This window comes from Bacillus sp. BPN334 (assembly GCF_008368885.1).
Classification (GTDB): domain Bacteria; phylum Bacillota; class Bacilli; order Bacillales; family Bacillaceae_G; genus Bacillus_A; species Bacillus_A wiedmannii.
This window is the reverse complement of the sequence record NZ_QOZW01000012.1, coordinates 457,440-562,432: the sequence shown is the minus strand read 5'-3', so window position 1 is coordinate 562,432 and position 104,993 is coordinate 457,440. Positions and strand designations below refer to the sequence as shown.

Below are 104,993 nucleotides of genomic sequence, written 5' to 3'. Positions count from 1 at the left end.
ACATCGCGTTTCAGCGACTTTCATAATATATCACAGTATATTATTTTCGTCAACAAGTTTTTTAAGATAATTTGTATCTCTCATTTGCTGACTCTGCCTATTATATAGACTTTCCCATTGCTATGCAAGTATTATTATAAAAAAATAAGAGGAGGAAAAAATCCCCCCTCTTATTCTTCAGAAGAAACCTCTTCATTAGATTCCTCTTCTTCATCTTTCTGTGCTTTTGCTACCGTCGCTACCTCTTGCTCATCCTCTAATCGAATTAGACGAACACCTTGTGTATTACGTCCCATTTGAGAGATTTGATCAACTGGCATACGAATAATAACACCTGCTGCCGTAATTAACATGATATCTTCTTCACCTGTTACAGATTTAACAGCTACTAATTTACCGTTTTTATCTGTAATATTACAAGTCTTCAGACCTTTACCACCACGGCTTTGTAAACGGTATTCATCAATAGGTGTACGTTTTCCATAACCATTTTTCGTTACGATTAGAACATTTACATCCTCTTCGACAATTTCCATGCCTACAACTTGATCTTCATCACCTAATGTAATTGCTTTTACACCAGCCGCATTACGTCCCATAGAACGCACATCTTGCTCGTTAAAGCGAATTAACATACCATTGCTTGTTCCTACAATAATATCCTTATCACCAGATGTTAAACGTACAGATATTACTTCATCCTCTTCACGAAGAGAGATGGCGATTAAACCATTCGTACGTATATTTGCAAATGATGAAAGTGGCGTTCTCTTAGAAATACCTTGTTTTGTTGTGAAGAATAAGAATTCATCATCACCAAATTCACGAATTGGAATAATGGCGTTAATCCATTCACCCTTATCTACACCTAATAAGTTAATAATAGGTATACCTTTTGCTGTACGACTATACTCTGGGATTTCATATCCTTTCGTACGGTATACTTTCCCTTTATTAGTAAAGAATAAAATGTGATCATGCGTAGAAGTAGTTAATAAATGTTCTACGAAATCATCATCATTTGTTCCCATTCCTTGCACACCACGTCCACCACGGTTCTGTGTTTTGTACGTAGAAGCCGGTAACCTCTTAATATAACCATTATGAGTTAACGTAATAGCGATGTTTTGCTCTGGAATCAAATCTTCATCTTCAATAAATTCCATGCCACCAATTGTGATTTCCGTTCGTCTCTTATCATTGAAGCGTTCTTTTACTTCCGTTAATTCTTCACGAATAATTTCAAGAACTTTCTCTTCATCTGCTAAGATTGCTTGTAATTCAGCGATTAACTTCATTAAGTCTTGATATTCTTGCTCAATTTTTTCACGTTCTAATCCTGTTAAACGTTGCAGACGCATATCTAAAATTGCTTGTGCTTGTTTCTCACTTAAACCAAAACGTTCCATTAAGCCCTGTTTTGCAATATCTGCTGTTTTCGAACTACGAATTAACGTAATAACTTCATCTAGATGATCTAGAGCAATTCGTAATCCTTCTAAAATATGAGCACGCGCCTCTGCTTTTTCTAATTCATAAGCAGTACGTCGACGAATTACTACCTTCTGATGCTCCAAGTAATGATATAAATTTTGTTTTAAATTTAGTACTTGTGGCTCTCCATTTACAAGAGACAACATATTAATACCAAAACTCGTTTGAAGTGCTGTATGTTTATATAGATTATTTAATAGTACATTGGCATTGGCATCACGGCGTACTTCCATAACAATACGCATACCGTTTCGATCTGACTCATCACGTAAATCCGTAATACCTTCAATTTTCTTATCACGAACTAATTCTGCAATTTTTTCAATTAATCGCGCCTTATTAACTTGATAAGGTAGTTCAGTTACAAGAATAGATTGTTTACCATTTGACTTCTCTTCAATTTCAACTTTAGCTCGAAGCATAATAGAGCCTCTACCTGTTTCATACGCTCTTCGAATCCCACTTCGTCCCAAAATTAAACCTGCTGTTGGAAAATCTGGTCCTGGAATAAACTCCATTAATTCCGCAATCGTAATGTCGGGATTATGGCTTAGTGCCAATACACCATCAATTACTTCACCAAGTTGATGCGGTGGAATATTCGTTGCCATACCTACCGCAATACCCGTCGTACCATTCACTAATAAATTAGGGAAACGCGCTGGCAATACAATTGGCTCTCTTTCAGAACCATCATAGTTATCTTGATAATCAATCGTGTTTTTTGAAATATCACGTATTAATTCCATAGAGATCTTAGACATTCTCGCTTCTGTATAACGCATCGCTGCTGCTGAATCACCATCAACAGAACCAAAGTTACCATGCCCATCAACAAGCATATAACGTTGACTAAAATCTTGCGCCATACGTACCATCGTCTCGTAAACAGCTGAATCACCGTGAGGATGATACTTACCGATTACTTCACCGACAATACGCGCTGATTTCTTATATGCTTTATCAGCTGTAATTCCTAAATCATTCATCGCATATAAAACCCTACGATGCACAGGTTTTAATCCATCACGAACATCTGGTAATGCACGAGATACGATAACACTCATTGCGTAATCTAAAAACGAGGTACGCATTTCATGACTAATATTAATTTCTCGAATTCGTGCTTGTTGTTGATTGTCTGACATCAACCAGCACCTCCTCTTACATTTCCGTTACACATACATTGATTTATATGTAGAAGACAGGAATACTTAGATTCCTGTCATTACCCATTTAAATATCAAGGTTTTTCACGTATTTTGCATTTTCTTGGATAAAGTTACGACGTGGCTCTACTTTATCTCCCATCAAAATTTCAAATGTTTCATCCGCTTCAATTGCATCTTGAAGTGAAACTTGAAGTAATGAACGTACTTCTGGGTCCATTGTCGTCTCCCATAACTGAGTTGGATTCATTTCCCCTAGACCTTTATAACGCTGAATCCCCGGCTTAGGTTGGGCTGGTAATTCAGCTAAGATTTTTTCAAGTTCCTTATCGTTGTAAGCATATTGAATTTTCTTACCTTGTTGTACTTTAAACAAAGGTGGCTGTGCGATATATATATAACCGCACTCAATTATTTGACGCATATAGCGATAGAAGAACGTTAATAATAGGGTACGAATATGCGCACCATCAACATCGGCATCCGTCATAATAATAACTTTATGATAGCGTGCTTTTTCAATAGCGAAGTCTCCGCCGATATTTGTACCAATCGCCGTAATAATTGTACGAACTTCATCATTTGATAAAATTTTATCTAAGCGTGCCTTTTCAACATTAATAATTTTACCCTTCAGCGGTAAAATTGCTTGGAAATGACGATCGCGCCCTTGTTTTGCAGACCCACCCGCAGAGTCACCCTCTACGATATAGATTTCACTAATTGCTGGATCTTTAGAAGAACAGTCTGCCAATTTCCCTGGTAAACTTGAAACTTCTAAAGCACTCTTTCGGCGAGTTAACTCACGAGCCTTTTTAGCTGCTACACGCGCACGCGCTGCCATCGTCCCTTTATCTATAATTTTACGTGCAACATTGGGATTTTCCAGTAAGAACTTTTCAAATGCCTCTGAGAATACTGACTCTGTAATTGTTCTTGCTTCACTATTTCCAAGTTTTGTCTTCGTTTGTCCTTCGAATTGTGGATTTGGATGTTTAATTGACACAATCGCTGTTAAACCTTCACGAACATCTTCACCAGTTAAATTACTATCCGCATCTTTTAAAATATTATTTTTACGACCATAATCGTTGATCACACGAGTTAAGGCTGTTTTAAATCCTACCTCATGTGTACCACCTTCATACGTATGAATATTATTTGTAAATGAGTAAATATGATTTGTGTATCCTTCGTTATATTGAAGCGCAACTTCAACCTGAATACCATCTTTTGAACCTTCTACATATACAGGTTCTTCATGAATTGGCTGTTTTGAACGATTTAAATGTTCAACATATGATTTAATTCCACCTTCATAATGGAATTCTTTCTTCTGTTTATGTTCACGTTTATCTTCAATTGTTAATTTAATATTACGATTTAAAAATGCTAATTCACGCATACGAGTTGCTAACGTATCAAATTCGTATACTATTGTTTCCTGAAAAATTTCTGGATCTGGTTTAAATCGAGTTATCGTCCCTGTTTGATCTGTGTCACCAATGACTTTTAAATCCGCAACCGGAATACCTCTTTCGTATTTTTGATAATGGATTTTGCCTTCACGATGTACAAATACTTCTAGTTCTGTTGATAGAGCATTTACTACAGATGCCCCAACACCATGCAAACCACCAGAAACTTTATAACCGCCACCGCCAAACTTACCACCAGCATGAAGAACGGTCATTATAACTTCCACAGCAGGACGTCCCATTTTTTCTTGTATACCAACTGGAATACCACGTCCATTATCCGTTACAAGAATACTATTATCTTCTTCGATACTAACGTTAATTTCATCACAATACCCTGCAAGTGCTTCATCAATACTATTATCGACGATTTCCCACACAAGATGGTGAAGTCCTTTTCCACTTGTAGATCCAATATACATCCCAGGGCGTTTTCGAACCGCTTCTAATCCTTCAAGTACCTGTATCTGACTTTCATCATATGAGTTTTCTTCCATTTGCTTTTGTTCCATTGACACAAAGATCACCTACTTTTCCATTTAAATAGGGATTACGCCCTATCTATTTCACAATCTACCGTGCCGTTCGTTACATGAATTGTTTTCGCTTCTTTTAATGTTTCGTGTTCAATTCCGTCGACACTCGTCGTTGTCACAAATGTTTGCACTTTTCCTTGAATTGTATTTAACAGATGCGATTGACGATAATCATCTAATTCTGATAATACATCATCCAATAAAAGAATCGGATATTCCTTAACTTCTGAGTAAATCAATTCAATTTCAGCTAATTTTAGGGACAGTGCGGTCGTTCGTTGTTGTCCTTGCGAACCAAAGACTTGAACATTTTTACTATTAACGAAGAATTGTAAATCATCACGATGAGGACCAATTAAAGTCGTACCACGGAAAATCTCACGTTGTTTCACAGATTGAAAATTTTCATAGTATACTTCTTTTATTTTCGACAAATCCATTGATTCTGATACATCTACACTTGGTTTATAGACAATTTCTAATTCTTCTAATCCACGGCTTATACCGCGATGAATTGGAGCTGCCCATTCTTGTAGTAAATGCAAAAACTCAAACCGTTTTTGCAATATTTTTGCACCATGCTCAATAAGTTGAAGTGTAAATACATCCAACATCGTTTCCTCATTCTTACTATTCCCTTGCATCTTTTTCAGCAAGTGATTTCGTTGCGTGAGCACCTTTTGATATTGACTCAATTCATACAAATAGACTGGAGCTATTTGGCCTAATTCCATATCTAAAAAGCGTCTTCTTACTTGAGGGCTTCCTTTTACAAGATTTAAATCTTCTGGGGCAAACATGACAACATTCATCATGCCAATATATTGACTCAATTTTTGTTGTTCAAGTTGATTTAATTTTGCCTTTTTACCTTTTTTCGAAATATTTAATTCCAAAGACAAAGAACTATTTCTCTTTTGTAATTTCCCTTTAATTTGACCGAAGTCTTCATCCCAACGGATAAGCTCGCGATCATTAGAGGTTCTATGAGATTTCGCCATCGCTAAAACATAAATAGCTTCCATCAAATTCGTTTTCCCTTGTGCGTTTTCACCGATAATCACATTCACTTTATCTTCAAAGGAAAGCTCTAACTTTTCATAATTGCGATAGTTTTTTAATTGTATTTCTGAAATAAACAAAGGGCTCCCCCTTTATGACTGAACTTGGAAACTTCCGCTTCCTGGAATTTCAATAATATCGTTCGCATATAATTTGCGACCTCTTCTATTTTCAAGTTCTTGATTCACGTACACTTCATATTCTTGTAAAAACCATTTTACAGCGCCACCTGTATCAATTACATCAGCTAACTTCAAAAATTGTCCTAGTGTAATATACTCTGTTGAAATTTTAATACGTTTCATAAAATCGCTCACTTTCTGAAAGTGTTCATTCTTTCATTGTACTAAATAAACTAACATTAGGAAAGTAATACCCAAAAATCAAATAAGGGCTACTAGTATCTGAAAACTAGCAACCCTTACTTCTTACTTAGTAAGTACGAACCGGTAAAATTAATTGAATAATGGAATCATCATTTACTGTACGAATTAAGAATGGTCTCATCGCACCAGTAAAGCTAATTTTAATTTCAGTACTATCTAAAGCTTTTAATGCATCCATCATATATTTTGCACTAAAAGATATTTTTAACTCTTCCCCATCTACTTTTTCACATTGAACTTCTTCTACTACTTTCCCAATTTCTGGTGAATTCGAAGAAATTTCTAGCATTTCCTTTTCTAAAGTTGATAATTTTACAACATTATTACGACCATCCCTTGCTAATAGAGATGCACGATCAATTGCTTGTAAAAATTCTTTTGTATTTACAAAAATATCTGTTTTACTTTCGGCTGGAATTAAACGAGTTGTATCCGGATAATTACCTTCTAACAATCTTGAGAAGAATAATAAATGCTTTGTACGGAATAATACTTGATACTCCGTAATAACGATATCTACCATTTCTTCAGACTCATCTAGAATTTTGCTTAATTCATTTAAGCTTTTACCTGGAATAACAACATTCGCTTGAAATTCATCTGCGATTCCTTCGATTTTTGCTTTTCGAAGAGCTAACCTGTGACTATCTGTAGCAATGCAAGTTAATTCGCTGTTATATACTTTCCAGTTTACACCTGTCAAGATCGGTCTTGTTTCAGAAGTGGAAACTGCAAATACAGTTTGTCTGATCATATGTTTCAGTAAATCTGTTGGAATCTTAAAAACATGATGTTCTTCAATTTGTGGTAACAATGGATATTCAGCAGAATCTAAACCATTTAAATTAAACTCTGATTTTCCAGAAATTATTTTCGTCATAAAATGATTTTCCACAGAAATTTCGACAGTCTCTTTAGGTAATTTTTTTACAATCTCACTAAAATATTTTGCTTGTAAAATAATACTTCCTGATTGTGCTACTTCTACGATTTCTTTTCCATTGTCTTCAACTGGGATAAAGGATTCAATAGAAATATCAGCATCGCTTCCTGTTAACGTAACTCCTTCTTCCGTAGCGACAACTTTAATTCCTGTAAGGATCGGAATTGTTGTACGAGAAGAAACAGCCTTCATTACATCTTGTACACTTCTTACAAGATAGTCTTTTTGTATTGTAAAACGCATAAAGAAAAACCTCCGGTAAGTATAATATTTTATTTAATTAATAAAGATAAAAAATAGTAGTAATAGTAATAGGGCCTGTGGATATGTGGATAACCCCGTTAAAGGATGTAAAAACAGTCTATCTACATGTGGATAGACTGTGCGTAAAACAAGGTAAGTTATTCACACTATTCAGCTACTACTTTAAAATATCGTTAATTTCTTCAACTTGTTTTTGTAATTGCGTATCCGTTTTAAGTAGCTTAGAAATTTTTTCATGAGCATGGATAACTGTTGTATGATCACGTCCACCAAATTCTTCACCGATTTTAGGTAAGGAGTAATCTGTAAGTTCGCGTGATAAATACATTGCAATTTGGCGAGGGAAGGCAACTGATTTTGTTCGCTTTTTCGCCTTGAAATCTTCCAGTTTTATTTGATAAACATCCCCGACAGCCTTTTGAATATCATAAATGGAGATAATTTTTGGTTTAGAATTTGGAATAATATTTTTAAGTGCTTCAGCTGCTAAATCAGCATTAATATCTTTGTTAATTAAAGATGAATAAGCTACAACTCGGATAAGTGCACCTTCTAGTTCACGAATGTTTGAATCAATTTGATTTGCAATATAAAGCATAACCTCATTTGGTATATCGAGTCCTTCAGCCTTTGCTTTTTTACGTAAAATTGCAATTCGTGTTTCTAAATCTGGTGGCGTAATATCCGTAATGAGTCCCCATTCAAAGCGAGAACGAAGACGATCTTCTAAAGTTGGAATTTCTTTTGGTGGCCGATCACTTGAAATTACAATTTGTTTACTTTCTTCGTGTAATGCATTGAATGTATGGAAAAACTCTTCTTGAGTTTGTTCTTTTCCTGCTAGAAATTGAATATCATCTATTAATAAAACATCTACATTACGGTATTTATTACGAAAATCGACCGCTTTATTATCACGAATTGAATTAATGAATTCATTTGTAAATTTTTCTGATGATAAATATACAACCTTTGCGTTTGGGTTATGTTCAATTACATAATGACCAATTGCATGCATTAAATGGGTCTTCCCGAGTCCAACTCCCCCGTAAATAAAGAGGGGATTATATGCTTTAGCTGGCGCTTCGGCTACAGCCAATGAAGCAGCGTGAGCAAAACGGTTACCAGAGCCAATAACAAATGTATCAAACGTATATTTTGGATTTAGCATACTCTGTGGTAAATGATTAGAATCATCTTGTGCTGAATTTGGTTTAGAAGGAGGAAGATCAATCTCCTCTTCAGCTTGACTTTGGGGAATAATAAAGCGAATAGCTAATTTTGCCCCCGTTAAATCATAAAGTGTTTCCGAAATTAGCTCTGAATAATGAGATTCTAACCAATCACGAGCGAATTCATTTGGAGCTGTAATTGTTAATACGTCTTTCTTTAAATTATGTGCGGTTGTTGATTTTAACCATGTTTCATAACTTGGTTTACTGACCTTTTTTTCTAGTTCTTTTAAGGCGCTGTTCCATAAATCAGAGATGTTTTCCAAAGGTGTCCCTCCTTTACTAAGATGGTAAAAGAATAAGGTTGCGCAACAAATGTACAACCTAAATAAATATAAAATGTATATTTATACGAAACGTATTTTAAAACCTAAAAACGTCGTTTGTATATGAGATAGGGTTTTCGACAAAAAAAGCAAATGTGGATAAGCATTTACCCACATGTGATTAAAACTGTCCACATGTTATACACAAATTGTGGATAAGATAAAGGTGTGGAAAACTTATTCAAAGTGAAAACACAACTATAATATCAAAAAAAAGTAGCTATAGCAATGAATTTAAGAAAGTTATCCACAAAATCAATACCTTGTGGAATAAACTTGTCCACAACACGATATACTGTGTAAAAGTACGAAAAGGGTTTGTGGATATAAAAACCCAGAAAAAACATTTATCCACAAGGAAATATAGGGTCTGTGAAAAAGTATGTGAATAGGTTCAAAATGAATATTTGATGAAAATTTCGAGAACCATTGACATTTTCCTAGTTGATTAACTATAATTTATAGGACTGTCTTTAACAGATATTCCTCAGGGAGGTGTCATATAATGAAAAGAACTTACCAACCAAATAAACGTAAGCGCAGCAAAGTACATGGTTTCCGCAGCCGTATGAGCACAGCGAACGGACGTAAAGTGCTAGCAGCTCGTCGTCGTAAAGGAAGAAAAGTATTATCTGCGTAGACCACTGATCGTTCAGTGGTCTTTTTTTCTAATAATAGTGAATTTCCACTGATGAACTACAGGAGTGTCAATTGATATGAAGAAAAAATATCGTATAAAAAAGAATGATGAATTCCAGACGGTTTTTCAAAAAGGAAAATCGAATGCTAACCGTCAGCTTGTTGTCTATCAACTAGATAAGGGAGAGCAGCCAAACTTTCGTATTGGCCTTTCTGTCAGCAAGAAAATAGGAAATGCAGTAGTGCGTAATCGAATTAAACGTATGATTCGCCAGTCGATCACAGAATTAAAAGATGAGATAGATTCTGGAAAAGATTTTGTTATAATAGCAAGGAAGCCTTGTGCAGAGATGACATATGAAGAATTAAAGAAAAGCTTAATTCATGTCTTTAAACGCTCTGGTATGAAAAGAATAAAAAAGTAGCGTAAGGAAATGAATTACACTATATACATACCGAAACAAGGAGGAGCAGGCTTTGAAAAAGAAAATAGGTTTACTAGCCATGGTTATTGCATTAATGGCAATTGCTACTGGCTGTAGTGAAGTGAATCAGCCGATTACACCGAAAAGTACTGGAATTTGGAATGAATATTTCGTATATCCGCTTTCTCAGTTAATTACGTATTTTGCCAACTTATTTGGTAGTAATTACGGTTTAGCAATCGTTGTTACAACTCTTATCATTCGTTTTGCATTATTACCATTAATGATTAAACAAACGAAGAGTACGAAAGCAATGCAGGCGTTACAACCAGAAATGGTGAAGTTAAAAGAGAAATATAGTTCTAAAGATCAAGCAACACAGCAAAAACTACAACAAGAAATGATGCAGTTATATCAAAAAAATGGTGTAAACCCATTAGCAGGATGTTTACCGATATTTGTTCAGATGCCTATTTTATTCGCGTTTTACCATGCGATTATGAGAACAGCTGAAATTAGTAAGCATACATTTTTATGGTTTGATTTAGGGCAGGCAGATCCGTACTATATCTTACCGATTGTCGCGGCAATTACGACATTTATTCAGCAAAAGCTTGCAATGGCAGGAACAGCTGGTCAAAATCCGCAAATGGCAATGATGATTTGGCTTATGCCAATTATGATCTTAGTCTTTGCAATTAACTTCCCAGCTGCATTATCACTTTACTGGGTTGTTGGTAACATCTTTGGTATCGCTCAAATGTACTTGATCAAGGGGCCAGAAATTAAGGCTAGTAAGGCAGGAGGATCAAGCAAGTGAGTGTAGTTACTGCTAAAGGACAAACAGTCGAGCTGGCAGTACAAGATGCTTTAAGACAACTAAATGTTCCAAAAGACCGAGTAGATATAAATATTATTGATGAGGGTAAAAGAGGGTTCCTAGGTTTATTTGGGAATCGACCTGCAGTAGTAGAAGTTGTATTGAAGAAAGATCCAATTCAAGAATGTGAAGAATATTTAAAAAATGTTATTCACGATATGGGTGTGGAAGCTGAGATTAGTAAAATTGTAAAAGGACGCGAAGTTAAATTTACAATTTCTGGCGAAAATATAGGTGTTTTGATTGGTAAAAGAGGAAATACCTTGAATTCTTTACAGTATTTAACAAAACTTGTGGCGAATCGTAGTACGAAGCAGTATATTGGTATCACACTAGATGCTGAAAATTATCGTAGTAAAAGAAAAGGTACATTAGAAGCACTTTCTTATCGATTAGCAAAACAAGTAGTAAGTACGAAAAAAAGAGTTGTGTTGGAGCCTATGCCATCTTTTGAACGAAAGATTATCCACCAAGCATTATCTAATCATCAAAATATCATTACAACTTCTGAAGGAAAAGAACCACATCGACATGTTGTAATATCTTCCAAGTGACCGGTTACTCAATTGAGTGCCGGTTTTTTTGAGCGGAAAATAGGTGTGGATAACTAAAAAACACTAAACTTATCCACTGTGAATAAGTTTAGTGTTTTTTACATGAGGACATAATAAAATGAGTTATTATTCTTTTGTAGATAGGTTCGTTATGGTATTCTAATAATTTAGTGAAGAAAATAATCATGTTGAAATAGAGATAAATAAGCAAGTGAGGTGAAAGGACATGGAGTTTGATACAATTGCCGCGATTTCCACAGCGCTTGGAGAGGGTGCAATTGCCATTGTTCGAGTAAGTGGGGATGATGCGGTTGAAAAAGTTAATCGTATTTTTAAAGGGAAGGATTTAACAGAAGTTCCTTCTCACACAATTCATTATGGTCATATTGTCGATTTAGATACAAATCAGGTTATTGAAGAAGTGATGGTATCTATTTTGCGTGCACCAAGGACTTTTACACGTGAAAATATAGTGGAAATTAACTGTCACGGCGGACTTGTTTCGGTAAATAAAGTATTGCAGCTTATTTTAGCACAAGGAGTACGATTAGCAGAGCCTGGTGAATTTACAAAACGTGCTTTTTTAAATGGCCGTATTGATTTATCACAAGCAGAAGCTGTTATGGACTTAATCCGTGCAAAAACAGATCGTGCAATGAACGTAGCGATTAACCAAATGGAAGGACGATTATCTAAATTAATCGGCCGTCTGCGTCAGGACATATTAGAAACGTTGGCTCATGTTGAGGTAAACATAGATTACCCGGAATATGATGATGTGGAAGAAATGACACATAATATTTTAATTGAGAAAGCTACACATGTTCGTACGGAAATTGCAAAAATATTAGAAACATCGAAGCAAGGAAAGATTTTACGTGAAGGTATTGCTACTGCAATCATCGGTAGACCTAACGTTGGGAAGTCATCGCTATTAAATAGTCTTGTTCAGGAGAAAAAGGCAATTGTAACTGATATTGCAGGAACAACTCGTGATGTTATTGAAGAGTACGTTAATGTGCGTGGTGTACCACTTAAACTTATAGATACAGCCGGGATTCGTGAAACAGAAGATGTTGTTGAACGAATTGGTGTAGAGCGTTCAAAAGAAATGATGAGCCAAGCTGATTTAGTTTTAGTTGTCGTTAATTATAGCGAGGCTTTAACGCATGAGGATGAAGATCTATTCCGTGCCGTACAAGGAAAAGATTTCATTATTATTGTAAATAAGACAGATTTATCGCAAGTAATCGATATGGAACGTGTTACAGAATTGGCAGCGGGAAATCGTATTATTACAACATCGTTAATTGAGGAACAAGGAATAGATGAGCTTGAAAAGGCAATAGCTGATTTATTCTTTGAAGGAACAATTGATTCTGCAGATGTGACATATGTTTCTAACGCGAGACATATTGGATTATTAACACAAGCAGGAAAAACAATTGGAGATGCAATTGAGGCAATAGAAAATGGTGTTCCAATTGATATGGTGCAAATTGATTTAACAAGAACGTGGGAAATACTTGGTGAAATTACTGGTGATACCGTCCATGAAAGCCTAATTGACCAGTTGTTCTCTCAATTTTGTTTAGGAAAATAATATAGCGATGTTTTAGAAAGATAGAGATTATTAGGAGGAATAAACAATGGGATACAATGCCGGTTCATACGATGTCATAGTAATCGGTGCAGGTCATGCAGGATGTGAAGCTGGTCTTGCGGCAGCACGAATGGGCTCCAAAACATTAATGTTAACAATTAATTTAGATATGGTAGCGTTTATGCCATGTAACCCTTCTGTTGGTGGACCAGCAAAAGGGATTGTTGTTCGGGAAATTGATGCATTAGGCGGAGAAATGGGACGCAACATTGATAAAACGTATATTCAAATGCGTATGTTAAATACAGGTAAAGGACCAGCTGTACGCGCGCTTCGCGCACAAGCAGATAAGTTCTCTTACCAGCATGAATTAAAGAAAACAATTGAAGAAACACCAAATTTAACGTTGTTCCAAGGAATGGTTGAGCGTTTAATCGTCGAAGATGGCGAATGTAAAGGGGTAGTTACGCAAGCTGGTGCTGAATATACAGCCAAAACAGTTGTAATTACGACTGGAACATTTTTACGCGGTGAGATTATTATGGGAGGTTTAAAATATTCGAGCGGTCCGAATAATCAACAACCATCTATAACTTTATCCGAACATTTAGAGGAGCTTGGATTTGATCTTGTTAGATTTAAAACAGGTACACCTCCGCGTGTAAATAGTAATACGATTGATTACAGTAAAACAGAAATTCAGCCAGGTGATGATAAACCACGAGCTTTCTCTTTTGAAACGACAAAATTTATTATGGATCAAATTCCATGTTGGTTGACGTATACAAGTACGGAAACACATCGTTTAATAGATGAAAACCTACATCGCTCAGCTATGTATTCTGGTATGATTAAGGGAACAGGACCTAGATATTGTCCTTCAATTGAAGACAAAGTAGTAAGATTTAATGATAAACCACGTCATCAAATTTTCTTAGAGCCAGAAGGACGTAATACACAAGAGGTGTATGTACAAGGTTTATCCACAAGCTTACCAGAAGATGTGCAACGTGATATGCTTAGAACAATACCTGGCCTAGAAAACGTTGAAATGATGCGTACAGGTTATGCAATTGAATATGATGCAATTGTGCCAACACAACTATGGCCAACACTTGAAACGAAAAAAATTAAAAATTTATATACAGCAGGACAAATTAACGGAACTTCTGGTTACGAAGAGGCGGCAGGACAAGGGCTTATGGCTGGGATTAATGCAGCATGTCGTTCTTTAGGTAAAAAAGAAGTTATTTTAGGTCGCGCGGATGCTTATATTGGTGTCTTAATTGATGATCTTGTAACGAAAGGTACAAATGAACCATATCGCTTATTAACGTCTCGTGCAGAATATCGCCTATTATTACGCCACGATAATGCTGATCTTCGTTTAACTGAAGTTGGTCGTGAAATTGGATTAATTAAAGAAGAACGCTATGAGCGATTTACAAATAAAAAATTAAAAATTGAACAGGAAAAGGAACGTTTAAGCAGCATTATTATTAAACCACGTCCTGAAGTTCAAGAATTAATTCGTAGTATTGGCGGAAGTGAATTGAAAGATGGAATACGTGCAAGTGACTTATTACGTCGTCCAGAGATGACATATGAGCATATTCATCTTTTAGTACCAAGTGAAGTAGAATTAAGTGATGAAATTACAGAACAAGTTGAAATTCAGATTAAGTACGAAGGATATATCGAAAAATCTTTACAGCAAGTAGAGCGTATGAAGAAAATGGAAAACAAAAAAATCCCTGTGGATATTGATTATGATGCGATTTCTAGCCTTGCCTCAGAAGCGAGACAGAAATTGAAAGATGTTCGTCCACTTTCAATGGGGCAGGCTTCACGTATTTCTGGCGTGAATCCAGCGGATGTTTCTATTTTACTTGTGTATATTGAACAAGGAAAAATTGCGCGAGTATCGAACCAATAAATAGTAAGGAGATATTGTTAGATGAACATAGAACAATTTCAATCTATGCTAGAAGAGAAGGGTATCACCCTCTCTTCTAGACAGTTAGAGCAGTTCGAAATCTACTTTGAAACATTAGTAGAGTGGAATGAAAAAATGAACTTAACGGCTATTACGGAGAAAGAGGAAGTATATTTAAAACACTTTTTTGATTCCATTACGGCTGCTTTTTATTATGATTTTTCAGAACCATTCTCAATTTGTGATGTTGGCGCAGGAGCTGGATTTCCAAGTATTCCTTTGAAAATCTGTTTCCCGCACTTAAAAGTAACAATTGTAGACTCATTGCAAAAACGTATTAACTTCTTAAATCATTTAGCACAAAAGTTGGAATTAGGTGACGTTGCGTTTTGTCACGATCGTGCTGAAACATTTGGGAAAAAAGAAGGTGTACGTGAATCGTACGATATTGTAATGGCACGTGCAGTTGCGCGTCTTTCGGTATTGAGTGAGCTATGTTTACCACTTGTAAAAGTTGGGGGAACGTTCATTGCAATGAAAGGTGCCGCAGCAAACGAAGAAATTGAAAATGGCAAGTATGCTTTAGAGGTGCTAGGCGGGAATTTAAAAGAAATGTCTACGTTCCAATTACCGTTTGAAGAAAGTGAACGTAATATTTTATTAATCGAGAAAAAGCGCAAGACACCAAAGAAATATCCACGCAAACCGGGAACACCCAATAAATTACCTATTGAAAAATAAATCTTATTAGACGTAAGATTGAATTATATAAATGAAAACGTAAATGTTTCATAGGAAACATTTTATGGAGAATAGTCAATAGGCCTAAAAGGTGGTGGAATATGTATGAAAAATACGTTTTCTCGTTTATTTGGCTTTGGAGATAAAGAGAGCGAATTCGAATTACAAGACGAAAGCCATGAAGAAATAGATAAAAAGGTATATGAAGAAATACAAGAAATTCCGATAGTAAATATTACCCCTAACCGTTATCAACCACGAACAGTTTTTGATGATGCACGAATTGAAGAGCTAGCACTAACGATTCGTACACATGGACTGATTCAGCCGATTGTTGTGAGGCAATATGAGGATGACAAGTACGAGATTATCGCTGGAGAAAGGCGTTTCCGTGCGGCAACAAAGTTAGGGTGGGAAAAGGTTCCTGCAATTATAAAGAACTTAAATGATACAGAGACAGCTTCTGTAGCTTTAATTGAAAACTTGCAACGTGAGGAACTAACAGCAATCGAGGAAGCTGTGGCATATCAAAAGCTAATTGAGTTACATAATTTAACACAAGAAGCATTGGCACAACGACTTGGAAAAGGACAATCCACAATCGCAAATAAGTTGCGATTGTTAAAGTTGCCTGAAGAAATAAAACGTGCGTTATTAGAAAAAAGTATTACAGAACGTCATGCCCGCGCGCTCATTCCTTTAAAGAATGAGGAATTACAACTGAAGGTTTTACAGGAAATTGTGGAGAAACAACTGAATGTAAAGCAAACAGAGGAACGAATTGCGAAATTACTAGAGGAAGCCAAACCGAAGCGTAAGGCAAAGCAAAAAGCAGTAAGTCGAGATACGAGAATTGCCATGAATACAATTAGGCAGTCATTACAAATGGTTGCTGACAGTGGTTTAAATGTTAATTCTGCGGAAGAAGAATTTGATGAGTACTATCAAATTACAATTAAAATTCCGAAGAAAAAATAATAATGGCGTGTTAGAGACCTTATCCTATTGGATAGGTCTCTTTTACTATATTTTCTTGTTAGATGAAGAAGGAGTTTAGAAATAAATTTTGAAGTTTAATAAGGACGTAAAAGAAAAACTTTTATTTCATGTTACAATAAACGTAATTATTACTAGAATAAGATAGAAAGGTTGAAAGTAGGTGACATCATGGGAAAAATCATTGCTATTGCCAATCAAAAAGGTGGCGTTGGAAAAACAACAACATCTGTTAATTTAGGGGCTGGATTGGCACAAGTAGGTAAAAAAGTCCTTCTTGTAGATATTGACGCTCAAGGAAATGCAACGACTGGTGTGGGAATTGAAAAATCCGAATTAGATCAATGTATTTACAATGTTCTTGTGGAAGATGCAGATGTTCAAGGGGTTATACGTAAAACCGCAACTGAAAACTTAGATGTTCTACCCGCTACAATTCAATTGGCAGGTGCTGAAATTGAATTGGTACCGACTATTTCCCGGGAAGTACGTTTACAAAGGGCATTACAGCCAGTTCGTGATGAATACGACTATATTATTATCGACTGTCCCCCGTCCTTAGGGTTATTAACGATTAATGCATTAACCGCAGCAGATTCTGTTATTATTCCTGTTCAATGCGAATATTACGCACTAGAAGGATTAAGTCAGCTATTAAATACAGTTCGACTTGTGCAAAAGCACTTAAATAAAAATCTAGCAATTCAAGGTGTATTGCTAACGATGTTGGATGCCCGCACGAATTTAGGGATCCAGGTTATAGATGAAGTGAAAAAATACTTTAGGGATAAAGTATACCGTTCGATTATTCCTCGTAATGTTCGTTTAAGTGAAGCACCAAGTCATGGGAAACCAATTATGCAGTATGACGCTAAATCAAGAGGGGCAGAAGTATATATAGATTTAGCAGAGGAAGTGATTGCAGGTGGCTAAAGGATTAGGAAGAGGAATTAATGTGTTTTTTCCTGATTTAGATGTGAAAGAAGAAGAGGCAATTCAGGAGATTGTGATAACTGAATTAAGACCGAATCCATATCAACCACGTAAACACTTTAATAAAGAGGCAATTCAAGAATTATCGGCCTCTATTAAAGAACACGGCATATTGCAACCGTTAATTGCTAGGAAGAGTATTAAAGGATATGAAATTGTTGCAGGTGAAAGAAGATATCGTGCTGCCAAAGAGGCAGGGCTCGAAAAGGTACCTGCTGTTGTAAGACAATTAAATGAGCAGCAAATGATGGAGTTTGCATTGCTTGAAAACTTACAACGAGAAGATTTAAACCCAATGGAAGAAGCAATGGCATATCAAATGTTAATGAATGAGCTAAATGTAACGCAAGAACAATTAGCAAAACGTCTTGGTAAGAGCAGACCTTACATTGCAAATTATACGCGGTTATTAAGCCTCCCTCCATTTGTGCAAGATATGATTGCAAATGGTCAACTTTCAATGGCCCATGGGAGAACTTTGCTTACGATAAAAGATGAAGAACAATTGAAATCTTTATTAAAACGAATCGAAAAAGAAGGATTAAACGTTCGTCAATTAGAGAAAATTGTTCAGGAGATTAATCAACGCGTTTCACGTGAAACAAAACAAGTGAAAAAAGAGAGAAACATATTTTTCGTAGAACGCGAAACGTTCTTAAGAGAAAAGTTTGGCACAGATGTGAAAATTAAAGAAACGAAAAAAGAAAAAGGTAAAATCGAAATTGAATTTTTTAATAAAGAAGATTTAAATCGTATTTTAGAATTATTAGCGCAGAAAAACTAAAAAGCAAACCATCTTATTATTTATAGATGGTTTGCTTTTTTTAATACAGATAATTTTTGGTCTGTTTCTTTTATACTTTGTGCAATTACATCAGCCATTTTCATGACTAAACTTAATCGTGTATTTTGCAGGACGAAAAACTCCATAAAACCATTTAGATTTACGATGCCATGAATATGTAAATCACCAACTGCAGGTAATTTCTTGTTCATCGCAGCTCCAGGTTTACTAGGCCCCATTCCGGTAGTAATGGAACCGATGCTTTGAGACTTTCCTAAACAGGCATCGACCGCAATTATAAATGAAGTAGGATTATCTTTCTGTATATTCCGAATTCTTTCTTCTAAATTTAGCGCATGCACTGGCTCATCTAGTGTGCCGAACACTTGGAAGTTTTTAATTCCTACTTGTTCTAGTTTCGTACCGACTAACGGACCGAGTGCATCGCCTGTAGAACGGTCTGTGCCGATACAAACGAGAATAATCGGTATATTCGTTTTAATAGGGATATGGGAAAGTAAGAAGTTACTAATTGTCTCGGAGGCTTCTACGTCTTGGTGCATAACATTTTGAGTTTCTTTTTCGAAAAAGGGTAAGCGAAAACTTCCAATATTCATGAAGCATCCATCCTTTTAATAAATTTTCAAAATATGTTATATGGTGAGTAAAATGGAAAACTATAAGTGCGTACTTCCTGTAAAATTTGAGTGAAAACGGAAATAATAGTACTAGTATATATATATTCGTTCCATTTTATACCTGCATGGAAGTTAACAAATGCAATTAAAGTCATAAAAATTTTTCAGAAATGAGGGTGACTTCTGATACAATGAGAAGGATAATTAAAAAGAAATTTTAGCTGGAGAGGTAGAGGTACATGGATTTAGCGTTGAAATGGTTTGAGTCCATTGATTGGACGAATATAGGTGTGAAATCACTAAAAATAGTCGTTATTTTAATACTTGGTGCAATTATTGTGCGAGTTGCGCGTGCAATTGTACGAAATGCGTTTCGTATGGGAAGCCGTTCGCCAATTCAAATTTCAGAACGTCGTACAGTTACAGTAGCGAAGTTACTTGAAAATATTGTGGCATACGTTGTTATGTTCATTATGTTAATTGCGATTTTGGGTGTGTTTAATATTAATGCATCTGGTTTATTAGCGGGTGCCGGGGTAATTGGTTTAGCAGTCGGATTTGGTGCTCAAAGTTTAGTGAAAGATGTTATTACGGGGTTATTTATTTTGCTAGAAGATCAATTTTCAGTAGGTGACTATGTAAAAATTGGTCAGTTTGAAGGTGTCGTTCTAGAAATTGGACTTCGTACAACAAAAGTAAAGAGTTGGACAGGCGAAATTCATACTTTACCAAATGGAAGTATCATTCAAGTTACGAACTATTCCGTTAGTAATAGTGTAGCATTTGTTGATGTATCCATTTCGTATGAGGCTGACATAGCGAAAGCGGAGCAAGTTATTGAAGAGTTATTAGAAGAATTACCTGCACAGTATACGCAAATGGTAGCAAAGCCTCAGTTATTAGGTGTGCAAACATTGGCTGCATCAGAAGTTATATTACGTGTTATTGCGGAAGTAGAGCCGATGCAACATGCGGTTGTTGCAAGAGCCCTTCGTAAAGAAATTAAAAATCGTCTAGATTTACATGGGATTGAAATTCCATATCCACGTATGGTTTTATATAATCGTGAAGAATTGGTGAGTGGAAAAGCAATTTAGTATGGAGAGGGGTTTGGAGAATGGAGCAAAAGCAGTATAACTTGTACGATGTTGTGGAAATGAAGAAAGCCCACCCATGTGGTGAGAATCGCTGGAAGATTATTCGTATGGGAATGGATATCCGCATTAAGTGCGAGGGATGTGACCATTCAGTAATGATTCCTCGAAGAGAATTTGATCGTAAGGTGAAAAAAATACTTGTGAAGCACGAAGAATAGAGAGAAAGTAACAGTTGCAATGGGCAGCTGTTACTTTTTTCGTTTGGAGGAAACTTGTCATTTTTTTCGTTACTATCTATAATGATGAAAGATTGAGACATAGGAGTGAAAAATATGGGATTAACGGCTGGGATTGTTGGATTACCTAACGTAGGGAAGTCAACTTTATTTAATGCAATTACACAAGCAGGAGCAGAATCTGCAAACTATCCATTCTGTACAATTGATCCAAACGTAGGGATTGTAGAAGTACCAGATGAGCGTTTAAATAAATTAACGGAATTAGTAGAACCGAAAAAAACTGTTCCGACTGTATTTGAGTTTACTGATATTGCAGGTATCGTAAAAGGTGCTAGTAAAGGTGAAGGTTTAGGAAATAAATTCTTATCTCACATTCGCCAAGTAGATGCAATTTGCCAAGTTGTTCGTTGTTTTGAAGACGAAAATATTACACACGTTTCAGGGAAAGTAGATCCAATCGATGATATTGAAACAATCAACTTAGAGCTAATCTTAGCGGATTTGGAATCTGTTGATAAACGTATCGAACGTGTTGCGAAGTTAGCAAGACAAAAAGATAAAGAAGCTGTATATGAGCATGAAATTTTAGTTCGTTTAAAAGAAGCTTTTGAAGAGGGAAAACCAGCTCGTACTGTTGAATTTGCAGAAGAGCAAATGAAAATTGTTAAAGGCCTTCATTTACTTACAACGAAAGAAATGCTATACGTAGCAAACGTAAGTGAAGATGATATTATGGATCCTTCTGAAAATAAATATGTAAAAATGGTAAAAGAATTTGCTGCAAATGAAAATTCTCAAGTAATCGTTGTATGTGCAAAAATCGAAGAAGAAATCGCTGAGCTAGATGAGGAAGAGAAAAAAGTATTCCTTGAAGAACTAGGCATTGAAGAATCTGGTTTAGATCAATTAATTCGTGCTGCATATGATTTATTAGGACTTGCTACTTACTTCACAGCTGGTGTGCAAGAAGTACGTGCATGGACGTTTAAACAAGGTATGAAAGCACCACAATGTGCTGGCGTAATTCATACAGACTTTGAGCGTGGATTTATTCGTGCGGAAACAGTTTCTTACGAAGACTTAATGACAAACGGTTCTATGACAGCTGCAAAAGAAGCTGGTAAAGTTCGTTTAGAAGGAAAAGAGTATATCGTAAAAGACGGAGACGTTATGCACTTCCGCTTCAACGTTTAATTCAATATTTCCTAGGAAAAATAAAGATATGAGCTTGGCAAATATATTATGTGTTTGCCAAGTTTTTTATGCATGGGTGAGTTGATTCATCTAACTTACTATGATATAATCTAAACTCGTGAGTAATTACTATAAATTAATTGCTCCTTGCCCATTATGGGCCGTTTAGACCAAAAGGAGGTGAAAGTGTAATGAGAAAGTACGAAATTATGTACATCATTCGTCCTGGCGTTGAAGAAGAAGCTCAAAAAGCTTTAGTTGAACGTTTCGCAGGTGTTTTAACAAACAATGGTGCAGAAATCATTAACACGAAAGAGTGGGGTAAGCGTCGTTTAGCTTACGAAATCAACGACTTACGTGAAGGTTTCTACATGATCTTAAACGTGAACTCTAACGCAGAAGCGATTAACGAATTCGACCGTTTAGCTAAGATCAACGAAGACATCCTTCGTCATATCGTTGTTAAAGAAGAAGAAAAATAATTGATATATAAGGGAGAGTGGTTCGATTGATGAATCGTGTTATCCTCGTTGGTCGTTTAACTAAGGACCCTGACTTACGTTACACGCCCAATGGTGTTGCAGTAGCTACTTTTACGTTAGCTGTGAATCGCGCATTTGCGAATCAACAAGGTGAGCGTGAAGCTGACTTTATTAATTGTGTAATATGGCGTAAACAAGCAGAAAACGTAGCAAATTATTTGAAAAAAGGTAGCTTAGCAGGCGTAGATGGACGTCTTCAAACTCGTAATTACGATGGACAAGATGGTAAACGTGTATATGTAACAGAAGTTCTTGCGGAAAGCGTACAATTTTTAGAGCCGCGTAATGGCGGTGGGGAGCAACGTGGTTCATTTAATCAGCAACCATCAGGAGCTGGTTTCGGTAACCAAAGCTCTAACCCATTTGGTCAATCTAGTAATCAAGGCAACCAAGGTAACCAAGGGAACTCTGGATTTACGAAGAATGACGATCCATTTTCAAATGTAGGTCAACCGATCGACATTTCCGACGACGATTTACCGTTCTAATACAGTAAATTAGTTAGTTTTAACAAAGAATGGAGGGAATAGACATGGCAGGACGCAAAGGTGGACGTGCGAAACGTCGTAAGGTGTGTTTCTTCACATCTAACGGCATCACTCGCATTGACTATAAAGATGTTGATTTATTAAAACGTTTCGTTTCTGAGCGTGGTAAAATTTTACCTCGTCGTGTAACAGGAACAAGCGCAAAATACCAACGCAAACTTACAGTTGCAATTAAACGTGCTCGTCAAATGGCACTTTTACCATATGTTGGTGAATAATAGCGTATGAAATGCACAGTAGAGTCGGACTCTACTGTGCATTTTGCTATGCTTTTCTTTTTTTTGAAAGAGAGGTTAGATGATGAAGAATACGAAATTTATTACTGAGGGTGCAGCGCTGTTAGCTATATATGCAATGTTATTGCTTATATCTATGTATGTTCCAATTTTAGGTACAGTTGTAACGTTTGCGTTGCCATTGCCGTTTATATTGCTAACGATAAGATATAGATTATCTAACGCCTTTATAGTTTTTACTGCGGCGCTTTTTATTACTGTTATTGTCAGTCAGCCGATGAACCTAGTAAAGACAACTATGTTTGGATTGATAGGTATCGTTTTAGGATATATGTATAAAAAACGAAAAAAGCCGGTAGAAACTTTAATGGCGGGGACGCTTGCGTACTTAATTGGTATTATGCTCATTTATGTTGCGAGTATAAAGTTTTTTAACATAGATTTAATGAAGCAAATGCAAAATATGCTTAATGAAAGTATGGCGCAAAGTGAAAAAATAGTCACTACTGCTGGTATGTCTATTAGTAAAGAGCAAAAAGAATTATTTGCACAATTTAATGATGTGTTACAAACGTTATTCCCAAGTTTGCTTGTAATGGTCTCGGTATGTTTTTCTTGGATTACAGTTATGATATCAGGTAGTGTTTTGAGAAAACTAAAGCATGACGTTATACCTTGGCCTAAATTTAAAGATATACAATTACCAAAGAGTATTGTTTGGTATTACGTTATATTTATTTTGCTATCAACTTTTATAAAAGTAGAACCGACATCATATTTACATATGGTATTTTCTAACCTATATGTCATATTTGCTTTACTACTAGTACTGCAAGGTCTGACATTTATCGCTTTTATAGCGCATAGCAAAGGTTTTACGAAAGGAGTTCCTATTATTAGTTTTATTGTCTGCATGTTTATTCCGATGCTGTTTCCTCTTGTGACAATCTTAGGTATAATTGATTTAGGGATTTCATTGCGTTCTAAAATAGGAGGATAAAGTAATATTCCTTATACTATTTTAATTTGTTTAACTAACTGGAAGCAGAGTTAGTTTTACTTTATAGGAGTTGTATACATGCCTGAATTTTATAAGAAACAGTGGTTTTTATATCCTGTTTACGTATTGGCATTTTTCGTGTTTGTGCTCATTGCGATCCTCTGTTATTTTCATTTAATTATGGGGATATCCACCTTTTTTACTTTTTGCATTGTACTTTTTGTTGTTATACGCTTTGAACTGACTTTTCAAAGGAATTTCGAAAAGTATACGACAGATATGATTACAAGAGTAAAGAAAGTGAGTAATGAGGCGTTTAACCAAATGCCGATTGGTATTTTGTTATACAATAAGGATTATGGGATTGATTGGGCGAATCCTTATTTATCTTCATGTCTAGGACAGCATGCATTAGCTGGATGGCATCTTTATGATGTATCAGAAACGTTACTTCTTTTTATTAAGGGAGAAACTTCCGATGATATAGTCTCTTTAAATAACCGAAAGTTTCGCGTTTTTGTAAGGAAAGAAGAAAAGTTAATTTATTTCTTTGATGTAACGGAACAAACAGAGATTGAAAAGATGTACGAGGATCAACGCACTGTTTTGGCTGTCATTTATTTAGATAATTATGATGAGGTTACACAAGGGTTAGATGATCAATTACGTACGAATATAACAAGTCTTGTAACATCACGATTAAATGAATGGGCCGTTAAGTATGGGGCATATTTAAAACGTGCATCTTCAGAAAGATTCTTCGTTGTACTAAATGAGAGTATTTTAGCACAGATGGAGAAAGGGAAATTTAGCATTTTAGATCAGGTGCGTGAAGAAACATCCAAAAGGAATATACCACTCACCTTAAGTGTAGGTGTTGGATCAGGGGATTTACCTTTATCAGAGCTTGGGGCAATGGCTCAGTCCGGTTTAGACCTTGCGCTTGGCCGTGGTGGAGATCAAGTAGCTATTAAACAAGCGACAGGTAAAGTTAAGTTTTATGGTGGTAAGACAAATCCAGTTGAAAAACGTACTCGTGTACGTGCCAGAGTTATTTCGCATGCATTAAAGGATTTAGTATTAGAAAGTAGTAATGTCATTATAATGGGGCATAGGGCTCCTGATATGGACGCAATTGGTGCTGCGATTGGTATTTTAAAGGTAGCGCAATTAAATGAGCGTAAAGGATATATTGTGTTAGATGAAAATGATTCTGATAAGGGAATTAAGCGTTTGATGGATAAAGTGAAACAAAACGAAGAGTTATGGTCTCACTTTATTACCCCAGGACAAGCGATGGAATTTGCAAATGATGATTCATTACTTGTTGTTGTTGATACGCATAAACCTTCAATGGTGATGGAAGAAAAACTGTTACACAAAATTGAAAATGTAGTTGTTATTGACCATCATCGCCGGGGAGAAGATTTTATTGAAGATCCATTGCTTGTTTACATGGAGCCATACGCTTCCTCCACGGCAGAACTTGTTACAGAATTACTTGAGTACCAACCGAAAAATTTAAAAATGACAATGTTAGAAGCAACGGCATTGTTAGCAGGTATTATTGTTGATACGAAAAGCTTTACATTCCGGACGGGTGCTCGTACGTTTGATGCCGCTTCTTATTTACGCTCACATGGTGCAGATACTGTACTTGTACAAGAGCTTTTAAAAGAAGATATGGATCAGTATTTACGGGTTGCAAAAGCTATTAAAAATGCGTACATTTATACAAATGGAATTGCGATTGCAAAAGTTGATAGTGATGATTACTACGATCAAGTGCTTATTGCGCAATCAGCGGACACATTATTAACAATGACAGGAATTATTGCGTCATTTGTTATTGCAAAACGTGGCGAGAATTTCATTGGAATTAGCGGCAGGTCTTTAGGTGAAGTGAACGTGCAACTAATTATGGAAAATTTAGGCGGTGGTGGGCATTTAACGAATGCAGCCACACAAATGAAAAATGTTACAGTAGATGAAGCTGAGGAGAAGCTTCGATTTGTTATTGATGACTATTTACAGGGAGGCACACAATCATGAAAGTAATTTTTCTAAAAGACGTAAAAGGTAAAGGGAAAAAAGGAGAAATAAAAAACGTACCAGATGGCTATGCAAATAACTTCTTACTAAAACAAGGATTAGCTGCTGAAGCGACAAATAGCAGTATGAAAACTTTAGAAGCTCAAAAGCGAAAAGAAGAAAAAGATGCAGCAGCAGAGGTTGAAAATGCAAAAGAGTTGAAAGAAACGTTAGAGAAACTAACTGTAGAAGTAAAGGCGAAATCTGGAGAAGGTGGCCGTCTATTCGGTTCAATCACAAGTAAACAAATCGTAGATGCAATGCAAAAATCACATAAAATTAAACTTGATAAACGTAAATTTGAAATGGATGATGCGATTCGTGCATTAGGCTATACAAACGTTACTGTGAAGTTGCATCCGCAAGTAACTGCAACAGTAAAAGTTCATGTTAGTGAACAATAAAAATAAGTTAAGCAAGGAGGATTGCGTATGAGTGATGTAATGGCTGATCGTACCCCTCCACATAATATAGAGGCTGAGCAGGCGGTTTTAGGGGCCATATTAATTGATCAAGATGCGTTAACATCAGCATCGGAACTATTGGTACCTGACTCATTTTATCGAACGAAACATCAAAAGATTTTTGAAGTCATGCTTGGGTTATCTGATAAAGGAGAGCCGATTGACTTAGTAATAATGACGTCAGCAATGGCTGATCAAGGATTATTAGAAGAAGTTGGTGGGGTTTCTTACTTAGCAGAATTAGCAGAAGTTGTTCCAACCGCTGCTAACGTAGAATATTATGCACGAATCATCGCTGAAAAAGCGCTATTACGTCGTTTGATTCGAACAGCAACTCATATCGTGTCTGATGGGTATGAGAGAGAAGATGACGTGGATGGTCTTTTAAATGAGGCTGAGAAAAAAATATTAGAAGTATCTCACCAAACGAATGCAAAAGCATTCCAAAACATTAAAGATGTTCTTGTAGATGCTTACGATAAAATTGAACTTTTGCATAATCAAAAAGGTGAAGTTACTGGGATACCAACTGGATTTACAGAATTAGATAAGATGACCGCAGGTTTCCAGCGAAATGATTTAATTATCGTAGCGGCACGTCCATCAGTAGGGAAAACCGCATTTTCATTAAATATCGCACAAAACGTAGCGACGAAAACTGATGAAAATGTAGCGATTTTTAGTCTAGAGATGGGCTCTGATCAGCTTGTTATGCGTATGCTTTGTGCAGAAGGGAATATTGATGCGCAAAGACTGCGTACCGGTTCATTAACTTCTGATGATTGGGCAAAATTAACAATGGCGATGGGTAGCCTTTCTAATGCTGGTATCTATATTGATGATACACCAGGGATTAAAGTAAATGAGATTCGAGCGAAATGCCGTAGATTAAAGCAAGAACAAGGTCTTGGGATGGTTTTGATTGACTATTTACAGCTTATTCAAGGAAGCGGGAAATCAGGAGAAAACCGTCAGCAGGAAGTATCTGAGATTTCTCGTACATTAAAAGGGATTGCGCGTGAATTGCAAGTGCCTGTTATTGCCTTGTCACAGTTATCTCGTGGGGTAGAATCTCGTCAAGATAAACGTCCGATGATGTCTGACATTCGTGAATCAGGAAGTATCGAGCAGGATGCTGATATTGTAGCTTTCTTATATCGTGAAGATTACTATGACCGGGAAACGGAAAATAAAAATACGATTGAAATTATTATTGCAAAGCAGCGTAACGGTCCCGTAGGCTCAGTAGAGCTCGCATTCGTTAAAGAGTTCAATAAGTTCGTTAACTTAGAACGTCGCTTCGAGGATGGACATGCGCCGCCTGCATAAAGAGAGTATAAAAAAGAAACGCATTTCTTATAATAAGATGTGTTTCTTTTTTTTTATAGGAAAGATAAGGCTTTCATAATGTGAAAATATAATTCTTACGAACGAAAATGTTTTTTAATAAAAAAATGTTCGCTTTTTGGTTGACTTCTTTTTCGGTTTTGGTACAATTATATTGTTTGAATAGATCGTTTGAAAATCGCGGAGGTGCTTTAATAATGTCTTCAGTAGTAGTTGTAGGAACACAATGGGGCGACGAAGGAAAAGGTAAAATCACTGATTTTCTTTCTGAGCATGCGGAAGTAGTTGCAAGATATCAAGGTGGAAATAACGCGGGACATACAATTGTTTTCGGCGGAGTTAAATATAAATTACACTTAATTCCATCTGGTATTTTCTATAAAGAGAAAGTTTGTGTAATCGGAAATGGCTTAGTAGTAGATCCGAAAGCATTACTTGAAGAGTTAAAATACTTACACGATCGTGGTGTAAGTACTGATAATTTACGTGTAAGTAACCGTGCGCACGTTATTTTACCTTATCACTTAAAACAAGATGAGTTAGAAGAAGCAAGTAAAGGTGATAACAAAATCGGTACAACGAAAAAAGGTATCGGTCCTGCATATATGGATAAAGCTGCTCGTATTGGTATTCGTATGGCTGATCTTTTAGACCGTGAAGCATTTAAAGAAAAGCTTGAGCGCAATTTAGTAGAAAAAAATCGTTTATTTGAAAAAATGTACGATACAGAAGGTTTCAGTGTAGAAGAAATCTTCGAAGAGTACTTCGAGTACGGACAACAAATCGCGCAATATGTATGTGATACATCTGTTGTACTAAATGATGCACTAGATAACAATCACCGTGTATTATTTGAAGGTGCACAAGGTGTTATGCTTGATATCGACCACGGTACGTATCCGTTCGTTACATCTTCTAACCCGATTGCTGGTGGTGTAACAGTTGGAACTGGAGTTGGCCCTGCGAAAGTTACTCGCGTTGTAGGTGTGTGTAAAGCATATACAAGCCGCGTAGGTGATGGTCCGTTCCCTACGGAGCTTCATGATGAAATTGGTCATCAAATTCGTGAAGTTGGTCGTGAGTACGGAACGACAACTGGTCGTCCACGCCGCGTAGGCTGGTTCGATAGCGTTGTTGTAAGACATGCACGTCGTGTTAGTGGTTTAACAGATTTATCATTAAATTCTATCGACGTTCTAACAGGTATTCCGACTCTTAAAATTTGCGTTGCTTACAAATACAATGGCGAAGTTATCGATGAAGTTCCAGCAAACTTAAACATTTTAGCGAAATGTGAGCCTGTATACGAAGAACTTCCAGGTTGGACAGAAGATATTACTGGTGTAAAATCATTAGACGAGCTTCCTGAAAATGCACGAAAATACGTAGAACGTGTTTCTGATTTAACAGGAATTCAATTATCTATGTTCTCAGTTGGACCAGATCGTAACCAAACAAATATCGTTCGTAACGTATACGAAGCTTAATTGATATTTTTGAGAAAAAACTCATGTCCGCATGAGTTTTTTCTTATCTTTTATAAAAAAATAAAAAAAGGTATTGCAAAAAACAAATAAAACATGTTATGATACATCTTGTCGTCACGAAAATATGACGTTGGTGAGTATGAGCCATTAGCTCAGTTGGTAGAGCATCTGACTTTTAATCAGAGGGTCGAAGGTTCGAATCCTTCATGGCTCACCATTTTATTTTTCGTGGCCCGTTGGTCAAGTGGTTAAGACACCGCCCTTTCACGGCGGTAACACGGGTTCGAATCCCGTACGGGTCATGTTTTTTTATGTTCATTTTTGGTCCCGTGGTGTAGTGGTTAACATGCCTGCCTGTCACGCAGGAGATCGCCGGTTCGACCCCGGTCGGGACCGCCACTTTTGTTTATACCACCATTAGTGGTTTTATATATAGTTTTGGCTCGGTAGCTCAGTCGGTAGAGCAGAGGACTGAAAATCCTCGTGTCGGCGGTTCGATTCCGTCCCGAGCCACTCTCAGGATATTAAGTGGGCCCACTTAATATCCTTTTTATTTGTGTAATTTTACAAAAGTGAGTAGTTATTTTAAAATAGAATGAGAAGCCTCTAGCAGTTGAAGCTAGAGGTTTTTCTATAGATCGTATAGGATTCCGTGTAAAAGTGGATCATACATGAGTCTGTGAGAATAGAGGAGAAAGTACTTAAGCAAAAGATGCGGCCATATAGGGACATACTATGTAGACATCAATGTGTTTAGGGATATTGACCATATTTTTACCCCGCATTAACGGGCAGTAAGACCCACCCCAAAATTCAACGAAGGTAAAGAAGTTAGGTGCGAGATCAACTGCACGTAAATGCCCGATTAAAGTTTCACTTTATAAGGAGGAAATAGACGATGATGGGAAAGAAAATTTTAGTAGTTGATGATGAAAAGCCGATTGCGGATATTTTGAAGTTCAACCTAGAAAAAGAAGGTTTTGAAATTGTAATGGCGCATGATGGTGATGAAGCGATTGAAAAAGCGAATGAAGAGCAGCCAGATATGGTTTTATTAGATATTATGCTACCAGGTAAGGATGGCTTAGAGGTTTGCCGTGAAATACGTAAAAGCTCGGAAATGCCGATTATTATGCTTACAGCAAAGGACTCTGAAATTGATAAAGTATTAGGGCTTGAACTTGGAGCAGATGATTATGTAACGAAGCCATTTAGTACGAGGGAATTACTTGCTCGTGTGAAGGCGAATTTACGTCGCCATCAACAAGGTGGTGCTGCAGAAAAAGAAGAAAATACGGAAATGGTTATTGGACCAATCGTTATCAATTCAAATGCGTATAGTGTAACGAAACGTGAGGAAAATATTGAACTTACACATCGTGAATTTGAGCTACTACATTATTTAGCCAAACATTTAGGACAAGTTATGACTCGTGAGCATTTATTACAAACAGTTTGGGGTTATGACTATTTTGGAGATGTACGTACAGTGGATGTAACAGTGCGTCGTTTACGTGAAAAAATTGAAGATAATCCAAGTCATCCCACTTTAATTGTAACTAGACGTGGAGTAGGGTATTACTTGCGTGACCCAGAGCAGGAATAGTATATGAAGAAAGTTGGTTTTTTTCAATCTATTCATTTAAAATTTGTACTCATATATATGCTATTAATATTAATAGCAATGCAAGTTATTGGAGTATATTTCGTAAGGGAGTTAGAAAAGAGTCTTGTACAAGGCTTTAGAGATTCTTTAACGCAGCAAACGAACTTATTAGCATATAACTTGAAACAAGAGTTTAAAAAAAGTCATACAAAAGCAGAAACAGAATCAACAGATGAAACGATTAAAACTTCAATTCGAAAATTTGCCTCTGATCGAAAGAAAGATATCCAAGAGGTAAGTGTATTTGATTCGAATAGAAAGTTGCTTGCTATTTCAGATGAGTCAAAGCAAAACAAGGTAAATAGAACATCAACTGATATAGCTGTTCAGCGGGTATTGGTACAAAAAAAGCCAGAAATAAAAATTGAGAAGGATGGTCGTACAGGCCATCGTGTACAAGTTATGCTTACTCCTATTCTAGATGACAACGGAAAAGATGCACTTGGTGCTATTTACATTGTTGCATCTATGGAAGATGTTTATAAACAGATGAAGGATATTAATCAAATTTTTGCGACTGGAACCGTTATTGCATTACTCGTAACGGCTGTACTTGGAATTTTGTTAGCTCAAACGATTACGAGGCCAATCTCAGATATGCGAAGACAAGCGATTGAAATGGCAAAAGGAAACTATTCGAGAAAAGTAAAAGTGCATAGCCATGATGAAATTGGACAATTAGCATTATCTTTCAATAATTTATCCAAAAAATTACAACAAGCTCGTTCTTCAACGGAGAGTGAAAGACGTAAATTGTCATCCGTTCTATCACATATGACAGATGGAGTCATTGCTACTGACCGAAAAGGGGACATTATTTTATTAAATGACCCTGCGGAAAAGATGCTAAATGTTTCGCGTGAAACGGCGCTCGATCAATCTGTTTTAGAAGTATTAGGGATACAAGAAGAATTTACGCTCGATCATTTATACGAAGAGCCTGATTCTGTTTTATTAGATTTTAGTACGAGAAATGAGCCATATATTTTACGTGCTAGCTTCTCTGTTATTCAAAAAGAGACAGGGAAAGCAAATGGCTTGATTGCCGTATTATATGATGTAACTGAGCAGGAGCGTATAGAAAGGGAACGCCGCGAGTTTGTGGCAAACGTTTCTCATGAATTAAGAACGCCATTAACAACGATGCGCAGTTACTTAGAGGCACTTACGGACGGTGCGTGGCAAGATCCGAATATTGCACCGCAATTTTTAACCGTTACACAAGAAGAAACAGAAAGAATGATTAGACTTGTAAATGCGTTATTACAACTATCTAAACTTGATAGTACAGAACATCGTTTAATGAAAGAATGGGTCGACTTTACTGACTTCTTTAATAACATTATTGATCGTTTTGAAATGTCTAAAGAGCAAAACGTAAGTTTCAAACGATCTTTCTCTAAAAAATCTCGATTTATTGATATGGATACGGATAAAATTACGCAAGTATTGTATAACATTATTTCGAATGCATTAAAGTATTCACCAGAAGGTGGAACAGTAACATATCGCTTACGTGATCGCGGTGAATTATTAGAGATTAGTGTAAGTGACCAAGGAATGGGTATTCCGAAAGAGAACGTCGATAAAATCTTTGAACGTTTTTATCGCGTAGATAAAGCACGTTCAAGACAAATGGGTGGTACAGGACTTGGATTAGCAATTGCGAAGGAAATGATTGAGGCACATGGTGGCTCAATTTGGGCGAAGAGTGAGGAAGGAAAAGGGACAACTATTTATTTCACATTGCCAATGGCAGCGGATGAAGAGGACGATTGGGAATGAGCATGGAAAATGTTAAAACGATAGTTTTAATTAATTTAGTTGTAATTAGCCTATTTCTTACTTTTAACTTATGGACGTATGTGCCAGATTCCACGTCTATGCAAAACGCAAAATTTGTACAGGGGAATGAAGGAACTACTCAAACTAAAATTGCTGATGTTGTACGCCCTACTTCTATCATCGCGCATAAAGATAAAAATCATTACGGGAGTGAAAGAGAGGGAGATATAGAATCAATCTATAAAACTTTGGAAGCAGGGGAATTACATGGTTTCAAAGAGATATCGATTGCTAAAGCTGATTTCCTTTCTTATGTGCATGGTGAAGGGAAAATTGAACTTGTTTTTCCTACCAATATCCCATTTGATGCCGTTAAATCTATGTTTAATATGAAAGAAAAAAGTATAGATAAGCCTAAACATTTTAATCGAATTATTCTTGACCCTTCTAGAAGTAGGGATCAAGAAATTAAAGTTAATTTTGTTTCTGATGGTGATAACTCTAGAATATATGAAGCAAAATTAAGTGGTGTGTATTTAAAAGATATTGTAAACGCACAAAATCAATTTATAGTATCAGCGAAACCTTATTTTGATTATCAAATTAATGATACGAAAAAGATATTTTTATCAGATGGAACGACGGAATTAAGTAATATAACATATATTTCATCTAATTTAGCGGTTGATACATTTAAGAATGCTCTATTTAGTGACCCGCGTTATTTAAGCCCTATTACCGAGAAATCGAAAGAAACATTTACAGATGGTATTAGGTCTATGGAGATTGAAAATGATCATCATATGCTAAAGTATAAAAACTCTTCTGTTTCAAATGAGAAAACGCCAGATAATTTAATGCTTTTACAAAAAAGCTTTGATTTTGTAAATGGCCACAGCGGGAGTTTGGATTCATATCGTTTGGACTATATGAATAAGGGACAGACCGTATTTCGTTTACATGAAGATGGATATTCCGTATTTAATACAGATGGATTAGCTGAATTGAGACAAGTATGGGGATCAGAAGAAGTAATGGAATATGAAAGACCATTGTTGTCTTTAAATACGAAAGGTATAGAACAGAAGGTTACTCTTCCATCAGGTCACGTTGTAATAGCATCTTTAGAAAATAATGCCGCGGTAGATAAAAGATTTATTAAAGACATTGGTATTGGATACAAATTATCACTAGATGGGCAAGTAGCTCGACTACAGCCAATTTGGTATGTAAAGTTTGTTGAAGATGAAGCTGGTAAACAAAAAATATATGAGTGGAGTGAGGGAGGACTAAATGGATTGGGATCGGATTAAAACCATATTTATTGTGACCTTTTTTGTTTTGGACCTCTTTCTCATTTTTCAATTCATTCAAAAGCAAGATAGTAATCAATTGGAGCTTATTGCAGAAACAAAGATAGATCAAGAATTAAAAGCAAACAAAATTACTATGGGTAATTTCCCTAAAGAACCGAAAAAAGAGGCATTTATTAGGGCGGAAAATAAGGCATTTAAAGAAGAAGATGTACAGTCTTTAAAGAGTCAAACGGCGCATATACAAAATATGTACAAGATAGAAAGTAAGCTAAAAGAGCCCTTTTTAAATACAAAATCATTATCCAAAGATAAGTATAGTGATTTTTTAAAGAACTATGTATTGGATGGACAAAAGTATGAGTTTGGAGCGATGAAAGACTCTAAAATTTACTTCTTCCAAAAATATAAAGATAAGCCTATTTTCTATAACGATCAGGCAATGATTGTTGTGGAATTAAATGAAAAAAATGAACTGGTGTCGTACACGCAGACGATGCTAACTGATTTAAAAGAAATGGGCGAAAGTGAAAAAACGAAACAGCAAGAAATTATTACTGCCCAAACGGCTTTAGAAAATCTGTATTTAAAAAATAAAGTTCATGGGAATACACATGTAAAAGAAGCACAAATTGGTTATGCCAACCTTACCGCATCTACTTCTAATAACCAAGTACTTGCTCCAACATGGAACTTAAAAACGGAGCAGAAGCAGGACTTCTTTGTAAATGCAATTGAAGGACAAGTTATGGAATTAGGGGAAAGGGAAAATCAAGTGGTTGATGAACATACTGGAGTGAGAAAGAATGGGGTTGCATTTTAGCGTACTTGCAAGTGGAAGTACAGGAAATATGCTATATGTAGGAACAGATGAGAAGAAATTACTCGTCGATGCAGGTTTAAGTGGTAAAGCAACAGAGGCTTTATTTAAACAGGCAGAACTAAATATAAATGATGTATCGGGTATTCTTGTAACACATGAACATAGTGATCATATTAAAGGATTAGGTGTATTGGCACGTAAATATGATTTGCCTGTTTATGCAAATGAGAAAACATGGAATGCAATGGAACACTTAATAGGAAATATCCCAACTGAGCAAAAGTTCATTTTCTCAGTTGGGGATGTGAAAACATTCGGTGATATTGAGGTCGAGTCATTTGGGGTTTCTCATGATGCGGCAGAGCCGATGTTCTATGCTTTTCACAACAATAATAGAAAGTTAGCCCTTATTACAGATACGGGATACGTGAGTGACCGTATGAAAGGTGTTATTAAGGGGGCTAATGCTTTCGTGTTTGAAAGTAATCATGACGTGGAAATGCTTCGTATGGGACGTTATCCATGGAGTATTAAGCGACGTATTTTAAGTGATGTAGGGCACGTTTGTAATGAGGACGCTGCATTAGCAATGGCGGATGTAATTACAGATGAGACAAAACATATTTATTTAGCCCATTTAAGTTTAGATAATAACATGAAAGAACTAGCACGTATGTCAGTATCACAAGTACTAGAGGAAAAAGGATTTGGAGTGGGAGAAGCTTTTGAAATTCACGACACAGATCCGAAAATGCCTACAAAAATTCAATACGTATAATTCTTCATTTTAGTAAACAATAAAGGTGAATATAGTTGTTTTCAGGAAGATAGGTGAACAAATATGTCCTTTATTGATGAAGAAAATTACCGTATGAAACGTGCAAGAAAAAAGAAGCATAAAGGTATTGTTATTTCTAGTATAGCAGGAACAATTGTAGGAGCTTCGTTATTTGCATTTGGAGCTCCTTTATTTGCGAATGATGCGGGCGCGCTTCCACAAGCTGAAGCAAGTGGAAGTAATATGGCCGAAGCTCAAGGAATTAAACAGATTAGCTTCGTTGATGCTGTTGATCGTGCGTCTGAAGCTGTTGTTGGTGTTATTAATATTCAACGAGATAATTTTTCAGAGGCAGATTCAGAAGCTGGTACAGGATCGGGTGTAATTTATAAAAAGACAGATGGCCAAGCTTATATCGTAACGAATAATCATGTTGTTGCTGGAGCAAATCGTATTGAAGTAAGTTTAAGTGACGGTAAGAAGGTTCCTGGGAAAGTATTAGGAACCGATGTAGTCACAGATTTAGCTGTACTAGAAATAGATGCAAAGCATGTGAAAAAAATAATTGAGATTGGCGACTCTAATACTGTTCGTAGAGGAGAACCGGTCATTGCGATTGGAAACCCACTCGGGCTGCAATTTTCTGGAACTGTCACACAAGGCATTATTTCGGCTAAGGAACGTATTGTTCCTGTAGATTTGGATCAAGATGGACATTACGATTGGCAAGTAGAAGTATTGCAAACAGACGCAGCAATTAATCCAGGTAATAGTGGTGGTGCGCTTGTAAATGCCGCAGGCCAATTAATTGGCATTAACTCAATGAAAATTGCAGCAAAAGAAGTAGAAGGAATTGGACTAGCTATTCCAGTTACTAGAGCTGTTCCAATTATGAATGAATTAGAGAAGTATGGAAAAGTAAGGAGACCGTATGTTGGAATTGAACTTAGATCGTTAAATGAGATTCCAAACTATCATTGGTCAAAAACATTGCATTTACCAGGTAATGTAACAGAGGGAGTTTGCATTTTAGATGTGAAAAGTCCTTCGCCAGGTATAGATGCTGGTTTACGAGAACACGATGTGATTGTAGCAGTAGATGGAAAACCGGTTCGCGATATTATCGGATTCCGTACGGCCTTATATGATAAAAAAATTAATGATAAAATGACTCTTACGTTTTATCGTGGTACAAAACGAGCAACAACAACGGTTAAACTAGGCATTCAAAAGTATTAAAAACAGGAGGGCCTACCTCCTGTTTTCTATTGTAGAAAAGTGAGGTGAAGAATATGAATTTACCTTGTTGTTTAGAACATGTTGAATTGGCTTTAGATATTATTGTGGATGAGTGTGAAGTTGCACCAGTTATCAACAATGTGGATAACTCGGAAAAAGAGAAAAAAACATGTGAATTTTGTCAAAACGAGGCGACATATGTTGTATCGAACACAGATTCTCACACAATATGTGGGTAACAATTGTGGATATGTGGATAAGTTATGTGGATAACATGTTTGTAAGGTGGGGAATGAGTGTGAATATCTCGATTATTTCAATTGGGAAATTAAAAGAAAAATATTTAAAACAAGGTATAGCAGAATACTTAAAACGATTATCTGCATACGCAAAAGTAGAAGTAATTGAATTGCCAGATGAAAAGGCGCCAGAAAATTTAAGTGAAGCAGAAATGTTAATTGTAAAAGAAAAAGAAGGTATACGTATACTGGATAAAATTTCTGACGATACGCATGTCATTGCGTTAGCAATAGAAGGAAAACAAAAATCATCAGAAGAATTTGCAGTAAGCTTAGATCGTCTTGCTACATATGGAAAGAGTAAAGTTGCTTTTGTAATTGGAGGATCACTTGGACTAAGTTCAGAAGTAATGAAGCGTTCAAATGAATCTCTTTCTTTTTCAAAGATGACATTACCACACCAATTAATGCGATTAGTATTGCTTGAGCAAGTGTATAGAGCATTTCGTATTAATCGTGGGGAACCGTATCATAAATAAAATTACTTTTTGTATTTAAAAAGAGTAAAAAAGACCATTGGACAAAAACCACCGATGGTCTTTTAAACATTAATAGGTAGTACGAAGGTTTCCTAAAATAAGTATGTTTCTATTTCTAAAAAAGTGTGATGTAATATGAAGAGGAAAAAAGTATAAGTAGTCATAGAAGTGAGGAATTAAAGGTGAAGAAGTTTAAAAAGTTTTACTTGGAGATTACGAGTGTATGTAATCTTGCGTGCAGCTTTTGTCCGCCGACGGAAAGGCAGAAGCAGTTCATTTCTGTGGAGGATTTTGCGAAAAGATTAGACCAAATTAAACCTCACACAGACTACATTTATTTGCACGTGAAGGGTGAGCCATTGCTCCATCCAAAAATAGATCAATTGTTAGATTTAAGCCATGAAAAAGGGTTTAAAGTTAATATTACAACGAACGGAACGTTAATTAATAAGAGAAGGCATAGACTGTTAAATAAACCTGCGTTAAGACAAATGAATTTTTCATTGCACAGTTTTGATGGACATCCAGGTTCGCAAGATAAAGAAGGTTATGTAAGAAGTATACTTTCCTTTATTAGAGAGGCGACAAGTCAATCGGATTTAATTGTTTCACTTAGATTATGGAATTTAACTCAGGATAATAAAACGAATGCTGAAATCCAGAAAAATAGAGATTTATTATCTATCATTGAAAATGAGTTTGGTCTATCTTATCAAATCGAAGAGAAGCTTACACCAGGAAAAGGTATAAAAATTGCGGAACGTGTCTTTATTAATCAAGACTATGAATTCCAGTGGCCGGCATTACATGAAGAAGAGGATGACGGAAAAGGATTCTGTCATGGTCTTCGAAATCAAGCAGGTATTTTAGCGAACGGAACGGTTATTCCTTGTTGTTTAGATGGTGAAGGGATTATTAACCTTGGGAATATTAATAATGACTCATTTTCTAACATTATAGAAGGTGAAAGAGCAACAAACATTGTCGATGGATTTTCTAAAAGAGTTGCAGTCGAAGAGCTATGTAGGAAATGTGGATACCGTAAAAGATTTGGAAAATAAATATGAAACAAGCCCTCATAAAGCGAGGGCTTATTTTTTATTCTTGATAAGAACGTTCCAATTCATCAATTAAGGAACCGACGTAAGAAACAGCTTTACGTATTGCATCTGGTTTTGACATATCGACTCCGGCATGTTTCATTAATTCAAGTGGTTTCATCGTACCACCAGCGCGAAGTACATCTAACCAGCGATCAACGGCAGGTTGTCCTTCCTCTTTAATCATTTGAGCTACCGCAGTAGATGCAGTGAGGCCTGCGGAATAGGTGTAAGAATATAAGCCCATATAGTAATGAGGTTGACGCATCCAAGTTAAGCCAGCATCTTCGTCAATTTCTACCGAATTTCCCCAGAATGTCGAAAGTACATCTGTTTTTATTTCAGTTAAAGTTGTAGCTGTAAGTGCTTCTCCTTCTTCTGCTAGCGTATATACTCTTCTTTGATATTCTCCCTCAAGTAAGTGAGTAACAAAGTTATGATAATATGTGCCAAGTAGTTGCAGAATCACCCATCTGCGCATTCTCTTATCGTCAGTAGTCGCTAATAAATGCTGGGCTAATAGTAATTCATTCATGGTAGATGGCGCTTCAACAAAGTACATAGATGGACGTACATTCATAATACGCTGGTTTTTATTTGCTAAATAAAAATGACCAGCATGCCCAAATTCATGGGCTAATGTGAAGCATCCACGCATCGTATTTTGCCATGTAATTAAAATGTATGGATGAGAACCATATGGGCTTGAACAAAATGCTCCGGTTGATTTTCCTACGTTATCTGCAAGATCAACCCATCTTTCTTGGAATCCTTTTTGGATAATGGAACTATATTCATCGCCTAATACCTTTAAAGAATATTGGATTAATTTACCAGCCTCCTTGTATGTGATGGTTGGATTAAATTCGGGATCTAAAGGTGCATGTAAGTCGCAGAACAGCATTTGATCGAGTCCTAATACTTTCTTTTTTAAACCTGCAAAACGGCGCATATGAGGCGCTAATTCTTTATAAATAATATCAAGTTGATTGTTATACATTTCAAGTGGAACTTGTTGAGGTTCTAAAAGCATATGAGTAACAGATTCAAATTTGCGTAAACGAGAGAGGGTTACTTGTTTTTTTACTTCAGTAGCATATGTTGTTGCCATTGTATTTTTATATCGCTTTAAGGTGGAAACAAATGATGAGTATGCTTTTCTGCGTATGTCTACGCTTGGAGAGAACTCATATTTGCTTTCAAATAATGAAAATGATACAGGGAGTTCATTTCCTTTTTCGTCTTGTATGGAGGTAAAATCCATATCGGCTAATTTAGTCATACCGTAAATTTTGTATGGGGAACTATGTACTTCGCCAAGTGCAGCAAGAGCTTCTTCTGTTTCAGGAGAGAGCGTGTGCGGCCTTTTTTGTAGTATGTCTAGTAATGATTTACGGAAAGGTTCGAGTTTTGTTTCTTCAGCTAAATATTTTTCAATTGTTCCTTCGTCGAATGAGAGGATTTCATTATGGATAAAGGACAGTGCGGTATGTACTTTCGTCCATAAAGCAGCAATTTTGGAAGAGTTCGCTTGAATAATTGGATTTGTACGATCAGTGGATTCTTTTAAATTTGCATAGGAGTATAGTTTTGTTAACGCCATTAAAAGCTCTTCTTCTAAAAGTAGGCAATGTAAGAAGGTAGTGGCGCTAGTATGTAATTGTCCTTTAAACGCATCCAGTTTTTTTATATCGTTTGTTAATACACGTGATGCAGTTTCCCAATCTTTATCAGATTCGAATAAATCAGAGAGGTCCCATGTTAGTTCAGTAGGGACTTCTGCGCGAATATGGCGTTTCTCAATTACGTGTTTCATTTGTTATATCCCCCTTATTATAAGTATCTAAAAACATGATACTAGAAAATTCAGTAAAATGAAAATATTTTACATTTTTATACATGAAAAAGAAGGACAAGCATAAAAACGCTTGTCCTTCGAGTTAAATTTAAAAATTAATATACTTTATCACCGTTGAAAATAGAGTTTTTCACGACTACATAATCTACAGTACGAATTGAGTCTAATTTTGTTCCACCAGCGTAAGAGATAGAAGATTGAAGATCTTGTTCCATTTCGATTAAAGTGTCTTCTAAAGAACCTTTATGCTCAACGAACATTTTCTTACCTTCAACGTTTTTCTTCTCGCCTTTTTGGAATTCAGAAGCTGAACCGAAGTACTCTTTATAAAGTTTGCCGTCTTTTTCGATTGTTTCCCCTGGAGACTCTTCATGACCAGCAAATAGAGAACCGATCATAACCATAGTCGCTCCAAATCGAATAGATTTAGCTACGTCGCCGTGTGTACGAATACCACCGTCAGCGATAATTGGCTTACTTGCAGCTTTTGCACACCAGCGAAGTGCAGCTAGTTGCCAACCGCCAGTTCCAAAGCCTGTTTTAATTTTAGTAATACAAACTTTACCAGGTCCAATACCGACTTTTGTTGCGTCAGCACCAGCGTTTTCTAATTCTCTTACCGCTTCTGGAGTTCCAACGTTTCCAGCGATAACGAAGCTTTCTGGTAAATGCTTTTTAATATGTTGAATCATGTTGATTACAGCATTAGAATGTCCGTGTGCAATATCAATCGTGATGTATTCAGGTGTAAGTTGCTCAGCAGCTAATTGTTGTACGAATTCATACTCGTCCTCTTTTACACCAACGCTAATAGAAGCGATTAATCCACGTGATTGCATATCTCTAATGAATGAGATACGTTTCTCTGGTTGGAAACGATGCATGATATAGAAGTAATTGTTTTCAGCTAAATAAGTTGCAATTCTTTCATCAATAATCGTTTGCATATTCGCAGGTACGACAGGTAATTTAAATTTATGTTTACCTAAAGTGACAGTTGTATCACATTCAGAGCGGCTGTTTACAATACATTTTGCAGGAATTAATTGAATATCTTCATAGTCGAATACGTTTTCCATCATTTACACCCCTAAAATACGAATATTTTATTTGTTTTGTTTAAAAATGTTCGTCCAAAAGATAATTTACATTATTTTCACTCATAAGTCAAAGGTTTTCATGTTTATATTTAAAAATTAAGGTTTAACTACGTATGTTGTAAGTTCATGTAATTAAAATGTGTTTAAACATAGTATTATTTGATGTAAAATTATGTTTGGGAAATAAAAGTTAAAGAGGTAAATTTAGGAGGGGTGCTAATGAAGCGCTTAGTATATATGGATTGGTTGCGTGTATTAGCAACAATCGCAGTGGTTACAATTCACGTTTCTGCTGGTTATGTTTCTATGTTAGATGCAAATAACGTATCACGCTGGATGGCTGGTAACTTGTTTGAATCGATTTCACGTGCGAGTGTTCCGATTTTTGTAATGATTAGTGGAGCGTTATTGTTAAAGGGGACAAAAGATATTTCAGTCGGGGAATTTTTACAGAAGCGTGCAAGTAAAGTAATTATACCTTTTGTAGCTTGGAGCGCTATATTTTATGCATATGGAGCATATGCAGGATATTTCCCGGCATCTTTAAAGCAAGGAATAAAGCACTTTTTAACGGATACTATTGGGGGACATTTATGGTTCTTATACATGATTGTAGGGATATATTTAATTACCCCGCTACTGAAAATCTTTGTGAAGAATGCTAAAAAAAGAGAGATAGAATACTTTTTAATTTTATGGATATATGCATCTGTAGTAGTCAATTTAGCGAAATATTATTATCCTATCAACTTTAATATTGAATTATTTTACGTTACAAACTATGTAGGGTATTTCTTACTTGGTTATTATTTATCCAATTACGATATTTCGAAAAAATGGAGAAATATCTCTTATATTGGAGGACTTGTAGGATTTATTAGCACATTCTTTATTACATATTACTATACAGTAAAAGCAAATGGACAGTTAGACCAGTTTTGGTACGGATATTTTGCGCCAGGTGTTGTATTGATGGCGATTGGATTATTTATATTTTTCAAATATGCTTTCCAAAAATCAGAACGAGAATTACCATTGTTATTCCGTTTTATAAATCAAGCAAGCCTTGGAATCTATATTCTTCACTTCTTCTTATTAAATAACTTGTTGTACATGGTTTTCCCAAAAGTAAATGAACGTGTACATGCAATATTGGCAATACCTATTAATGTAACGATTGCAATTGTTCTTAGTCTGGTAATTACGTTAGTATTACAAAGAATACCAGTCGTGAAAAAATTGGTTCCGTAAAAATGAATATAGTATAGATAGGGCAGACTTATTATTAAGGCTGCCCTTTCCTATTTTAAAATTATACTTAGATAAATTTAGGTTGAAACGAATTGAAAACAGTGGATTAATATAGTATCTTACTATAGTCTAAAGTGAGGTATGAAGAACATAATAGTTTAAATATAAAATCAAATGAGGTTAATATATGAGTGAAAAAAGCTTTAGTAATTATGCATTAAGTAAAGAAGTAAGACGAGCACTTACTGGTTTAGGATATGAGCATCCGACAGAAGTGCAAGGAGAGGTTATTCCAGTTGCATTGCAAAAGAAGGATCTTGTTGTAAAGTCGCAAACGGGAAGTGGAAAAACGGCTTCGTTCGGAATACCACTTTGTGAAATGGTAGAGTGGGAAGAGAATAAACCACAAGCATTAGTTTTAACACCAACGAGGGAACTTGCTGTTCAAGTGAAAGAAGATATTACGAATATAGGGCGATTCAAAAGAATTAAAGCTGCTGCAATTTATGGTAAATCTCCATTTGCACGTCAAAAATTAGAGTTAAAGCAAAAGACGCATATTGTAGTGGGGACCCCAGGACGTGTGTTGGATCATATTGAAAAAGGGACCCTTTCTTTAGATCGATTGAAATATTTAGTGATTGATGAAGCAGATGAAATGCTAAATATGGGCTTTATCGATCAAGTAGAGGCCATTATTGATGAATTACCTACAAAAAGAATGACAATGCTATTTTCAGCAACCCTACCGGAAGATGTTGAAAAGTTATCCCGTACATATATGAATGCACCAACTCATATTGAAATTAAAGCAGCTGGGATTACAACAGATAAAATTGAACATACCCTTTTTGAAGTAAGGGAAGAAGAGAAGCTTTCACTTCTTAGGGATGTAACTATGATTGAAAATCCAGACAGTTGCATTATTTTTTGTCGTACACAAGAAAACGTAGACCATGTATATAGACAGCTAAAACGAGTTAATTATCCTTGTGACAAAATACACGGTGGTATGGTGCAGGAAGATCGTTTTGAAGTTATGGATGATTTTAGAAAAGGAAAGTTCCGTTATTTAGTAGCAACTGATGTAGCTGCGAGAGGAATTGATATTGATAATATTACACATGTTATTAATTACGATATTCCATTAGAAAAAGAAAGCTATGTACACCGTACTGGAAGGACGGGACGAGCTGGTAATAATGGAAAAGCTATTACATTTATAACGCCTTATGAAAATAGATTTTTAGAAGAGATTGAGGAATATATCGGATTTGAAATCCCAAAGGAACTGGCACCTTCAAAAGAAGAAGTTATAAAAGTGAAAGCAGTATTTGAAGAAAAAATATATGCTAAACCAATTATAAAGAAAGATAAAAATGCAGACCTAAACAAAGGAATTATGAAATTGTACTTTAATGGCGGAAAGAAAAAGAAAATTAGGGCGGTAGATTTCGTTGGTACAATTGCTAAAATTCAAGGTGTTTCTGCTGATGATATAGGTATTATTACAATACAAGATAATGTTTCGTATGTTGAAATATTAAACGGAAAAGGACCACTTGTTTTAAAGGTTATGAGAAATACAACGATAAAAGGTAAACAATTAAAAGTTCATGAGGCAATTAAGTAAACAAAAAAACTATCCACTTTAACAGGTGGATAGTTTTTTTATTTAAGATTCTTTTAAATCATCAATCAACTTCTCAGCTAAGCGTCTATACATATTACTCATTGACACAAATGATGTTAGTAATAAAAATTTCTCTAGATTCGGATCTTCTAAGGAAGAAATTTCACTTACTTCTGAAACACGGTTATTTACGTCTTGTGTAAAGCTTTCGACGTTGTTTTCGGTAAGAGAAAGATAATCTTTATATAGTATATTTAATTCGAATGAATCATCGTTTAATAAGGATTCATTTATATTTTCTAAGGAGCTTTTTATGTCATTAATGGAAAGGGCTCCTTTTAATTGATAAATTAAGCTGATTAAAATCATATGTTCTTTTGAGTATTTTTTATTTTTGATTGGAATAAACAGTTTTCCTTTTGCGTAATTGTTAATCATTGTTTTTGTTAATACTTTTTCATCATCGGTTCTTGTTGTATCCGCATAAGTATTTTCAAATAATTGGACAACCTGGTCTACATACAAATCGACATTTGGAATATCCTCAAGCGTAATGTTTTTTTCTAAATGTAATGTTTCAAGCAATTTATTTATATTTTCCACGTAGAACCCCTCACTTTTATAACTTAGTGGAGCATAATGTTTAGTTTATCTCTAAATATGGTATTACGAAACAAATGAATTGTAAATGTTGACCTCTAATAATAATGCGTATATAATTACATGTAGTTATAAAAACTACATGTAATTATATGAGGGGTGTATATATGAATGCTTATGTAAGAGAACCGGTTAATGCTTTTACCCACTTGGGAGGAGCTGTATTATCATTTATTGCATTATTAGCTATGCTTGTAAAAGTTTCTATTAAGATGCCATCTTTTGCGGCAATTACAGCTGTTATTTTGTTTGGCATCGGAATGATGGTTCTGTATACAGCATCAGCTGTATATCATAGTGTTGTAGCCAGTGAACGTGTTATTTATTTCTTTCGGAAGCTTGATCACTCTATGATTTTTATATTGATTGCAGGTACATATGCACCATTTTGTTTAATTACATTACATTCCGCAAACGGTTTATTATTATTTTGTTTAGTTTATGCAACTGCCATTTGTGGTATTGTTTTTAAAATGTTTTGGTTTAGTTGCCCGAGATGGTTATCAACAGCAATTTATATTACAATGGGCTGGTTAATTGTTCTGTTCTTTGCACCGTTAGCTGCTAACTTAAGTGCAGGAGGTATCGTGCTTCTAGTGCTTGGAGGCATTCTTTATACAATCGGTGGATTTATTTATGGAACAAAGCCAAAGTGGTTAGAGTTTAAACATATGGGGCATCATGAAATTTTTCACGTTTTCGTGTTATTGGGAAGCCTTGCCCACTTTTTAAGTGTATATTGCTACGTAATTTAACAATATGAAATTTTCGAGTGATTATTATTTTTCTTGATTAATAAAAAAGATATAAACACATACGTATGTTGAAGAGCTGCATAACTTAAAAGTTATGCAGCTCTTTTTTATATAAATAATAATTTGAAATAAATATTCTAAATTATCAGTCTTTTGTGGTAGGATAGATGTGTATTTAGGTTATAAAATTTTATAATTAATAATAAGTGGGGGACTATATATGGCGATACTTATAACAGGTGGAGCAGGATATATTGGTAGTCATACGTGTATAGAATTATTAAATAATAATTATAAAATTATAGTCGTAGATAATCTTTCAAATAGTTCAATCGAGTCCTTAAATCGAGTAAAAGAAATAACAGGAAAACAATTTGAATTTTATAAAGAAAGTGTTTTAAATCGTGAAAAAATGAATGAGATTTTTTTGGAAAATAACATTGAAGCGGTTATACATTTTGCTGGATTTAAAGCAGTGGGGGAATCTACTACAATTCCACTTACGTATTATTATAATAATATAATAAGTACAATCATACTATGTGATGTGATGCAGAAACATAATGTTAAAAAATTTATTTTTAGTTCATCTGCAACTGTATATGGAATTCCAAAAACATCACCGATTACAGAAGAATTTCCGCTGAGTGTGACAAACCCGTATGGGCAAACAAAACTAATGATTGAGCAGATTATGCGTGATGTAGCAAAAGCTGATGATGAATGGAGTATTGCGTTACTCCGTTATTTCAATCCCTTCGGAGCACATAAAAGTGGTCGTATTGGAGAAGATCCAAATGGGATTCCGAATAATTTAATGCCATATGTAACGCAGGTGGCGGTAGGTAAGTTAAAGGAACTAAATATATTCGGAAACGATTATCCAACAAAAGACGGGACAGGTGTCCGTGATTATATTCACGTTGTTGACCTTGCAAAAGGACATGTAAAGGCACTTGAGAAAGTACTTGAGACGAAAGGAATAGAGGCATATAATCTTGGCACAGGTAAAGGGTATAGTGTGTTGGAGATGATAAAGGCTTTTGAGGAGGTTTCAGGTAAAAAAATACCTTATAAAGTGATAGGGCGTCGTCCTGGTGATGTAGCAGTATGTTTTGCTGATGTATCTAAAGCGAAACGAGAATTAGGATGGGAAGCGGAATATGGGTTAGAAGAGATGTGTGTAGATTCTTGGAGATGGCAGGTAAATAATAAAAATGGCTATCAAATGATTTAAGGTAGTTAGTAAAGCATTCTCTTATTATTTTGTAGGATATGTTATGTATATAATAAATTGTATTCTTTATTATGTTGCTTGAGGTCAGTAATATGTTCAATTTAGGAAAGCGAATGTAATAAAATATTACTGACCATAGCATTTGAATAGCAACTGGTTCTATAGAGGAAAGAACTCTTAATGAATGCGAACAAGTTGTTTATGATATACAGTATTACCTTCTTGGCTTGTATAAGGCGGCAAGCTTCTTCCGAAACAATTTGCAATAATATTGGAGTGAGGGGGGTAAGAAATACGAATTTCATACAAATTAATAGCTTCATCTAAATTAGCATAAAATACTGCTAGGTTGTTACCTTGTAAAAGGTATGGGAATTCTACCACTGTATCTTCACCAATGAGCACAGGTAATTTTACAGGATTAGAATAGTTAGACCAATCCCACACTTCTATATTTACATAGTGTGCGTAATATGCATCTAAATTTACAATATTTATTACTGCTGAAACTGTTGCAGGCTCTCTTGTTAATACACCTGTTGAATGAATAACAGATTGGTTTGGATAATGAAGAGGCATAAATATCAGACCTTTCTAATTTAATATGATTGTACAACATTCTATGCAGATCATTGATAGAAGGAGATAGGGAAAATGCATTATTATATCAACTTTTCATAGAAATAAAAAATGTAATATGGAAGAGTATTCTAATACTTGTATCATTGTTAAAGTGCGTTTATAATCAAATAATCCTATTAGCTTTTAATTAAGTTGTGTATTATTGAAAGCGTTTTTATTATATGATACATTTCGATTGACATCATTACTGTATGACATGTATGAAAAGGTTTTTTTTATTGTTTTTTAAGGTAGGAAGTCTGACTTGTTTTCAAAAAAACTTTGTATGTAGTTGTAAGTAAGAAGGAGAATAAGGAATAATATAATTTTTACAAGACGGGGAGGGTACAGTGTGAAAATGTAAGGTTTTCACATGAGGATATATGGGGTACGTAGGATTATTACTTTCGGGTGCAGCTTTATTTTTAAATAGTCTTGTTATATTAGGGAAAGCAGAGATGAAAAGTGCGGGTGTTTTTAATTTATTTGTGGGTGCACTACAAATTATTATTCCGTTCTATTTGATCATGATTTCTGACCAAAGCAATTGGACAGTGTATTCATATGCAGCTACTTTCTTATTTGGATTAACCTATTTATATGTAGGTGTTACCTTTATAAAAGGAATGGATAGTAGCGGTTTAGGTTGGTTTTGTATTTGGGTAGCAATTATAGCTTTATTCTATATGGTTGTTTCATTTGTTCAATTTCACGATGTTGTTAATGCATTAACGTGGTTTATGTGGGCATTACTTTGGTATTTATTCTTTGTATTAAATACACAAAAGAAGAATATCAATCAATATCTTGGAAGAATTGCCTTCGTACAATCATGGGTAACATTGACGTTGCCTTCACTCTTTTACTTTATGGGAGTATGGGGAGAGGGATTCGTATATGAACTATGGGTTTATGTATCCGTAATTTCTATTTTATACTTCTGTTATTGTATTTATAAATATCGAGTACGTTAATATATTTTCTGTAGAAAGGCATGGAATCGTTAAACGAATTCCATGCTTTTTCTATATTAGCATTTATAATAGAGAGGTAGTATTTTACAATTTATCAAAGTGGGGATGATGAAGTTGAAAAAAGTATTGGTGCTAGGGGGAACAAGATTTTTTGGTAAACATTTAGTAGAAGCACTTTTGCAAGATGGACACGATGTAACAATTGCGACGAGAGGGGTTACCGAAGATCCTTTCGGTAGTGCAGTGAAAAGGCTGATTGTAGATAGAGAAGATGAAAAACAATTAGCAGAGCGTCTAGAAGATAAAAGTTATGATATCGTATACGATAATTTATGCTATAGCTCGAATGCAGCGAAGATAATATGTGAAGTGTTACAAGGAAAAACGAAGAAATACGTTATGACATCTTCAATGGCTGTTTACGAACCAGCAATAGGCTTGTTAGAAGAGAACTTTAATCCGTACGAGTATGCCATTACATATGGTAGTAGGAAGGACTTTACTTATAGTGAAGGCAAGCGATTAGCCGAAGCTGTTTTACTTCAACAAGCAATATTCCCAGTTGTTGCAGTACGTTTTCCAGTTGTTATTGGAGAAAACGATTATACGAAAAGGTTACAATTTTACGTTGAACATATTGTGAGGCAAGAACCTGTCGCCGTGAATGATCTAGATGGTGAGTTGTCATTTATACATGAAAAAGAAGCAGGAGAATTTTTAGCTTGGTGCGGGATGACGGATATAGAAGGGCCAATTAATGCTTGTAGCAATGGGGTAGTTTCTACTCGAGAAGTTATTCATTTCATAGAAGAAAATATAGGAATAAAAGCACTCGTTCAAGAAGTAGGAGATAATGTAGCGCCTTATAATGGAGTGATTAATTGTACATTACATAATGGAAAAGCTAGTGAATTAGGATTCCGGTTCCGGGAGTTGAAAATAGAAATAGAAAAAGTATTACGGTATTACATACATGCAATGAAATAATCATAAATCCCCCGGTGGCAATCCGGGGGATTCTGGAGGATTTCGACAATACTAATTTTACATTACCAAATTTACCTTATGCGCACGACTAATGTGTTTGTGATTGAATTGCTTGTAAATACTTTTCATTTACCCGGTCCCAGTTCACCGTATGCCACCAGTTGGTAACAAATTCTGGACGCCGATTTTGATACTTTAAATAATAGGCGTGTTCCCATACATCGATGACGAGTAATGGAATTTTACCTTCTTGCAAAGGTGTATCTTGATTGGGTGTACTCATAACGGAAAGTTCCTCACCGTCCAGAACAAGCCATCCATAGCCACTTCCAAAACGACTAATAGCTGCTTTGGAAAGTTGATCTTTTAAGTTGTCAAAGGTATTGAAATAATAATCAATTACTTTTGCAACGTCTCCATTAGGCTCACCGCCACCTCGCGGGCTCATTAATTCCCAAAAAAGACTATGACAATAATGTCCACCACCGTTATTTCTGACAGCTGTAACAATTTCTTTTGGTAAAGTTTCTAAATTACATAGTAACTCTTCTAAAGATTTATTATGTAATTCCGTATAGTTTTCTAAAGTGGCATTCAAGTTATTTACGTATGTTGCATGGTGCTTTCCATGATGAATAGAAAGCGTGTTGCTATCGATATATGGCTCTAGTTCATCATAGTCATATGAAAGCTTTGGCAATTGAAATGAAGACATAACATTCCCTCCTTTCTTATTAAAAAGTTGGTCTAGGTAAAAACAATTTACCTGAGTCAAAAATACACCTATTTTTTATACAAGTCAATAGTAATCTCTTTAATTTTCTGAAAAATATTACAATAAAAGTAACACTTCGACTTTCATTTGTGACTCTTATTCTTTTTGCTTATACTGTAAAGTAGTAACGTTTTGTTGAAATAGAAGGAGATCGTTTATGAGTAAAACGAAACAATTAATAGAGGAAGCGAGTCATTTTATTACGGTTTGCTATAAAGAGCTTAATAAAGAACAATTCATAGAAGAGAGAATAAAAGAAATTCAAGTTGAGATAGAGAAGACGGGGACGTATGAGCATACATTTGAAGAACTTGTTCATGGATCACGAATGGCATGGCGCAATAGTAATCGATGTATCGGAAGACTATTTTGGAGTAAGATGCACATATTAGATGCACGTGAAGTAAATGATGAGGAAGGTGTATACAATGCATTAATTCATCATATTAAATATGCAACGAACGATGGGAAAGTTAAACCGACAATTACAATTTTTAAGCAATATCAAGGTGAAGAAAATAATATACGAATTTATAATCACCAATTGATTCGGTATGCAGGATATAAAACAGAAATGGGAGTGATTGGTGACTCTCATTCCACTGCGTTTACGGATTTTTGCCAGGAACTTGGATGGCAGGGAGAAGGTACGAATTTCGATGTATTGCCACTTGTTTTTTCTATAAACGGGAAGGCACCTATATATAAAGAAATTCCGAGAGAAGAAGTAAAAGAAGTGCCAATTGAACATCCAGAATACCCGATTTCGTCACTTGGAGCAAAATGGTATGGGGTTCCAATGATTTCAGATATGCGCTTAGAAATTGGCGGTATTTCTTATAAGGCAGCTCCGTTCAATGGATGGTATATGGGAACGGAGATTGGGGCTCGTAACTTAGCGGATCATGATCGCTATAATTTACTTCCGGCTGTTGCGGAGATGATGAAGCTCGATACATCGAGAAACGGTACGTTATGGAAAGACAAGGCACTAATTGAGTTGAATATTGCTGTATTACATTCCTTCAAAAAACAAGGAGTTAGTATTGTGGATCACCATACTGCTGCACAACAATTTCAACAATTTGAGAAGCAAGAAGCAGCATGTGGACGGGTTGTAACAGGCAATTGGGTGTGGCTCATTCCACCGTTATCTCCAGCTACTACTCATATTTATCATAAACCGTATCCGAATGAAATTTTGAAGCCGAATTTCTTTCATAAATAAAATTTAGTATAGTTTTTTTATGCAAATTATAATTTTTTTTAATTACTGTTACGTAGCAAATGGAAGCCTTTACTCTCGGTTATTTTTGGAAGGAGCTTTTTGAACCAAGGAGTTCCTTATGTTATAATCAAATTTCTGTTTCGAAGACCTTATAGAAATATAAGGTCTTTTGTTTTGCTTTTTTATGTAATAGGAATAGAAATTTCTTTTAAATAAGGGATTTAGCATATTTTTAGGGACAACATAAGTGTGTAGAAAATTGATGAATTATTATGCTTATATAATCATTGTGTTTTGGGTGTAAACAATAAAACATAATAAAGTTGTTTTTTTAGATTGCTGAGGAAGGAGGAAGTGTAAATGAGGATGAAGAGTCGAAAAACGGATTGGCCTGTATTTCTTATTAGTGGTGGCTCACTTTTATTATTTGTAATTGCAGTTATTTTAAATAAAAGTTACGTAGAGGGAGCCATTAATAGAAGTTTTGCAGCTTCAATTAAATATTTTGGTGCCTTTTGGCAGGTTTTATTAATTGGTACATTTGTTGTTGCAATGTGTATGGCGTTTTCAAAATATGGGAGAGTTAAACTTGGGGGGCTAGAAAAACCTGAGATTAGTACGACAAAATGGCTCGCTATTATTATGTCTACATTACTTGCTGGAGGTGGCGTTTTTTGGGCAGCCGCAGAGCCGATGTACCATTTGATGACGGTGCCACCAATACATGAAGGTATAACTGCTGGAACGAAAGAAGCGGTAATGCCTGCTTTAGCACAAAGTTATATGCACTGGGGTTTCCTGGCTTGGACGATTTTAGGTACAATTAGTGCGGTAGTTATGATGTACGGACATTATCATAAAGGTATGCCGTTAAAACCTCGAACGCTTTTATATCCTATTTTTGGAGAGAAATTGCGAAAGAGTTGGCTTGGAACAATGATTGATGTGTTTGCCATTATTGCGGTAGCTGCAGGGACAATTGGTCCAATTGGATTTTTAGGACTACAAGCAAGTTATGGGTTACAAGCATTGTTTGACATTCCTGATGTGTTTACTACTCAATTAGCCATTATTGTTTGTGTAGTAGCTGTTTCTACTATATCTGCGGTAACAGGAATTGATAAAGGGATTCAAATTATAAGTAATTTAAATGTTAGATTAGCAGTTCTATTAATGGTATTTGTATTACTATTTGGACCAGGTGGATTTATTATCGATTCATTTGTTTCTTCGTTTGGATTTTATATAAATGAATTTATTCCAATGAGCACATATCGTGGTGATACAGCTTGGTTAGGATCGTGGACAATCTTTTTCTGGGGATGGTTTATTGGATATGGACCGATGATGGCAATTTTAGTGAGCCGAATTTCAAGAGGAAGAACAATCCGAGAAATCATCGTTGCAATTGGAGTTATTGCACCTATTATTACAACGTTTTGGTTTACTATACTAGGGGGATCAGGTGTGTTTTATGAGTTAATGAATCCTGGTTCTATCTCGACCGCATTAAGTGAATCTGGTATGCCAGCGGCTATGATTGCAATTACAAAGCAACTGCCACTATCTAATATTATTGGACCTGCATTTCTTTTATTAACAATTTTATTTGTAGTGACAACAGGAGATTCAATGGCTTATTCGATTTCAATGGCAGTGACTGGAGATGGAGATCCTAGAATTAGCTTACGAGTTTTTTGGTCGCTTATTATGGGTGCAGTTGCAGCGATTCTTTTATACATGGGTGAGGGAAGTATTAACGCCTTACAATCCTTCATTGTAGTGACGGCTGTTCCGGTATCTATTCTGTTATTCCCAATGCTATGGTTAGCGCCTAAAGTTGCAGGGGAATTAGCCTTAAAACAAGGTATTGTAAAAGAAGAAGAGAAAACTTCCTTCTTGTTCCAAAAAGCTAGTAAATCAAAATAAATAATTGTATTTATATAAGAAGAGGAAGCATTTCATTTGAGATGCTTCCTCTTTACTATTTATTTAACTACTTTTCTCGAAGGGGATAGTACCCTGTACAGTTTCAATCTATTCTAATACTTTATCTTTCGTCTCTGGGACACATAATAGCATTGTAACTAAACCGATTGGATAGATAATGAAGATGAGAGATAATGCTCCCATTAAATTACCACCTGCAGCAAGTAAGCCGATAATAACAGGTCCAAATCCAGCTAACCCACGTCCTGTACCGAAAATAAAGTTCTCTGCTGTCGAGCGAGCTTCAGCAGGATAGTTTTCAGCTAAAACTGCTCCGAATCCCCCCATCATGCCATTGGCAAAGAATCCAAGTAGTGCACTTCCCCATAACAATGATGTTGAGTTTGTGAATAAGAAGAAGTAAATGAGACAGTATATAGTACCACCGACATAATAGATTGTAAAAGTTTTACGGCGGCCAATTTTATCGGCTAGAATACCAAAAGTTGCAATTCCAATTAACATGCCGATTGTAGAGATGAACATCCAACCGCTCGCTTTTGCTAGCGTGTAATTATATTTATTTGCTAAAATAGTTGGCATCCAAGTAAAAATCCCATAATATCCGAAGTTCTGGATGAATGACATAATAATAAGACCAATGGTTGTTATCGTTACTTTTTTATTGGCAAATAACTTTCGAAGTGGGAACTTTTTTATTTGCTTTAGCTGTTCTGCCTCAGCGGTTGTTAAATGACCTTCAGCTTCTTTTTGTAACAATTCTTTTTTGTATCGTTGTTTTTGTTCCCATATTTTCGGTTCACTTAAACTTTTGCGAACATAGACAGCTAGTAGAGCGGGAATGAGTCCAAATAAGAAAACCGCTCTCCATCCGAAATGTGGGACGATAAATGCTGGAAGGAGTGAAGCGACTAGTACGCCAAATTGCCATCCAAGTGCAACTACGGATGTCGCCTTAGCGCGCATTTCTTTAGACCATGTTTCAGTTACGATGGCCATTCCAATCCCAAATTCACCACCAACTCCCATTCCAACTAAAAAGCGAAGAATTAATAATTGCCAATAATCTGTTGCGAAATAAATAAGTGCTGTTGCTAGTGAGAATAGTAAGATTGTAAAGGCCATCGTACGGATACGCCCAAATAAATCAGCAATAAATCCAAATAAATAAGACCCGATTAACATTCCTATTGTGGTAGCTAATGTTAAGTTTCCACCTTCCACAGGGCTTAAATGAAATTCTTTTAAAATGTAGACGAGTACGAAAGATAAGAGCAACATATCTAAGCCTTCTGCTGCATATCCTAGCGCAGAACCAAACAATGTTTTATATCTTTTTTCCTTCGTTTCCTCTGTTGTTGATTGTACATCAGTAGTGACGTTCATCATTACTCCTCCTTATTTTCTTCTACAGTCGCTATGGAAGAATAACAAAAGGCCTTCTCACCTGATATGATGAGAAGGCCAAAAAAGCATACGTATCCCTAAAAAAGACCATACGTATAGTATATTCCGACTTCCTTCTCAACCTCACGGGGTTGGGTTAAAGGACTGTATTATATTACTTTATTTTTAGCACTCTTCTATTAGATTGTCAAATAAAGAGTGAATTGTTATGTGTAAAATATTTCAAAAGATACTTCATTCTCCTTGACGCCCACTTCATTATTTTCCCATAATAAAACTAACTCATATAAAAAGGAATGAATCACAGATGCTAAATTTAGTACTTATGATGATTGAACGTGTCGGACTTATTGTTATTTTAGGATTTTTACTTTCTCATATTAAAACGTTCAGGCGCCTTCTTCATAGACAAGATGGGTATGCAGATAAGCTTAAGCTTATTTGTATTTTTTCAGTGTTTACAATTGTCAGCAATTACACGGGAATTGAAATTGCAGGGAATACAATTATGAATGAAAATTGGCTACAAGGTGTTTCTTCATCGAGTACAATCGCGAATACACGTATTATGGGTGTTGGAATTAGTGGGTTACTTGGTGGGCCTATCGTTGGAATTGGAGTAGGATCGATTGCGGGTATTCATCGTTATATGCTTGGCGGGACGACAGCGCTAAGTTGTGCAATTTCATCAATTTTAGCAGGTGTTATAACGGGGTATATTGGATACATTTTCAAAAAATATAATCGTGCAACTACGCCTAAATTTTCAGCAGTTTTAAGTGTGTTTATCGTTTCTTTAGAGATGATTATGATTTTATTAATTGTAGAGGATGGGATTAGTATCGTGAAAACAATTGCGATACCAATGATTCTTGTGAATAGTTTCGGGAGTTTTATTTTACTTTCTATGATACAAGCTATTTTGCGCCAGGAAGAAAATGCGAAAGCTTTGCAAACACATAAGGTATTACGAATTGCTGATAAGACATTACCATATTTTCGCCAAGGATTAACAGAAGAGTCTTGTAAACATGTGGCACAAATTATTCACCGTTTTACGGGAACGGATGCGGTATCCTTAACAGATACAGAGAAAATATTAGCTCACGTTGGATTAGCATCAGATCATCATATTCCTTCACACAGTTTAATAACAGGTTTATCGAAAGAGGTTTTACATACAGGGAAAATAATGAAAGCGAAATCACGTGAGGTTATTAATTGCCAACATGAAGGCTGTCCTCTGCAAGCAGCTATTGTTATTCCATTAACTTCACATGAAAATACGATAGGGACATTAAAACTGTATTTCAAGAACCCTAACCAGTTAAGTCGTGTTGAAGAGGAACTAGCAGAAGGGTTAGCAAAAATATTTTCCACGCAGCTTGAATTAGGTGAAGCTGAGTTGCAAAGCAAATTATTACAAGATGCAGAGATAAAGGCATTACAAGCACAAATTAACCCGCACTTTTTATTTAATGCGATTAATACAGTATCAGCTTTATGCCGAACAGATGTAGAAAAAGCAAGGAAGTTATTATTACAGCTTAGCGTGTATTTTCGTTGTAATTTGCAAGGGGCACGTCAGTTATTGATTCCGCTAGAACAAGAATTAAACCATGTACATGCATATTTATCATTAGAACAAGCACGGTTCCCAAATAAGTATGAAGTGAAGATGTACATGGAGGAAGGGTTAAAGACGACTTTAGTTCCACCATTTGTACTTCAGCTATTAGTTGAAAATGCATTGCGCCATGCTTTTCCGAAGAAACAGCCAGTATGCGAAGTGGAAGTGCATGTTTTTGAAAAAGAGGGCATGGTTCACTTTGAAGTAAAAGACAATGGACAAGGAATTGAGGAAAAACGTTTAGAACAATTAGGAAAGATGGTAGTTTCGTCAAAGAAAGGGACTGGAACGGCTTTATATAATATTAATGAACGTCTAATTGGATTATTTGGGAAAGAAACGATGCTTCATATTGAAAGTGAATTAAATGAGGGGACAGAGATTACTTTTGTTATTCCCAAAAAAGCAGGGGAGGAAGAGCGGATTGTTAAAGGTATTAGTAGTTGACGACGAAATGTTAGCACGTGACGAACTAAAGTATTTATTAGAGAGAACGAAAGAAGTTGAGATAATTGGTGAGGCGGATTGTGTAGAGGAGGCATTAGAAGAGCTAATGAAAAACAAACCAGATATTGTTTTTCTAGACATTCAATTATCTGATGATAACGGATTTGAAATCGCAAATATATTAAAGAAGATGAAAAATCCCCCTGCAATTGTTTTTGCTACTGCCTATGATCAATATGCATTGCAAGCATTTGAAGTAGATGCGTTAGACTATATTTTAAAGCCATTTGATGAAGAACGTATCGTACAGACATTAAAGAAATATAAAAAGCAAAAACAAATAAAATTAGAAACGAAACAAGAAGTAAAGAGTGTAGACGTAACGACCGAGATGCATAAATTAGCATTACCAATTGAAGAATCGATTGTACTCGTGAATATTGAAGATATTATATATGTAGGACTTGTGGACGGAAAGGTGACAGTAAAAACGACGAGAGAAACATATGTAACACACGATACACTTGTAATTTTGGAAAAGAAGTTGCCGCAAGCAAGTTTTATGCGTGTCCATCGCAGTTTTATTGCAAATATTAATCATATTACAGAAATACAACCATGGTTCAATTCTACATATAATTTAATTATGAAAGAAGGATCGAAAGTACCTGTTAGCCGTACATATGCAAAAGAACTCAAAAAGCTGCTTCGTATTTAAGAAGTAGCTTTTTGTATTTCATCTGCCTATTTTTGTAACTAATTTTGTATATTTGACGTTCTATTGTGTAAACGCTTACAAATTTGTTTGTATCTTATACAATTAAGGTACCAAATCGAAAGAGGTGGCCAAAATGAGTACGAAAAAAGTATATAGTTTCTTATCACAAGCATTCATATTTTCAGCTATTATGTTAGTTTCTAATATTATTGCAACGCATTTACCAATTCCGATGCCTTCATCGGTGATCGGATTAGTTATTTTATTTAGCCTATTATGTTTAAAAGTTATTAAATTGGAACAAGTTGAATCACTCGGAACGGCTTTAACAGGTATTATCGGATTCCTTTTCGTTCCATCAGGTATTTCAGTTATTAATTCTCTCGGTGTAATGGGACAATATTTTGTACAAATTCTAACTGTAATCGTTGTAGCAACAATTATTTTACTCGCTGTAACAGGGTTATTTGCACAATTCATTTTAGGAAAAGATGACAAAGAAACAAAAGATACAAAAGAATTGAAAGTAGTAAATAAAGGACGCAAGCACGGAAAAGTTGCGTAACTAATTTAGTATATATTGTTAGGAGGGAATGAACATGGCAAGTACAATGACTCCATATTTCGGAATCGTCGTTTCATTAGTCGCATACGGAATCGGAACATTATTATTTAAGCATTCAAAAGGATTCTTCTTATTCACACCATTATTCGTAGCGATGGTATTAGGGATTGTCTTTCTAAAAGTAGGTAAATTTACTTTTGAAGAATATAATACTGGCGGAAAAATGATTAGCTTCTTCTTAGAACCAGCAACAATCGCCTTTGCTATTCCATTATATAAACAAGTGGATAAGTTGAAAAAATATTGGTGGCAAATTTTATCGGCTATCGTGGTTGGATCTATTTGCTCAGTAATTGTCGTGTTCATTGTTGCAAAAGCAATTGGTCTAGATACAGCGGTAATGAATTCAATGTTACCACAAGCAGCAACAACAGCAATCGCGTTACCGATCTCTGAAAGTATTGGTGGTATACCAGCAATTACATCGTTTGCAGTTATTTTTAACGCGGTTATTGTATACGCATTAGGAGCATTATTCTTAAAAACATTTAGAGTAAAACATCCAATTGCAAAAGGTTTAGCACTTGGAACAGCAGGTCACGCATTAGGAGTGGCAGTAGGAATTGAAATGGGTGAAGTAGAGGCAGCTATGGCAAGTATTGCTGTAACAGTAGTGGGAGTTGTAACTGTAGTTGTCATACCGATGTTTATGCCATTCATTGGCTAGTAAAACTTACTTAAAAAATGAGAAAAGCAAGCTATTTGTAGGACAGATTTCTACTGATAGCTTGCTTTTTATGTTACAGTAGTGGTAAGACCTATCTTAACAAAATGTAAGTTTCCTTAAATCTTCATTAATACTGTGTAGAATACGTTTTGAATTAGGTCATTGTATTGTAAAATAAGAAGTAAGCTACTATAGGATCTGCTAAGGGAGACATATAATAAGCTTATAAAAATCTTCATATGAATGAATAATTAAAAGTAGAAAAGAGAGAAAAATCTACTTATTAACGTTTTACTTTATAGGACAGGAGAGAGTACTCGTCGATTATGCAAATAAAAAACCTGTTTCAAAGCAAAGGATTTCAGAGGTTTCTCGTATTAGTAATACTTGCTCTCGTGTTATACGGGCTGCAAAGTATGTTGAATTTAATTTTAATTACGTTTATTCTCACATATTTAATGGATCGATTCCAAAAGTTTATTTCTCGCAAATTAGATCATTTCATGCCTATTAACCGAAAAATTATTATAGCGTTTCTATATGTAATGTTAATTGGTGGAATTGCCATTACGCTATTTAAATATTTACCAGTATTAACGATACAAATTTCACAATTAATTTATCAATTTAACGTATTTTTAAGAAACCCACCAGATAGTGAATTAATTAAATATGCAGTTAATGCTGTCAATCATATGGAACTTTCGAAATATGTAGGACAAGGCGTTGACATTTTGTATAAATCGATTACGAATGTTGGGAAATTTGGCCTTCAAGTGTTACTTTCTTTAATTTTGAGTTTATTTTTCTTATTGGAGAAAGCTCGGATCGTTGCTTTTACTGCAAAATTTAAAGAAAGCCGACTTGCAATTTTCTATACTGAAATTGAGTACTTCGGTAAGAAATTTGCACGTTCATTTGGAAAAGTAATCGAAGCACAATTTTTAATTGCAGTTGTTAACTGTGTTTTATCCGTTATTGCACTATGGATATTAGGATTCCCGCAATTATTAGGTTTAGCGTTAATGATCTTCTTACTCGGTTTAATTCCAGTAGCTGGGGTTATCATTTCGTTATTCCCGCTTTGTATGATTGCTTACAATATTGGCGGTATTATGTACGTTGTTTATATTTTAATTATCGTAACAGTAATTCATGCGCTTGAAAGTTACGTGTTAAATCCGAAGTTCATGTCGCAAAAAACAAACTTACCGATTTTCTATACATTTATGGTATTAATCTTCTCAGAACACTTCTTAGGTGTATGGGGGTTAATTATCGGTATTCCAATCTTCATTTTCTTATTAGATGTCTTAGATGTGACAAGTGATGAAATGGAGCATGAAGCCAGAAAAAATAAGGTGAAGTAAAGAAAAAGCATCGATGTTCGATGCTTTTTCTTTTATAACATGATGTTTTTTATGCCATACTGTAAGCAGAAGATAAAATAGGGGTGAAATAATGGCTGTAAATGAAAAGGTAGAGTTAGCTACATTTGCTGGAGGGTGCTTCTGGTGTATGGTTTCGCCATTTGAAGAGATGGAAGGAATTATAAAGGTTGTTTCTGGTTATACAGGTGGTCATAAAGAGAGTCCAACATATAAAGAAGTATGTTCAGAAACGACGGGACATTATGAGGCAGTACAAATTACATTTGATGCAAATAAAATGCCGTATGAGGAGTTATTAAATATATATTGGAGACAAATTGATCCGACTGATATAGGTGGGCAATTCCACGACCGCGGACAGTCTTACGAAACAGTGATTTTTTATCATAATGAAGAACAACATAAAAAAGCAAATGCTTCAAAAGAAGAGCTTGCAAAGAGTGGACGCTTTTCAAAACCAATTGCGACAAAAATATTACCAGCAGCTACGTTTTATCCAGCTGAAGACTATCACCAAGGATATCATAAGAAAAATACATTCCGCTATGAGTTATACCGTAAAGGGTCAGGGCGAGATGCGTTTATTAAACAACATTGGCAAAAAGATAATGCTCATTTAAAAGAAAAACTAAATGAGATGCAATTTTATGTAACACAGGAAAATGGAACTGAGCCACCCTTTCAAAATGAATATTGGAATCATAAAGAAGAAGGACTTTATGTAGATATCGTCTCAGGTGAACCATTATTTACTTCTTTAGATAAATTTGATAGCGGGTGTGGATGGCCTAGCTTTACGAAGCCAGTTATGTCAGCAAGTGTGAAAGAAAAAATGGATGTCAGTCATAATATGACGCGTACGGAAGTGAGAAGTAAAGAGGGAGATTCACATCTAGGCCATGTATTCCCGGATGGCCCAGGACCAAATGGTCTTCGTTACTGTATTAATTCCGCAGCCCTTCGATTTATCCGAAAAGAGGAATTAGAGAAAGAAGGATATGGTGATTTTTTAGTCGTATTTGGGAATAAAAAATAACCTCGCAATTAGCGAGGTTATTTTTTTATTTTACTTTTTTCTTTTTGAACTTGCTTAATACTTCATAAACGATTGGAACAATAAGAAGTGTTAATAGCGTTGAACTTGTTAATCCACCAATTACTGTTACACCAAGTCCTTTAGAAATTAAGCCGCTACCTTCAAATCCTAATGCAAGCGGGATAAGAGCCCCAATTGTTGCAATTGCAGTCATTAAAATAGGACGAAGGCGTGTTGCACCGGCTTCCAATAAGGCTTCACGTGTTGATAGCCCTTCATTTTCCTTATGAATAACGCGGTCGATAAGTACGATAGCGTTTGTTACAACGATACCGATTAACATAAGTGCACCAATCATTGCAGAGACACTTAACGTTTCACCAGAGATTAATAAGGCAACAAGAGCTCCGATAATTGTGAATGGTAGCGAGAATAAAATTGCGAATGGTGCAAGGGCACCGCCAAATGTAACGACAAGAACGAAGTATACAATGGCAATTGCAGCTAACATCGCTAAGCCAAGTTGCTTGAATGATTCTTCAATATCTTTTGTCACGCCGCCCATAGAAACATCTACGCCAGAAGGAAGATCCATTTTATCTACTTCTTTTTGAACCGCGGCAGATGCTTTTGAAACGTCATCAGATGTTAGTTTTGCACTTACTTCCGCATAAACACGGCCATCGCGGTGTTTCACTGTATTCGAAGTTTCCCCTTCTTTTACAGTCATAACATCTTTCACAGCCACTTCAGTACCAAGTGGCGTTGTAATTTTACGATTTGTTAAGTCATCGATTGTTTCATAATTTTGTTTTTCAGCTTCGACATATACATTGATATCTTTACCGTCTTTTTTAATTGTTGTCAGAACAGGTCGATCATGTTGATTAGAAAGTCCCATTCCGATTTGTGCAGCCGTTAGACCCATTTTACTTAGTTTTTCCTGATCTGCGACTAAAGTATACTCTGCATACGTTTTTGCAATACTAGAGTCTATATCCTTTAAGTCTTTATTTTTCTTCATGATATTTTGAATATCTTTTACAATAGGTTTAATGTCTTCCGAGCTATCTCCGTAAACGTATAGTTTAATTTCATTACTACCGCCACTCGCTCCGAAGTCTTGGTTTTTCCATTCGCCTTTTCCAGACATCTTCTGTAAATCTTTAACGACTTGCTCTTTTTCTTTTTCGAAGTTTTTCGTGTCGTTATCATATTGCACGAAGAACATTGCTTGATTTGATTGACCAGGACTCATTGGGTTTTCGCCACCTAATGAGAATTGAATTGTTTTGACGTCTTTATTATCTTGGAAGTGCTTCTCAGCTTTCGTTGCAATTTTTTCAACGTCTTCTAACGTTTGACCTGGTTCAGGGTTGTACGTTGTAATGATCATTTTTTCTTCTTCAGATGGTAAGAAACTTACGCCGATAATTGGAACAAGTGCAAGACTACCAACTAATAGAAGGACAGCGATACTTGATGTAATGATTTTATGATTTAAAGCCCATGCAAGTATGCGTTTATACCAGTTTGCTAATTTACTTGGTTTTTCTTCATGATGTACTTCTTTTTCCCTCATGCTCTCTTTTTTAAATAAAGAGTGAGCTAACATCGGCACGATTGTAACAGCTACTAGTAATGATGCTAATAAAGCGAAGACGATAGTTAAGGCAAATGGTAAGAACATTTCACCAATCATACCTTTTACTAGTCCAAGCGGTAAGAATACAGCAATTGTTACAATGGTAGAAGACATAATTGGGATAAACATTTCCTTCGTAGCTTCACGAATTAAATCTTTTCCGCGCAGTTTCTCTTCTGATAACGACATTCGTCGGTAAATATTTTCAATAACAACAATGGAGTCATCAACAACGCGTCCAATAGCGACTGTCATTGCTCCAAGTGTCATAATGTTAAGCGTAATATCCATTTGCTTTATGACTAATACAGCAATTAATAAAGAAAGTGGTATGGAAACGACAGAGATTAATGTTGTTCGGATATTTCGTAGGAACAGCATAATAATAACAATCGCAAAGATAGCGCCAAAAATGGCTTTGCTCAGCATTGTTTCTACTGATTTCTCAATTGGTGCACCTTGGTCGAATGTTGAAATAATCTCTAAGTCTTTATATTTTTTCTCAAGGTCTTTTACTTTATCTTTCACTGCATTTACAACATCAACAGTATTCGCGTCAGCAGCTTTTACAATTTGAATTCCAATTGCTTCTTTTCCATTTGTTCGAGAAATAGATTCTGCTTTTCCGACTTCTTTAATGTCAGCAATTTCGTCTAATGTAACTGTTGGAATCCCGTTCATAGCCGCTGGATTCATTTGCGGTGTTTGTGTACCGGATCCAGCATTTTGACTACCTTGACCGCTCGGTGATGAAGGTATAGCCGGGATTTTTAACTCTTTTAATGCTTTCATTGTTGTAATATTTCCATCTACAACAACTGATTTTTCCGTGTCTTTAAATGTATATAAGCCAAGTGGTAAAGATACGTCCGATCCTTTAATTACATTTTTTACAGTATCTTCACTTAAACCTAATTCTTTCATCTTATCTTTCTTGAAGACAAGTTGTACTTCATCTACTTGTTGACCTGAAATTTGAACAGATGCAACACCATCAAGTCCTTTTAATCCTGGAACAACATTTTTTTCTACATTTTCAGTTAAGGTAGCTAAAGATTCATTTTTACTTGCTACGCTTAATGAAATAACAGGAAAGGCATTGAAGTTTACACGTGAAACTTTCGGGTCTTTTATACCTTCTGGAAATTTCACATTTGCGAGAGCTTCTTTAATTTCTGTTTCAGCCTTTTCCATATTTTTATCAAAATCATATTCTACCTGAATAGAAGATGCGTTTTGAAAAGATGATGAACTAACAACGTTTACACCACTTAAATTTTGCAGTTGCTCTTCCATCGGTTTTGAAACTTTGTCAGCTACTTCTTCTGGTGTAGCACCAGGATAAACCGTGGTTACCGTTACAATCGGTGTTGTAATATCAGGAATTGTTTCCAGCTTCATGTTCAGCCCAGAATAAATACCTGCAATGGTAACAATAATGGTTAGTAGCCAAACTGCGAACTTATTTTTTAACGAGAAATTAATGAATTTGTTCATGTTTGCGCTCCCTTTTGTATTGTATTGACCAACTGGTCAGTCTAATACATAATATAACTGACTGATTGGTCAGTCGTCAATGAAAAGGGATGGTATAATAAATTCATAATAAGATGCGAGATTAAATTTAGGAGAGACATGATATGAAAGAAAAAGAGCGTTTAATTATAGAGATGGCTATGAAGTTATTTGCGACTAAGGGTGTAAATGCGACATCAGTACAGGAAATTGTTACAGCTTGTGGCATATCTAAGGGAGCTTTCTATTTATACTTTAAATCGAAAGAGGAGCTTTTATTAGCAACACTTCGATATTACTATGACAAGATTCAAAATAAAATGATGGATATTGAAAAAGAATCATTATTACCGCGTGAAAAATTTGCAAAACAATTGCATTGCCAGTTTAACGATATAAAAAAGCATAAAGAATTTATTATTATGCATGCGAGGGAAAATGCTATACCTTTTAATAAAGAAGTAGAAGAGTTTATGATGAGAATGAAGTTAGAGTCTCACGCATTTTATCGGAATAGTTTGTTGTTTATTTATGGTGAAAAGGTTATGCCTTATTTATTAGATTTAGTCATTATGGTAGAAGGCATATGCCGTGGATATTTAGAGTTAATTATTTTACAAGCGTCAGAAATTGAATTATCTTATGTTTCTGCTTTTATTTTGAAAAGAGTAGATGATTTAGTAGATGGATTGGTAGGATCTTCGGAAGAACCTGTGTTACATGAAGAAAAGCTTGGAGAATTTCTTTGCAAATCAGAGCTTATTAAGGAGCAGGTTAAGGAACACTTTTTAAAAGAAATTATCATTTTTAAACGTACATTAGCTGATCAATTAGAAGATGAGGAATTGCTTGTGACATTAGATGTTTTGGAGGCAGAAATGAGGTTGCAAAATCCAAGAATCCCGGTCATTCAAGGGATGTTATCTAATTTAGAGATATATCCAAATTTAAAAGAATTTCGTTTGAGGCTTATGGGGTATTACAATATAAAAAGGTAACAATGAGAGTTTTCATTGTTACCTTTTTATTATGCATTCACTTTTTCTTTTGTTTGTGTAGTCTCTTCTTGCTCAATATTGATTGTTTCTTTTACGATATAAATCGGACGGTTTTTACTCTCGTCATAAATACGAGCAATATATTGGCCAACGATTCCAAGACCAAGTAACTGAATACCGCTAAAGAATGTAATAGCAACCATAATAGATGCCCAACCTGTTTGCGTACCAGTACCAATAATTTTTACAGTAATTGTATATAGTAAGACGATTATTGAAATAAGAACTGATAATAAACCTAAAGTCATAACGATACGTAATGGTTTTGTTGAAAATGCAATAATGCCATCTGATGCAAATTTAATCATTTTCTTTAATGGATATTTTGTTTCACCAGCAAAGCGCTCATCGCGTTCATATTCAACATACGTTTGACGGAAGCCAACCCAAGACATCATACCGCGGATGAAGCGATTTCGTTCAGTCATTTGATTGAAAACATCAGCTACTTTGCGATCGATGATTCGGAAATCACCAGTATCTTTTGGGATATCGATATCAGACATGTAGTTTAAGAATTTATAGAAATATTTAGCTGTTAAAAGTTTAAACCAAGTCTCACCTTTACGTTGTTTACGTTTCGCATAAACAACTTCATATCCTTCTTCCCATTTTGCAATAAGTTCAGGAATAACTTCAGGTGGATCTTGTAAGTCTGCATCGATAATTACAATAGCGTCACCTTTTGCAGCAGCAATACCAGCTGTAACAGCTATTTGGTGTCCAAAGTTACGTGCGAAATTAACGATTTTTGTACGGTAATCATTTGCTGCAATCTTAGATAAGATTTCCATTGTACGGTCTGTGCTACCGTCGTTTACAAAGACAAACTCGTAATTAATATCATTTTGAAGCATAACGGACTTTAAACGGTTATAACATTCCTGTGCTACTTCTTCCTCGAAGTACATAGGAACTACAACCGAAATTAATTTTTGCATGTTGTATCCTCCGTATTTTTAATAAGTTGTTCAAGTTTAATTAGTAGCCTTTTCAGTTTGGTTGAATGTCCAAATTTTATTAAGGACAAAGTTTATAACCATTCCGACACCAATTGCGAAGATCTGTGCAATTAATGCATTAAAAGTAAGTTTATCTACCAATATAAATAAACATAATGTATTAAAAGCCAATACAATTAAATTTACAGTTAGAAATTTAAAGAACATTGACGTGCTTTTATTATTAGGTTTAAACACCCAATTTTTATTCCAATAATAGCTATTGGCAACACCAATTAAATAGGCAATGGTATTCGCAATCAGGTAGTTCATCCCGAATTTTAATAATATCCAAAAGCTAATAATTGTAATGAGTGTATTAAAGATCCCTACTAAACCAAACTTTAAGAGTTTCTCCATAATAGTATCCTCAACTTTATAAAATGTATAAATAAAACAGGAATGTAAAAAGGTTATTCGTACATAACAACTATCAATTATATCATAGTTTATGCTAAGATGTTATATGTTTTGGGTAGATATCATTTTAGGATATAAAATAAATCTGTTCATAATAAAATGATTATTTTAAATTGGTATACTAGGAAATATAAAAGCAAACATAGAAATCATGATAATATTAATGTATAGTAGCTGGTAGTGTGATTTTTTTAGGAAATATAATGTTTTCCCATATAAATATGTTAAGGAGTGAGTTTTTTTGGAACGTTTTTCTGGATTGTTTTCAACCTTTTCTACACGTGCCATATACGGCATTTATAGCTTTTTCGTTGCAATATTAATTTTTGATTATTTTTCAGATACTCAAAAATATAATTATGTAATGATATTAGTTGGAGTTTTATTATTATGTACAATTGGAAACTTTATACTTAGCAGTGGATCGCTATACCTTGAAAGAGTAAATGAAAAAATATGTTTTTTTGTACTGCTAATTATTTGTGTAGCAGTGAAAACAGCGTGGATTCTTACATACAAGATTGATCCGATTGGTGATTATGAAGCGTTTTTTAATACGGCAAAAGCATTAGGTGACAACTTTGTTATTCATGATAGATATGTTGCATTATTTCCACATATTTTTGGGTATGCTTCATTCTTAAGTATCTTCCTAAAAATATTTGGGGCAAACTTTATGATTCCACCAATTATTAATGTTGTTTTAACTACAATATCGATGGGATTAATATATTTTATAGCTAGAAGAATTGGTGGAGTGAGAACAGCGATAACAGCAAGTGTTTTATGGATTCTCTTGCCATCACAAACGATGTATAACATGTTTGCACTTTCAGAACCGTTGTATTGTACAATACTGTTATTAGCCTGGGCAATTATGATAATTGTTTATGATAAAATTGCAAATATAACGATTGCAAAGGTTCTTATGTATTCAATTCTAGTAGCTGCATTACTTGTATTAATAAATATGGCAAGGCCAATTGCAGCAGTGCCAATTATAGCCCTAGCAATATGGATGTTTATTATAGATACAAAGCATATTGGGAATAAAAAGCTACTTATTAACAAGGTGGCATATGTAGGGGTTATCATTATTGGATACTTAATGATGTCTTCGGCGGTAAATCATTATGTAACATTACGTTTAGGTGAAGAGATAGCAACAGTGCCGGGATACAATATTCATGTAGGATTTAATAAGGGAGCTTCAGGAACATGGAATCCAGGGGATTCAGCATTACTATATCATTATAGTGGTCAACCAGGATGGAGTGCTCAGGACGTTCAAAAGCAAATGCTTGAAGAAGCGAAAAAGAGAATAAAAAACGATGATATAGATTTCGGGAAACTAATGTATGATAAATTTATTATCTTTTTAGGGAACGATGATCAAGCTGTTAAATATGCAGATCCAATTATGGATCATAAAGTACGATATACTATAATTTCTAATGTTTTCTATTACTTTTTACTAGCTACTTCACTGTTCGGGGCGTTAGTAGCTATAAAAAATAAAAATAAATCTTCACTTCTCATTATTTGTTTATACACGATTGGGCTAACAATGGCACAAATGATAGTAGAAGTAGCACCGAGATATCATTATTCGGCTACAATACCTATGATCTTTTTAGCTGCTTTTGGCATTAATCATATTTACAATAAAAAAGAATATAAATAAAAAGGCATGAGCTCGGTATTGCATCGAGCTCATGCCTTTTTTATTTGGCCTTATCTTATATTTTTGTAGTCTTTCTTTTAGACATGAGACGATAAACTACATATAGTCCAGAACTTTGAATGATTGTAAAGCTAGGGATGATAAAGTATCGGTATCTTGTTTGATATTCGATTAAGAAGTGAATCGTTATATATCCAATTATTAATAATAAAAATAGTGTGTAATGTGTGTTGTTTTGCTTGGTTAGTATGAGATAAAAAGTTGCTAACGTACCAAATAACATAGTTGTAATATATATATATTTATCGTATGTCTTAAGGTCGTCTTGTAAGGTAACCATATCATTCTCTGTGTTACTTAGTGTTGCCAGACTCCATACTGGGGCGGAATCATAATCTGCCCACATAATCGTGAATTTATCACTAAATAAAGATAAAACCTTTTGTGGATCAGCTAGTCGCTCTTGAATCAATTTCTTCTCAACGGCTTCTCGTTCTTTTCCAAGCTTAAAGGACATAACATATTCTACATCTGCTGAAGAATATCCACCTCTTGTTTCGTGATTAAGTCCTACGGTGAATTTCCAGAGAGGATCCCTGTTAGATAGCGGATATTGGGTAATTCCGGCAGATATAAATGAAGAACTTATAATGTAATGAACAAGGTAAAAAATGATGAAAATCCCAGATAATTTTTTTATAGAAGTTAAAATATCCTGTTTTGATTTTCCTAATATACCTTGTAAAAAGACATAAAGAGCTACTGCAATCAAAACTAAAGCGCCAAGTGGACGCATAATATCTCCTAAAGCTAGGGAGATCCCTATAAAAATCCACATATATTTATGGGTTAGGCCTTTTGTAATTAATAAATAAAACCCAAGATAAAATAGGAATGTGGCAATATGTTGATTCGTTAGTAATGAGCTCATTACAATGCTTGGAATATATAATGCATATAGTAATCCAGCCATTCTTCCAGACCATTCATTAAAAACATATGAAGTTATTTTGTAAATTAGCAAGGTTGTTCCTGTGCAATACATTATATTTAAAAGTTTTAGAAGGAAAGGCCCTTCACCGAATAAATTAATAATGAGGGCTTGGTACATTGTAAATCCAAGTTGATAAACCCATGAAGTATAATAGTCATCTTGTGCAAAACTAAAATCGCCTTTAGTAGCTTGAATAGCACTATTGTACATCACTGAAAAATCTGATTCGATAGGAGTTGGAACGTAGAGAACCCAAATTAATCGAACAGAAAAAGCTAAAACAATAAGTGAAACGGTAAATGCAAATGTAGACATATACTTATTAGAAATATAGCCAATAAGCAAAAATAGAAGGCCTATTAGAATAATAATCGGGATGATAATAAAGGAATGTGTGTCAGTTTTTTCTTGAATTACGACTATTGATTGCCACGTTATAGCAGCAGAAATAATTAGACATAGTACTAATAAGCACTTTACAAAAAATATATTAAGCTTTAGGGGGAATGTACGTTGCATTACTAAAAACTCCTTATCAAACTGTATGGTTATTTTAAATCGAAATCCCTTTACACGCTAAATAGTAGTGTAAAGGGATTTTTTTTAGGGGATTAAGAATTTTCTTGGGCCCATTTCTCTACATCCCAAGTTTTTGTTATCCACTCTTCATAAAAGTCTGGTTCGTGGCATACAAGAAGAATTGTTCCTTTGTATGCTTTCATCGCTTTTTTCAACTCTTCTTTTGCTGTAACATCAAGGTGGTTTGTTGGCTCATCAAAGAGTAGCCAGTTACTTTCTTCACCCATTAGTTTACATAAACGAACTTTTGCTTGTTCGCCACCGCTTAATTGATTCAGTGGACGAGAGATGTGTTCGTTTTTTAAACCGCATTTCGCTAACATTGCACGTACTTGATGCTGGTCTAAGCTAGGGAATGTATTCCAAACATCATCAATCGGTGTTATATTATCAGCTTTTACTTCTTGCTCGAAGTATGATGGGTTTAAGAAGTCACCAAGACTTGTTTTTCCGCTTAATGGTTTAATCTTACCTAAAATCGTTTTTAACAGTGTTGACTTACCGACACCATTACATCCAACAATTGCAATTTTTTCACCACGTTCAATTGTCATCGTTAATTTTGGTAATAACGGATGTGTATATCCAATCTCTACATTTTCTCCTTCGAAGACGAATCGACTACTCGCACGACTTTCTTTAAACGAGAATTCAGGTTTAATAGCTGTTTCAGGACGATCGATACGTTCCATACGATCAAGTTGTTTTTGACGACTCTTTGCACGGCCAGTCGTTGAGTAACGAGCTTTATTTTTCGCAATAAAATCTTCCTGCTTTTTAATAAACTCTCGTTGCTTTTCATAAGCGTTTATATGTTGGTTCTTATTCATCTCCGCTAGTTCTAAGAATTTTTCATATGTCGCTGTATAACGCGTCATTTTTGTAAATTCGAGATGGAAAATAATATCAACACATTTATTCATAAACTCCGTATCATGGGAAATTAATAGGAATGCGTGTGGATATTCTTTTAAATAAGTTGTTAACCAATGAATATGTTCAACGTCTAAATAGTTGGTCGGCTCATCTAATAGTAATACTTCTGGTTGCTCAAGTAGTAACTTTGCAAGTAATACTTTTGTACGTTGTCCACCACTTAATGCAGCAACATCACGATCTAGACCGATTGCGTCAATTCCAAGTCCACGTGCTGCTTCTTCAATTTTAATATCTAATAAATAGAAACCGCCGGCTTCAAGAGCATCTTGAATTTCTGCCATTTGTTCAAGAAGTTCTTCTAATTCTTCTGGTGTAGCAGTTCCCATTTTTTCTGCAACTTCATTTAATGCTTTTTCTTTTTCAAATAAAGGTAAAAATGCATCTGCTAATACATCACGAATTGTGCGACCGGGTGTTAAAATTGTATGTTGGTCTAAGTAACCGTAATTTGTGCCAGGTGTCCATTCAACACGACCTTCATCATGGATAAGCTGACCAGTAATTATATTCATAAATGTTGATTTCCCAACACCGTTTGCTCCAACTAATCCAACGTGCTCTCCTGCGAGTAAGCGCATGGATACATCTTTAAATAATGTGCGATCACCAAATGTATGACCTAATTTTTCAACAGTTAATAAGCTCATAATGTCCTCCGTTCATTTCTAAATAGTGTCTTGAATCATGATACTAAATTCTTGGATATAATGCTATCATTTCAAAAATATATAATATAATTGACCAGTGAGGGATGCGATTATAAAAGAATGATGGGTTACTTTGCAAGAAATAAGAGATGCAAGAGAAATAAAAAAACAAGGTGTAACCATTTAATAAAAGTGGTTACACCTTGTTTTTTATTTTAAATATCCACGAACAATTCCGCGTAAGCGATTTGCGTGGAATTTGCGCTTATCATTAGAAATATTTTGTGTCATACGGAATGTTGCCGCAGCGACAGCACGTAAGAAATAAGGGAATCCATAGTGTAGGCGAATAACCCTACCAAAACCACCAGCATAAGAAATGGCACGTTTTAATGATTGTTCATTAATAATTTCCTCTTTTACAGGATGGTATACGAACAGATCTTTTCTAAATAAACCAGTATAATTTTGTTTCATACCACGTAGTACAAAGTCAGTTTCTTCACCAGCTCCATAAATCGTGCCAGAACCAACACCTAAATCTTCATCAAATGTACCTACATCTTGTACAAATTGCTTTGTGAAGAATAGTGTGAAAGAAGGTCCCATGAATCCATACTTATTATTTAAAATAATGTCTGTATTCGGTGCGTGTATTAAAGAACCTGTTCCTTCAACATTTGTAGTGTTTGTTGAGATGAAATGAACATCTTTATTAGAGTTGAAAGTTTCTAATATACTCTCTAAAACATTTGTTTCATAAATACAATCATCATCTGGAAAAGCGATGACATCGCCATCCGCTACTTTTAATCCTGCATTTCGCGCTCTCGATAGTCCTTTAATAGGTGTATAAATGTAATGAATAGAAAATTTTTCTTTATATTCATCAAATAAATCAGAGATTGGTGTATCATTTTGATCTACTACGATAAGTTCGAAGTTTTTGTAAGTTTGTTGTTCAAGTGATTTTAGTAAGTCAAGAATATCATCACGTCTGCCACAAGTAGCCATGATTAAAGAAAATTTCAAGTTTAACAGCTCCTTTTAGAGATTGCGTTTAAGCTTTTTTGAATCGTGCCAGTATCTTTTCAAGTAGTGAAAATAGAATTTCATCCTTTGTTATAAAGAGGATAAGGGCATATGTTAATCCACATGTCATTATTACTAGGATAACTTGTAGTATTTGCCCAGATACGAGCATATCAATAACGAATGCTATTGGTACAAATGTTAGTGAATAAAATAGATATTTAAGTTTGTGTATATCGAATAACGTATAATTCACTTTTAGTTTCTTTTTCACATAAATATATTCAAATGTGATTAAGAAACAATTCGCAATTGTTGTTGTGAAAATTGCGGTTGTTGGTGTAAGCACATGTAAGTATATTAGTGCAATATTGGATGTTAAGTTGATAAATCCGCAAATAAATAAAAATCGCACTAAAATGCTTTCTTTCTTTTTCACATAGATAATTTGATTCGATAAAATGGACTCAATACCGACTGTAATCATATAAAAAGCAAAAACAATTAGTGTATTACCAGCCCCAGCGAATTCTTGTCCACCGTAAATAACAACAGCTCCATGAGCAATGAGCATTAAACCAATTGCAGCAGGAAATAGGGTAATGAAATATACTTTTGAAATTTTGTTTAATAATGATTCGTATTCCATTTCAGATGCGTTCCCTGATAAATAAGACAGTCTTGGAACGGTTACTTGTACAACACTTAACATAAGTGTATTAATAATCATCATAATTTGAAAAGCCATTACGTAATATGCAACTTCTATCTTTCCAACATATACCCCTAAAACAAGACGATCTAATTGAGTATATAAAATATTAGCATTTGAAAAAATCACGACTAATAGTAACGGTTTTAAATGAGGAATAATAGTTAAGTCCGAAAAATCAAATTTAACTTGGCGTTTCACATATACAAAGCTAATAGAGTGGTTTAAAAATGTTGATAATACTAATAAACCAGCAAATGTTTTGTAATCGTCGGCCCCATGAATGAAAGAGAAAAGAAGCACAACATAGATTAATCGAACGATAACTGTTTTTTTAGTGATGAAGTCATAATTTTCATATGCTTCATTGAACCATTCCACATAAAACATGTTAGAAATAAAATTGAAACCGAAAATAAGAAGAACAGGAAATAGACTTTCATGTCCATACCCAATGTAACTAAAGAGCACAAAGGCTGATAAAGCCAAAATACTAGTTGTGAAATTAATTACATAGAGACTTGTAAATAACTTAGAAACTTTCTTTTTATCGTTTTTAATTAAGCTAATTTCACGTAAACCATATTGATATACACCAAATACGGCGAACACGAAGAAGTAATTGAAAAAAGTTTCAGCAACGTTAACGGTTCCAATTGAATTTGCTCCTAATGTTCGATATGCGTAAGGACCAACTAAAATTGGCAGTATAATATTAAACGTGTTGAGTAGTATTTTATAAAAAATATTTGAAGCAATTGATTTCTGCATAATTTCACCTTTCCATTAAAATAATCCAGTTTCATTAAAACACTTGCTATGTCATAGTAAGTGTTTTTACTAGAGTTAATTCTCTCAATATAATGGAAGTGTAAGGTGTTTTCTACACTGTTTACAAATCCTTAAATTGTTTTGTTAACTACCCGTATAAGTGTACCCTACATAAACTTTGTAAAGCAACTGTTGATGGGATCGAACCGTATTATAAAGTGAAACTTTTATCAGTGGGGGATGTACATTCCCGATTGATTATCAGTCCTCATCAATCGGGCGTTTACGGGAAACAAGGCTCCCGCCTAACGTCTTTGCTCCAGACGAATTTTGACGCGGGAGTTTTACAGCCCGTAAATAGCAGGATAAATGAGATTTTATTAATTAGAAGAAGTTAATAGTGAACGGATATGTATAAAAATATTACATAATATGTATGAAAAGGGGTAATGGTTGTATGAAGGTGTGAAATTGTTTATAAAAAATGAGCGAATATGTGATAGCTATTCGCTCAAAAGATGTTTTAATGGTGAAGGTCTATATACTCCAAGGTTTACTTAAAGTTAGAACTTCAGCCATTTCCTTGCTTTTTATACGCCCCTTTTTTCTACTTTCTGCACGCTCAGAACCAGTTGTGTGTAGCCAATGTTCTTCTTCCGTTTCAGGTAGTACTTGTGGAACAGATGAAGGTTTTCCATCTTTTAATGCAACGAATGTAATGAAACATGTTGCAGCTATTCTACGTTCGCCTGCTAATAAATTCTCTGCAATTACTTTTACGAACACTTCCATTGAAGATTTTCCTGTATAACATACGAATGCTTCGTAACAAACGGAATCTGCTTGGTGAATTGGAGTTAAAAAATCAACAGAATCGATAGATGCCGTTACGCAATGTTTACGGCTATGTCTTGCAGCTGCAATTGAAGCGATACTATCAATTTCCGCTAATAATTTTCCTCCGAAAAGTGTTTGATGATTATTTAAATCATTCGGAAAAACACGTGTTGTTTTAATTGCTTTGGATTCTCGCATGAATTTCTTTTCCATATGGTCAGCCCCTATTTTCTGTTTTCAATCAGAATGACATGTATTGTAAGTGGAGTACAAAAAATTAAAAATCGATAGATATTTAATGAAGTAAAGAATTCCAGAAGAGGGTTAGTAAAACTTCTGTATTTGTATTCATGTAACTGAAAGAAAATTTATTACTATATAAAGTGTAGTGTAAAAGAGGATTCGCTTACATTGCAAGTGAAAAAATTAGGACCCTGTATTTGTCATAGAAATTCCCTATCAGCTGTGTACCTATTCATGATAGAATCGTTTTGTTATGAATGGAAATAGAGGTGCAATGGACATATGAATCATATACAAACAAATTTTTCGTCTTTTTTTAGTAAAATAATGATTGGTGCGATGCTCGCATTTTTTGTTTATAGTTGTTGGTCAGCGTTTGAAACCAGTAAACAATTTTTTGGCGACAGTACGACAAGTGTATCAATCGTATTAGTTATTTTTGTTATTCTCATGCTGTTAGTGGCATCGATTTTACAGTATCGTTTTACAGATAAACAATTTCTTGTTTTTCTTATAAGTACATCTATAATTGTGAGACTTAGTATGGTTCTATTTGTAGACGTTCCGATAATTGGTGATATGAAAGCTATGTTTGAGTCTGCAGAGCAGATTGCAATTGGTAATAACGTAGAGAACATAGCGCAGTTACCTTTTATTATTTATGAATCAATTATTATTCGTGTATTTGGTGATACAGTATTCGTATTGCAGTTATTCAATATTTTATTTTGCACAGGGACTGCATTTTTCATTTATCGTATTGCAGCAATGGTTTTCGGAGAAGAATGCGGCCGTATTGCGTCTGTATTTTACGCTTTATATATTCCGAATATATTTATGAGTTCCTTATTAACATCAGAATCGCTCGCAATATTTTTATTTTATTTGGCTTGCTACATACTTTTATATAAAGGTTTAGATCATCCTTATATGTGGGTACTTTCAGCAATTTTATTTGCATGCAGTAATATGATTTTCCCAATGGGATTATTTCTTCCTATTTTTATTGCTGTATATGTGTTGTTAATTGAGCTCTTTCAATCAGCAATGAAGCAAAAAGTATTATTAAAGATGATAGGGATACTTATTCTATTTTATAGTGCTCATTTTGGTGTGAGTTATGGAATTCAGACAATGGGAATGTCACAATATACAATTTCAAATGAGACGTATGTTCAATCTGTTTTAATTGGAAAAGGTAAAAATGAGGAAAAAGTAACAAAGAATCAAAACGTAACAGAGCATATTGATCAAAAGCTAAAAGAGATTGAAGAAGAAAGATTTAAACTTTTAAAGCCAGTAATTAATCAATTCTCAGGTGAGGGAATACATTCTATTCTATTTAAATGTGAAAAACTTATATACATAGCGGTAACATTATTTATGTCGATAGCTTTATTACACTTTCTTATTAAGAAACAACAAAATGAAGGATATATGTTGTTCGTTTTGTTAATTGGCGGATACGTATTGTTAAGGCTCTTCCAAGTAGATATGGCATATTACAATCTTATAGTGCCAGCTTTGTTTATTTTGCAAAGCTTTGGTGTTTATATGAGTTATGTGTATTGTCAAAAAATATTCTTCAGAAAATAAAAAGAATCCAGTTTGGATTCTTTTTTTATGGGTGGAAGATGAGGACTATGAGTCAGCGGAGATGAAGAACCTCTACTGACATAAGCTTCACCTTAGCGGTTCAGTTCTAGTTGTAAACTATCAGCTGTTAGAGCCATTTTTGAGGAATCGTCTTGAATTCCTTTCACTACTTGTGAAATGGTTTCTAACTCATTTTCAATTTTTTTATTCTGTTCTTTCGAGTTAGACATGTCTTTTACAATTTCTTGGAAGTATTGATCTGTCTCAGACATACCATCCGTTCCTTCAGATACGAGGGAGCTAATTTGTTTCACGGAAGAAGAGACACGAATAATTTGTTCATTTGTTTTTTCAACGAGCTTTGTAACGTTAAATATAGATTCTTTCGTTTGCTCTGATAACTTGCGAATTTCTCCAGCTACAACAGAAAAGCCTTTGCCAAATTCCCCAGCACGTGCAGATTCAATAGCCGCATTTAGTGCGAGCAAATTTGTTTGCTCTGCAATTGATTTTACAATATCTATAATCTCGTTAATTTTGTTAGAAATATCGAGAAGTTCATGAGTATCTGTAATAATCGTTTCCATGTTTGTTTGAATATATTCCATTCGTTTATTTTGCTGATTTAATTGTTCTTTCCCTTTATTCGCTTTTTCTTCTGATGTTGTAGCTAATGATGTACCTGTTTTGGCAATTTCTACAATCGTTTCAGATTTAGCGGTTAACTGTTGAATAGAAGCGCTCGTTTTTTCAGATACAGATGCTAGTTCTGTTGCAATATGCGTAATGGTCATAGCTGTTATTTCTTTTTCTTTTTCATGTTCTTTTTGTATTCTTTCATATTCAGATTCATAAGCCGCAATAACGAGTTCTTGTTCAAGAGTAAATAATTTGTTTATTACGTTTATAGAATAAGAAAAATCGTCAATTGTTGTAATTTTTGTTTGCAAAATCTTCATGATAGAGCGGAATAATTCTTGATAAGCGGCAGTATACCATTTTCTATGTAAACCAATTTGTACATGTCTTTTGGCAATTCTAACACGTTGTTCAATAAAATCTTCATGCATATCGCCGCTGAATAATTCTTTTATATGTGTTTTTAAAGTTTGCTTTAGTTTTGGAATAGAGCTATAACGTTCAATAATAGTAGTTAAATTAGGCTGCTTTGTAATATTGGCATAGAATTTTTCCGTAATCCAATCAATTTCTTCATAAATAAAGGGCTGTAGTACCTTTACGATTTGTAAATCTTCTTTTGAAATATGTAGCATATCCATTTGAATTTTCAGTTCAGAATTAGTAGGCACGTTAAAAGTGATTTTTTGATCCTTACTTAATTCAAGTATACTGGCGTTTGTTTTATTTGTATGTTTTTTAAAAACCCCAAGCATCGTTCTTCCCCCCTGTGTATAAAGCGTTTTCATTTTTAGTCCTAATATAATTATATATTTTTATATACAATTACTCTATATTAGTGTGTAGAATAGTATATAAATTAAGAGAATTCTATGTAGAATTCTCTTAATGGCCTTTATTAATTTTAGCATGTGTTTTAAAGAAAACTGGGAAATGTACATTATATATTACAGTGACAACACGAATAATGAATGTTACTAATAAACAAACATAGAAAGCTAATACGTGTGCCCCCATTGCATATGTGATTAGGAAACTAATTGCTCCTAAGATAGAAGCGATTGCGTAAATCTCTTTTCGGAATACGTAAGGGATATCTTGAGCGCAAATGTCACGCAAAATACCGCCTCCAATACCTGTAATGACTCCCATTGAAACAACTAAAAATGAGGCGTCAACATGATGTGACATTGCCGCATTTGCACCAATAGCTGTAAAAACACCTAAGCCAACAGCATCAGAAAGCATGATAACGACTTGCAGTTTATTGATACGCTCAAAAAACATACAAGTAAATAATGCTGATAATACACTTACGAAAAAGTAAATGGGTTTAACAAATGCGACAGGAGGCAGGTTACCGATCATAATATCACGAATAATACCGCCGCCGAGCGCAGTGGCTACAGCTAAACAAAGGACACCAAATAAATCTAAATCTTTTTTTAAACCAACTAATGTACCAGAAATAGCAGCGGCGATAATGCCAAGAAACGTAAATATGTCGATTAATAACATTGCTGTAATCCCTTCCTCCTAAAGATGTTCCAGAGAAAAAATATACACTAAAGTTATGTAAATAACAATGCATTTTCTTTACATGTAGAAAAAAAGAAAAAATGAGGAAAGAAAGCGCTTGAAAATGCAAATATGCTTTTTTCTATAAGGTAAGGTTGGGGAGAAATGTGAGGCGTTTAATTAAAAAATATATGTTATAATAAATATTTGAGATAAGAAAAAAATATTAACAGTATAGATTGAAATTAGGTAATAGTTATGGAGGTTCTAGATGTTAAGCGAAAATAGTAAAAGTAATAAATTTGAAAATTTTCTATTAATCTTTATTTTGTTGCAACCAATTTTAGATTTGCTCACGGCATTCTGTATAATGGTTTTAAAAATTGATACGACCATTGGAGTTATTACACGCTTATTCGTTATGTTCCTAAGCGGGATATATATTTTAATTCAAACGAAGAAACAAGGAAATATAAAATATATATTGTATATAATCTTAGTAGGAATAGTCTTCACCATCGGATTGGTAAATAACAAGCTTACAAAAGATCCTATGGTACTTTCAGAGGAAATTAAGTTTATAGCAAAAGCATTATATCCGTTTGTTATGCTTACTTGTTATGTGTTTGTATTTAAGTCTTTAAAAGAGAAAAGCCATTCAAATTCAAAAATGCGTGACTATATTACGTATGCATCGCTAATTATAGGAGTAGTCATGGTAGCTTCGATTACTACTGGAACAGATTATAATAGTTATGAATGGGTAAAGTTAGGATCACGCGGTTGGTTTTATGCAGGTAACGAGCTAGGATCTATTTTAGCCATCATGTGTCCAATTGTTATTTTGTATTCAATTGAAAGAACAAAAAGTATAGGTAAAGCGTACTATTGGATTCCTTCAATTTTAGTTGTTTATTCACTATTTGCAATTGGGACAAAGGTTGGCGTAGGAGCAATCTTTGGATCAATGGCTATCGCAGTTGTTATGTGCTTTATTCAGGCATTTACACAGCGTAAAGATAAAAAGAAACATGCCTATTTATTAAATGGTTTTCTTGCAATAACTGTATTTGTAGGCATATTGGCATATACACCTTTTTCACCGTTTATGAAAAATATGGGATTTCATTTCCAATTAATTGAACAAGAGCAGAGTGCGAAAAAGGAAGAGAAAAAGAAGGAGGAAGCTAAAGAGCACAAACCTCCTGTGACAGAGCAAGAAAAAGAGAAAGAAAAAGCAAAAGAAAAAGTAGCAGAGAAGAAAGAAGAAACGCAAGCTCTTATTTTTAGTGGGCGTCAATTATTTGAACAGATGTATAAAGATTTCTATAATGAAGCCCCAATGTCTCAAAAATTATTAGGAATGGGTTATGCTGGTAACTATAAAGAACAGCCGAAATTAATTGAACGTGACTTCCACGATTGGTTCTATTCTTTCGGAATCATAGGGTTCATTTTACTTGTAATTCCATTCTTATACTTTGGTATTAAATTTATTGCATGTATATTTACTAAATTTAAACAAATATTCACAGTGAAATATGCAATGATGATTGCAGCAATATTTCTCGGATTAGGTATCTCATTCATGGCTGGTCATATTTTAATTGCACCTGGAGTGAGTTTCTACTTAGTATTAATCATGGCATATTTAATAGTTGACTTGGAAATTGAATGATAGAAAAATAAAAGCTAGCATATGTTAGCTTTTATTTTGTTATAGTAAATAAAAAGAAAAAAATGGGGGATGTAAGAAATGAAAGTGTTGCATATGAATGCTGGTGCAGAAGAAGGTGGGGGGAAAACGCATATTATTTCACTTTTATCTCAATTTTCAAAGGAAGAAGTGGAATTAATGGTATTTGAAGAAGGTGCGATTGCTAGAGAGGCGAGAAACCTTGGTATTCAAGTGCATGTTTTTACCCAATCATCTCGGTACGACCTATCAATTCTTTCAAAAATAAAAGCATTTATTAATGAAAATCAATTTGACATTGTGCATACACATGGCGCACGAGCAAATTTCTATCTCTCCCTCTTGAAAAAAGGTATAAAAGCGAAATGGATAATGACTGTCCACAGTGATCCAACTTTGGATTTTATGAAGAGGGGATTAAAAGGATGGGTATTTACAAAGTTAAATTTACGTTCTTTCAGGAAGGTAGATTTATTCTTTGCAATTACAGAGAATTTTAAGAGAAACATAATAAAACTAGGTGTACCAGAAGAGAAAATTTGTACGGTTTATAATGGAATTGAGTATGATAGTACTCCAGTAAAACCTTATGATAAGAGTGAATTTGGCATCGATGAAGGAGTATTTACAGCCATTCAAGTAGCACGTCTTCATCCTGTTAAAGGTCATGATATTTTATTTGAAGCGTTACAAAAAATTAAAATTCAAAATATAAAGGTGCTCTTGCTTGGTGATGGACCTATAGAAGCAGAATTAAAAGAGATGGTGAAACAAAAGGGCTTAGAGGATAAGGTGATGTTTCTAGGTTTTCGTACAGATTCCAAAGAATTATATGCATCTGCAAACATTAATTTGTTAACCTCTTATAGCGAAAGCTTTCCTCTTGTTTTATTAGAAGCGGCTAATCAGCGCTTAACATCTATTGCAACAAATGTAGGTGATATGAGAAAGTTAATAGTTGATGATACGTATGGATGGGTTGTACCAATTGGTGATGCAGACTCGTTAGCAAACGCGTTAGAAAATGCTTATGAAAAATGGTTGAATGGTGAATTAGAAGCGATGGGAAATCGTTTATATAATCATGCATCTACTCATTTCTCGCTAAAAAATTTGTATGAAGATACTTATAATGCATATAAAAAACTTTTACTGAAATAGAGAGGATAGTTAATCATGGAAGTAAAAACGGTTGATATTCTAGGTGTTCCTTTTTCTACAATGACAATGGATGAAACAATCCAATATTTGAAGGGACAACTAGAATTGGAGCGAACTCATACTTTTCAGGTAGTAACAGCAAATCCTGAAATTGTTATGTGTGCAAAAAAGGATGAAGCATTCCATAAAACATTATTAAATACAGATTTAATTACACCTGATGGTATTGGAGTTGTAAAAGCAAGCGGTATACTTGGTACACCTGTAAAGGAACGTGTAGCAGGTTTTGATTTAATGTGTAATCTACTTGCAAATTTATCAGAGGAGAATAAACCGGTATCTGTTTTCTTACTTGGTGCAAAACCGCATGTTGTACAAGCTGCAGCAGAGCATTTAACGAAGACATATTCAGCTGTATCTATTGTAGGTACACAAGATGGGTACTTTAAACAAGAAGAAGAAGAGAGTATCGTTTCTCGTATTCAAGAAGCAAAACCAGATTTATTACTTGTCGCGCTTGGTTTCCCAAGACAAGAGAACTTTATCCAAACTAATAAGCATCGTTTAGAAACGAAGATGGCTGTTGGAGTGGGCGGAAGTTTAGATGTATGGGCCGGAGAGGTAAAACGTGCACCAAAATGGATTCAAGCGATTAACTTAGAGTGGTTTTATAGATTGTGTAGTAATCCAACGCGCTGGCGTCGTCAGTTAGTATTAGCGGAATTTTTAAAAGAAGTCATGCGTTCGAAAAAGTAGCGGAATATCGCTACTTTTTTATTTGGTCATTTTTAATAAAGTGAGGTTTTACTCATCCACCACTGATGGTTAATCCTCACCAATCGGACGTTTAACGGCAGTTGATTTTCCATCTAACCTCTTTGCTTCAGCTGAATTTTGAGGTGAGAGTCTTACTGCCCTCAAATAGTGGGATGAGTATTTTACTTTTTGGGCATGATGAAGGAGAATTTTTTGTACGAAAGTATTTTACTTATACAATTCACACATGTAAAATGATGTGTAAAGACAGCTGTGTAAGGAGGACTTCTTATGGGCAAGGGGAAAGAAATTTCGAAGCGAAAGCTACTTGGTATAGCAGGGCTTGGATGGTTATTTGATGCAATGGATGTTGGAATGCTTTCATTCGTAATGGTAGCATTGCAAAAAGATTGGGGATTAAGTACGCAAGAAATGGGCTGGATAGGCAGCATTAATTCAATTGGTATGGCAGTCGGAGCGCTCGTTTTTGGAATACTATCAGATAAAATAGGACGTAAATCAGTCTTTATTATTACATTATTACTATTTTCTATCGGTAGTGGTTTAACTGCTTTAACGACAACACTTGCGATGTTCCTTGTTTTACGATTTTTAATTGGTATGGGGCTTGGCGGAGAACTTCCAGTTGCTTCTACATTAGTATCAGAGAGCGTTGAAGCGCATGAACGTGGCAAAATAGTTGTGCTATTAGAAAGCTTTTGGGCAGGTGGATGGTTAATTGCAGCTCTTATCTCGTATTTTGTTATTCCGAAATATGGTTGGGAAGTTGCAATGGTATTGAGCGCGGTTCCGGCACTATATGCTTTATATTTAAGATGGAATTTACCGGATTCTCCGAGATTTCAAAAGGATGAAAAAAGACCATCTGTTATCGAAAATGTAAAGTTGGTTTGGTCTGGTGAATATCGTAAGGCAACAATTATGTTATGGATTCTATGGTTTTCTGTTGTCTTTTCTTACTATGGGATGTTCCTTTGGTTACCTAGTGTAATGGTATTAAAAGGATTTAGTTTAATAAAAAGTTTCCAGTACGTACTTATTATGACGTTAGCTCAATTGCCAGGATATTTCACGGCTGCTTGGTTTATTGAACGACTTGGTCGTAAGTTCGTTTTAGTTACGTATTTGATCGGTACAGCATGTAGTGCTTACTTGTTTGGAGTGGCGGAGTCATTAACCGTATTAATCGTAGCAGGCATGTTACTATCCTTCTTTAATTTAGGTGCTTGGGGTGCATTATACGCTTATACACCGGAACAGTATCCAACGGTTATTCGTGGTACAGGTGCAGGGATGGCAGCAGCATTCGGCCGTATTGGTGGTATTCTTGGTCCGCTATTAGTAGGATATTTAGTTACTTCACAGGCTTCACTATCACTAATATTTACGATTTTCTGTGGATCAATTTTGATTGGCGTAGTTGCTGTAATTCTACTTGGGCAAGAAACGAAGCAACGAGAATTAGTATAAGGTGAAACTTTAATCGGTGAGGGATTTATCCCCCACTGATTATTAGCCAGCACCAATTGCGTTTTTGGGGAAGTAACAATTCAGTGAGTGTTACTTCCTACAAATAATGGAATAAAAGGGCAGGGGAACCGTCGTGGTTTCCTTTTTTCTGTTTTTTTAGATAAATAATGGTATAGTAAGAAAAAGGGAATGTTTCTTATAAAAGCGAATGTATACAACAAGACATATGGACAAAAGAATTAGGTGGTTGAAGAAATGAAAATTTTACTGATCATGGAAGAAGCAGAAGAGCGAAGAAGTTTAGCGGACAAATTTACTGAAAATATAAGGAATGTAGAATGTTTTGAAGCGAATACGGGGACAGAATCATTATTTATTATGAAAAAGCATACACCAGATTTTGTTTTCTTGAATTCAAAATTACTAGATGGAACTGGTTTTGAATATGCGAGTTTATTACGGGAAGTAAATTGTTATACGAAATTGATTTTTATGGGTGAAGATATAGAAGAGTCGATTACCGCATTTCGTTTTCAAGCATTCTATTATTTACTACGCCCATTTCGTGAGGAAGATTTGCAATTCCTTTTATATAGAATGTGTAAAGAGCAAGGCGAGAAAGCAAAGAGTTATTTGCGAAAGCTACCGATAGAAGGTCAAGAGGGAATTCGGTATATTTTCCCTGAAGATATTGTATATGTAAGCAAAAATAAGGAAAACAAAACGGTTTCAATTTATACAACAAATAATCAGTATATTTCAACATATACACTTCAGGAGCTGGAAAATAAGCTAAATGCATATGATTTTTTACGTGTGCATAAAAGTTATTTAATTAATATGTCATATGTACAAGAACTAAAACCTTATTATAATGGTACATATAATCTGTATTTAGATAAATATGATGAGCAACCAATTCCAGTTAGTCGTAATTATGTGAAACGACTTCGAAATAAGATTGAATTATAGTAGGTAATGCGAGTTTTTTAACATGATAAACTAAAAATCCTTCATGATAAGGAGGATTCAAATTAAATATTCAGAAAATTTAGTACAATCCCACTAAGCAATAGTATTGGGGGGATTGTATGTGAAAACATTGAAGTCGATTTTACTATGGGGAGTTATTGCAGCAGTAGGCGCAGGTGCATTTGGTGTAATAGCTTTATCACAAGGTGAAACTATTAATGCCGTGTGGCTCTTAGTAGCTGCGGTATGTGTGTATGCAGTTGCTTACCGCTTTTATAGTAAATTTATAGCGAGAAAGGTATTTGGTTTAGATAATAATCGGCAAACGCCAGCCCATACATTAAACGATGGAAAAGATTATGTTCCGACAAATAAGTGGGTATTATTTGGGCACCATTTTGCAGCAATTGCTGGGGCAGGCCCTTTAGTAGGACCGATTTTGGCAGCGCAAATGGGATATTTACCAGGGACAATATGGATTATTGTTGGGGTAGTTGTCGCTGGAGCTGTACAAGATTTTGTAATTTTATTTGCTTCGATGAGACGGAATGGTAAATCTTTAGGAGAAATGATTAAAGATGAGATCGGTCCTGTTACAGGGCTTATTGCAATGATAGGCATTTTAGGTATTATGATTATTTTATTAGCAGTATTAGCATTAGTAGTAGTAAAGGCGCTTGTCGGAAGTCCTTGGGGAATGTTTACAATAGCAGCAACGATTCCTATCGCTATTTTAATGGGAGTGTACATGCGCTACATTAGACCTGGACGGGTTGGTGAAGGGTCAGTGATCGGAATTATTCTACTTATACTGTCTCTTATTGGAGGACAGTATGTAGCAGAACATCCAACGCTTGCAAGCATGTTCACGTTTAGCGGTGAAACGATTGCTATTATGCTTATTGTATATGGATTTATCGCATCGGCCTTACCAGTTTGGATGCTTTTAGCACCACGTGATTATTTAAGCACATTTTTAAAAGTCGGAACAATTGTTGGATTAGCAATTGGTATTTTAATTGTAGCACCAGATTTACAAATGCCAGCAGTTTCGAAATTTATCGATGGAACAGGTCCTGTTTTCTCTGGAAACCTATTCCCATTCTTATTTATTACAATTGCTTGTGGTGCGGTGTCAGGATTCCATGCTCTCGTTTCATCAGGTACGACGCCAAAAATGATTGAACAAGAGGGACACGCACAGCCAATCGGTTATGGGGCAATGTTAATGGAATCATTTGTAGCGGCGATGGCGATGATTGCAGCTTGTGTATTAACACCAGGAACGTATTTTGCGATTAATAGTCCCGCAGCACTTATCGGTACGGATGTCTCGCAGGCAGCTCAAGTTATTTCTTCATGGGGATTTGCTATTACACCAAATGAACTAAAAGATCTTGCTGTAAACGTTGGAGAGCAAACGATTTTATCACGTACAGGTGGTGCACCAACGTTAGCGATAGGTATGGCATATATTTTCTCACAAGTAATAGGTGGAACGGCCATGATGGCCTTTTGGTATCATTTTGCGATTCTCTTTGAAGCGCTATTTATTTTAACAACGATTGATGCTGGAACACGTGTAGGCCGATTTATGATTCAAGATATTTTAGGACATGTATATAAGCCATTTGGGAAAACGGATTCTACATTAGCGAATGTGATAGCTACAACGTTATGCGTATTAGGATGGGGTTATTTCTTATACCAAGGGGTAGTAGATCCACTTGGTGGAATTAATACGTTATGGCCACTTTTCGGTATTGCAAATCAAATGTTAGCAGGTATTGCATTATTACTTGGAACGACAATTTTGTTCAAAATGGGGAAAAAGGCATATGTTTGGGTGACACTTATTCCAACTGTTGGATTGCTTATTGTAACGATGACGGCGGGTTATCAAAAGTTATTTCATGAAAACCCTAAAATAGGATTTCTATCTCACGCAAAGGTGTTCCAAGGAGCATTAGATGAGGGGAAAGTGTTAGCACCAGCTAAAAATGTTGCTCAAATGAAGCAAATTATTTTCAATGATTATATTGATGCAGCGCTTTGCGGGATTTTTATGATAGTTGTAATCGCTGTATTAATTTCTGCAATTCGAATTTGGATTCAAGTATTAAGAAATAAGCCGATGCCGCTAAAAGAGGCGCCATATATTTCTAGAGATGAAAGTGAGTCGAGGAACTATTATGCTTAAACGACTACGGAAAGTATGGGGACAAAGAAAACACTTTATTAGTTTACTGGTTGGGGTACCAAGTTATGAAACATATGTAGAGCATATGAAAAAGCATCATCCAGAAGAAGAGGTTGTATGTCAAAAACAATTTTTTGCAGAAGCGCAAGAGGCTAGATTTAATGCAAAGGGCGGAAAGATATCACGCTGTTGTTAATGAAAAGGGCGAATTTTCGTCCTTTTTTATTTTTGCTGTTTCACGTGGAACAGCAAAAATAAATAAAAAACTTTGGGAATTATAGGTATCTCGTATACAATAAAATAAGGAAAGGGATAGATAGACAAGTTGGGAGATTATTTTATGTTAAGGGACTTATTTGTAAACACAACCATTATTCTTTCCTTTATTTTTGTTGGAGGTCAGCTTTTAAGAGATAGGCCGTTAAAAGAAGAGTTTTCTCTTTGGCAGAAATGTGTAGTAGGTATTCTTACTGGAATATTAAGTGTACTGTTGATGCATTTTGGTGTACATATTGAAGATATTATGTTGGATCTACGTTATTTAGCTGTTATTTTGGCAATTATAATTGGAGGTCCGATAGCTAGTAGCATAACAGTTACTATTATATTAATTACCCGATTATTTCTTACTGAGTACTCTTTAGCCTCTGAATTGGCTTGTTATACAATTGTATTGATAGGTTTTGGAATTATTTTCATTTGGCGGATGAAAGCTTCTATATTTAAAAGGTGGATCTGGTTTAATGTATATAGTTTATCTATTTTAACGGTGCCACTTTCTATTTTATTTAAGGATATGTCTATAGTAGCATTATATTTAGTTTGTAGTGGTGTTGCAGCATATATCACATTTATAAGCGCAAATTATGTATTACAATCCAATGAGTTATTTCAAGCGATGAAGCAATACGCAACGATAGATGCACTGACAGGTTTAGGGAACGTAAGACAGTTTGATTTAGAGATGAATCGTCATATTGGTAATAAGCGCATGAAAAATGATTCACTTTGTTTACTACTTATAGATATTGATCATTTTAAGTGTGTAAATGATACGTATGGGCATCCTGCGGGAGATGAAGTATTAAAACAAATGGGGCACATTTTACGAGAAGTTTCAACGTTTCCAGATTTGGCTTTTCGAAAGGGTGGGGAAGAGTTCGCGCTTTTGATACCGCAGAAAGAATTAGCTTGTGGAATGCGTATGGGGGAACAAGTTCGCACGGCTGTTGAAAACCATCCATTTCAATTGCTAAATGGAACAAAAATAAAAATTACAGTTTCAGTAGGAATTTCAGTGTATGAAGAATCACCAGAGCGATTTATTCAAGCTGCTGATGATGCATTATATTACTCCAAAAGAAATGGTAGAAATCAGGTTAGTTCTGCATCTTAAAGATAAGATGACCAGAAGAGTTATAAAAAACACCCACAGAGAGGTAATATATATACTCTGTGGGTGTTTTCATTTATATGTTAGACAAGTTCTTTTGATGCAACGAATTTACGATATGCACCGTGATGTGTTGGGCCTACGTATTCGTTGATCTTGAATGAATAACGGATAGCAGCTGTGATAAATTCTTTAGCAGTTTTTACTGCTTCTTTCACAGTTTTTCCTTTTGCAAGTTCTGCTGTAATTGCAGCAGAATATGTGCAACCTGCGCCGTGTGTATTTGTCGTATCAATTTTTTCTGATTCTAGAAGATCGAATGTTTTTCCATCATATAGGACGTCGATTGCAGTTTCCGTACCAAGCTTGCTACCGCCTTTAATTAGGACGTATTTCGCACCTAAAGCGTGGATTTTTTTTGCTGCTTCTTTCATGTCTTCAAGAGAATTAATCTTTACGCCACTTAATTGGTAAGCTTCAAATAAGTTGGGTGTTACAACTAATGCCTTTGGAACAAGAACGTCACGTAAGCAATCGTTCGTTTCAGGATGTAATGCTTCATCAGCACCTTTACATACCATAACAGGGTCAACTACTACATTTTTGAAATTATGTTTTTCGATTGTTTCAGCAACCATTTCAATAATTTCTACTGATCCAAGCATACCTGTTTTTAAAGCATCTACTCCAACACCTTCAATTGTCGTTTCTAATTGTGGTTTTAATGTAGAAGCTGGGATTGGGAATACGTTATGTGCCCAACCGTTATGTGGATCCATCGTTACGATTGTCGTAAGAGATGTCATTCCGTATACACCAAGTTCTTGGAATGTTTTTAAATCTGCTTGTATACCAGCACCGCCACTTGTGTCAGAACCAGCGATAGTAAGTGCTTTATTTAATGTCATTATGAAGTCCCCCTCAAGTGATATAATGAAAACTGTGTTTTCACCATTATATCAATGTTACGAATAAGTACAAAGTGAAAAGTAGATGATTTACTTTAGGGGCGATTTAAAATCTTGTATGTAGGAGACGAATTATGTTTCAAGAGAATCGTACGAATGAATTAGTTATATTAAAAGAGATTGCAGAGACGTTGAACACCTCAAATGATACATATCATGTGCTGCAAGCTGTGTTGGAAAAACTGTTGAATGTAACAGGTTTAACGACAGGATGGATATTTCTTGCGGATGAAAATGGTAGATATACAAAATTAATTGATTATCAATTACCAGAGGGATTAAGATTTGAAAATAAACGACCGATGTGTGAGGGGAATTGTTGGTGTTTACACCGATTTGTGGAAGGGAAACTAGAGAAAGCCGTTAATATTATTGAATGTAAGAGAATTAATAATGCGGTTGAATATAACTGGGGAGATACAGAAGGGATTGTGCATCATGCGACAGTGCCACTAAAAGCGGGTGGAGATGAATTTGGCGTATTAAATGTGGCTAGTCCAGGTAAAACGCATTTTTCTGAAGAAGAGTTAGTGCTATTACAATCAGTTGCTTTCCAAATTGGAACAGCATTAAAACGCACAAAATTGTATGAAAATGAAAAGAGAAGGGCTCATTATTATGTAAAGTTAGACCGCTTTATTCAAGCTTTAAGGACGATTCATAAATTTAATGAATTGCCTGAGGAGATTGTAAAGCAAATTGGGAAGTTATTTCTATGGGAGCAAGTTGTATTCTTTATTAGAGAAGAAAATGAACTTGCTGTAAGGGCCTCATATAAGATAGATGAGCTACAAGAGGATTTGAAGTCAGCGGCACAGGAAGCTCTGAAAAAAGAAGAGTCTGTTTTGTTAAAGAGTCAGGTTGGGAATATCGTACATCCTAATCGTGCAGTTATTGCCATTCCCATACATATTCAAGATCATATATTTGGCGTACTAAGTGTAAGTTCGAATAATGGAGAATTTGATATAAATACAATAGATGTAGTACAGGCGTTAGCCAATCATATATCGTTAATGATAGAGAACTTAAGGTTAAATGAAAAGCGCCGAGAACTTGTACGAATGGAAGAACGTAATCGTTTAGCTAGAGATTTGCATGATTCTGTTTCACAAAAGTTGTTTTCATTAACTTTCATGACGAAAGGTGCCGAAGCCGTCTTAAAGGGGAAAAACGAAAAGGTAGATCAGTCTTTGCATGAGATACGTGAGTTATCGCAAGGTGCTTTAAAAGAAATGAGGACGTTAATTTGGCAACTACGTCCAGCAGGATTAGAGAAAGGACTATTACCAGCTTTAAAACAATATGGTGAAAGTTTGGGATTGAAAATTCGGGAACAAGTTACAGGTGTGCGTGATTTACCGCGCGTAGTAGAGGAAGCACTATGGCGAATTGGACAAGAAGCTTTAAATAACGTAAGTAAACATGCGAATGTCAGAGAAGCGGCGATTTATTTCAAAGTGACGGAGAAGAATGTATCATTAGAAATAGTCGATCAAGGAAACGGCTTTGTAGAAAAGGATATAAAAGAGAAGAAATCACTCGGTATGACTACGATGCGAGAAAGAGTAGAATTAGTCGGTGGAACAATTAAAATTGTAAGTGATAAGAAAAGAACAAGTGTAAAAGTAAAAGTACCATTATGATGTGAAAATGAGGGAAGTTTGTGAAAATAAAAGTATTGTTAGTTGATGACCATACAGTCGTTTTAAAAGGATTAGCATTTTTCTTAAGTACACAGGAAGATTTAGCGTTAGTTGGAGAAGCAAATAATGGGAAAGAAGCGTTAGTGAAAGTAGGGGAAACGAATCCTGATGTTGTATTAATGGATTTATATATGCCCGAAATGGATGGTGTCGAGGCGACGGCGTGCATCAAAAAAGAATATCCGAATGTGAAAGTAATTGTATTAACTAGCTTTTCTGATCAGGCGCATGTTTTACCAGCGTTAAGGGCGGGGGCAAGTGGGTATATTTTAAAAGATGTAGAACCGGATCAGCTTGTTGAAGCTATTCGAAGCGCATATAAAGGTAATATTCAATTACATCCGGATATAGCAAATACTCTTCTCTCTCAAACATTACCTGTGGAAGAAAAGGAAGAAGAACCTTCTATTCAAGTGGATGTGCTAACGGCGAGAGAAAATGAAGTGTTGCAGCTATTAGCGAAAGGGATGAGTAATAAAGAGATCGCTTCTGTTTTAGTTATTACAGAAAAAACGGTAAAAGCGCATGTAAGTAGTATTTTGAGTAAGTTGAATTTATCTGATCGCACGCAAGCAGCATTATATGCAGTGAAAAATGGAATTGTATAAGACAAAAGTCGTAAGACCTAGTTCGCCTTTAGAAGGTGGACTTTTTTTATAGAAAAATACGTCTATGTGAGGACGAAATTGTCTTGATATAAAGATAAAATATGTTTGTAAGCAACAAAACAACAATTACAAGGGATACCTTTTTTGAAAGCATATAACAACAGAAGAGTGAGTACTAGGAGGAAAAACAATGGCAACAGTTTTATTTGTAAAAGCAAACAACCGCCCAGCGGAACAAGCAGTTAGTGTGAAATTATACGAGGCATTTTTAGCAAACTATAAAGAAGCACATCCAAATGATACAGTAGTAGAACTTGATTTATATAAAGAAGAATTACCATATGTAGGCGTAGATATGATTAATGGTACATTCAAAGCAGGTAAAGGGTTTGATTTAACGGAAGAGGAAGCAAAAGCAGTAGCAGTTGCTGATAAGTATTTAAATCAATTTTTAGAAGCTGATAAAGTCGTTTTCGGTTTCCCATTATGGAACTTAACGATTCCAGCAGTGCTACACACATATATTGATTATTTAAACCGAGCTGGCAAAACGTTTAAATATACGCCAGAAGGTCCAGTTGGTCTAATTGGAGATAAGAAGATTGCATTATTAAACGCGCGCGGCGGCGTATATTCTGAAGGTCCAGCAGCTGAAGTAGAAATGGCTGTTAAATATGTAGCAAGCATGATGGGCTTCTTCGGTGCAACAAATATGGAAACAGTAGTTATTGAAGGACATAACCAATTCCCAGATAAAGCAGAAGAGATCATTACAGCTGGTCTTGAAGAAGCAGCTAAAGTAGCAAGCAAATTTTAATTGAAAATAGAATCGTCACTCGAAAAAAAGTAGCATTAACAGGTAAACGTTAATGCTACTTTTTTTATATTTTAAGTTCGTCAGCCAGTTTTTCTAATTGAATTCGATCTAGTATGTAATAGGTTCTTCCGTCTTTTTTTAAGTAATTTTGCTGGCAAAACTGGTTTAATACATATAAAAGATGGCGGTAGCTGACATTTAGGTATTCCGAAGCTTCGGTATGTTTTTCTGTATAACTGTTATTTTGTCCTGTTAATAGAATAAACGCCGCTAATCGATTTTCGAACGGATAACTATTGTTTTTGGCGTAACTTTCTGTTCGGGTAATTGTTTTTTCACCGATAAATTTGCATAGTTTCTGTAGAAAGGTAGCATCTTGCAATAAAAGATGCTGACAATTTTTAAGGGGGAGCGCCAAGCACATACAATCTTCAAGTACTTCCACCGTTTTCGTAACGGATTCAACGCCGATTAAGCCTAATTCCCCAATGAACGAAGGGGCTTGAATAAAGTTAATTAAGGAGACCCTCCCATTTTTGTGGCTCATATATATTTTTGCTTTTCCGGAAATTAAGTAATAAAGATAAGGAACATCAACGCCTTCATTACATATCCTTTCTTTCTTTTGAAAAGAATGTAGTTCAGCATATGGTAAGACATCAAAAGAAAAAAGAGTATGGAAGTTGGAAGTTTGCACGTAATGAGAGATTTCCTTGCTATTTTTGCTAACTTTCATGTTTTCACCTCATGTTTAGTATGAGATATCTCCTATTATGTTTACAAGAAGGAATGATACGATTTACGTAAATTTATTTTGTAGAAAAGAGAGTGTGAAGGGATTATGAAAAAATATAAAACATTGTTATTTGATGTAGATGATACATTGTTAGATTTTCAAAAAGCGGAGAAAATGGCGTTACGTATGCTGTTCGAAGAGAACGAAATCCCTCTAACTAGAGAGGTTGAAGCGCAGTATAAAAAAATTAATAAACACCTTTGGGAGGCTTTTGAAGAAGGGGAAATAAATCGTGATGAAGTCTTAAATACACGATTTTCGATTTTGTTTAAAGAATACGGGGAAGAGGTAGATGGGATATTATTCGAAAATAATTATCGTAGTTACTTAGAAGAAGGAAATCAGCTCATGCAAGGTGCATTTGAATTCATAAGTCAAATTCAAAGTGAGTACGATTTATATATAGTGACAAACGGTATTTCTCAGACGCAAGATAAACGTTTACGTAATGCAGGATTACATGCCTTGTTTCAAGATATTTTCGTTTCTGAAGATACAGGATTCCAAAAGCCGATGAAAGAGTACTTTGATTATGTTTTTGAACGAATTCCTAATTTTGCTCCTGAAGAAGGGCTTATTATTGGAGATTCGTTAAGTGCTGATATGAAAGGCGGATATGTAGCAGGAATTGATACTTGTTGGTTTAATCCAGAAATGAAATCAAATCATAGCGAGATTGTGCCAACATATGAAGTGCAAAATTTTGAAGAGTTATATGCATTATTGAAGCAACGTGTGTAATAAAAATAGGCAGTGGAACTTTTGTCCCTACTGCCTATTTTTATTCGTTTGTAGCTTCGTTGTTTTTAGGAAGTGGAAATGCATTACCAATCGCTGCCGCTCCAAGCATCGGTAATAGTAAATTGAGCGGGAAAAACATGAGTAATAGTAATGTGATAGCAATTGGTTTTCTTAATGCATAGCTTGAAATTGCTGTCGTGACGATGGCTACCGAAGCGATTGGATCTATCGGGATAATGGAAGCTATAGCATATCCGATACTAGATCCAGCAAATATAATTGGGAAAATATGTCCACCGCGCCAACCTGTATTTAAACAAACGGCAGTAATACATAATTTTAAAACACCTGAAAGAAGTAGTACCCAGAAGGATAAATGACTCCATTCAACGACTAAATCTTTTAATTGGTGTTCTCCTGAGAATAACGTGTACGGGAGAACAGTTCCTGTAATTCCTAATAAAATACCACCGATAATTCCAAGTGATAGTTTGTATTCCCTGAAGGGATGGATTAATTTCTCTAATGTGAATTCAAATTTGAAATAAAAGAAACCAACTATAGCACCAATACTAGCAAGTGGTAGAAAGGCAATCCATTCATTAAGAGAAAGGGAACCTTCCCCAAAATCAACGATAAAGGATCCGCGATTATCGAATTTACTAAGTAATAAATAAATGGAAAAGCCAGCGAAAGTAGTAGCTAAATATACAATTGCTTTTTTTCCTTTGGAAAATTCGTTAATTTGCTCACCCTCATTTTCATTTGGAGCTAAATAACCGAATAATGGCGCGTTAAAAATTACACTTAAAGTAGCACCAATTCCAACCTCTGTTAGTTCATTCATTCCTTTTAATGCGAATGTAAAGCGATCCCCTACCCATGTACAAAGTCCACCGATAATTCCAACAAGTGCTGCTTCGGGACCTAAGCTAGCTCCAAATATTAAAACGATAATTGCAGTTAAAGTAGCTTTATGTACAAAACGGTATTCAATTCTACCTGTTTTTTTATATTCACTCATCACTTCCGGCATAAGACGTGGATATGTGCCGAAGTATTTTTGGGTTAAACCAACGAGAATACCACCGATAGTTGTTACACAAATAGTGTAACACGGGGGAGAAGAGAAAATAGTAGGTAAGTATCCCCAAATAAAGTGAATGCCGATATTTATTGTAACTAAAAATAGCCAGACTGTAGCTCCCACTATAGAGCCTAAAAGAATGCCGTATAGGACGAGTATATAGTGCATGTCCTTTGTGTTTGTCATGTTATACCTCCGTTATGTAAGTTTCAATGTCGAAAGGATTAAATATGCTACTGTGAAAGGAATATGTATAGTATCTTTTTGAGAGGTGGGCTTATTCAATATATTGAGGTCTCGTGAGAGTTTGAAATGTATACAGTTAAACTACTTACTTAATTTTATATAGTAATCGTGGGTTTTAAAAGGTCTTTTTCAAATGAATATGGAATATATTTCTTTTGTTATGCATGTTGAATTTTTTTGTATTTAATTTAGAACATTCAGAAAAACTGATTGACATTAGGAAATTATTGCTATAAAATCAACGGTAATTGCATAGTCTTATCAAGAAAAGGTGGAGGGACAGGCCCGATGAAACCTTGGCAACAGCCGTATAACGGAATTGTGCCAAATCCTGCAGGTAATAATCCTGAAAGATAAGAAAGAGCCTTTAGAGCGTGTTTTCAAACTGCTCCTTTCTTGTTTTCAGGAAAGGAGCAGTTTTTTTATTTTGTATAAAAGAAAGGAGAATGAGAGATGGGAGAATCATGGGGAAAAGGAACAATTTGTGTGCAAGGTGGCTATACACCAAAGAATGGTGAACCGCGTGTTTTGCCACTTTATCAAAGTACAACGTATAAATACGATACTTCAGATGATTTAGCAGCGCTATTTAATTTAGAGGTAGAAGGATATATATATACGCGTATTGGAAATCCTACTTTAGCTGCATTTGAGCAAAAGTTAGCGGATTTAGAGGGTGGTGTAGGAGCTGTTGCAACGGCTTCTGGGCAGGCTGCTATTATGCTTGCTGTTTTAAATATTTGTAGTAGCGGAGACCACTTGCTTTGTTCTTCCACAGTTTATGGCGGAACGTTTAATTTATTTGGAGTGAGTTTGCGTAAGCTTGGTATTGACGTTACGTTCTTTAATCCGAATTTAAGTGCTGATGAAATTGTGGCCCTTGCTAATGATAAGACGAAACTTGTTTATGCAGAGTCGTTAGGAAATCCAGCGATGAACGTTTTAAATTTCAAAGAATTTTCAGATGCAGCGAAAGAGTTAGAAGTACCTTTTATCGTGGATAATACATTAGCAACTCCTTATTTATGCCAAGCATTTGAGCACGGAGCAAATATTATCGTTCATTCTACGACGAAATATATTGATGGTCATGCAAGCTCTTTAGGCGGCATTGTCATTGACGGAGGGAACTTCGATTGGACAAATGGGAAATATCCTGAACTTGTTGAACCGGATCCAAGTTATCACGGCGTAAGTTACGTTCAAAATTTTGGTGCAGCAGCTTATATTGTGAAGGCGCGTGTTCAATTATTAAGAGACTACGGAAACTGTATGAGCCCATTCAATGCGTATATTAGCAATATCGGCTTAGAAACGCTGCATTTAAGAATGGAGCGTCATAGTGAAAATGCTCTCGCAGTTGCTAAGTGGCTTGCTAACCATGAACGTATTGAATGGGTGAATTATCCTGGATTAGATAGCAATGAAAATTACTCGTTAGCACAAACGTATTTGAAAAAAGGTGCTAGTGGTGTTTTAACATTCGGCATTAAGGGCGGATTAGAAGCAGCGAAAGAATTTATCGCAAATGTAAAACTAGCAACTCTCGTAACGCATGTAGCGGATGCACGAACTTGCGTTATACATCCTGCTAGCACAACGCATAGACAATTAAGTGCTGAAGATCAGCGTCTAGCTGGCGTTACATCAGATTTAATTCGTTTATCGGTTGGTATAGAAGATGTTTCTGATATTATTGCAGATTTAGAAGCAGCGCTAGTCGGAGGCAAAGAACATGCCGATCATAATTGATAAAGATTTACCAGCTCGCAAAGTGTTGCAGAAGGAAAATATTTTTGTAATGACGAAGGAGCGAGCAGAAACACAAGATATCCGGGCATTGAAAATTGCTATCTTAAATTTAATGCCTACAAAGCAAGAAACAGAAGCGCAATTACTTCGTTTAATTGGCAACACACCGTTGCAATTAGATGTTCACTTACTTCATATGGAATCACATTTGTCTCGCAATGTAGCGCAGGACCATTTAACGAGTTTCTATAAAACATTTCGTGATATTGAGAATGAGAAATTTGATGGACTTATTATTACAGGAGCACCAGTTGAAACTCTTTCTTTTGAAGAGGTAGATTATTGGGAAGAGCTTAAACGTATTATGGAGTATTCAAAAAAGAATGTAACATCTACGCTTCATATTTGCTGGGGGGCACAGGCTGGCTTGTATCATCATTATGGTGTTCCAAAGCATCCTCTTAAGGAAAAAATGTTCGGTGTATTTGAACATGAAGTCTGTGAGCAACATGTGAAATTGTTACAAGGGTTTGATGAATTGTTTTTTGCCCCGCATTCTCGTCATACAGAAGTACGAGAGAGTGATATTAGAGAGGTGACAGACTTAACATTATTAGCAAATTCTGAGGAAGCGGGTGTTCACCTTGTCATTGGGCAAGAAGGAAGGCAAGTGTTTGCGCTCGGGCATAGTGAATATAGTTGTGATACGTTAAAGCAAGAATACGAACGGGACCGCCAAAAAGGGTTAAATATTGATGTGCCGAAAAATTATTTTAAGCATAATAATCCAAATGAGAAACCACTTGTAAGGTGGAGAAGCCATGGGAATCTATTATTCTCTAATTGGCTGAATTATTACGTGTATCAAGAAACCCCTTATGTATTATAAAAAAAGATTGTGTAACACGTGGCAACGTTTTCTTTGTAAAGATTAACTTATATTTTTCCGAATGTTCAAAAAACATTGTTTTTCAGATTTTTTACTCATATAATTTCATCTAAACACAATTTTTGAGGGGTGGACAGGATTATGAAAGAAATTCAAATTGGTTTATTAGGTCTTGGGACAGTTGGTAGCGGTGTAGTTCGTATCATTACAGATCATCAAGAGCGACTTATCCACCAAGTAGGTTGTCCTGTAAAAGTAACGAAAGTACTAGTACAAAATATTGAAAAAGAGAGAGAAGTAGAGGTACCTTCTACTCTATTAACACAATATGCAAATGAAATTTTAGATAATCCAAATATTGACGTTGTCATCGAAGTGATGGGTGGCATTGATGATGCAAAAGCATATATTTTGCAAGCCTTACAAAGTGGGAAGCATGTTGTGACTGCCAATAAAGATTTAATGGCGTTACATGGGGCGGAACTGTTAGCGGTAGCAAAAGATAATAAAGCAGATTTGTTTTATGAAGCGAGTGTAGCCGGAGGGATTCCGATTTTACGAAGTATCGTAGAAGGACTTTCTTCAGATCTTATTACGAAAGTAATGGGAATTGTAAATGGAACGACAAATTTTATTTTGACGAAAATGTCAGATGAAGGGAGAGCATATAACGACGTGTTAAAAGAAGCCCAACAACTTGGATTTGCAGAAGCAGATCCAACATCAGATGTGGAAGGTTTAGATGCAGCGAGAAAAATGACGATTTTGGCTACCCTTGGTTTTTCTACAAATGTAGAGCTTGGAGATGTAAAGGTAAAAGGGATTACTTCTATTACAGAAGAAGATATTGAATACAGTAAGAGTTTAGGATACACGATTAAATTAATCGGTCTTGCGAAGCGAGATGGTGAAAAATTAGAGGTGACAGTTGAACCGACACTACTTCCAAATACACATCCTCTTGCGGCTGTGCAAAACGAATATAACGCTGTATATGTGTATGGTGAAGCGGTCGGAGAAACGATGTTTTATGGGCCAGGTGCAGGAAGTTTACCGACAGCAACAGCTGTTGTTTCAGATTTAGTAGCTGTAATGCAAAATATTCGATTAGGTGTAAACGGAAATAGTGCGGTATCCCCGCAGTATAAAAAAGTATTAAAAGAGCCAGACGAAATTGTTGTGAAGAAATTTTTAAGACTTCATGTAAAAGATGAAATTGGTGTATTTGCAAAAATTACTTCATTATTCTCTGAGCGTGGCGTTAGCTTTGAAAAGATTATTCAAATGCCGCTTGAAGAGAAAGGGAAGGCTGAAATTGTAATCGTGACGCATCGTGCGTCTCTTGCTGATTATGATTATATTCTACATACGTTGCAAGGGTATGAAGAAATAGATTGTTTGAAAGCAAACTATCGAATTGAAGGGGATGCTAAGTAGTATCCCTTATCATAAAACAGAAAGAGCCTGTTAAGCAGCTTGCTTAACAGGCTCTTTTCTATTTAAAATCTGCGTACCAATTTGAATAAATGCTTGGATAATCCAGCCTGTTGTAAAGGATAAGATGATTGTTCCAAAATAGATAGGTCCATCTAATAAAAAACTTAATGTTAAAAATAAAAACGCTAATGAAATTTCTGTTCTTCTAAATGTCCATTTCTTTTTCTCAGCAACGGTTAAAACGAAAGCTTCTTGAGGTGCTGCGCAAAGGTTTGTAGAGACGTAAAGACCAATCCCAGCTCCAACGAATAGATTTCCGCAAATAAGTGTTATATATTTTGGAAGAGAACGGATAGTGTCCATAATAGTTGTAATGGAACCAATCCAATCAACAAAAAGAGAAATAAGAACCATCGTTACGATTGTACCAATTGTTATTTGTTTTTTATTCCAAAAGAGAACGATAAGGGTAAAAGCAAAATTAATCATGAAAATCCAAAAACCGATACTTACCCCGAAATTTTGATATAGTGCAATAAAGAAGGAATCATAAGGGCTAAGTCCAAAAGAAGTAATTGTCGTCATCATATTAATACCGATGGCGAGAATGAGTAGACCGCCAATGAAAAATATATATTCTAATTTGAATCGGAGCATAGTTGTATATCCTTTCAAAATGTATTTGCTAGGAAAGGATATATTGTGGAAAGCTTACCAGGTCAAGGGAGAATTTTTTCGAGAAGGGGAAAATGAGATGACGAATATAAGGAAGATTGCTGAACTTGCTGGAGTATCTGTTTCAACTGTTTCACGTGTATTGAATAATCATCCATATGTGAATGAACAGAAACGAAAAGAAATTTTAACAATTATAGAAGAATTAAATTATACGCAAAATGTGAATGCAATTCATTTAGTGAAAGGAAAAACGAATGTCATTGGTGTTTTATTACCGCACGTAAATGATCAATATTATAGCGCTATTATCGAGGGAATATCAAAGGAAACAGCAAAGAATAACTATAATATGATGCTTTGTCAGACGAATTATAGTGAGGAAAGAGAATTAGAAATTTTGAATATGTTAAAAATGAAAAAGCTTGATGGGGTTATTATATGTTCCCGAGCAAATAGTAAGGAAAAGCTTGAAGAATATACGAAATTTGGTCCAATTGTTATGTGTGAAGAAATAGACTCGAATTTCATTTCGAGTGTGCATATTAATTACTATAAAGTCTTTTCGCGCGGCATGAAGAGCTTAATAGATGCCGGCCATACAAGTATTGGGTATTGCATTGGAAGAAGTAATAGCATTAATAGTCAGAGAAGAAAACAAGCGTATGAGGATTCGCTTCAACAGATTGCTGTAACACCGATAGAGGCCTGGAAGTTTAAGGGCTGTTTTACAGTGGAAGATGGACGTAATGTAATCAGGGAATGGGTCTGTATGTCAGTGAAACCAACTGCGTTTCTTGTATCTTGCAACCATATTGCAGCGGGAATGGTAACGGAAGCAAAAAAACAAGGAATTCGTATTCCAGAAGATATTACGATTATCGGTTGTGATGATCAAGATGTCGCAGATATTTTAGGCATTACGACGATTTCGTATTCTAGTAAAAATGTTGGCGTGAAGGCATTTGAATTATTATATGAAAAGATTAATGATGAGAAAATAGATGTAAAGCACGTAGAGTTATTGCCAGAACTAGTACATAGGGAAACAACATAATAGATAAGGTGTGAAAATCGCTTTTCAAAATTGCGTTTGGTATAATTATGGACAATCTATGAGGGCTAAAAGGGGTTTTGATATGAGATCAAAAGTAGTAAAAGTAATTCTACTCATTACAATTGCATCTTTCTGTTTATTTGCATATGGCTTTGTTTCAGGTGTAAATGATGTGTTAAATCCGAAAGCTTCAAATTTAATTAAAAAGACCGATGTAGTGGCAAAAGAGAAAAAGAAAACGGGAACGTTACAAATCGTTAGTTTAGGTGATTCATTAACACGTGGTGTTGGTGATAAAGAAGGAATTGGCTATATTGGGCGTATGAAAGAGGATTTACAAAAAGATTATAAGCAAAAGGTTGCATTAACAAACTTAGCTGTTAGTGGTGCAAAAATGCCCGATCTATTAAAACAAATTGAGAGTAGTGGCGCTCAATATTCAATTAAGCAAGCAGATGTAATCGTTTTAACAATTGGAGGAAATGATTTATTTCCAGGTTGGGAATCGCTTGGAAAGATAGATTTAGAAACATACCGTCCTGATACGGCGACGTTCCAAAATGAAGCGAAGAAAATAATAGAAGAAATTCGTAAGTTAAATACAGGTAGCCCTATTTTTTGGCTTGGTTTATACAATCCTTTTGAAGATGTAGAAGATTTAAAAGGTTCTTCAAACATCGTTGTAGACTGGAATGCATCTTTAGAAAAATTAGCGCTAAATGATAAAAATGTGTATATTACACCGACATTTGATTTATTCCAAAATCGTGGGAAAGAATTATTATACTCCGATCATTTTCATCCGAATGAAGTAGGGTATACATATATGGCAGACCGATTAGTTCAAAATGTTGTGAGTAAATTAAAACTAGAACAAGGAGGGGTAAAATGACGACGATACTTTCCGTACGAGACGTGAAGAAGGTAATTGGAAAGAAGACAATTGTAGAGAATATTTCCTTCGATGTAAAACAAGGGGAAGTGTTTGGCTTCCTAGGGCCGAATGGTGCCGGAAAAACAACTACAATTCGAATGTTAGTTGGATTGATTAAAGAAACAGAAGGTACGATTTCTATCGGTGGTTATTCAATTAAGGAAAATTTCAGAGAAGCGATGCGTCAAATAGGGAGTATCGTTGAAAACCCAGAACTGTATACATATTTAACTGGATGGGAAAATTTAAAGCAATTTGCCCGTATGCTAGGTGATATATCAGATGAACGTATTATTGAAATTGCTCAAATGGTTCATTTAGATGAAAGAATTCACGATAAGGTAAAAACGTACTCACTTGGTATGAAACAGCGCCTCGGCATTGCGCAAGCGCTTCTTGGAAATCCAAAATTGCTCATATTAGATGAGCCGACAAATGGTTTAGACCCAGCTGGAATTAGAGAACTTAGGGAATTTATACATAAGCTTGTGAAAGAAGAAAATATGAGTGTGTTTATTTCAAGTCACTTGCTAAGTGAAGTACAAATGATATGCGATCGGGTTGCGATTATTCATAAAGGAAAAATGATAACAGTTGCCAAGATTGAGGATTTAATTAAAACAGCAAGTGATCGTGTAGAATGGATTGTTACACCGATTTCTAAAGCGAAAGATATGCTAGAAGATGCTAAGGAAGTAAGAGAAGTGAGTATAGAAGATAATCGATTACTATGCCGCATGGATATTGCATCTATAAGTAGTTGGAATAAAAACTTTGTAGAAAATGGGATAGATGTGCATAGCGTTAAGGAGCTTGTATTTACGCTAGAAGATTTATTTATTGAACTCACAAGGGGTGAGCAGCATGCGTGAATTTGCGAATCTAGTTTTAAATGAATCGGAGAAAATTTATCGTAAGAAACGTATTTTTGTTGTCATGCTTATTTTAGCAATCTTGATCCCACTTTTTGTGTATGCGCAGTATCGTGAAGTAGAAACGACACAAAAAAGGCTAGGTACAACGGATTGGAAAGTTTCGCTGCAACAACAAATTGTTGATTCTCAAAACCGCTTGAACAATTCTAGACTACCAGAAGAATGGCGTGATTGGCTAAAGGTAAGAGTGGAGCAGCAACAATATTATTTAGATCATGATATTAACCCGATGGCACCGGGCGCACCCACTTTTGTAAGGGCGTTTATTGAGCAAGGAATTACATTGTTTATTCCGCTTCTTGTAATGATTGTAGCTATTGATATTGTTTCAGGAGAACGAAGTGATGGAACGATGAAGATGTTACTTACGCGGCCGATTCGGCGCTGGAAAATACTCCTTAGTAAGTACGTGACGATGTTATTTTTCATTTCACTCATACTGCTCCTTGTCGGTTTGTTTGCTTACGTATTATCAGGGCTTGTATTTGGATACTCAGGATGGAATTTACCCGTTTTAACTGGGTTTGTTATTGATAAGGAAACGTTAAATACGAATTTTGTACATCTTATTCCGCAGTGGCAATATATTTTGATGGCGTATGGATTAGCTTGGTTTGTTGCTATCGTTGTCGGAACTATATCATTTATGGTTTCCGTTTTAATTCGAAATACACCAGCTGGTATGGGCGTTATGTTAGCCGCACTAATTGCAGGTGGTATTTTAAGCTCATTCGCAACATCTTGGGAAGGTGCGAAATATATTTTTAGTGTGAATTTATCATTAACAGATTATCTATCAGGAAAATTACCTGCATTACAAGGGTTATCGATGGGGTTTTCTTTAATGAATTTAACTGTATGGGCCGTTGTGTCCCTTATTATTTCGTTTGTAGTATTTACAAAGCAGGATATGGTGAATTAATTGGACGGGAAGTGAAAGCATGAAAAATGTTTTAAAAAATGATTGGGGGCCATTATTGGCACTGGAATTTGAGAAAGAATACTATCGCAAACTAGCTGATTTTTTGAAAGAAGAGTACAGCACACATGTTGTTTATCCGAAAGTAGAAGATATTTTTAATGCTCTAGA

The 104,993-nt window shown here is 35.2% G+C and carries 94 protein-coding genes, 4 tRNA genes, 1 pseudogene and 1 riboswitch (1 of these 100 only partly in view); of the genes and pseudogenes, 71 read left to right on the top strand and 28 right to left on the bottom strand.

Going from position 1 to position 104,993, the window contains the following annotated elements; genetic code table 11:
• Positions 1-170: 170 nt before the first annotated feature.
• The 6 genes from gyrA to dnaA all read right to left on the bottom strand — a co-directional run bounded on the left by gyrA (position 171) and on the right by dnaA (position 8,830).
• On the bottom strand, positions 171-2,642 hold the full coding sequence (gene gyrA, locus DN393_RS20565; protein WP_064475170.1) for a DNA gyrase subunit A: 2,472 nt from the start codon (positions 2,640-2,642) through the stop codon (positions 171-173).
• Between the two features lie 88 nt (positions 2,643-2,730).
• Entirely contained in the window at positions 2,731-4,653 is a 1,923-nt protein-coding gene (gene gyrB, locus DN393_RS20560; protein ID WP_000435974.1) for a DNA topoisomerase (ATP-hydrolyzing) subunit B, read from the bottom strand.
• A 38-nt stretch (positions 4,654-4,691) separates the two neighbouring features.
• Complete coding sequence (gene recF / locus DN393_RS20555; protein ID WP_000470743.1) at positions 4,692-5,819, bottom strand: DNA replication/repair protein RecF; 1,128 nt, start codon at positions 5,817-5,819, stop codon at positions 4,692-4,694.
• 12 nt (positions 5,820-5,831) lie between these two features.
• The gene (gene yaaA, locus DN393_RS20550; RefSeq protein WP_000821367.1) at positions 5,832-6,044 is read right to left on the bottom strand and encodes a S4 domain-containing protein YaaA; all 213 of its coding nucleotides are present in this window, start codon (positions 6,042-6,044) and stop codon (positions 5,832-5,834) included.
• Between the two features lie 127 nt (positions 6,045-6,171).
• On the bottom strand, positions 6,172-7,311 hold the full coding sequence (gene dnaN / locus DN393_RS20545; RefSeq protein WP_064475172.1) for a DNA polymerase III subunit beta: 1,140 nt from the start codon (positions 7,309-7,311) through the stop codon (positions 6,172-6,174).
• 178 nt (positions 7,312-7,489) lie between these two features.
• Entirely contained in the window at positions 7,490-8,830 is a 1,341-nt protein-coding gene (gene dnaA, locus DN393_RS20540; protein WP_000428027.1) for a chromosomal replication initiator protein DnaA, read from the bottom strand.
• A 565-nt stretch (positions 8,831-9,395) separates the two neighbouring features.
• Between dnaA and rpmH the strand changes: the two genes are divergently transcribed.
• The 10 genes from rpmH to spo0J all read left to right on the top strand — a co-directional run bounded on the left by rpmH (position 9,396) and on the right by spo0J (position 18,441).
• Positions 9,396-9,530: a 50S ribosomal protein L34 gene (gene rpmH / locus DN393_RS20535; protein WP_000831901.1), complete on the top strand. Its 135-nt coding sequence runs from the start codon at positions 9,396-9,398 to the stop codon at positions 9,528-9,530.
• Between the two features lie 76 nt (positions 9,531-9,606).
• On the top strand, positions 9,607-9,954 hold the full coding sequence (rnpA, locus tag DN393_RS20530) for a ribonuclease P protein component (protein WP_000731505.1): 348 nt from the start codon (positions 9,607-9,609) through the stop codon (positions 9,952-9,954).
• Between the two features lie 52 nt (positions 9,955-10,006).
• Positions 10,007-10,774 carry a YidC family membrane integrase SpoIIIJ gene (gene spoIIIJ / locus DN393_RS20525; RefSeq protein WP_000726759.1) on the top strand — a complete coding sequence of 256 codons (768 nt, stop codon included), beginning with the start codon at positions 10,007-10,009 and terminating at the stop codon, positions 10,772-10,774.
• A complete protein-coding gene (gene jag / locus DN393_RS20520) occupies positions 10,771-11,388 on the top strand; it encodes an RNA-binding cell elongation regulator Jag/EloR (RefSeq protein WP_098093916.1) in 618 nt (205 codons plus the stop codon). The genes spoIIIJ and jag overlap by 4 nt, the downstream gene beginning before the upstream one ends.
• A gap of 226 nt (positions 11,389-11,614) precedes the next feature.
• Positions 11,615-12,991, top strand: a complete 1,377-nt coding sequence (gene mnmE, locus DN393_RS20515) for a tRNA uridine-5-carboxymethylaminomethyl(34) synthesis GTPase MnmE (protein WP_000393766.1) — start codon at positions 11,615-11,617, stop codon at positions 12,989-12,991.
• A gap of 46 nt (positions 12,992-13,037) precedes the next feature.
• On the top strand, positions 13,038-14,927 hold the full coding sequence (gene mnmG / locus DN393_RS20510; RefSeq protein WP_000541060.1) for a tRNA uridine-5-carboxymethylaminomethyl(34) synthesis enzyme MnmG: 1,890 nt from the start codon (positions 13,038-13,040) through the stop codon (positions 14,925-14,927).
• A gap of 21 nt (positions 14,928-14,948) precedes the next feature.
• Positions 14,949-15,668, top strand: a complete 720-nt coding sequence (gene rsmG / locus DN393_RS20505; protein ID WP_001019619.1) for a 16S rRNA (guanine(527)-N(7))-methyltransferase RsmG — start codon at positions 14,949-14,951, stop codon at positions 15,666-15,668.
• 105 nt (positions 15,669-15,773) lie between these two features.
• On the top strand, positions 15,774-16,646 hold the full coding sequence (gene noc / locus DN393_RS20500) for a nucleoid occlusion protein (RefSeq protein WP_000799025.1): 873 nt from the start codon (positions 15,774-15,776) through the stop codon (positions 16,644-16,646).
• A gap of 189 nt (positions 16,647-16,835) precedes the next feature.
• A complete protein-coding gene (soj, locus tag DN393_RS20495) occupies positions 16,836-17,597 on the top strand; it encodes a sporulation initiation inhibitor protein Soj (RefSeq protein ID WP_000516117.1) in 762 nt (253 codons plus the stop codon).
• A complete protein-coding gene (gene spo0J, locus DN393_RS20490; protein WP_001051813.1) occupies positions 17,590-18,441 on the top strand; it encodes a stage 0 sporulation protein Spo0J in 852 nt (283 codons plus the stop codon). Before soj ends, spo0J begins: the two co-directional genes overlap by 8 nt.
• Positions 18,442-18,461: 20 nt before the next feature.
• On the opposite strand, the gene yyaC is transcribed toward spo0J, so the two are convergent.
• Positions 18,462-19,058 carry a spore protease YyaC gene (gene yyaC, locus DN393_RS20485; RefSeq protein ID WP_088047701.1) on the bottom strand — a complete coding sequence of 199 codons (597 nt, stop codon included), beginning with the start codon at positions 19,056-19,058 and terminating at the stop codon, positions 18,462-18,464.
• A gap of 260 nt (positions 19,059-19,318) precedes the next feature.
• On the opposite strand from yyaC, the gene DN393_RS20480 reads away from it, so the two are divergent.
• The 24 genes from DN393_RS20480 (at position 19,319) to DN393_RS20365 (ending at position 38,767) form a co-directional block, all read left to right on the top strand.
• Complete coding sequence (locus DN393_RS20480) at positions 19,319-20,176, top strand: mechanosensitive ion channel family protein (protein WP_000362298.1); 858 nt, start codon at positions 19,319-19,321, stop codon at positions 20,174-20,176.
• 20 nt (positions 20,177-20,196) lie between these two features.
• Positions 20,197-20,394: a DUF951 domain-containing protein gene (locus DN393_RS20475; protein ID WP_000436051.1), complete on the top strand. Its 198-nt coding sequence runs from the start codon at positions 20,197-20,199 to the stop codon at positions 20,392-20,394.
• A 114-nt stretch (positions 20,395-20,508) separates the two neighbouring features.
• Positions 20,509-21,609 carry a redox-regulated ATPase YchF gene (gene ychF / locus DN393_RS20470; RefSeq protein WP_088047702.1) on the top strand — a complete coding sequence of 367 codons (1,101 nt, stop codon included), beginning with the start codon at positions 20,509-20,511 and terminating at the stop codon, positions 21,607-21,609.
• Positions 21,610-21,800: 191 nt separating this feature from the next.
• On the top strand, positions 21,801-22,091 hold the full coding sequence (gene rpsF, locus DN393_RS20465) for a 30S ribosomal protein S6 (protein ID WP_001233781.1): 291 nt from the start codon (positions 21,801-21,803) through the stop codon (positions 22,089-22,091).
• A gap of 26 nt (positions 22,092-22,117) precedes the next feature.
• Positions 22,118-22,639 carry a single-stranded DNA-binding protein gene (gene ssb, locus DN393_RS20460; RefSeq protein WP_064460038.1) on the top strand — a complete coding sequence of 174 codons (522 nt, stop codon included), beginning with the start codon at positions 22,118-22,120 and terminating at the stop codon, positions 22,637-22,639.
• A gap of 44 nt (positions 22,640-22,683) precedes the next feature.
• Entirely contained in the window at positions 22,684-22,917 is a 234-nt protein-coding gene (gene rpsR / locus DN393_RS20455; protein ID WP_000918874.1) for a 30S ribosomal protein S18, read from the top strand.
• Positions 22,918-22,999: 82 nt separating this feature from the next.
• A complete protein-coding gene (locus DN393_RS20450) occupies positions 23,000-23,935 on the top strand; it encodes a YybS family protein (RefSeq protein WP_064475176.1) in 936 nt (311 codons plus the stop codon).
• A gap of 78 nt (positions 23,936-24,013) precedes the next feature.
• A complete protein-coding gene (locus DN393_RS20445) occupies positions 24,014-25,987 on the top strand; it encodes a DHH family phosphoesterase (protein WP_149173806.1) in 1,974 nt (657 codons plus the stop codon).
• Complete coding sequence (gene rplI, locus DN393_RS20440) at positions 25,984-26,430, top strand: 50S ribosomal protein L9 (RefSeq protein WP_000864225.1); 447 nt, start codon at positions 25,984-25,986, stop codon at positions 26,428-26,430. Before DN393_RS20445 ends, rplI begins: the two co-directional genes overlap by 4 nt.
• 27 nt (positions 26,431-26,457) lie before the next feature.
• A complete protein-coding gene (gene dnaB / locus DN393_RS20435) occupies positions 26,458-27,819 on the top strand; it encodes a replicative DNA helicase (protein WP_001286242.1) in 1,362 nt (453 codons plus the stop codon).
• Positions 27,820-28,034: 215 nt separating this feature from the next.
• Positions 28,035-29,324 (top strand): adenylosuccinate synthase, encoded by a 1,290-nt coding sequence (locus DN393_RS20430; protein WP_149173805.1) that lies wholly within the window; start codon positions 28,035-28,037, stop codon positions 29,322-29,324.
• Positions 29,325-29,465: 141 nt separating this feature from the next.
• Positions 29,466-29,541 (top strand) — tRNA-Lys (locus DN393_RS20425).
• 13 nt (positions 29,542-29,554) lie between these two features.
• Positions 29,555-29,626, top strand: a tRNA-Glu gene (locus DN393_RS20420).
• A 21-nt stretch (positions 29,627-29,647) separates the two neighbouring features.
• Positions 29,648-29,723, top strand: a tRNA-Asp gene (locus DN393_RS20415).
• Positions 29,724-29,764: 41 nt separating this feature from the next.
• A tRNA-Phe gene (locus tag DN393_RS20410) sits at positions 29,765-29,837 on the top strand.
• 385 nt (positions 29,838-30,222) lie between these two features.
• Entirely contained in the window at positions 30,223-30,930 is a 708-nt protein-coding gene (gene walR, locus DN393_RS20405; RefSeq protein ID WP_000971866.1) for a cell wall metabolism DNA-binding response regulator WalR, read from the top strand.
• Between the two features lie 3 nt (positions 30,931-30,933).
• Positions 30,934-32,775 carry a cell wall metabolism sensor histidine kinase WalK gene (gene walK, locus DN393_RS20400; RefSeq protein ID WP_064475998.1) on the top strand — a complete coding sequence of 614 codons (1,842 nt, stop codon included), beginning with the start codon at positions 30,934-30,936 and terminating at the stop codon, positions 32,773-32,775.
• Entirely contained in the window at positions 32,772-34,088 is a 1,317-nt protein-coding gene (locus DN393_RS20395) for a YycH family regulatory protein (RefSeq protein ID WP_064475999.1), read from the top strand. Before walK ends, DN393_RS20395 begins: the two co-directional genes overlap by 4 nt.
• A complete protein-coding gene (locus tag DN393_RS20390; protein ID WP_098103042.1) occupies positions 34,069-34,911 on the top strand; it encodes a two-component system regulatory protein YycI in 843 nt (280 codons plus the stop codon). Before DN393_RS20395 ends, DN393_RS20390 begins: the two co-directional genes overlap by 20 nt.
• Entirely contained in the window at positions 34,895-35,689 is a 795-nt protein-coding gene (locus DN393_RS20385) for an MBL fold metallo-hydrolase (RefSeq protein ID WP_000522836.1), read from the top strand. Before DN393_RS20390 ends, DN393_RS20385 begins: the two co-directional genes overlap by 17 nt.
• Positions 35,690-35,752: 63 nt before the next feature.
• Complete coding sequence (locus DN393_RS20380) at positions 35,753-36,928, top strand: S1C family serine protease (RefSeq protein WP_098103043.1); 1,176 nt, start codon at positions 35,753-35,755, stop codon at positions 36,926-36,928.
• A gap of 53 nt (positions 36,929-36,981) precedes the next feature.
• The gene (locus tag DN393_RS20375) at positions 36,982-37,167 is read left to right on the top strand and encodes a CxxH/CxxC protein (RefSeq protein ID WP_001052827.1); all 186 of its coding nucleotides are present in this window, start codon (positions 36,982-36,984) and stop codon (positions 37,165-37,167) included.
• A gap of 59 nt (positions 37,168-37,226) precedes the next feature.
• Positions 37,227-37,706 carry a 23S rRNA (pseudouridine(1915)-N(3))-methyltransferase RlmH gene (gene rlmH / locus DN393_RS20370; RefSeq protein WP_001027003.1) on the top strand — a complete coding sequence of 160 codons (480 nt, stop codon included), beginning with the start codon at positions 37,227-37,229 and terminating at the stop codon, positions 37,704-37,706.
• A 182-nt stretch (positions 37,707-37,888) separates the two neighbouring features.
• The gene (locus DN393_RS20365) at positions 37,889-38,767 is read left to right on the top strand and encodes a radical SAM/SPASM domain-containing protein (RefSeq protein ID WP_000713629.1); all 879 of its coding nucleotides are present in this window, start codon (positions 37,889-37,891) and stop codon (positions 38,765-38,767) included.
• Positions 38,768-38,804: 37 nt separating this feature from the next.
• Here the strand turns inward: DN393_RS20365 and pepF are convergent, their stop codons facing one another.
• Together pepF and guaC are read right to left on the bottom strand one after the other, a co-directional pair.
• Complete coding sequence (pepF, locus tag DN393_RS20360) at positions 38,805-40,622, bottom strand: oligoendopeptidase F (RefSeq protein WP_088047704.1); 1,818 nt, start codon at positions 40,620-40,622, stop codon at positions 38,805-38,807.
• 137 nt (positions 40,623-40,759) lie between these two features.
• Positions 40,760-41,743, bottom strand: a complete 984-nt coding sequence (guaC, locus tag DN393_RS20355; RefSeq protein WP_000432444.1) for a GMP reductase — start codon at positions 41,741-41,743, stop codon at positions 40,760-40,762.
• A 240-nt stretch (positions 41,744-41,983) separates the two neighbouring features.
• On the opposite strand from guaC, the gene DN393_RS20350 reads away from it, so the two are divergent.
• Positions 41,984-43,015 carry an acyltransferase gene (locus tag DN393_RS20350; RefSeq protein WP_064476018.1) on the top strand — a complete coding sequence of 344 codons (1,032 nt, stop codon included), beginning with the start codon at positions 41,984-41,986 and terminating at the stop codon, positions 43,013-43,015.
• Between the two features lie 187 nt (positions 43,016-43,202).
• Entirely contained in the window at positions 43,203-44,648 is a 1,446-nt protein-coding gene (dbpA, locus tag DN393_RS20345; RefSeq protein ID WP_149173804.1) for an ATP-dependent RNA helicase DbpA, read from the top strand.
• Between the two features lie 42 nt (positions 44,649-44,690).
• On the opposite strand, the gene DN393_RS20340 is transcribed toward dbpA, so the two are convergent.
• Complete coding sequence (locus DN393_RS20340) at positions 44,691-45,251, bottom strand: DUF1836 domain-containing protein (protein ID WP_064476020.1); 561 nt, start codon at positions 45,249-45,251, stop codon at positions 44,691-44,693.
• A 164-nt stretch (positions 45,252-45,415) separates the two neighbouring features.
• On the opposite strand from DN393_RS20340, the gene trhA reads away from it, so the two are divergent.
• Entirely contained in the window at positions 45,416-46,063 is a 648-nt protein-coding gene (gene trhA, locus DN393_RS20335; protein WP_000995376.1) for a PAQR family membrane homeostasis protein TrhA, read from the top strand.
• A gap of 220 nt (positions 46,064-46,283) precedes the next feature.
• Positions 46,284-47,300 carry a UDP-glucose 4-epimerase GalE gene (gene galE / locus DN393_RS20330; protein WP_064476021.1) on the top strand — a complete coding sequence of 339 codons (1,017 nt, stop codon included), beginning with the start codon at positions 46,284-46,286 and terminating at the stop codon, positions 47,298-47,300.
• Positions 47,301-47,477: 177 nt separating this feature from the next.
• Here galE and DN393_RS20325 read toward each other — a convergent pair whose 3' ends face one another.
• A complete protein-coding gene (locus DN393_RS20325; protein ID WP_064476022.1) occupies positions 47,478-47,879 on the bottom strand; it encodes a hypothetical protein in 402 nt (133 codons plus the stop codon).
• Positions 47,880-48,304: 425 nt separating this feature from the next.
• Between DN393_RS20325 and DN393_RS20320 the strand changes: the two genes are divergently transcribed.
• Positions 48,305-48,895, top strand: a complete 591-nt coding sequence (locus DN393_RS20320; RefSeq protein ID WP_000542569.1) for an AmiS/UreI family transporter — start codon at positions 48,305-48,307, stop codon at positions 48,893-48,895.
• 105 nt (positions 48,896-49,000) lie between these two features.
• Positions 49,001-49,882 (top strand): NAD-dependent epimerase/dehydratase family protein, encoded by an 882-nt coding sequence (locus tag DN393_RS20315; RefSeq protein WP_081257330.1) that lies wholly within the window; start codon positions 49,001-49,003, stop codon positions 49,880-49,882.
• An 88-nt stretch (positions 49,883-49,970) separates the two neighbouring features.
• Here the strand turns inward: DN393_RS20315 and sodA are convergent, their stop codons facing one another.
• Positions 49,971-50,597 carry a superoxide dismutase [Mn] gene (sodA, locus tag DN393_RS20310; RefSeq protein WP_064476023.1) on the bottom strand — a complete coding sequence of 209 codons (627 nt, stop codon included), beginning with the start codon at positions 50,595-50,597 and terminating at the stop codon, positions 49,971-49,973.
• 217 nt (positions 50,598-50,814) lie between these two features.
• Between sodA and DN393_RS20300 the strand changes: the two genes are divergently transcribed.
• Positions 50,815-51,885: a nitric oxide synthase oxygenase gene (locus DN393_RS20300; protein WP_064476024.1), complete on the top strand. Its 1,071-nt coding sequence runs from the start codon at positions 50,815-50,817 to the stop codon at positions 51,883-51,885.
• A 360-nt stretch (positions 51,886-52,245) separates the two neighbouring features.
• Entirely contained in the window at positions 52,246-53,814 is a 1,569-nt protein-coding gene (locus DN393_RS20295; protein WP_064476025.1) for a BCCT family transporter, read from the top strand.
• Positions 53,815-53,922: 108 nt separating this feature from the next.
• Here the strand turns inward: DN393_RS20295 and DN393_RS20290 are convergent, their stop codons facing one another.
• The gene (locus DN393_RS20290; RefSeq protein ID WP_088047706.1) at positions 53,923-55,221 is read right to left on the bottom strand and encodes an MFS transporter; all 1,299 of its coding nucleotides are present in this window, start codon (positions 55,219-55,221) and stop codon (positions 53,923-53,925) included.
• A 328-nt stretch (positions 55,222-55,549) separates the two neighbouring features.
• Between DN393_RS20290 and lytS the strand changes: the two genes are divergently transcribed.
• The 6 genes from lytS (at position 55,550) to msrB (ending at position 61,756) form a co-directional block, all read left to right on the top strand.
• Entirely contained in the window at positions 55,550-57,319 is a 1,770-nt protein-coding gene (gene lytS, locus DN393_RS20285; RefSeq protein ID WP_064476027.1) for a two-component system sensor histidine kinase LytS, read from the top strand.
• On the top strand, positions 57,297-58,037 hold the full coding sequence (locus tag DN393_RS20280; RefSeq protein WP_064476028.1) for a LytR/AlgR family response regulator transcription factor: 741 nt from the start codon (positions 57,297-57,299) through the stop codon (positions 58,035-58,037). Before lytS ends, DN393_RS20280 begins: the two co-directional genes overlap by 23 nt.
• Before the next feature lie 133 nt (positions 58,038-58,170).
• Positions 58,171-58,602 carry an antiholin-like murein hydrolase modulator LrgA gene (gene lrgA, locus DN393_RS20275; protein WP_016085373.1) on the top strand — a complete coding sequence of 144 codons (432 nt, stop codon included), beginning with the start codon at positions 58,171-58,173 and terminating at the stop codon, positions 58,600-58,602.
• Between the two features lie 34 nt (positions 58,603-58,636).
• Complete coding sequence (gene lrgB, locus DN393_RS20270) at positions 58,637-59,329, top strand: antiholin-like protein LrgB (protein ID WP_064476029.1); 693 nt, start codon at positions 58,637-58,639, stop codon at positions 59,327-59,329.
• Positions 59,330-59,655: 326 nt separating this feature from the next.
• A complete protein-coding gene (locus tag DN393_RS20265; RefSeq protein WP_001165997.1) occupies positions 59,656-60,699 on the top strand; it encodes an AI-2E family transporter in 1,044 nt (347 codons plus the stop codon).
• Between the two features lie 91 nt (positions 60,700-60,790).
• Positions 60,791-61,756 (top strand): peptide-methionine (R)-S-oxide reductase MsrB, encoded by a 966-nt coding sequence (gene msrB, locus DN393_RS20260; protein ID WP_046958602.1) that lies wholly within the window; start codon positions 60,791-60,793, stop codon positions 61,754-61,756.
• A 25-nt stretch (positions 61,757-61,781) separates the two neighbouring features.
• On the opposite strand, the gene DN393_RS20255 is transcribed toward msrB, so the two are convergent.
• The gene (locus DN393_RS20255) at positions 61,782-64,898 is read right to left on the bottom strand and encodes an efflux RND transporter permease subunit (RefSeq protein ID WP_149173803.1); all 3,117 of its coding nucleotides are present in this window, start codon (positions 64,896-64,898) and stop codon (positions 61,782-61,784) included.
• 143 nt (positions 64,899-65,041) lie between these two features.
• Here DN393_RS20255 and DN393_RS20250 point away from each other — a divergent pair, with 143 nt between their 5' ends.
• Entirely contained in the window at positions 65,042-65,914 is an 873-nt protein-coding gene (locus tag DN393_RS20250) for a TetR/AcrR family transcriptional regulator (protein WP_149173802.1), read from the top strand.
• Positions 65,915-65,943: 29 nt separating this feature from the next.
• Here DN393_RS20250 and DN393_RS20245 read toward each other — a convergent pair whose 3' ends face one another.
• Both DN393_RS20245 and DN393_RS20240 read right to left on the bottom strand, forming a co-directional pair.
• Positions 65,944-66,915: a glycosyltransferase family 2 protein gene (locus DN393_RS20245; RefSeq protein WP_149173801.1), complete on the bottom strand. Its 972-nt coding sequence runs from the start codon at positions 66,913-66,915 to the stop codon at positions 65,944-65,946.
• 36 nt (positions 66,916-66,951) lie between these two features.
• Positions 66,952-67,335 (bottom strand): GtrA family protein, encoded by a 384-nt coding sequence (locus DN393_RS20240; RefSeq protein ID WP_000413281.1) that lies wholly within the window; start codon positions 67,333-67,335, stop codon positions 66,952-66,954.
• Between the two features lie 301 nt (positions 67,336-67,636).
• Between DN393_RS20240 and DN393_RS20235 the strand changes: the two genes are divergently transcribed.
• Entirely contained in the window at positions 67,637-69,079 is a 1,443-nt protein-coding gene (locus tag DN393_RS20235; RefSeq protein ID WP_064476033.1) for a glycosyltransferase family 39 protein, read from the top strand.
• A 55-nt stretch (positions 69,080-69,134) separates the two neighbouring features.
• On the opposite strand, the gene DN393_RS20230 is transcribed toward DN393_RS20235, so the two are convergent.
• The 5 genes from DN393_RS20230 to DN393_RS20210 all read right to left on the bottom strand — a co-directional run bounded on the left by DN393_RS20230 (position 69,135) and on the right by DN393_RS20210 (position 75,803).
• A complete protein-coding gene (locus DN393_RS20230; RefSeq protein ID WP_149173800.1) occupies positions 69,135-70,592 on the bottom strand; it encodes an ArnT family glycosyltransferase in 1,458 nt (485 codons plus the stop codon).
• A 92-nt stretch (positions 70,593-70,684) separates the two neighbouring features.
• On the bottom strand, positions 70,685-72,238 hold the full coding sequence (locus DN393_RS20225; protein ID WP_064476035.1) for an ABC-F family ATP-binding cassette domain-containing protein: 1,554 nt from the start codon (positions 72,236-72,238) through the stop codon (positions 70,685-70,687).
• A gap of 210 nt (positions 72,239-72,448) precedes the next feature.
• On the bottom strand, positions 72,449-73,270 hold the full coding sequence (locus DN393_RS20220) for a glycosyltransferase family 2 protein (protein ID WP_064476036.1): 822 nt from the start codon (positions 73,268-73,270) through the stop codon (positions 72,449-72,451).
• Between the two features lie 28 nt (positions 73,271-73,298).
• The gene (locus DN393_RS20215) at positions 73,299-74,753 is read right to left on the bottom strand and encodes an oligosaccharide flippase family protein (RefSeq protein ID WP_088047710.1); all 1,455 of its coding nucleotides are present in this window, start codon (positions 74,751-74,753) and stop codon (positions 73,299-73,301) included.
• Positions 74,754-75,290: 537 nt separating this feature from the next.
• Complete coding sequence (locus DN393_RS20210; protein ID WP_064476038.1) at positions 75,291-75,803, bottom strand: acyl-CoA thioesterase; 513 nt, start codon at positions 75,801-75,803, stop codon at positions 75,291-75,293.
• Between the two features lie 312 nt (positions 75,804-76,115).
• On the opposite strand from DN393_RS20210, the gene DN393_RS20205 reads away from it, so the two are divergent.
• The gene (locus tag DN393_RS20205; protein ID WP_149173799.1) at positions 76,116-77,429 is read left to right on the top strand and encodes an ArnT family glycosyltransferase; all 1,314 of its coding nucleotides are present in this window, start codon (positions 76,116-76,118) and stop codon (positions 77,427-77,429) included.
• A 92-nt stretch (positions 77,430-77,521) separates the two neighbouring features.
• Here DN393_RS20205 and DN393_RS32455 read toward each other — a convergent pair whose 3' ends face one another.
• The 3 genes and pseudogenes from DN393_RS32455 to DN393_RS20195 form a co-directional block, all read right to left on the bottom strand.
• Entirely contained in the window at positions 77,522-78,328 is an 807-nt protein-coding gene (locus DN393_RS32455) for a methyl-accepting chemotaxis protein (protein WP_370458097.1), read from the bottom strand.
• A pseudogene (locus DN393_RS32450) lies at positions 78,326-78,703 on the bottom strand (protoglobin family protein); the annotation flags it as partial. The gene DN393_RS32455 and the pseudogene DN393_RS32450, both read right to left, overlap by 3 nt.
• Before the next feature lie 250 nt (positions 78,704-78,953).
• A complete protein-coding gene (locus DN393_RS20195; protein WP_000924376.1) occupies positions 78,954-79,586 on the bottom strand; it encodes a trimeric intracellular cation channel family protein in 633 nt (210 codons plus the stop codon).
• A gap of 271 nt (positions 79,587-79,857) precedes the next feature.
• On the opposite strand from DN393_RS20195, the gene DN393_RS20190 reads away from it, so the two are divergent.
• The 8 genes from DN393_RS20190 to DN393_RS20155 all read left to right on the top strand — a co-directional run bounded on the left by DN393_RS20190 (position 79,858) and on the right by DN393_RS20155 (position 89,258).
• Complete coding sequence (locus DN393_RS20190) at positions 79,858-81,264, top strand: O-antigen ligase family protein (RefSeq protein ID WP_064476041.1); 1,407 nt, start codon at positions 79,858-79,860, stop codon at positions 81,262-81,264.
• A gap of 78 nt (positions 81,265-81,342) precedes the next feature.
• A complete protein-coding gene (locus tag DN393_RS20185) occupies positions 81,343-82,443 on the top strand; it encodes a glycosyltransferase family 4 protein (RefSeq protein ID WP_064476042.1) in 1,101 nt (366 codons plus the stop codon).
• Positions 82,444-82,458: 15 nt separating this feature from the next.
• Positions 82,459-83,199: a WecB/TagA/CpsF family glycosyltransferase gene (locus DN393_RS20180; RefSeq protein ID WP_149173798.1), complete on the top strand. Its 741-nt coding sequence runs from the start codon at positions 82,459-82,461 to the stop codon at positions 83,197-83,199.
• Positions 83,200-83,490: 291 nt separating this feature from the next.
• Positions 83,491-84,690: an MFS transporter gene (locus DN393_RS20175; RefSeq protein WP_149173797.1), complete on the top strand. Its 1,200-nt coding sequence runs from the start codon at positions 83,491-83,493 to the stop codon at positions 84,688-84,690.
• Positions 84,691-84,945: 255 nt separating this feature from the next.
• A complete protein-coding gene (locus DN393_RS20170) occupies positions 84,946-85,662 on the top strand; it encodes a LytR/AlgR family response regulator transcription factor (protein ID WP_064476045.1) in 717 nt (238 codons plus the stop codon).
• A 121-nt stretch (positions 85,663-85,783) separates the two neighbouring features.
• A complete protein-coding gene (gene cstA, locus DN393_RS20165; protein ID WP_088047712.1) occupies positions 85,784-87,862 on the top strand; it encodes a carbon starvation protein CstA in 2,079 nt (692 codons plus the stop codon).
• Entirely contained in the window at positions 87,855-88,058 is a 204-nt protein-coding gene (locus DN393_RS20160; RefSeq protein ID WP_048560464.1) for a YbdD/YjiX family protein, read from the top strand. The genes cstA and DN393_RS20160 overlap by 8 nt, the downstream gene beginning before the upstream one ends.
• A 144-nt stretch (positions 88,059-88,202) precedes the next feature.
• Entirely contained in the window at positions 88,203-89,258 is a 1,056-nt protein-coding gene (locus DN393_RS20155) for a GGDEF domain-containing protein (RefSeq protein ID WP_149173796.1), read from the top strand.
• A gap of 80 nt (positions 89,259-89,338) precedes the next feature.
• Here DN393_RS20155 and pdxK read toward each other — a convergent pair whose 3' ends face one another.
• Positions 89,339-90,163: a pyridoxine/pyridoxal/pyridoxamine kinase gene (gene pdxK / locus DN393_RS20145; protein WP_064476048.1), complete on the bottom strand. Its 825-nt coding sequence runs from the start codon at positions 90,161-90,163 to the stop codon at positions 89,339-89,341.
• Between the two features lie 134 nt (positions 90,164-90,297).
• Between pdxK and DN393_RS20140 the strand changes: the two genes are divergently transcribed.
• The 3 genes from DN393_RS20140 to DN393_RS20125 all read left to right on the top strand — a co-directional run bounded on the left by DN393_RS20140 (position 90,298) and on the right by DN393_RS20125 (position 93,354).
• The gene (locus DN393_RS20140; protein WP_149173795.1) at positions 90,298-91,869 is read left to right on the top strand and encodes a GAF domain-containing sensor histidine kinase; all 1,572 of its coding nucleotides are present in this window, start codon (positions 90,298-90,300) and stop codon (positions 91,867-91,869) included.
• Between the two features lie 20 nt (positions 91,870-91,889).
• Entirely contained in the window at positions 91,890-92,537 is a 648-nt protein-coding gene (locus DN393_RS20135) for a response regulator (RefSeq protein WP_000695794.1), read from the top strand.
• A 190-nt stretch (positions 92,538-92,727) separates the two neighbouring features.
• Positions 92,728-93,354: an FMN-dependent NADH-azoreductase gene (locus tag DN393_RS20125; RefSeq protein ID WP_000246726.1), complete on the top strand. Its 627-nt coding sequence runs from the start codon at positions 92,728-92,730 to the stop codon at positions 93,352-93,354.
• A 64-nt stretch (positions 93,355-93,418) separates the two neighbouring features.
• Here DN393_RS20125 and DN393_RS20120 read toward each other — a convergent pair whose 3' ends face one another.
• Positions 93,419-94,090, bottom strand: coding sequence for a transcriptional regulator YeiL (locus DN393_RS20120; protein WP_064476050.1), 672 nt, complete (start codon positions 94,088-94,090; stop codon positions 93,419-93,421).
• A gap of 105 nt (positions 94,091-94,195) precedes the next feature.
• On the opposite strand from DN393_RS20120, the gene DN393_RS20115 reads away from it, so the two are divergent.
• Positions 94,196-94,891: a YjjG family noncanonical pyrimidine nucleotidase gene (locus DN393_RS20115; protein WP_064476051.1), complete on the top strand. Its 696-nt coding sequence runs from the start codon at positions 94,196-94,198 to the stop codon at positions 94,889-94,891.
• Between the two features lie 40 nt (positions 94,892-94,931).
• On the opposite strand, the gene DN393_RS20110 is transcribed toward DN393_RS20115, so the two are convergent.
• A complete protein-coding gene (locus DN393_RS20110; protein WP_149173794.1) occupies positions 94,932-96,164 on the bottom strand; it encodes a chloride channel protein in 1,233 nt (410 codons plus the stop codon).
• A 315-nt stretch (positions 96,165-96,479) separates the two neighbouring features.
• Positions 96,480-96,584: riboswitch (SAM riboswitch) on the top strand.
• Between the two features lie 93 nt (positions 96,585-96,677).
• On the opposite strand from DN393_RS20110, the gene DN393_RS20105 reads away from it, so the two are divergent.
• The 3 genes from DN393_RS20105 to DN393_RS20095 all read left to right on the top strand — a co-directional run bounded on the left by DN393_RS20105 (position 96,678) and on the right by DN393_RS20095 (position 100,302).
• Positions 96,678-97,976 carry a bifunctional O-acetylhomoserine aminocarboxypropyltransferase/cysteine synthase gene (locus tag DN393_RS20105; protein ID WP_149173793.1) on the top strand — a complete coding sequence of 433 codons (1,299 nt, stop codon included), beginning with the start codon at positions 96,678-96,680 and terminating at the stop codon, positions 97,974-97,976.
• On the top strand, positions 97,960-98,865 hold the full coding sequence (metA, locus tag DN393_RS20100) for a homoserine O-acetyltransferase MetA (RefSeq protein ID WP_064476054.1): 906 nt from the start codon (positions 97,960-97,962) through the stop codon (positions 98,863-98,865). The genes DN393_RS20105 and metA overlap by 17 nt, the downstream gene beginning before the upstream one ends.
• Positions 98,866-99,006: 141 nt before the next feature.
• Entirely contained in the window at positions 99,007-100,302 is a 1,296-nt protein-coding gene (locus DN393_RS20095) for a homoserine dehydrogenase (protein ID WP_064476055.1), read from the top strand.
• A gap of 30 nt (positions 100,303-100,332) precedes the next feature.
• On the opposite strand, the gene DN393_RS20090 is transcribed toward DN393_RS20095, so the two are convergent.
• Positions 100,333-100,959, bottom strand: a complete 627-nt coding sequence (locus tag DN393_RS20090) for a YczE/YyaS/YitT family protein (RefSeq protein WP_064476056.1) — start codon at positions 100,957-100,959, stop codon at positions 100,333-100,335.
• Positions 100,960-101,056: 97 nt separating this feature from the next.
• Here DN393_RS20090 and DN393_RS20085 point away from each other — a divergent pair, with 97 nt between their 5' ends.
• The 5 genes in view from DN393_RS20085 to DN393_RS20065 are tightly spaced (at most 19 nt apart) and all read left to right on the top strand, a layout consistent with a single transcriptional unit that may run on beyond the window.
• Positions 101,057-102,034 (top strand): LacI family DNA-binding transcriptional regulator, encoded by a 978-nt coding sequence (locus DN393_RS20085; protein ID WP_149173792.1) that lies wholly within the window; start codon positions 101,057-101,059, stop codon positions 102,032-102,034.
• Between the two features lie 10 nt (positions 102,035-102,044).
• Positions 102,045-102,926 (top strand): SGNH/GDSL hydrolase family protein, encoded by an 882-nt coding sequence (locus DN393_RS20080; protein ID WP_141525220.1) that lies wholly within the window; start codon positions 102,045-102,047, stop codon positions 102,924-102,926.
• The gene (locus DN393_RS20075; protein WP_088047717.1) at positions 102,923-103,840 is read left to right on the top strand and encodes an ABC transporter ATP-binding protein; all 918 of its coding nucleotides are present in this window, start codon (positions 102,923-102,925) and stop codon (positions 103,838-103,840) included. The genes DN393_RS20080 and DN393_RS20075 overlap by 4 nt, the downstream gene beginning before the upstream one ends.
• Positions 103,833-104,825: an ABC transporter permease subunit gene (locus tag DN393_RS20070; RefSeq protein ID WP_001206503.1), complete on the top strand. Its 993-nt coding sequence runs from the start codon at positions 103,833-103,835 to the stop codon at positions 104,823-104,825. Before DN393_RS20075 ends, DN393_RS20070 begins: the two co-directional genes overlap by 8 nt.
• A gap of 19 nt (positions 104,826-104,844) precedes the next feature.
• Positions 104,845-104,993, top strand: partial view of a uracil-DNA glycosylase gene (locus tag DN393_RS20065; protein WP_064476060.1) — the 5' end (the start) only. The gene runs 529 nt beyond the window's last position; the window shows 149 of its 678 coding nt (coding positions 1-149); the start codon lies at positions 104,845-104,847; its stop codon lies off the right edge, out of view.

Bases quoted from the DNA above. Each gene is read 5' to 3' on its own strand.
- gyrA (WP_064475170.1), bottom strand. From the start codon at position 2,642: ATGTCAGACAATCAACAACAAGCACGAATTCGAGAAATTAATATTAGT.
- gyrB (WP_000435974.1), bottom strand. From the start codon at position 4,653: ATGGAACAAAAGCAAATGGAAGAAAACTCATATGATGAAAGTCAGATA.
- yaaA (WP_000821367.1), bottom strand. From the start codon at position 6,044: ATGAAACGTATTAAAATTTCAACAGAGTATATTACACTAGGACAATTT.
- dnaN (WP_064475172.1), bottom strand. From the start codon at position 7,311: ATGCGTTTTACAATACAAAAAGACTATCTTGTAAGAAGTGTACAAGAT.
- rpmH (WP_000831901.1), top strand. From the start codon at position 9,396: ATGAAAAGAACTTACCAACCAAATAAACGTAAGCGCAGCAAAGTACAT.
- rnpA (WP_000731505.1), top strand. From the start codon at position 9,607: ATGAAGAAAAAATATCGTATAAAAAAGAATGATGAATTCCAGACGGTT.
- mnmE (WP_000393766.1), top strand. From the start codon at position 11,615: ATGGAGTTTGATACAATTGCCGCGATTTCCACAGCGCTTGGAGAGGGT.
- mnmG (WP_000541060.1), top strand. From the start codon at position 13,038: ATGGGATACAATGCCGGTTCATACGATGTCATAGTAATCGGTGCAGGT.
- rsmG (WP_001019619.1), top strand. From the start codon at position 14,949: ATGAACATAGAACAATTTCAATCTATGCTAGAAGAGAAGGGTATCACC.
- noc (WP_000799025.1), top strand. From the start codon at position 15,774: ATGAAAAATACGTTTTCTCGTTTATTTGGCTTTGGAGATAAAGAGAGC.
- soj (WP_000516117.1), top strand. From the start codon at position 16,836: ATGGGAAAAATCATTGCTATTGCCAATCAAAAAGGTGGCGTTGGAAAA.
- yyaC (WP_088047701.1), bottom strand. From the start codon at position 19,058: ATGAATATTGGAAGTTTTCGCTTACCCTTTTTCGAAAAAGAAACTCAA.
- DN393_RS20480 (WP_000362298.1), top strand. From the start codon at position 19,319: ATGGATTTAGCGTTGAAATGGTTTGAGTCCATTGATTGGACGAATATA.
- DN393_RS20475 (WP_000436051.1), top strand. From the start codon at position 20,197: ATGGAGCAAAAGCAGTATAACTTGTACGATGTTGTGGAAATGAAGAAA.
- ychF (WP_088047702.1), top strand. From the start codon at position 20,509: ATGGGATTAACGGCTGGGATTGTTGGATTACCTAACGTAGGGAAGTCA.
- rpsF (WP_001233781.1), top strand. From the start codon at position 21,801: ATGAGAAAGTACGAAATTATGTACATCATTCGTCCTGGCGTTGAAGAA.
- rpsR (WP_000918874.1), top strand. From the start codon at position 22,684: ATGGCAGGACGCAAAGGTGGACGTGCGAAACGTCGTAAGGTGTGTTTC.
- DN393_RS20450 (WP_064475176.1), top strand. From the start codon at position 23,000: ATGAAGAATACGAAATTTATTACTGAGGGTGCAGCGCTGTTAGCTATA.
- DN393_RS20445 (WP_149173806.1), top strand. From the start codon at position 24,014: ATGCCTGAATTTTATAAGAAACAGTGGTTTTTATATCCTGTTTACGTA.
- rplI (WP_000864225.1), top strand. From the start codon at position 25,984: ATGAAAGTAATTTTTCTAAAAGACGTAAAAGGTAAAGGGAAAAAAGGA.
- dnaB (WP_001286242.1), top strand. From the start codon at position 26,458: ATGAGTGATGTAATGGCTGATCGTACCCCTCCACATAATATAGAGGCT.
- DN393_RS20430 (WP_149173805.1), top strand. From the start codon at position 28,035: ATGTCTTCAGTAGTAGTTGTAGGAACACAATGGGGCGACGAAGGAAAA.
- walR (WP_000971866.1), top strand. From the start codon at position 30,223: ATGATGGGAAAGAAAATTTTAGTAGTTGATGATGAAAAGCCGATTGCG.
- walK (WP_064475998.1), top strand. From the start codon at position 30,934: ATGAAGAAAGTTGGTTTTTTTCAATCTATTCATTTAAAATTTGTACTC.
- DN393_RS20395 (WP_064475999.1), top strand. From the start codon at position 32,772: ATGAGCATGGAAAATGTTAAAACGATAGTTTTAATTAATTTAGTTGTA.
- DN393_RS20390 (WP_098103042.1), top strand. From the start codon at position 34,069: ATGGATTGGGATCGGATTAAAACCATATTTATTGTGACCTTTTTTGTT.
- DN393_RS20385 (WP_000522836.1), top strand. From the start codon at position 34,895: ATGGGGTTGCATTTTAGCGTACTTGCAAGTGGAAGTACAGGAAATATG.
- DN393_RS20380 (WP_098103043.1), top strand. From the start codon at position 35,753: ATGTCCTTTATTGATGAAGAAAATTACCGTATGAAACGTGCAAGAAAA.
- DN393_RS20375 (WP_001052827.1), top strand. From the start codon at position 36,982: ATGAATTTACCTTGTTGTTTAGAACATGTTGAATTGGCTTTAGATATT.
- pepF (WP_088047704.1), bottom strand. From the start codon at position 40,622: ATGAAACACGTAATTGAGAAACGCCATATTCGCGCAGAAGTCCCTACT.
- guaC (WP_000432444.1), bottom strand. From the start codon at position 41,743: ATGGAAAACGTATTCGACTATGAAGATATTCAATTAATTCCTGCAAAA.
- DN393_RS20350 (WP_064476018.1), top strand. From the start codon at position 41,984: ATGAAGCGCTTAGTATATATGGATTGGTTGCGTGTATTAGCAACAATC.
- dbpA (WP_149173804.1), top strand. From the start codon at position 43,203: ATGAGTGAAAAAAGCTTTAGTAATTATGCATTAAGTAAAGAAGTAAGA.
- trhA (WP_000995376.1), top strand. From the start codon at position 45,416: ATGAATGCTTATGTAAGAGAACCGGTTAATGCTTTTACCCACTTGGGA.
- galE (WP_064476021.1), top strand. From the start codon at position 46,284: ATGGCGATACTTATAACAGGTGGAGCAGGATATATTGGTAGTCATACG.
- DN393_RS20325 (WP_064476022.1), bottom strand. From the start codon at position 47,879: ATGCCTCTTCATTATCCAAACCAATCTGTTATTCATTCAACAGGTGTA.
- DN393_RS20320 (WP_000542569.1), top strand. From the start codon at position 48,305: ATGGGGTACGTAGGATTATTACTTTCGGGTGCAGCTTTATTTTTAAAT.
- DN393_RS20315 (WP_081257330.1), top strand. From the start codon at position 49,001: ATGATGAAGTTGAAAAAAGTATTGGTGCTAGGGGGAACAAGATTTTTT.
- sodA (WP_064476023.1), bottom strand. From the start codon at position 50,597: ATGTCTTCATTTCAATTGCCAAAGCTTTCATATGACTATGATGAACTA.
- DN393_RS20300 (WP_064476024.1), top strand. From the start codon at position 50,815: ATGAGTAAAACGAAACAATTAATAGAGGAAGCGAGTCATTTTATTACG.
- DN393_RS20295 (WP_064476025.1), top strand. From the start codon at position 52,246: ATGAGGATGAAGAGTCGAAAAACGGATTGGCCTGTATTTCTTATTAGT.
- DN393_RS20290 (WP_088047706.1), bottom strand. From the start codon at position 55,221: ATGAACGTCACTACTGATGTACAATCAACAACAGAGGAAACGAAGGAA.
- lytS (WP_064476027.1), top strand. From the start codon at position 55,550: ATGCTAAATTTAGTACTTATGATGATTGAACGTGTCGGACTTATTGTT.
- lrgA (WP_016085373.1), top strand. From the start codon at position 58,171: ATGAGTACGAAAAAAGTATATAGTTTCTTATCACAAGCATTCATATTT.
- lrgB (WP_064476029.1), top strand. From the start codon at position 58,637: ATGGCAAGTACAATGACTCCATATTTCGGAATCGTCGTTTCATTAGTC.
- DN393_RS20265 (WP_001165997.1), top strand. From the start codon at position 59,656: ATGCAAATAAAAAACCTGTTTCAAAGCAAAGGATTTCAGAGGTTTCTC.
- msrB (WP_046958602.1), top strand. From the start codon at position 60,791: ATGGCTGTAAATGAAAAGGTAGAGTTAGCTACATTTGCTGGAGGGTGC.
- DN393_RS20255 (WP_149173803.1), bottom strand. From the start codon at position 64,898: ATGAACAAATTCATTAATTTCTCGTTAAAAAATAAGTTCGCAGTTTGG.
- DN393_RS20250 (WP_149173802.1), top strand. From the start codon at position 65,042: ATGAAAGAAAAAGAGCGTTTAATTATAGAGATGGCTATGAAGTTATTT.
- DN393_RS20245 (WP_149173801.1), bottom strand. From the start codon at position 66,915: ATGCAAAAATTAATTTCGGTTGTAGTTCCTATGTACTTCGAGGAAGAA.
- DN393_RS20240 (WP_000413281.1), bottom strand. From the start codon at position 67,335: ATGGAGAAACTCTTAAAGTTTGGTTTAGTAGGGATCTTTAATACACTC.
- DN393_RS20230 (WP_149173800.1), bottom strand. From the start codon at position 70,592: ATGCAACGTACATTCCCCCTAAAGCTTAATATATTTTTTGTAAAGTGC.
- DN393_RS20225 (WP_064476035.1), bottom strand. From the start codon at position 72,238: ATGAGCTTATTAACTGTTGAAAAATTAGGTCATACATTTGGTGATCGC.
- DN393_RS20215 (WP_088047710.1), bottom strand. From the start codon at position 74,753: ATGCAGAAATCAATTGCTTCAAATATTTTTTATAAAATACTACTCAAC.
- DN393_RS20210 (WP_064476038.1), bottom strand. From the start codon at position 75,803: ATGGAAAAGAAATTCATGCGAGAATCCAAAGCAATTAAAACAACACGT.
- DN393_RS20205 (WP_149173799.1), top strand. From the start codon at position 76,116: ATGAATCATATACAAACAAATTTTTCGTCTTTTTTTAGTAAAATAATG.
- DN393_RS20195 (WP_000924376.1), bottom strand. From the start codon at position 79,586: ATGTTATTAATCGACATATTTACGTTTCTTGGCATTATCGCCGCTGCT.
- DN393_RS20190 (WP_064476041.1), top strand. From the start codon at position 79,858: ATGTTAAGCGAAAATAGTAAAAGTAATAAATTTGAAAATTTTCTATTA.
- DN393_RS20185 (WP_064476042.1), top strand. From the start codon at position 81,343: ATGAAAGTGTTGCATATGAATGCTGGTGCAGAAGAAGGTGGGGGGAAA.
- DN393_RS20180 (WP_149173798.1), top strand. From the start codon at position 82,459: ATGGAAGTAAAAACGGTTGATATTCTAGGTGTTCCTTTTTCTACAATG.
- DN393_RS20175 (WP_149173797.1), top strand. From the start codon at position 83,491: ATGGGCAAGGGGAAAGAAATTTCGAAGCGAAAGCTACTTGGTATAGCA.
- DN393_RS20170 (WP_064476045.1), top strand. From the start codon at position 84,946: ATGAAAATTTTACTGATCATGGAAGAAGCAGAAGAGCGAAGAAGTTTA.
- DN393_RS20160 (WP_048560464.1), top strand. From the start codon at position 87,855: ATGCTTAAACGACTACGGAAAGTATGGGGACAAAGAAAACACTTTATT.
- DN393_RS20155 (WP_149173796.1), top strand. From the start codon at position 88,203: ATGTTAAGGGACTTATTTGTAAACACAACCATTATTCTTTCCTTTATT.
- pdxK (WP_064476048.1), bottom strand. From the start codon at position 90,163: ATGACATTAAATAAAGCACTTACTATCGCTGGTTCTGACACAAGTGGC.
- DN393_RS20140 (WP_149173795.1), top strand. From the start codon at position 90,298: ATGTTTCAAGAGAATCGTACGAATGAATTAGTTATATTAAAAGAGATT.
- DN393_RS20125 (WP_000246726.1), top strand. From the start codon at position 92,728: ATGGCAACAGTTTTATTTGTAAAAGCAAACAACCGCCCAGCGGAACAA.
- DN393_RS20120 (WP_064476050.1), bottom strand. From the start codon at position 94,090: ATGAAAGTTAGCAAAAATAGCAAGGAAATCTCTCATTACGTGCAAACT.
- DN393_RS20115 (WP_064476051.1), top strand. From the start codon at position 94,196: ATGAAAAAATATAAAACATTGTTATTTGATGTAGATGATACATTGTTA.
- DN393_RS20110 (WP_149173794.1), bottom strand. From the start codon at position 96,164: ATGACAAACACAAAGGACATGCACTATATACTCGTCCTATACGGCATT.
- DN393_RS20105 (WP_149173793.1), top strand. From the start codon at position 96,678: ATGGGAGAATCATGGGGAAAAGGAACAATTTGTGTGCAAGGTGGCTAT.
- metA (WP_064476054.1), top strand. From the start codon at position 97,960: ATGCCGATCATAATTGATAAAGATTTACCAGCTCGCAAAGTGTTGCAG.
- DN393_RS20095 (WP_064476055.1), top strand. From the start codon at position 99,007: ATGAAAGAAATTCAAATTGGTTTATTAGGTCTTGGGACAGTTGGTAGC.
- DN393_RS20090 (WP_064476056.1), bottom strand. From the start codon at position 100,959: ATGCTCCGATTCAAATTAGAATATATATTTTTCATTGGCGGTCTACTC.
- DN393_RS20085 (WP_149173792.1), top strand. From the start codon at position 101,057: ATGACGAATATAAGGAAGATTGCTGAACTTGCTGGAGTATCTGTTTCA.
- DN393_RS20075 (WP_088047717.1), top strand. From the start codon at position 102,923: ATGACGACGATACTTTCCGTACGAGACGTGAAGAAGGTAATTGGAAAG.
- DN393_RS20070 (WP_001206503.1), top strand. From the start codon at position 103,833: ATGCGTGAATTTGCGAATCTAGTTTTAAATGAATCGGAGAAAATTTAT.